General features: G+C 60.2%; 105 protein-coding genes (2 of these 105 running past the window's edge). 58 read left to right on the top strand and 47 right to left on the bottom strand.

Annotated elements, in window-relative coordinates:
- On the top strand, nt 1–752 hold the 3' portion of the coding sequence (gene cyoE / locus OK411_RS01565; RefSeq protein ID WP_264364312.1) for a heme o synthase. It extends 148 nt beyond the left edge of the window; only the last 752 of its 900 coding nucleotides appear in the window; its start codon lies beyond the left edge, outside the window; it ends in the stop codon at nt 750–752.
- The gene (locus OK411_RS01560) at nt 749–1,384 is read left to right on the top strand and encodes an SCO family protein (protein ID WP_264364311.1); all 636 of its coding nucleotides are present in this window, start codon (nt 749–751) and stop codon (nt 1,382–1,384) included. Before cyoE ends, OK411_RS01560 begins: the two co-directional genes overlap by 4 nt.
- A 253-nt stretch (nt 1,385–1,637) precedes the next feature.
- On the opposite strand, the gene OK411_RS01555 is transcribed toward OK411_RS01560, so the two are convergent.
- The 3 genes from OK411_RS01555 to OK411_RS01545 all read right to left on the bottom strand — a co-directional run bounded on the left by OK411_RS01555 (nt 1,638) and on the right by OK411_RS01545 (nt 4,154).
- On the bottom strand, nt 1,638–2,408 hold the full coding sequence (locus tag OK411_RS01555) for a MetQ/NlpA family ABC transporter substrate-binding protein (protein WP_016772336.1): 771 nt from the start codon (nt 2,406–2,408) through the stop codon (nt 1,638–1,640).
- 64 nt (nt 2,409–2,472) lie between these two features.
- Complete coding sequence (locus tag OK411_RS01550; RefSeq protein WP_016772337.1) at nt 2,473–3,147, bottom strand: methionine ABC transporter permease; 675 nt, start codon at nt 3,145–3,147, stop codon at nt 2,473–2,475.
- Entirely contained in the window at nt 3,147–4,154 is a 1,008-nt protein-coding gene (locus OK411_RS01545) for a methionine ABC transporter ATP-binding protein (protein ID WP_016772338.1), read from the bottom strand. Before OK411_RS01545 ends, OK411_RS01550 begins: the two co-directional genes overlap by 1 nt.
- Nucleotides 4,155–4,416: 262 nt before the next feature.
- On the opposite strand from OK411_RS01545, the gene katE reads away from it, so the two are divergent.
- The gene (katE, locus tag OK411_RS01540) at nt 4,417–6,558 is read left to right on the top strand and encodes a catalase HPII (RefSeq protein ID WP_264364310.1); all 2,142 of its coding nucleotides are present in this window, start codon (nt 4,417–4,419) and stop codon (nt 6,556–6,558) included.
- Between the two features lie 108 nt (nt 6,559–6,666).
- Here katE and OK411_RS01535 read toward each other — a convergent pair whose 3' ends face one another.
- From OK411_RS01535 to OK411_RS01520, 4 genes are read right to left on the bottom strand one after another with little or no spacing between them, the layout of a single operon-like run.
- A complete protein-coding gene (locus tag OK411_RS01535) occupies nt 6,667–7,380 on the bottom strand; it encodes a PA5502 family lipoprotein (RefSeq protein WP_016772339.1) in 714 nt (237 codons plus the stop codon).
- A gap of 37 nt (nt 7,381–7,417) precedes the next feature.
- Nucleotides 7,418–8,206, bottom strand: a complete 789-nt coding sequence (gene znuB / locus OK411_RS01530; protein WP_016772340.1) for a zinc ABC transporter permease subunit ZnuB — start codon at nt 8,204–8,206, stop codon at nt 7,418–7,420.
- Nucleotides 8,199–8,984: a zinc ABC transporter ATP-binding protein ZnuC gene (znuC, locus tag OK411_RS01525; RefSeq protein WP_024014991.1), complete on the bottom strand. Its 786-nt coding sequence runs from the start codon at nt 8,982–8,984 to the stop codon at nt 8,199–8,201. Before znuC ends, znuB begins: the two co-directional genes overlap by 8 nt.
- Nucleotides 8,984–9,466, bottom strand: a complete 483-nt coding sequence (locus tag OK411_RS01520; protein ID WP_016772342.1) for a Fur family transcriptional regulator — start codon at nt 9,464–9,466, stop codon at nt 8,984–8,986. Before OK411_RS01520 ends, znuC begins: the two co-directional genes overlap by 1 nt.
- Before the next feature lie 66 nt (nt 9,467–9,532).
- Here OK411_RS01520 and OK411_RS01515 point away from each other — a divergent pair, with 66 nt between their 5' ends.
- A complete protein-coding gene (locus OK411_RS01515) occupies nt 9,533–10,453 on the top strand; it encodes a zinc ABC transporter substrate-binding protein ZnuA (protein ID WP_110599964.1) in 921 nt (306 codons plus the stop codon).
- Between the two features lie 128 nt (nt 10,454–10,581).
- Here OK411_RS01515 and OK411_RS01510 read toward each other — a convergent pair whose 3' ends face one another.
- Nucleotides 10,582–11,535: a homoserine kinase gene (locus OK411_RS01510; RefSeq protein WP_110644676.1), complete on the bottom strand. Its 954-nt coding sequence runs from the start codon at nt 11,533–11,535 to the stop codon at nt 10,582–10,584.
- Between the two features lie 58 nt (nt 11,536–11,593).
- Entirely contained in the window at nt 11,594–11,884 is a 291-nt protein-coding gene (locus OK411_RS01505; protein WP_024014988.1) for a DUF2782 domain-containing protein, read from the bottom strand.
- A gap of 74 nt (nt 11,885–11,958) precedes the next feature.
- Here OK411_RS01505 and polA point away from each other — a divergent pair, with 74 nt between their 5' ends.
- Nucleotides 11,959–14,763, top strand: a complete 2,805-nt coding sequence (gene polA, locus OK411_RS01500) for a DNA polymerase I (RefSeq protein ID WP_264364309.1) — start codon at nt 11,959–11,961, stop codon at nt 14,761–14,763.
- A gap of 404 nt (nt 14,764–15,167) precedes the next feature.
- Here polA and yihA read toward each other — a convergent pair whose 3' ends face one another.
- Nucleotides 15,168–15,812, bottom strand: coding sequence for a ribosome biogenesis GTP-binding protein YihA/YsxC (yihA, locus tag OK411_RS01495; protein WP_122506339.1), 645 nt, complete (start codon nt 15,810–15,812; stop codon nt 15,168–15,170).
- A gap of 191 nt (nt 15,813–16,003) precedes the next feature.
- Here yihA and OK411_RS01490 point away from each other — a divergent pair, with 191 nt between their 5' ends.
- The 7 genes from OK411_RS01490 to OK411_RS01460 all read left to right on the top strand — a co-directional run bounded on the left by OK411_RS01490 (nt 16,004) and on the right by OK411_RS01460 (nt 23,270).
- Entirely contained in the window at nt 16,004–16,309 is a 306-nt protein-coding gene (locus OK411_RS01490; protein ID WP_016772347.1) for a c-type cytochrome, read from the top strand.
- Between the two features lie 30 nt (nt 16,310–16,339).
- A complete protein-coding gene (locus OK411_RS01485) occupies nt 16,340–16,951 on the top strand; it encodes a c-type cytochrome (protein ID WP_071173954.1) in 612 nt (203 codons plus the stop codon).
- Nucleotides 16,952–17,150: 199 nt separating this feature from the next.
- The gene (locus OK411_RS01480) at nt 17,151–17,792 is read left to right on the top strand and encodes a thiol:disulfide interchange protein DsbA/DsbL (RefSeq protein ID WP_016772349.1); all 642 of its coding nucleotides are present in this window, start codon (nt 17,151–17,153) and stop codon (nt 17,790–17,792) included.
- Nucleotides 17,793–17,806: 14 nt separating this feature from the next.
- Complete coding sequence (locus OK411_RS01475; protein WP_024014985.1) at nt 17,807–18,685, top strand: endonuclease/exonuclease/phosphatase family protein; 879 nt, start codon at nt 17,807–17,809, stop codon at nt 18,683–18,685.
- On the top strand, nt 18,682–20,697 hold the full coding sequence (locus OK411_RS01470; protein WP_264364308.1) for a GGDEF domain-containing protein: 2,016 nt from the start codon (nt 18,682–18,684) through the stop codon (nt 20,695–20,697). Before OK411_RS01475 ends, OK411_RS01470 begins: the two co-directional genes overlap by 4 nt.
- Before the next feature lie 101 nt (nt 20,698–20,798).
- Nucleotides 20,799–21,581, top strand: a complete 783-nt coding sequence (locus OK411_RS01465) for an N-acetylmuramoyl-L-alanine amidase (RefSeq protein ID WP_186568661.1) — start codon at nt 20,799–20,801, stop codon at nt 21,579–21,581.
- 75 nt (nt 21,582–21,656) lie between these two features.
- Nucleotides 21,657–23,270 carry an EAL domain-containing protein gene (locus OK411_RS01460; protein ID WP_217879095.1) on the top strand — a complete coding sequence of 538 codons (1,614 nt, stop codon included), beginning with the start codon at nt 21,657–21,659 and terminating at the stop codon, nt 23,268–23,270.
- Here OK411_RS01460 and OK411_RS01455 read toward each other — a convergent pair.
- Nucleotides 23,267–25,057: an ATP-binding protein gene (locus OK411_RS01455; protein ID WP_217879094.1), complete on the bottom strand. Its 1,791-nt coding sequence runs from the start codon at nt 25,055–25,057 to the stop codon at nt 23,267–23,269. The genes OK411_RS01460 and OK411_RS01455 overlap by 4 nt on opposite strands.
- Nucleotides 25,058–25,067: 10 nt before the next feature.
- Nucleotides 25,068–26,414, bottom strand: coding sequence for a sigma-54-dependent response regulator transcription factor AlgB (gene algB / locus OK411_RS01450; protein WP_024014980.1), 1,347 nt, complete (start codon nt 26,412–26,414; stop codon nt 25,068–25,070).
- Nucleotides 26,415–26,842: 428 nt separating this feature from the next.
- On the opposite strand from algB, the gene OK411_RS01445 reads away from it, so the two are divergent.
- The 5 genes from OK411_RS01445 to OK411_RS01425 all read left to right on the top strand — a co-directional run bounded on the left by OK411_RS01445 (nt 26,843) and on the right by OK411_RS01425 (nt 31,312).
- Nucleotides 26,843–27,127 (top strand): hypothetical protein, encoded by a 285-nt coding sequence (locus OK411_RS01445; RefSeq protein WP_016772355.1) that lies wholly within the window; start codon nt 26,843–26,845, stop codon nt 27,125–27,127.
- Between the two features lie 74 nt (nt 27,128–27,201).
- Complete coding sequence (locus OK411_RS01440; protein WP_003177151.1) at nt 27,202–27,366, top strand: DUF1328 domain-containing protein; 165 nt, start codon at nt 27,202–27,204, stop codon at nt 27,364–27,366.
- Nucleotides 27,367–27,368: 2 nt separating this feature from the next.
- Entirely contained in the window at nt 27,369–27,833 is a 465-nt protein-coding gene (locus OK411_RS01435; RefSeq protein ID WP_016772356.1) for an inhibitor of vertebrate lysozyme family protein, read from the top strand.
- A 715-nt stretch (nt 27,834–28,548) separates the two neighbouring features.
- Nucleotides 28,549–29,880, top strand: coding sequence for a glutamate/aspartate:proton symporter GltP (gene gltP / locus OK411_RS01430; protein WP_024014978.1), 1,332 nt, complete (start codon nt 28,549–28,551; stop codon nt 29,878–29,880).
- Nucleotides 29,881–30,082: 202 nt separating this feature from the next.
- Nucleotides 30,083–31,312 carry a nucleoside recognition domain-containing protein gene (locus OK411_RS01425; protein WP_024014977.1) on the top strand — a complete coding sequence of 410 codons (1,230 nt, stop codon included), beginning with the start codon at nt 30,083–30,085 and terminating at the stop codon, nt 31,310–31,312.
- 115 nt (nt 31,313–31,427) lie between these two features.
- On the opposite strand, the gene OK411_RS01420 is transcribed toward OK411_RS01425, so the two are convergent.
- The 10 genes from OK411_RS01420 to OK411_RS01375 form a co-directional block, all read right to left on the bottom strand.
- Entirely contained in the window at nt 31,428–32,054 is a 627-nt protein-coding gene (locus tag OK411_RS01420) for an ABC-type transport auxiliary lipoprotein family protein (RefSeq protein ID WP_264364307.1), read from the bottom strand.
- On the bottom strand, nt 32,051–32,989 hold the full coding sequence (locus OK411_RS01415) for an MlaD family protein (protein WP_016772359.1): 939 nt from the start codon (nt 32,987–32,989) through the stop codon (nt 32,051–32,053). The genes OK411_RS01420 and OK411_RS01415 overlap by 4 nt, the downstream gene beginning before the upstream one ends.
- Nucleotide 32,990: 1 nt before the next feature.
- Nucleotides 32,991–33,794, bottom strand: coding sequence for an ABC transporter ATP-binding protein (locus tag OK411_RS01410; RefSeq protein WP_122612880.1), 804 nt, complete (start codon nt 33,792–33,794; stop codon nt 32,991–32,993).
- The gene (locus OK411_RS01405; RefSeq protein WP_264364306.1) at nt 33,791–34,939 is read right to left on the bottom strand and encodes an ABC transporter permease; all 1,149 of its coding nucleotides are present in this window, start codon (nt 34,937–34,939) and stop codon (nt 33,791–33,793) included. Before OK411_RS01405 ends, OK411_RS01410 begins: the two co-directional genes overlap by 4 nt.
- Before the next feature lie 54 nt (nt 34,940–34,993).
- Entirely contained in the window at nt 34,994–36,022 is a 1,029-nt protein-coding gene (locus OK411_RS01400) for a DUF5924 family protein (protein ID WP_125927317.1), read from the bottom strand.
- Nucleotides 36,023–36,233: 211 nt separating this feature from the next.
- Nucleotides 36,234–37,628 (bottom strand): M16 family metallopeptidase, encoded by a 1,395-nt coding sequence (locus tag OK411_RS01395; RefSeq protein ID WP_264364305.1) that lies wholly within the window; start codon nt 37,626–37,628, stop codon nt 36,234–36,236.
- 176 nt (nt 37,629–37,804) lie between these two features.
- Nucleotides 37,805–39,463 carry a Na/Pi cotransporter family protein gene (locus OK411_RS01390; RefSeq protein WP_264364304.1) on the bottom strand — a complete coding sequence of 553 codons (1,659 nt, stop codon included), beginning with the start codon at nt 39,461–39,463 and terminating at the stop codon, nt 37,805–37,807.
- 326 nt (nt 39,464–39,789) lie between these two features.
- The gene (locus tag OK411_RS01385; protein WP_122698793.1) at nt 39,790–40,557 is read right to left on the bottom strand and encodes a TerC family protein; all 768 of its coding nucleotides are present in this window, start codon (nt 40,555–40,557) and stop codon (nt 39,790–39,792) included.
- An 85-nt stretch (nt 40,558–40,642) separates the two neighbouring features.
- Nucleotides 40,643–41,950 (bottom strand): CitMHS family transporter, encoded by a 1,308-nt coding sequence (locus OK411_RS01380; RefSeq protein ID WP_073470799.1) that lies wholly within the window; start codon nt 41,948–41,950, stop codon nt 40,643–40,645.
- 403 nt (nt 41,951–42,353) lie between these two features.
- A complete protein-coding gene (locus tag OK411_RS01375) occupies nt 42,354–42,680 on the bottom strand; it encodes a DOPA 4,5-dioxygenase family protein (protein ID WP_206421314.1) in 327 nt (108 codons plus the stop codon).
- 81 nt (nt 42,681–42,761) lie between these two features.
- On the opposite strand from OK411_RS01375, the gene OK411_RS01370 reads away from it, so the two are divergent.
- Nucleotides 42,762–43,427, top strand: a complete 666-nt coding sequence (locus OK411_RS01370) for an NAD(P)-dependent oxidoreductase (protein ID WP_016772367.1) — start codon at nt 42,762–42,764, stop codon at nt 43,425–43,427.
- Between the two features lie 46 nt (nt 43,428–43,473).
- Here the strand turns inward: OK411_RS01370 and OK411_RS01365 are convergent, their stop codons facing one another.
- Nucleotides 43,474–44,424: a choline sulfate utilization transcriptional regulator gene (locus OK411_RS01365; RefSeq protein ID WP_016772368.1), complete on the bottom strand. Its 951-nt coding sequence runs from the start codon at nt 44,422–44,424 to the stop codon at nt 43,474–43,476.
- 114 nt (nt 44,425–44,538) lie between these two features.
- Between OK411_RS01365 and betC the strand changes: the two genes are divergently transcribed.
- The 3 genes from betC (at nt 44,539) to OK411_RS01350 (ending at nt 48,770) form a co-directional block, all read left to right on the top strand.
- Complete coding sequence (betC, locus tag OK411_RS01360) at nt 44,539–46,053, top strand: choline-sulfatase (protein ID WP_217879089.1); 1,515 nt, start codon at nt 44,539–44,541, stop codon at nt 46,051–46,053.
- Nucleotides 46,054–46,069: 16 nt separating this feature from the next.
- Nucleotides 46,070–46,990 carry a choline ABC transporter substrate-binding protein gene (choX, locus tag OK411_RS01355; protein ID WP_217879088.1) on the top strand — a complete coding sequence of 307 codons (921 nt, stop codon included), beginning with the start codon at nt 46,070–46,072 and terminating at the stop codon, nt 46,988–46,990.
- 211 nt (nt 46,991–47,201) lie between these two features.
- A complete protein-coding gene (locus OK411_RS01350) occupies nt 47,202–48,770 on the top strand; it encodes a SulP family inorganic anion transporter (RefSeq protein WP_122698791.1) in 1,569 nt (522 codons plus the stop codon).
- 75 nt (nt 48,771–48,845) lie between these two features.
- Here OK411_RS01350 and aroE read toward each other — a convergent pair whose 3' ends face one another.
- Both aroE and hemF read right to left on the bottom strand, forming a co-directional pair.
- Nucleotides 48,846–49,667, bottom strand: coding sequence for a shikimate dehydrogenase (gene aroE / locus OK411_RS01345; protein ID WP_016772372.1), 822 nt, complete (start codon nt 49,665–49,667; stop codon nt 48,846–48,848).
- A 9-nt stretch (nt 49,668–49,676) separates the two neighbouring features.
- Nucleotides 49,677–50,591 carry an oxygen-dependent coproporphyrinogen oxidase gene (gene hemF / locus OK411_RS01340; protein ID WP_016772373.1) on the bottom strand — a complete coding sequence of 305 codons (915 nt, stop codon included), beginning with the start codon at nt 50,589–50,591 and terminating at the stop codon, nt 49,677–49,679.
- Nucleotides 50,592–50,741: 150 nt separating this feature from the next.
- Between hemF and OK411_RS01335 the strand changes: the two genes are divergently transcribed.
- A complete protein-coding gene (locus OK411_RS01335; protein ID WP_217879087.1) occupies nt 50,742–51,719 on the top strand; it encodes a quinone oxidoreductase family protein in 978 nt (325 codons plus the stop codon).
- Nucleotides 51,720–51,898: 179 nt separating this feature from the next.
- On the opposite strand, the gene OK411_RS01330 is transcribed toward OK411_RS01335, so the two are convergent.
- The 4 genes from OK411_RS01330 to OK411_RS01315 form a co-directional block, all read right to left on the bottom strand.
- Complete coding sequence (locus OK411_RS01330) at nt 51,899–52,567, bottom strand: hypothetical protein (protein ID WP_016772374.1); 669 nt, start codon at nt 52,565–52,567, stop codon at nt 51,899–51,901.
- Nucleotides 52,568–52,826: 259 nt separating this feature from the next.
- Complete coding sequence (locus OK411_RS01325) at nt 52,827–53,384, bottom strand: L-threonylcarbamoyladenylate synthase (protein ID WP_016772375.1); 558 nt, start codon at nt 53,382–53,384, stop codon at nt 52,827–52,829.
- Between the two features lie 55 nt (nt 53,385–53,439).
- Nucleotides 53,440–54,537, bottom strand: a complete 1,098-nt coding sequence (gene dprA, locus OK411_RS01320) for a DNA-processing protein DprA (protein WP_217879086.1) — start codon at nt 54,535–54,537, stop codon at nt 53,440–53,442.
- A gap of 84 nt (nt 54,538–54,621) precedes the next feature.
- Nucleotides 54,622–55,647 (bottom strand): LysM peptidoglycan-binding domain-containing protein, encoded by a 1,026-nt coding sequence (locus OK411_RS01315; protein ID WP_217879085.1) that lies wholly within the window; start codon nt 55,645–55,647, stop codon nt 54,622–54,624.
- Between the two features lie 159 nt (nt 55,648–55,806).
- Here OK411_RS01315 and def point away from each other — a divergent pair, with 159 nt between their 5' ends.
- The 5 genes from def to OK411_RS01290 all read left to right on the top strand — a co-directional run bounded on the left by def (nt 55,807) and on the right by OK411_RS01290 (nt 60,482).
- Nucleotides 55,807–56,313, top strand: a complete 507-nt coding sequence (def, locus tag OK411_RS01310; RefSeq protein WP_016772378.1) for a peptide deformylase — start codon at nt 55,807–55,809, stop codon at nt 56,311–56,313.
- Between the two features lie 57 nt (nt 56,314–56,370).
- On the top strand, nt 56,371–57,330 hold the full coding sequence (fmt, locus tag OK411_RS01305) for a methionyl-tRNA formyltransferase (protein ID WP_217879084.1): 960 nt from the start codon (nt 56,371–56,373) through the stop codon (nt 57,328–57,330).
- Nucleotides 57,327–58,637, top strand: coding sequence for a 16S rRNA (cytosine(967)-C(5))-methyltransferase RsmB (gene rsmB, locus OK411_RS01300; RefSeq protein WP_136493249.1), 1,311 nt, complete (start codon nt 57,327–57,329; stop codon nt 58,635–58,637). The genes fmt and rsmB overlap by 4 nt, the downstream gene beginning before the upstream one ends.
- 21 nt (nt 58,638–58,658) lie before the next feature.
- On the top strand, nt 58,659–60,035 hold the full coding sequence (gene trkA / locus OK411_RS01295) for a Trk system potassium transporter TrkA (protein WP_016772381.1): 1,377 nt from the start codon (nt 58,659–58,661) through the stop codon (nt 60,033–60,035).
- A gap of 132 nt (nt 60,036–60,167) precedes the next feature.
- Nucleotides 60,168–60,482 carry a tetratricopeptide repeat protein gene (locus OK411_RS01290; protein WP_024014956.1) on the top strand — a complete coding sequence of 105 codons (315 nt, stop codon included), beginning with the start codon at nt 60,168–60,170 and terminating at the stop codon, nt 60,480–60,482.
- 57 nt (nt 60,483–60,539) lie between these two features.
- On the opposite strand, the gene OK411_RS01285 is transcribed toward OK411_RS01290, so the two are convergent.
- Together OK411_RS01285 and OK411_RS01280 are read right to left on the bottom strand one after the other, a co-directional pair.
- Nucleotides 60,540–61,427 (bottom strand): lysophospholipid acyltransferase, encoded by an 888-nt coding sequence (locus OK411_RS01285; RefSeq protein WP_264364303.1) that lies wholly within the window; start codon nt 61,425–61,427, stop codon nt 60,540–60,542.
- Between the two features lie 41 nt (nt 61,428–61,468).
- A complete protein-coding gene (locus tag OK411_RS01280) occupies nt 61,469–62,026 on the bottom strand; it encodes a DNA-3-methyladenine glycosylase I (RefSeq protein WP_024014954.1) in 558 nt (185 codons plus the stop codon).
- 81 nt (nt 62,027–62,107) lie between these two features.
- Here OK411_RS01280 and glyQ point away from each other — a divergent pair, with 81 nt between their 5' ends.
- From glyQ to OK411_RS01260, 4 genes are all read left to right on the top strand, one after another.
- A complete protein-coding gene (gene glyQ / locus OK411_RS01275) occupies nt 62,108–63,061 on the top strand; it encodes a glycine--tRNA ligase subunit alpha (protein WP_003187265.1) in 954 nt (317 codons plus the stop codon).
- The gene (glyS, locus tag OK411_RS01270) at nt 63,058–65,112 is read left to right on the top strand and encodes a glycine--tRNA ligase subunit beta (RefSeq protein WP_264364302.1); all 2,055 of its coding nucleotides are present in this window, start codon (nt 63,058–63,060) and stop codon (nt 65,110–65,112) included. The genes glyQ and glyS overlap by 4 nt, the downstream gene beginning before the upstream one ends.
- A gap of 4 nt (nt 65,113–65,116) precedes the next feature.
- Complete coding sequence (gene gmhB / locus OK411_RS01265; RefSeq protein WP_172834008.1) at nt 65,117–65,656, top strand: D-glycero-beta-D-manno-heptose 1,7-bisphosphate 7-phosphatase; 540 nt, start codon at nt 65,117–65,119, stop codon at nt 65,654–65,656.
- An 83-nt stretch (nt 65,657–65,739) separates the two neighbouring features.
- Nucleotides 65,740–66,519: a lysophospholipid acyltransferase family protein gene (locus OK411_RS01260; RefSeq protein WP_071173920.1), complete on the top strand. Its 780-nt coding sequence runs from the start codon at nt 65,740–65,742 to the stop codon at nt 66,517–66,519.
- Between the two features lie 170 nt (nt 66,520–66,689).
- On the opposite strand, the gene OK411_RS01255 is transcribed toward OK411_RS01260, so the two are convergent.
- Nucleotides 66,690–68,225, bottom strand: a complete 1,536-nt coding sequence (locus OK411_RS01255; protein WP_264364301.1) for a sensor histidine kinase — start codon at nt 68,223–68,225, stop codon at nt 66,690–66,692.
- A 164-nt stretch (nt 68,226–68,389) separates the two neighbouring features.
- Between OK411_RS01255 and OK411_RS01250 the strand changes: the two genes are divergently transcribed.
- Nucleotides 68,390–69,109: a response regulator transcription factor gene (locus tag OK411_RS01250; RefSeq protein WP_024014949.1), complete on the top strand. Its 720-nt coding sequence runs from the start codon at nt 68,390–68,392 to the stop codon at nt 69,107–69,109.
- 57 nt (nt 69,110–69,166) lie between these two features.
- Here OK411_RS01250 and gyrB read toward each other — a convergent pair whose 3' ends face one another.
- Genes gyrB through dnaA form a run of 4 tightly spaced genes read right to left on the bottom strand, consistent with a single transcriptional unit; the run spans nt 69,167 to nt 75,374 of the window.
- The gene (gene gyrB, locus OK411_RS01245; RefSeq protein ID WP_024014948.1) at nt 69,167–71,584 is read right to left on the bottom strand and encodes a DNA topoisomerase (ATP-hydrolyzing) subunit B; all 2,418 of its coding nucleotides are present in this window, start codon (nt 71,582–71,584) and stop codon (nt 69,167–69,169) included.
- A gap of 5 nt (nt 71,585–71,589) precedes the next feature.
- On the bottom strand, nt 71,590–72,693 hold the full coding sequence (gene recF, locus OK411_RS01240) for a DNA replication/repair protein RecF (RefSeq protein WP_016772389.1): 1,104 nt from the start codon (nt 72,691–72,693) through the stop codon (nt 71,590–71,592).
- Nucleotides 72,694–72,707: 14 nt separating this feature from the next.
- The gene (dnaN, locus tag OK411_RS01235; protein WP_016772390.1) at nt 72,708–73,811 is read right to left on the bottom strand and encodes a DNA polymerase III subunit beta; all 1,104 of its coding nucleotides are present in this window, start codon (nt 73,809–73,811) and stop codon (nt 72,708–72,710) included.
- Between the two features lie 39 nt (nt 73,812–73,850).
- A complete protein-coding gene (gene dnaA, locus OK411_RS01230; RefSeq protein ID WP_024014947.1) occupies nt 73,851–75,374 on the bottom strand; it encodes a chromosomal replication initiator protein DnaA in 1,524 nt (507 codons plus the stop codon).
- Nucleotides 75,375–75,940: 566 nt separating this feature from the next.
- Here dnaA and rpmH point away from each other — a divergent pair.
- From rpmH to mnmE, 5 genes are all read left to right on the top strand, one after another.
- Nucleotides 75,941–76,075 (top strand): 50S ribosomal protein L34, encoded by a 135-nt coding sequence (rpmH, locus tag OK411_RS01225; RefSeq protein WP_003213577.1) that lies wholly within the window; start codon nt 75,941–75,943, stop codon nt 76,073–76,075.
- A gap of 16 nt (nt 76,076–76,091) precedes the next feature.
- Nucleotides 76,092–76,493 (top strand): ribonuclease P protein component, encoded by a 402-nt coding sequence (gene rnpA, locus OK411_RS01220; RefSeq protein WP_024014946.1) that lies wholly within the window; start codon nt 76,092–76,094, stop codon nt 76,491–76,493.
- Nucleotides 76,486–76,731 (top strand): membrane protein insertion efficiency factor YidD, encoded by a 246-nt coding sequence (gene yidD / locus OK411_RS01215; RefSeq protein WP_027901580.1) that lies wholly within the window; start codon nt 76,486–76,488, stop codon nt 76,729–76,731. The genes rnpA and yidD overlap by 8 nt, the downstream gene beginning before the upstream one ends.
- Before the next feature lie 2 nt (nt 76,732–76,733).
- On the top strand, nt 76,734–78,413 hold the full coding sequence (gene yidC / locus OK411_RS01210) for a membrane protein insertase YidC (protein WP_071173916.1): 1,680 nt from the start codon (nt 76,734–76,736) through the stop codon (nt 78,411–78,413).
- 81 nt (nt 78,414–78,494) lie between these two features.
- A complete protein-coding gene (gene mnmE, locus OK411_RS01205; protein WP_073470817.1) occupies nt 78,495–79,862 on the top strand; it encodes a tRNA uridine-5-carboxymethylaminomethyl(34) synthesis GTPase MnmE in 1,368 nt (455 codons plus the stop codon).
- A 42-nt stretch (nt 79,863–79,904) separates the two neighbouring features.
- On the opposite strand, the gene OK411_RS01200 is transcribed toward mnmE, so the two are convergent.
- The 3 genes from OK411_RS01200 to OK411_RS01190 form a co-directional block, all read right to left on the bottom strand.
- Complete coding sequence (locus tag OK411_RS01200) at nt 79,905–82,340, bottom strand: TonB-dependent siderophore receptor (protein WP_264364300.1); 2,436 nt, start codon at nt 82,338–82,340, stop codon at nt 79,905–79,907.
- Nucleotides 82,341–82,458: 118 nt separating this feature from the next.
- Nucleotides 82,459–83,406 (bottom strand): FecR domain-containing protein, encoded by a 948-nt coding sequence (locus tag OK411_RS01195; RefSeq protein ID WP_264364299.1) that lies wholly within the window; start codon nt 83,404–83,406, stop codon nt 82,459–82,461.
- Nucleotides 83,406–83,912: a sigma-70 family RNA polymerase sigma factor gene (locus OK411_RS01190; protein ID WP_122506312.1), complete on the bottom strand. Its 507-nt coding sequence runs from the start codon at nt 83,910–83,912 to the stop codon at nt 83,406–83,408. The genes OK411_RS01195 and OK411_RS01190 overlap by 1 nt, the downstream gene beginning before the upstream one ends.
- 569 nt (nt 83,913–84,481) lie before the next feature.
- Here OK411_RS01190 and mnmG point away from each other — a divergent pair.
- The 18 genes from mnmG (at nt 84,482) to OK411_RS01100 (ending at nt 102,025) form a co-directional block, all read left to right on the top strand.
- Nucleotides 84,482–86,380, top strand: a complete 1,899-nt coding sequence (gene mnmG, locus OK411_RS01185) for a tRNA uridine-5-carboxymethylaminomethyl(34) synthesis enzyme MnmG (RefSeq protein WP_123441913.1) — start codon at nt 84,482–84,484, stop codon at nt 86,378–86,380.
- Entirely contained in the window at nt 86,377–87,021 is a 645-nt protein-coding gene (gene rsmG, locus OK411_RS01180; RefSeq protein ID WP_016772399.1) for a 16S rRNA (guanine(527)-N(7))-methyltransferase RsmG, read from the top strand. The genes mnmG and rsmG overlap by 4 nt, the downstream gene beginning before the upstream one ends.
- Before the next feature lie 18 nt (nt 87,022–87,039).
- Nucleotides 87,040–87,837 carry a ParA family protein gene (locus OK411_RS01175; RefSeq protein ID WP_016772400.1) on the top strand — a complete coding sequence of 266 codons (798 nt, stop codon included), beginning with the start codon at nt 87,040–87,042 and terminating at the stop codon, nt 87,835–87,837.
- A gap of 9 nt (nt 87,838–87,846) precedes the next feature.
- Nucleotides 87,847–88,719, top strand: coding sequence for a ParB/RepB/Spo0J family partition protein (locus OK411_RS01170; protein WP_007960777.1), 873 nt, complete (start codon nt 87,847–87,849; stop codon nt 88,717–88,719).
- A gap of 148 nt (nt 88,720–88,867) precedes the next feature.
- A complete protein-coding gene (locus OK411_RS01165) occupies nt 88,868–89,275 on the top strand; it encodes a F0F1 ATP synthase subunit I (RefSeq protein WP_016772401.1) in 408 nt (135 codons plus the stop codon).
- Nucleotides 89,276–89,291: 16 nt separating this feature from the next.
- On the top strand, nt 89,292–90,161 hold the full coding sequence (gene atpB / locus OK411_RS01160; protein WP_016772402.1) for a F0F1 ATP synthase subunit A: 870 nt from the start codon (nt 89,292–89,294) through the stop codon (nt 90,159–90,161).
- Between the two features lie 133 nt (nt 90,162–90,294).
- Nucleotides 90,295–90,552 carry a F0F1 ATP synthase subunit C gene (gene atpE, locus OK411_RS01155; RefSeq protein ID WP_003097235.1) on the top strand — a complete coding sequence of 86 codons (258 nt, stop codon included), beginning with the start codon at nt 90,295–90,297 and terminating at the stop codon, nt 90,550–90,552.
- A 58-nt stretch (nt 90,553–90,610) separates the two neighbouring features.
- Complete coding sequence (locus tag OK411_RS01150) at nt 90,611–91,081, top strand: F0F1 ATP synthase subunit B (protein WP_016772403.1); 471 nt, start codon at nt 90,611–90,613, stop codon at nt 91,079–91,081.
- Between the two features lie 12 nt (nt 91,082–91,093).
- Nucleotides 91,094–91,630 carry a F0F1 ATP synthase subunit delta gene (locus OK411_RS01145; protein WP_016772404.1) on the top strand — a complete coding sequence of 179 codons (537 nt, stop codon included), beginning with the start codon at nt 91,094–91,096 and terminating at the stop codon, nt 91,628–91,630.
- A gap of 21 nt (nt 91,631–91,651) precedes the next feature.
- The gene (atpA, locus tag OK411_RS01140) at nt 91,652–93,196 is read left to right on the top strand and encodes a F0F1 ATP synthase subunit alpha (protein ID WP_016772405.1); all 1,545 of its coding nucleotides are present in this window, start codon (nt 91,652–91,654) and stop codon (nt 93,194–93,196) included.
- A gap of 50 nt (nt 93,197–93,246) precedes the next feature.
- The gene (gene atpG, locus OK411_RS01135) at nt 93,247–94,107 is read left to right on the top strand and encodes a F0F1 ATP synthase subunit gamma (protein WP_007911960.1); all 861 of its coding nucleotides are present in this window, start codon (nt 93,247–93,249) and stop codon (nt 94,105–94,107) included.
- Nucleotides 94,108–94,134: 27 nt separating this feature from the next.
- Nucleotides 94,135–95,514: a F0F1 ATP synthase subunit beta gene (gene atpD, locus OK411_RS01130; RefSeq protein WP_016772406.1), complete on the top strand. Its 1,380-nt coding sequence runs from the start codon at nt 94,135–94,137 to the stop codon at nt 95,512–95,514.
- Between the two features lie 45 nt (nt 95,515–95,559).
- Complete coding sequence (locus OK411_RS01125) at nt 95,560–95,985, top strand: F0F1 ATP synthase subunit epsilon (RefSeq protein WP_016772407.1); 426 nt, start codon at nt 95,560–95,562, stop codon at nt 95,983–95,985.
- A 118-nt stretch (nt 95,986–96,103) separates the two neighbouring features.
- Nucleotides 96,104–97,471, top strand: a complete 1,368-nt coding sequence (gene glmU / locus OK411_RS01120) for a bifunctional UDP-N-acetylglucosamine diphosphorylase/glucosamine-1-phosphate N-acetyltransferase GlmU (protein WP_016772408.1) — start codon at nt 96,104–96,106, stop codon at nt 97,469–97,471.
- Between the two features lie 207 nt (nt 97,472–97,678).
- Complete coding sequence (locus OK411_RS01115) at nt 97,679–98,455, top strand: DeoR/GlpR family DNA-binding transcription regulator (RefSeq protein WP_016772409.1); 777 nt, start codon at nt 97,679–97,681, stop codon at nt 98,453–98,455.
- Between the two features lie 2 nt (nt 98,456–98,457).
- Nucleotides 98,458–100,290, top strand: coding sequence for a glutamine--fructose-6-phosphate transaminase (isomerizing) (gene glmS / locus OK411_RS01110; protein WP_264364298.1), 1,833 nt, complete (start codon nt 98,458–98,460; stop codon nt 100,288–100,290).
- A gap of 77 nt (nt 100,291–100,367) precedes the next feature.
- On the top strand, nt 100,368–101,294 hold the full coding sequence (locus tag OK411_RS01105) for a LysR family transcriptional regulator (RefSeq protein WP_264364297.1): 927 nt from the start codon (nt 100,368–100,370) through the stop codon (nt 101,292–101,294).
- Nucleotides 101,295–101,398: 104 nt separating this feature from the next.
- On the top strand, nt 101,399–102,025 hold the full coding sequence (locus OK411_RS01100; RefSeq protein ID WP_016772412.1) for a glutathione S-transferase family protein: 627 nt from the start codon (nt 101,399–101,401) through the stop codon (nt 102,023–102,025).
- Nucleotides 102,026–102,032: 7 nt separating this feature from the next.
- Here OK411_RS01100 and OK411_RS01095 read toward each other — a convergent pair whose 3' ends face one another.
- From OK411_RS01095 to OK411_RS01060, 8 genes are read right to left on the bottom strand one after another with little or no spacing between them, the layout of a single operon-like run.
- Complete coding sequence (locus OK411_RS01095) at nt 102,033–103,163, bottom strand: glycosyltransferase family 4 protein (protein ID WP_016772413.1); 1,131 nt, start codon at nt 103,161–103,163, stop codon at nt 102,033–102,035.
- Nucleotides 103,164–104,294, bottom strand: coding sequence for a glycosyltransferase family 4 protein (locus tag OK411_RS01090; protein ID WP_136493242.1), 1,131 nt, complete (start codon nt 104,292–104,294; stop codon nt 103,164–103,166).
- On the bottom strand, nt 104,278–105,645 hold the full coding sequence (locus OK411_RS01085; protein WP_217879080.1) for a glycosyltransferase family 4 protein: 1,368 nt from the start codon (nt 105,643–105,645) through the stop codon (nt 104,278–104,280). Before OK411_RS01085 ends, OK411_RS01090 begins: the two co-directional genes overlap by 17 nt.
- Nucleotides 105,642–106,895, bottom strand: a complete 1,254-nt coding sequence (locus OK411_RS01080) for an ABC transporter ATP-binding protein (protein WP_264364296.1) — start codon at nt 106,893–106,895, stop codon at nt 105,642–105,644. Before OK411_RS01080 ends, OK411_RS01085 begins: the two co-directional genes overlap by 4 nt.
- A complete protein-coding gene (locus OK411_RS01075; RefSeq protein ID WP_110599737.1) occupies nt 106,895–107,692 on the bottom strand; it encodes an ABC transporter permease in 798 nt (265 codons plus the stop codon). The genes OK411_RS01080 and OK411_RS01075 overlap by 1 nt, the downstream gene beginning before the upstream one ends.
- Nucleotides 107,693–109,135: a mannose-1-phosphate guanylyltransferase/mannose-6-phosphate isomerase gene (locus OK411_RS01070; protein ID WP_110599738.1), complete on the bottom strand. Its 1,443-nt coding sequence runs from the start codon at nt 109,133–109,135 to the stop codon at nt 107,693–107,695.
- A 3-nt stretch (nt 109,136–109,138) separates the two neighbouring features.
- Nucleotides 109,139–110,110, bottom strand: coding sequence for a GDP-mannose 4,6-dehydratase (gene gmd, locus OK411_RS01065; RefSeq protein WP_016772418.1), 972 nt, complete (start codon nt 110,108–110,110; stop codon nt 109,139–109,141).
- Nucleotides 110,107–111,021 (bottom strand): GDP-mannose 4,6-dehydratase, encoded by a 915-nt coding sequence (locus OK411_RS01060; protein WP_264364295.1) that lies wholly within the window; start codon nt 111,019–111,021, stop codon nt 110,107–110,109. Before OK411_RS01060 ends, gmd begins: the two co-directional genes overlap by 4 nt.
- A gap of 427 nt (nt 111,022–111,448) precedes the next feature.
- Here OK411_RS01060 and OK411_RS01055 point away from each other — a divergent pair, with 427 nt between their 5' ends.
- The 3 genes in view from OK411_RS01055 to OK411_RS01045 are tightly spaced (each overlapping or abutting the next) and all read left to right on the top strand, a layout consistent with a single transcriptional unit that may run on beyond the window.
- Nucleotides 111,449–113,026: a glycosyltransferase gene (locus tag OK411_RS01055; RefSeq protein ID WP_217879076.1), complete on the top strand. Its 1,578-nt coding sequence runs from the start codon at nt 111,449–111,451 to the stop codon at nt 113,024–113,026.
- On the top strand, nt 113,020–114,321 hold the full coding sequence (locus tag OK411_RS01050) for a glycosyltransferase (protein ID WP_264364294.1): 1,302 nt from the start codon (nt 113,020–113,022) through the stop codon (nt 114,319–114,321). Before OK411_RS01055 ends, OK411_RS01050 begins: the two co-directional genes overlap by 7 nt.
- A protein-coding gene (locus OK411_RS01045; protein WP_264364293.1) for an acyltransferase family protein crosses the window boundary here: on the top strand, nt 114,318–115,063 show its 5' portion. It continues 409 nt past the right edge of the window; the window shows 746 of its 1,155 coding nt (coding positions 1–746); it begins with the start codon at nt 114,318–114,320; its stop codon lies beyond the right edge, outside the window. The genes OK411_RS01050 and OK411_RS01045 overlap by 4 nt, the downstream gene beginning before the upstream one ends.

The raw sequence follows: 115,063 nt of genomic DNA, 5'->3' as shown, positions 1-115,063 counted from the left end.
TGGTGTTTGGCAATCTGGGCATTGCCCTGTGCGCCGGCGGCGCGGCGGCGGTCAATCATGTGGTCGATCGGCGTATCGATGCGGTAATGGCGCGCACGCACAAACGTCCGCTGGCCGAAGGCCGGGTCTCACCTGCGGCGGCGTTGACCTTCGCCCTGGTGCTGGCATTGCTCGGCCAGGCGCTGCTGCTGACCTTCACCAATCAGCTGACCGCTTGGCTGACTCTCGCCTCGCTGCTCGGTTATGCGGTGGTCTACACCGGTTTTCTCAAGCGTGCGACGCCGCAGAACATCGTCATCGGCGGCCTCGCCGGTGCCGCGCCGCCGCTGCTGGGCTGGACCGCCGCCACCGGCCATGTCAGCGCCGAACCGCTGTTGCTGGTGCTGATCATCTTCGCCTGGACCCCGCCGCACTTCTGGGCGCTGGCGATTCATCGCAAAGAGGAATACGCCAAGGCCGACATTCCGATGCTGCCGGTGACCCATGGCGAGCACTACACCAAAGTGCACATTCTCCTCTACACCTTCGCGCTGCTGGCAGTGAGTCTGCTGCCGTACGTGATTCACATGAGCGGCGCGCTGTATCTGGTCTGTGCGCTGGTGTTGGGCGCAAGGTTTCTGCAATGGGCCGTGGTGCTGTACCGTGGCAGTCGGCCGCACGCGGCGATCAACACCTTCAAGTACTCTATTTATTACTTGTTCCTGTTGTTCATTGCCCTGCTCGTAGACCACTACTTACTGTTGAACCTATGACCCGAACCCAGAAAACCGTCTTCATCCTCGTCGCCGTGATCGCGCTGATCCTCGGGCTTACCGTCAACAAAGTGCTGAGCGGCAAAGGCCAGGGCGACCCGACTGCGCTGATCGACGCCGGGATCATCCTGCTGCCGCAGAGCCGCAACCTGCCGGACGTGGCCATGACCGATCAGGACGGCAAACCGGTGGCGATTGACGAGTTGAAAGGCAAGTGGAGTCTGTTGTTCTTCGGCTATACCTTTTGCCCGGACATCTGCCCGACCACCCTGGCGCAACTGCGGCAGATCAAGAGTGAATTGCCGAAAGAGGCTGTGGATAAATTGCAGATCGTGCTGGTCAGCGTTGACCCCAACCGCGACACGCCGAAGCAGTTGAAGCAGTACCTGGGCTACTTCGATCCGCAGTTCATTGGCCTGACGCCTTCATCTATCGAGGAGCTGCAGAAGGTGGCGAACGCGGTGAGCATTCCGTTCATTCCCGCCGATACCAGCAAGCCGAATTACACCGTGGACCACAGCGGCAATCTCGCCGTGATCGGCCCGGACGGCACACAGCGCGGGTTTATCCGCGCGCCGTTGAACAATGCCAAGCTGGTGGCGCAGTTGCCGGCGATGCTTGAGCGCAAGTGACAGTTCAAAAGCTAAAAAGCCCCTCACCCTAACCCTCTCCCAGAGGGAGAGGGGACTGACCGAGGTGTTTATTCGAATTGCGCCGACCTGCAATTGTGAGTCGAACTCAGGCTCGAAAAGCGTGAAGGTCGGCCCCCTCTCCCTCGGGAGAGGGCTGGGGTGAGGGGAAGCTTCAAGGCAGGTCGCAAGCCAGGCACCAGAGACAAAAAAGGGGACGCGATTGGCGTCCCCTTTTTCATTGCAGCAACCTTAATCAGAACGCCGGCAACACCGCGCCTTTGTACTTCTCGGTAATGAACTGCTTCACTTCCGGGCTGTGCAGCGCAGCCGCCAGTTTCTTCATCGCGTCGCTGTCCTTGTTGTCCGCGCGGGACACGAGGATGTTTACGTATGGCGAGTCGTTGCCTTCGATCACCAGCGCATCCTTGGACGGATCAAGCTTGGCTTCCAGCGCGTAGTTGGTGTTGATCAGCGCCAGATCGACCTGAGTCAGAACGCGCGGGATGGTCGCGGCTTCCAGTTCACGGATCTTCAGGTCTTTCGGATTCTCGGCGATGTCTTTGACGGTCGACAGGATGTTTTTCGAATCCTTGAGCTTGATCACGCCAGCCTTGTCCAGCAGCAACAGCGCACGGCCGCCGTTGGTGGCGTCGTTCGGGATCACCACGTTGGCACCACCGGGCAGGTCTTTCAGATCCTTGAGCTTGCTCGAATAAGCGCCCAGCGGCTCCAGGTGCACGCCGGTCACGGCGACGAGGCTGGTGCCCTTGGCCTTGTTGAACTCATCGAGGTACGGCTGGTGCTGGAAGAAGTTGGCGTCCAGACGCTTTTCCGCGACCTGTACGTTCGGCTGAATGTAGTCGGTGAAGACCTTGACCTTCAGATCCACGCCTTCCTTGGCCAGGGCCGGTTTGACGAATTCGAGGATTTCCGCGTGCGGCACCGGGGTGGCGGCAACGGTCAGGGTCTCGGCGTGGGCCGAAAACGCCGCAACAGCGGCGAAAGCAGCGATCAGTTTTTTCATTCAGCTAACTCCTTGTGAGGGCGCCCGCCAGCGAATGGCCCGCGCCTCTTGATTAAAAAACCGCTTATTTGCGCGAGAAATGCACGACCAGACGGTCGCCAACCATTTGCAGCACTTGCACCAGAATCAACAGCAGCACCACGGTGACGATCATCACGTCAGTCTGGAAACGCTGGTAGCCGAAACGGATCGCCAGGTCGCCCAGACCACCGGCGCCGACCACACCGGCCATCGCCGTGTAGGACACCAGTGTAATCGCTGTCACCGTAATCGCTGCGAAGATGCCCGGACGGGCTTCCGGCAGCAAGGCGTTCATGATGATCTGCCGCGTGGTCGCGCCCATCGACTGGGTCGCTTCGATGATGCCGCGATCGACTTCGCGCAGCGCGGTTTCCACCAGACGCGCGAAGAACGGCGTAGCACCAACCACCAGCGGCGGGATCGCCCCGGCCACACCCAGCGAGGTGCCCGTGATCAGCACGGTGAACGGGATCATCACAATCAGCAGAATAATGAACGGCAGCGAACGCAAAATGTTCACCACCAGCGACAGCACGGCGTAGAGGCCACGGTTTTCCAGCAACTGGCGCGGGCTGCAGAGAAACAGCAGCACGCCCAGCGGCAGGCCGAGCAGCACGGTGAACAGCAGCGAACCGCCGAGCATCAGCATGGTGTCGCCGGTGGCCAGCCAGATTTCGTACCAGTCGATATTGGCGAAGAAACTCATCAGGTCGGCCATTAGCGCAACACCTCCATGTGAACGTCAGCGGCGGTGAAGCGGGCAAACGCCGCCTCCATGTCGCCACCGGTGACAGCGAGGGTCAGTTGCCCGTACGGAATGTCTTTGATGCGGTCGATGCGACCGGCGAGGATGCTGTAGTCAACGCCGGTTTCCCGCGCGACGGTGCCGAGCAACGGCGCGTAGGTCGCCTCGCCCTGGAAGGTCAGACGCACGATACGCCCCGGCACGTGGGCGAAGTCGTCACGCTGCTCGCTCTCGTCGATCTGCTCGCTTTCCTGGACGAAACGCTTGGTGGTCGGGTGCTGCGGATGCAGAAACACATCGGCCACCGGACCCTGCTCGACGATCACGCCGGCGTCCATCACCGCGACCTGATCGCAGACGCGCCGGATCACGTCCATCTCGTGGGTGATCAGGACGATGGTCAGTTTCAGTTCGCGATTGATTTCCGCCAGCAGTTGCAGAACCGATGCGGTGGTCTGCGGGTCGAGGGCACTGGTGGCCTCGTCGCACAGCAGAATCTTCGGCTTGGTCGCCAGCGCACGGGCAATGCCGACGCGTTGCTTCTGACCGCCGGACAATTGCGCCGGGTACTTTTTCGCGTGGTCGGACAAACCGACCCGCGCCAGCAGCTCGGCCACGCGTTGATTGATTTCACTGCTCGACAGCTCACCGGCCAAGGTCAGCGGCAGGGCCACGTTGTCGGCGACGGTCTTGGAGGCGAGCAGGTTGAAGTGCTGGAAGATCATCCCGACCTGCTGGCGGAAACGGCGCAGGCCGTTGGCGTCCAGTGCGGTGACTTCTTCGCCGTCGACGATGATCTTGCCGCCACTGGAATCTTCCAGGCGATTGATCAGCCGCAGCAGGGTACTTTTGCCCGCACCGGAATGGCCAATCAGGCCGAACACCTGGCCGTTCTCGATGGCGAGACTGGTCGGGTGCAGCGCGGGAATATCCTTACCGGCAACGCGGTAAGTCTTGTGGACGTTTTGAAACTCGATCACGTAGCGAACCTTGTGGGGCGCGTTGGAAAAGGATCAGCGGTTAGCCGGGCGCGCATTTTAGCCTGTCCGTATAGAGGTTCTTAGCATTTATTTCGCAATTAACCTTCAATTTGGCAATAACGCGATCAAAGGTCAGATAAACGGAACGGCTGAAACGCTCATCAGTCACTAAGTAAGCGACTTGAAACCCTGGGTGCCGTGCCCGGGAATCACTCAAGGGTCTGCGGAAGGCATCCGGGGCCAAACGAGGAGTTTACGTCTGATGAGCATCAAAAAGCCTGCACCCGATAAAAGCGAGATGGCCGGAACCGACACCCCGGATCGTGCCAACACCAACGCCAAGCTCGACAGCCTGGAAGAATTCCGTTCGGACGCCACCGGTCAGGCACTGCGCACCAATCAGGGCGTGAAGATCGCCGACAACCAGAACACCCTCAAAGCCGGGCCGCGCGGGCCTTCGCTGCTGGAAGACTTCATCATGCGTGAAAAAATCACGCACTTTGACCATGAGCGGATTCCGGAGCGCATCGTCCATGCGCGCGGCACCGGCGCCCACGGTTTCTTTCAGACCTACGAGAACCATGCAGCGCTGACCAAGGCCGGTTTCCTGCAGGATCCGGGCAAGAAAACCCCAGTGTTCGTGCGCTTTTCCACGGTGCAGGGGCCACGGGGTTCCGGCGATACCGTGCGTGACGTGCGCGGCTTTGCGGTGAAATTTTTTACCGATGAAGGCAACTTCGACTTGGTCGGCAACAACATGCCGGTGTTCTTCATTCAGGACGCGATCAAGTTCCCGGACTTCGTCCACGCGGTGAAACCCGAGCCGCACAACGAAATCCCCACCGGCGGCTCGGCTCACGACACGTTCTGGGACTTCGTCTCGCTGGTGCCGGAATCGGCGCACATGGTCATCTGGGCGATGTCCGACCGGGCGATCCCGAAAAGCCTGCGCAGCATGCAGGGCTTTGGCGTACACACCTTCCGCCTGATCAACGCCGAGGGCAAATCACGCTTCGTCAAATTCCACTGGCGCCCTACCGCCGGCACTTGCTCGCTGGTGTGGGACGAGGCGCAGAAGCTCGCCGGTAAAGACACCGACTACCACCGTCGCGACCTGTGGGAAGCGATCGAAATGGGCGATTACCCGGAGTGGGAGCTGGGCGTACAGATCGTCGAAGAAGAGAACGAACACGACTTCGACTTCGACATCCTCGATCCGACCAAGATCATCCCCGAAGAAATCGTTCCGATTACGCCGCTGGGCAAAATGACCCTGAACCGCAACCCGGACAACTTCTTCGCCGAAACTGAGCAGGTCGCCTTCTGCCCGGGCCATATCGTGCCGGGCATCGACTTCTCCAACGACCCGCTGCTGCAAGGTCGTCTGTTCTCCTACACCGACACGCAGATCAGCCGACTCGGCGGGCCGAACTTCCATGAGCTGCCGATCAACCGTCCGGTTGCGCCGTTCCACAACGGCCAGCGTGACGCACAGCACCGCACCACCATCGACAAGGGCCGCGCTTCTTACGAGCCAAACTCGATCGACGGCGGCTGGCCGAAAGAAACCCCGCCGGCGGCACAGGACGGTGGTTTCGAGAGCTACCCGGAGCGCATCGACGCAGCGAAGATCCGTCAACGCAGCGAGTCGTTCAGCGATCACTTCTCCCAGGCCCGCTTGTTCTTCAACAGCATGAGCGACCACGAGAAAGAGCACATCATCGCTGCCTACAGCTTCGAGCTGGGCAAGGTCGAACGTGAGTTCATCCGTGCCCGTGAAGTGAACGAGATCCTCGCCAATATCGACCTGACCCTGGCCAAACGCGTGGCGGAGAACCTCGGTTTGCCGGCCCCAGCCAAAGGCACGGTCGAAGTGCGCAAGACCTCGCTGGAGCAGTCGCCAGCGCTGAGCCAGGCCAACCTGCTACCAGGCAACATCAAAACGCGCAAAGTGGCGATCCTTGCTGCCAACGGTGTTGACGCTGCGGCCATCGATGCGATGAAGAAAGCGCTGGAAGCCGAAGGCGCCCACGCGAAACTGCTTGGCCCGACCTCGGCGCCAGTGAAGACCGCTGACGGCAAGGCATTGCCGGTGGATGCGTCGATGGAAGGCATGCCTTCAATTGCGTTCGATGCGGTGTTCGTACCGGGTGGCGCGGCGTCGATTACCGCGATGAGCGGCGACGGCGTGGCGCTGCATTATCTGCTGGAGGCCTACAAGCACCTGAAGGCGATCGCGCTGCACGGCGAGGCCAAGCAGTTGCAGGACTTGCTGAAGCTCGATGCGGATGCGGGGCTGTTGCAGGGCGCGGATGTGGGTGCGTTGACCAAACCGTTCTTCGCCGCGATTGGCGAGCATCGCGTCTGGGCGCGGGAGCCTAAGGCCAAGGCGATTCCGGCTTAAGATCTTTATTGGCTGAGCGGACGCTTTCGCGAGCAGGCTCGCTCCCACAGGTACGCTGTTGCACCTGTGGGAGCGAGCCTGCTCCGGGCGGCGTTCCGACGAAGCTTTTTATGGTTTACGCGGGCTTAAAACCATCTGCGCCGGCACTGTGCGCAAGATCTGCTTCTCGATCTGCAGATCAAAATCAGGATCGAGCTTCTTGACTCGCTTGCTCAGCAACGTCGCCAGCCACGGGTAATCCGCGGTGCGCGGCGCCTGAATGCTGACGGCGCATTCGTAATTCACCACATCGGCGGCGATCGCATCGAGTTGTCGTTGCAGCTTGTGAATATCGCCGATGTTCAACGCAACGGTGGTGCTCTCGGCGGTCGGGTCGATGACCTTGGCTTTCGGCCTGGCTTCGGCAGCCAGCAGCGCGGCCTCAGCCTTTTCCAGCTCGGCCTTGCGCGCTTCGGTGATCGCGCCGTTGACGCCGCCGGTCAGCGCCGGCGCCTTGGGCATCAGAGCACGGGCGCGGCTGAGCGCGGTGGCGGCAGCGTTGACATCGCCTTTCTGCAGGACGATCTGGCTGCGGCGCAAATACGCCTCGGCCAGCTGCCGCTGGTACTGCTCAAGGGATTGATCATTGGGGGTTGCGGCCTGCAACGCGGCCAACTGGTCTTCGGCGGTGGCCAGTTCGCTGCTGGCCAGGCTTTGCTCCAGCTGTGCGATGGCCGTAGCCCGCGCATCCGGGACTTCAGCCACCGGCGGCGTGCTTTGGCAGGCGCCCAGCAGCACTGAAAATGCGACAAGGAGCAGATAACGGGAGGCGAACGGCTTCATTCCTGCGACTCTCTAATTGCGCAAAAAGCGGCCAAGTCTACACCCCACGACGGGGCAGAACAAAACTCAACAGAAACAGCGCGGCTGCCGTCACCACGATAGACGGCCCCGCCGGGGTGTCCTTGAACCACGACAACGCCAGCCCGCCGCACACTGCGAGCATGCCCAGCAGGCTCGCGCCCAAGGCCATCTGCTCCGGCGAACGGGCGTGACGCTGTGCCGCAGCCGCAGGGATGATCAGCAGCGAAGTGATCAGCAGCACCCCGACGATTTTCATCGCCACGGCGATCACCACCGCGATCAACAGCATCAGCGCCAAGCGCAAACCCGCCACCGGCAAGCCTTCGACCCGCGCCAGTTCTTCGTGCACGGTGACCGCCAGCAGCGGCCGCCACAGCGTCACCAGCAACACCAGCACCGCCGCAGTGCCGCCGAGAATCCACGCCAGGTCGCTCGGACTGATTGCCAGCAAGTCGCCGAACAGATAGGCCATCAGGTCGATCCGCACTTCATGCATGAAGCTTAGTACCACCAGGCCGAGAGAGAGCGTGCTTGGCGCAAGAATTCCCAACAGCGTGTCGGACGCCAGCGGCTGGCGCTGTTGCAGCGTCACCAAGAGCACCGCCAGCAGCAGGCAACCGACCGTCACCGCCACCGTCGGGCTGACGTCCAGCAGAAAGCCCAGCGCCACGCCAAGCAACGCAGCGTGGGACAGCGTATCGCCGAAATAGGCCATGCGCCGCCACACCACAAACGAGCCGAGCGGTCCGGCCACCAGCGCCAGGGCCAGACCTGCAAGCAGGGCATACAAAAGAAAATCAGCCATGCTTGCAGCCGTCTCCATGAACATGAGGTTGCCCGCCGAGCGGGCCTTTGACCACCGAACCGTGCAGGTCGTGGGCGTGGTCGTGATGGTGGTGATAGATCGCCAGACTCGGCGCGTTCTTGCCGAACAGTTCGACGAATGCCGGATCGCCGCTGACCTGCTCGGGGTGCCCGGAGCAGCAGACGTGGCGGTTCAGGCAGACCACCTGATCGGTGGTGCTCATCACCAGATGCAAATCGTGGGACACCATCAGCACGCCGCAACCGTGGCGGTCGCGCAGCCGGGTAATCAGGCTGTACAACTCGGCCTGCCCGGCCACGTCGACGCCCTGCACCGGCTCATCGAGCACCAGCAGCTCTGGCTCACGCAGCAGTGCCCGAGCCAGCAGCACGCGCTGCATTTCGCCGCCGGAAACGCTCTGCACCGGGCTGTCGATCACATGTTCGGCACCGACTTCCTTCAACGCGGCCAGGGCACGCGAACGATCGACGCCGGGCACCAGGCGCAGGAAGCGCAGCACTGACAGCGGCAGGGTCGGGTCGACATGCAGTTTCTGCGGCATGTAGCCGACGCGCAGTTTCGGTTTGCGCCAGACGCTGCCACTGTTCGGCTTCAACAGCCCGAGCACGGCGCGTACCAGCGTGGTCTTGCCGGCGCCGTTGGGGCCGATCAGGGTGACGATCTGCCCCGGCTCGACGCTCAGCTCGATGTTGTCCAGCACGGTCTGCCCGGCAAACGTGACGGCGACCTGCTCCAGACGGATCAGCGCGTTGCTCATCAGGCCCCCTGGCAACCGGCGCACAGACCAACCACTTCGACCGTCTGCGCTTCGACGATGAAACCGACGTCTCTGGCGCTGCTGATGATCGCGTCGCTGATTACTTTTTGTTCAAGTTCGATCGCGGCGTGGCACTCGCGGCAGATCAGGAACTGGCCCTGATGCGCGTGTTCAGGATGCACGCAGCCAACGAAGGCGTTGAGCGACGAGATGCGATGGACCAGGCCGTTTTCCAGCAGGAAATCCAGTGCGCGGTACACCGTAGGCGGCGCGGCGCGGCGGCCGTCCTGCTCGCTGAGCACCGCGAGGATGTCATAGGCACCCAGTGGCTTGTGGCTTTGCCAGACCAGTTCCAGCACGCGGCGGCGCAGGGCAGTCAGACGCAAACCTTTCTGCGCGCACAAGGTATCGGCCTCGGACAAAGCGCTGTGCACGCAATGGGAGTGGTCGTGGGGACGGCTGGCAATCGGGGTAATAGGCATGAGCGGCGACGAGATTTGCTGGAGACGTTATTATGTTACCCGTTCTCGCTTCCTTGAGTGGTCATCGTGTCCCGACTTTTTTCTGTTTTTGTGGCTTTTGTTGCCAGTTTTCTGCTGATCGGTACGGCTCAGGCCGAGGTCAAAGTGCTCACCAGCATCAAACCGTTGCAGTTGATTGCCGCTGCCGTGCAGGACGGCGTGGCGATTCCCGAGGTGCTGCTGCCACCGGGTGCCTCGCCGCACAATTACGCCCTGCGCCCGTCCGACGTACGGAAGGTGCAGTCGGTCGATCTGCTCTACTGGATCGGCCCGGACATGGAAGGTTTCCTGCCGCGCGTGCTCGGCGGTCGCAGCCTGCCGAGCGTCGCGGTGCAGGATCTGCCAGGCCTCAACCTGAGGCATTTCGGCGCGGACAACCATTCCCACGCCGAAGAGGCCGATGAGCATGATCATGATCATCGCCCCGGCTCGCTGGATGCACATTTGTGGCTGTCACCGGTCAATGCGCGGGTAATCGCCGACAAAATGGCCGCCGACCTCAGCGCCGCCGACCCGGCCAATGCCCAGCGTTATCAGAGCAATGCCAAAGCCTTCGATGAACGTCTGGATGCGCTCGATCAGCGTTTGAAGAAGCGCCTGGCCAATGTCGAAGGCAAGCCGTACTTCGTCTTTCACGAGGCCTTTGATTATTTCGAAGACGCTTACGGCCTGAAGCACGCGGGCGTGTTCGCAGTGGCCGCCGAAGTACAGCCCGGCGCCCAGCATGTCGCGGCGATGCGCAAGCGTTTGCAGGAAGTAGGCAAGACCTGTGTGTTCAGCGAACCGCCATTGCGTCCGCGCCTGGCGGAAACACTGGTGGCTGGCCTGCCGGTGAAGCTGGCGGAACTGGATGCGTTGGGCGGGTACACCCCGGCGACGGCTCAGGGCTATGAGCAGGTGCTGGAAAAACTCGGCAATGATCTGGCCGGATGCCTGGAATCGCTGTAACAACACAAACCCTGTGGGAGCGAGCCTGCTCGCGAAAGCGGTGAGTCAGTCAGCAAAAATGCTGAACGGGCCGCCGCCTTCGCGAGCAGGCTCGCTCCCACAGGTTCATGTTTGCTTGGCGAATCTACTCAGAGGGCGAAGGGCAACGGTGTATTGACCTTCTGCCGCTGCGCCAGGCGCTGCTCGAACTCTTGCGGATCGTGAATCAACACATCCTGCCCGGCGAACTGCTCGGCGGCGATCAAGCGTGACAGCCAGAACCGCACACAGGCCACACGCAACATCGTTGGCCAGAGCTCAGCCTCCGCCGCCGTGAACGGCCGCAGCGCCGCATAGGCACCGAGAAACGCACGCGCACGCGGGCCATCGATCACGCCCTCCTCGTCAGAACACCAGTCATTCAAGGCAATTGCCACGTCGTACAGCATCGGCCCCGAGCAGGCGTTGTAGAAGTCGATCAGCCCGGTCAGGTGGGTGCCTTCGAACATGGCGTTGTCGCGGAACAGGTCGGCGTGAATGTTCGCCCGAGGCAGTGCAAGGATCTTGTCTTTGCGCTCGGTGATCTCATCCAGCGCCTTTTGCAGCAAGGCACGCGGCTCATCGCTCAGGTGCGAGAGAAATTCAGTGCCCTCCTCCAGCATCCAGTCCAGACCACGATCGGTCTTGCGCTTGATCATGCGCTCGCCCTGGGTCGCCAGGTGCAGATGCGCCTGCAACTCGCCGACCTGGGCGCAGTGCTGGGCGTTGGCGACTTTGATGTGCTTGCCGGACAGGCGCGGTTGCAGCAGCGCCGGTTTGCCTTTGAGCTCACGCAGGGCCAAGCCGTCGGTGGTGCGCAGGGCGTAAGGCACCGGCAGTTCGGCTTCGTGCAGCACGTCGAGCAGGTCGATGAAGAACGGCATCTCCTGCACCGGGCCGCGCTCGACCAGGGTCAGGACAAACTCGCCCTGCTCCAGACTGATGAAGAAATTGGTGTTTTCGCTGCCGGCGGCGATCCCCTGGAAATCAAGCAGACGGCCGAGCCCGTAAGGGGCGAGAAAGGTTTCCAGCTCGGGCCGAGCCAGGGGAGTGAACACAGACATTGAAAACTGCTCAGTTTTGGCGCCGCAGTCAGGCGACGCCGATTAAAAATCGGGAAGCTTACTTCCAGGTAAAGATTTCCCACGACGGAATCAGCATATCCGGCTGGTCGGATCTGATGTAATTGGCGTCCGAACCATCGGCGCGCACCAGGAAATACGGTTTGCCCTTCTTGGGCGTGACCTTGATCGCATAGACGAAGCCATTCCGGCTGTACTCCTGAATGGTTTTGTCCCCCTCCGTGCGAATGGTGACCTCGGGGTCGCCGCCCGGCGCATCATCCGCCGCCATCGCGGCCAGTGGTGAGACAGCGATCAACCCGACCAGCAGCAAGCGATTTAACGTACGCATGATAACCTTGTCCCTTTGTCGTCAACGGTCCCGCTATTCTAGCCCCGGACCCGCCGAAAAGGTTGATCCTGCTCATGAGCCAAGCCCCCCTCGTCCTGGTGGACGGTTCGTCTTACCTGTACCGCGCCTTTCATGCACTGCCGCCACTGACCACGTCCAAAGGCCTGCCGACCGGTGCGGTCAAAGGCGTGCTGAACATGCTCAAGAGTCTGCGCAAGCAGTACCCGGACAGCCCCTTCGCCGTAGTGTTCGACGCCAAGGGCGGGACATTTCGCGATGAGATGTACGCCGAATACAAGGCCAACCGGCCGAGCATGCCCGATGACATGCGCGTGCAGATCGAGCCGCTGCACCAGAGCGTGATCGCCCTCGGCTTCCCGCTCCTGTGCGTCGACGGCGTCGAGGCCGACGACGTGATCGGCACCCTCGCCCGCAGCAGCGCCGCCGCCGATCGCCCGGTGATCATCTCCACCGGTGACAAGGATATGGCGCAACTGGTCGATGGCCACATTACCTTGGTCAACACCATGTCCGGTAGCTCGATGGATGTGGAGGGCGTTAAGGAGAAATTTGGCGTCGCACCGGAGCAGATCATCGATTATCTGGCGCTGATGGGCGATTCGTCCGACAACATTCCGGGCGTGCCGGGCATCGGCCCGAAGACGGCGTCCGGCCTGCTGGTCGGCGTCAACGGCGGCCTGACCGAGCTGTACGCCAACCTCGACATCGTGCCGACCCTGCCGATCCGTGGCGCAAAAACCTTGCCGGCCAAGCTCGAAGAGCACCGGGAGATGGCTTTCCTGTCCTATCAACTGGCGACCATCAAGGTCGACGTGCCGCTGGATATCGGCCTCGATGATCTGCAAATGGGCGCGGAAGACCCGGCCAAACTCTACGAGCTGTACACCCTGCTTGAATTCAAGAGCTGGCTCAATGATCTGGATCGCGATGCCAAGCGTCTGGAACTGAGCGCGGCGGCCGAACCTGCGCCGGCGGGCGATCTGTTCAGCGCCCCGCAAGCCGAGGCACCTGTTGCTCCTGTCGAGGCCGCATACGAAACCATCCTCGATCAGGCTCGCTTCGACGTCTGGCTGGAAAAACTGCGCAACGCCAAACTGATCGCCTTCGACACCGAGACCACCGGCATCGACGCGCAGCAGGCGCAACTGGTTGGCCTGTCGTTCGCCGTACAGGCCAACGAAGCCGCGTACATCCCGCTGACCCATTCCTACATCGGCGTGCCGGAGCAGCTGGATCGCGACACCGTGCTGCGCGCACTCAAGCCGATTCTGGAAGACCCGAACAAGCTCAAGGTCGGCCAGCACGCCAAGTTCGACATGAACATTCTGGCCAACTGCGCCATTGGCGGCGATCAGAGTGAAGGCATCAGCGTGCGCGGCATCGCCTTCGACACCATGCTCGAGTCCTACGTACTCAACTCCACCGCAACCCGCCATGACATGGACAGCCTCGCGCAGAAATACCTCGATCACACCACGGTGAGCTTCCAGGACATCGCCGGCAAAGGTGCCAAGCAGCTGACCTTCGACCAGATCGCCCTGGAACAGGCCGGGCCGTACGCCGCCGAAGACGCCGACATCACCCTGCGCCTGCACCAGATCCTGTTCGACAAGCTCAGCGCGATTCCGAGCCTGGCCAGCGTGCTGACCGACATCGAAATCCCGCTGGTACCGGTGCTGGCGCGCATCGAACGCCAGGGCGCGTTCGTCGATGCCGAGTTGCTGGGCATTCAGAGCATCGAGCTGGGCAACAAAATGGTCGCGCTGGAGCGTGAAGCCTTCGAAATCGCCGGGGAAGAATTCAACCTCGGCTCGCCGAAGCAGCTGGGCGTGATTCTTTATGAAAAGCTCGGCCTGCCGGTGCTGAAGAAAACCGCCAAAGGCCAGCCGTCCACCGCTGAAGAAGTGTTGGCGAAACTCGCCGAAGACGATCACCGCTTGCCGAAGGTGCTGATGGAGCACCGCTCGATGAGCAAGCTGAAAAGCACCTACACCGATCGCCTGCCGGAGCAGATCAACCCGCGCACCGGGCGCATCCACACCTCGTATCACCAGGCTGTGGCTTCGACCGGGCGCCTGTCCTCCAGTGACCCGAACCTGCAGAACATTCCGGTGCGCACCGCCGAAGGCCGACGCATTCGTCAGGCGTTCGTCGCGCCGAAGGGCTACAAACTGCTGGCGGCGGACTATTCGCAGATCGAACTGCGGATCATGGCGCACCTGTCCCGTGACGAAGGCCTGATGAACGCCTTCCGCAACAATCTCGACGTGCACACTGCAACCGCTGCCGAAGTATTCAAGGTCGAGCTCGATCAAGTGACCTCCGACCAGCGCCGCAGCGCCAAGGCGATCAACTTCGGTCTGATCTACGGCATGGGCGCGCAGAAGCTCGGCAAGGACATCGGCGTCGACACCAAGACCGCCAAGGCCTACATCGATACTTACTTCGCTCGTTATCCAGGCGTTCGCGAATACATGGAGCGCACTCGCGCGCAGGCGGCGGATCAGGGTTACGTCGAAACTTTCTTCGGGCGTCGCCTCTACCTGCCGGAGATCAACTCGAACAAGCCGCAGGAACGCGCCGCTGCAGAACGCACAGCGATCAACGCGCCGATGCAGGGCACGGCAGCGGACATCATCAAGAAAGCCATGGTGGCTGTGGATAACTGGCTGACCACGTCGGGTCTGGACGCGCGGGTCATCCTGCAAGTGCACGACGAACTGGTGCTGGAGGTTCGCGAGGATCTGGTCGAGCAGGTCAGCGCCGAGATTCGTACGCACATGAGCGAAGCGGCGAAACTGGATGTGCCGCTGCTGGTGGAAGTTGGCGTTGGCAACAACTGGGATGAGGCGCACTGAGTATTGGCAGAGTTGCCGCGACGCGCCGTCGCGGCAAGCCCCGGGAACCGGGCTTAGACCGATAAATACTTGAGGCTATTCCAAAGCTTTTTGAAAAAAATCTGAACTAATCTGTTGATCGAACACTCAGAGGTACTGAATGGCTGGTGAAGCCCTTCGATGCTCCTATGTTGTGTTAAGTGTTGGCAGATATCTGAACCCCGCCCTAGCGGTTCGGACCTTGAACCCCGGAACTTCTCCCTCCCCAATGAAGTCCGGGGCTTTTTTTGCCCCAAAACTGGCTGTGATGCCGTCATGCTGCGTTAAAAGCACCGCTAAAAATGCTCATTTAGGTACCCTAAACTCCGCTTTTTAGCGGTGCTTTCGCCTTGCCTGACAGCACCACAGTCAGTTTTGAAATTGTCTTACTCGGCTGCCGCCTCGGCGCCTTTGTCTGCCAGTTCCATCCAGTCGGCCAGTACAGTGTAGGCCTCTTCCAGGCCCATGCGTTTTGGTGCGGAGAACAACTGGATGGTGATCGAGTCGCCCCAGCCTTTGCGGATTTCCGACTGTACTTTCAGCAGGGTGTTCTTGGCTGCGCCGTAGGTGAGCTTGTCGGCCTTGGTCAGCAGGATGTGCATCGGCATGCCGGCGGCGACGGCCCAGTCGAGCATCAGCAGGTCGAAGTCGGTCATCGGATGGCGGATATCCATCATCAGAATCAGACCTTTCAAACTCTCCCGACCACCGAGGTAAGCCTCGAGGTGGCGCTGCCAGTGTTGCTTGAGCGGGATCGGTACTTTTGCATAACCGTACCCCGGCAGGTCGACCAGACGGCGATCTTCGTCTAGCTTGAAGAAGTTCAACAGCTGTGTGCGGCCCGGAGTTTTCGAGGTGCGCGCCAGGCTGGCGTGGGTCAGGGTGTTCAGCGCGCTGGATTTGCCAGCGTTGGAACGACCGGCAAACGCCACTTCGAAGCCTTCGTCGTCTGGGCATTGATCGACTTTGGCGGCACTGAGCATGAACGTGGACTGTTGGCACAGGCCGAGGATGGGATTCTTGAGTTGCATGGGATTTCCGATGTGGGCGGCGCCGGGAATGGGCGCGGAACGCGGTGTCGCTTCCGTTTCAGTGACGCCAGTATATAATGCCGCAGATTTTGTGTGTGCTTTGTCCCAGCGAAGGATGAAGTTCACGAGAGCGACAGACTTTGATTGCGCATTAGAACGCAGAACGCTCTCAACCCTGAAAAGGTCGTTTTATGACGAAATGGCTGCTGGCTGCCGGAGTCTTGATGCCGCTTTACAGCGCACAGGCTACACAGGATCCGGAAGCTGTGTACAACCGTGTTTGTGGTGCCTGTCATTCCGGCCAACTACCCATGGCGCCCGCAAGAGGCGATCAGGAAGCTTGGACGCCGAGGTTGGCGAAAGGTATGGGGACGCTGGTGCAACACGTGACCCAGGGTTTCAAGGCGATGCCGCCGCGTGGTTTGTGCATGGACTGCAGTGCCGAGGATTACCAGGCCATCATCCTGTGGATGAGCGAGAGTAAGCCCGGTCCATAACTTAACCCTTAGCCGTAGTTGGATTAGCTGATGAACAAATTGATCGTGAGTCTGCTGTTGACCGTGGGAATTTCAGGTGTCGCCCATGCTGCCGGCGATGCCGCAGCAGGCCAGGCCAAAGCTGCCGTGTGCGGAGCCTGCCATGGCCCGGACGGCAACAGCATGGCGCCAAACTTTCCGAAACTGGCAGGTCAAGGTGAACGCTACCTCGACAAGCAATTGCACGACATCAAGTCGGGCAAGCGCGTGGTGCTGGAAATGACCGGGCTGCTGACCAACCTGAATGACCAGGATCTGGCCGACATCGCTGCGTACTTCGCCAGCCAGAAAGGCAGCGTCGGCGCCGCCGATCCGAAGATCGTCGCTCGCGGTGAAGCGCTGTTCCGTGGCGGCAACCTGGAAAAAGGTCTGCCAGCCTGCACCGGCTGCCACTCGCCGAACGGCTCCGGCAATGCCGCCGCAGGCTTCCCACACTTGGGTGGCCAGCATGCGCAATACATCGCCAAGCAACTGACCGATTTCCGCAAGGAAGAAGGCGGTCGCGCCAACGACGGCGACGCGATGACCATGCGCACCATCGCGCGCAAGCTGAGCGATGAAGACATCGCTGCGGTTTCCAGCTACATCCAGGGCCTGCACTGAGGCCCTGAATCGAGGGCTGAACGAGGCGCGCAGCGCCGGCCACGTTAACGCTCGATTAATCCTTCGCAGCAAGTATAAAAAGGGTGGCTTTGGCCGCCCTTTTTTGTGGCCGCTGCCGTTACACTACAGCACTCATGCCCGCCAGGATCTGTGTCGAAACAGGTCGAGCGAGGCGACCCAAATTGTTCAGGAGTAAAGCATGCGTAATCTGATCATCAGCGCCGCCCTCGTCGCTGCCAGCCTGTTCGGCGTCACCGCCCAGGCCGCTGAAGCCCCTGCCGCCCCTTACGTCGAACTGGCCAACCCGGTGCCGGTGGCAAAGCCTGGCAAGATCGAAGTGGTCGAGCTGTTCTGGTACGGCTGCCCGCATTGCTACGCTTTTGAGCCAGTGATCAATCCATGGGTTGAAAAACTGCCGTCCGATGTCAACTTCGTGCGCATTCCCGCCATGTTCGGCGGCCCATGGGACGCTCACGGTCAGATGTTCCTGACTCTGGAAGCCATGGGTGTCGAGCATCAGGTGCACAACGCCGTGTTCAACGCGATCCAGAAAGAACACAAGAAGCTCACCGACAAGAACGACATGGCTGACTTCCTCGCCACTCAAGGCGTGGACAAGGACAAGTTCCTCGCCACTTTCGACTCGTTCGCTATCAAAGGCCAGATCGTCAAAGCCCGTGAGCTGGCGAAGAAGTACGAAATCACTGGCGTGCCAACCATGATCGTCAATGGTAAATACCGCTTCGACATCGGCTCTGCCGGTGGTGCCGAGCAAGCATTGAAGCTGGCTGACGATCTGGTCGCCAAAGAGCGAGCGGCGAACAAGGCTGCTGCCAACTAAGCGCGGCATTCGCCATGCGCCGCTGGAAGTCCGAACGCATCGTTGGCCTGCATGATCCGCAGGTCAACGAGCATCATCTGGCGTCTACGGGCCTGCCCGCAGACCAGCGTCTGCGCTTGCTGAGCTTCAACATTCAGGTCGGCATCAGCACCGAACGCTATCGGCATTACCTGACCCGCAGCTGGCAGCATCTGCTGCCGCACACCGGGCGTTCCGGCAATCTGCAAAAGATCGGTGACCTGCTCGGCGACTTCGATCTGGTCGCCCTGCAGGAAGCCGATGGCGGCAGCCTGCGCTCGGGCTACGTCAATCAGGTCGAACATCTGGCCCACCTCGGCGCCTTTCCCTACTGGTATCAACAACTCAATCGCAACCTCGGTCGACTGGCCCAGCACAGCAATGGCGTGCTCAGTCGCCTGAAGCCGTGGGCGATCGAGGATCACCCGTTGCCCGGCCCGAAAGGTCGCGGCGCGATCCTGCTGCGCTTCGGCGAAGGTCCGGAGGCACTGGTGGTGGTGATGATGCATTTGGCCCTCGGCGCGCGGACGCGCAGCCTGCAACTGGCCTACATTCGTGATTTGATCAGCGGGTACAAGCATCAGGTGCTGATGGGCGACATGAATACCCATGCCAGCGACCTGCTCGAACACTCGCCGTTACGCGATCTCGGCCTGCTGGCCCCGCAGGTGGAAGCGACCTTCCCCAGCTGGCGCCCACAGCGTTGCCTTGATCATATTCTGCTCAGCCCGACCCTGACCCTGGAAAAGGTCGAGGTGCTGGCCCAGCCCATTTCCGATCACCTGCCGGTCGCGGTGGAAATTCGTCTGCCGGGTTCGCTCACGGCCGACGCATTGCCCGCGTTGAGCCCTGCCCCTCGCGGAACCTGTGAATGAGCGACGACGCCCAGCGCTGGAAAGAGAAGTACCTCAAGAGCATCGAACAGCAGGACAAGCTCGAACGCCGCTGGGCCGCGCGACTCGACCTGCTGCGGCGCGGTCTGGTGCGCAGCACGCTGGCGGCCGAGGGCACCGACAAGGTCGTCGATCAGTGCATGAAAGAAATGCGCGAAGTCGTGCGTACCGATGACATGGACGCCGGCCTCGCCGCCCTGCTGCCGCGTCTGGAAAAAGCCGTGCTCGACTCCGAGCAGCGCCGTGAAACGCGCATTGATCAGGTCAGCACCGCGCTGACCGCGCTGGTTACCCAGTTGCAGGCCCTGCCATTGCCGCGCGAAGTCGCGCAACCGCTGAAGAAATTTGCCAAACAACTGGACAGCCGCGTCGGTCAGGCACGGGAAATGCCGCTGCTGTTGAGCGAACTCAGTGGTTTGCAGGGCAAGGCCTTGAGTCAGTTGGAAACGCCTGCCGAGCCGGGGCGGCCGGGGTTGTTGCAGCGTTTGTTTGGTAGTCGCGACAGTGAAGAAGCCGTTGCACCGGCGGCCGACATACCAGCAACACCAGTGCCGCAGCCGGTCGAAGCCCGGCAGCCTGAACCGGAGCCTGCGCAATCGGCATCGGTGGCCAACGCTGAGCCAACGATCGCAGCGCCCGAGACCGTCATCGAAACGCCCGCCCAGACACCGCCTGATGAGCCGCAAGTCGTTGCGTTCGCTGCGCCTGTGGTCGCCGTTGAAGCCGAGCCAGCGCAGGTTGAACCAACCGCTGACGCCGAGATGACCGTCGCTGCGCCAGCAACCGAGGCGTTCAACCCCGATGAACTGAGCCACCCCGGCGATCCGTCGCCGCTGATTCTCGATAGCCTGCCCTTGCCCGAGCCGATCGCTCAGGCCTTGGCCGCCATCGACCCGGAGCAGTCGGAGCACGACATCCTCTTCGCTCTGCCGGATTCCCCGGAGCCGTCCTACAGCTCCGTGGCCAGACATATCGAAGACACGCTGATCGGCCTGCTCGACGACCTGACCCTGCCCGAGCGCCACCGGCCGCAAGCCGAAGCCATGCGCGAGCGGCTCAAACACGGGCTGAACTGGTACGAACTGTTGCCGATCCTCGACGATCTCGCGACTTTGATGCTGGCGATTACCGATAGCGGTCAGCACGAATTCGAAGCCTATCTGCAACAGCTCAACGAACGCCTTGAAGCGTTTCAGAGCAACCTGCAAGCGGCCAGCGAAGGGCATGCCGACAACAGCTCGGCGGCGCGGGCCATGGACACGCAGATTCGCGAGCAGGTCGATGGCTTGCAGAGCAGCGTACAGCAAGCAGCCGACCTCGATGACCTCAAGCATGTGCTGGAGAATCACCTGGAAGGCCTGCTGGGAACGATGGATCAGCACCAGAAGCAGCGCGACGCCCGCGAGCAGGAAGTCGCCGCCAGGTTGAAGAGCCTGTCGGAGCGCGTGGCGCATATGGAACAGGAAGCCATGGGCTTCCGTGAACACCTTGAAGAGCAGCGGCAGAAAGCCCTGATCGATCCGTTGACCGGCCTGCCCAACCGCGCGGCGTGGAGTGAACGCCTGGAGCATGAAATCCAGCAATGGCAGCAGCACGGCAACACCCTCAGCCTGGCCATGCTCGACCTCGATCACTTCAAGCGGATCAACGACAGCTATGGCCATCTGGCCGGCGACAAAGTGCTGAAGATCATCGCCACGGTATTGCGCAAACGCCTGCGCGGCTCGGATTTCATCGCCCGTTTCGGCGGTGAGGAGTTCGTGCTGTTGCTGCCCGCGACGCCACCAGCGGTGGGCGCGAAACTGCTGGAAACCCTGCGCGCGGCGATCGAAGCCTGCCCGTTTCATTTCAAGGGCGAGCGAGTGACTATCACCATTTCCATGGGACTCGCGTCATTCCGGGTGGGAGAACACAGCGATCTGGTGCTGAAAAGAGCCGATCAGGCGCTGTACCGAGCAAAAAACGCCGGGCGCAACCGAGTCGAGCTCGGCTAAGGCAATTGTTCCATTTTGTTTAAATCCGCCCGCTGGCGGACTCTGAGCAAATCCGTACGTTACACTGTTGCATTATCGTTTTCAGCGTATCGTCCTCTGCCATGAAATTCCTTGCCCTTGTTGCCTCGCTGCTCGTCCTCGCCGGTTGCGCCAGTGGTCCGCGCTATGACACCAGCCATCCTTCGGCCAATTACGACAGCCGCATCCAGTTCGTTGTGGTGCATTACACCTCGGCGTCTCTGGAGCGTTCGCTGCAATTGCTGACCCATGGCGACGTCAGTAGCCATTACCTGATCGGCGATGACAAGAGCGCCACCGTGTACAAGCTGATGGACGAAAACCAGCGCGCCTGGCACGCCGGCGAAAGTCAGTGGCAGGGCCGCACCTGGCTGAACTCCAGTTCCATCGGCATCGAAATCGTCAATCCCGGCTACAAGGACACACCGACCGGGCGCCTGTGGTATCCGTACAGCGAAGCGCAGATCCAGTCGTTGATCACCCTGCTCAAGGACATCAGCAAACGCAACGGCATCAGCCCGCGGCACATCATCGGTCACAGCGACATCGCGCCGTTGCGCAAGCTTGATCCGGGGCCACTGTTCCCCTGGAAACGTCTCGCCGCCGAAGGCCTTGGCCTGTGGCCGAACGAGCAAGCGGTGGCGCGTCAGCAGGCGGTGTTCAACAGCAACCCGTTGCCGGAGATCGGCTGGTTCCAGGCGCAACTCGCGCGTCTGGGTTACGACACACCGCAGACCGGCGAGCTGGACGTCGCCACGCGCCACGTCCTCGCCGCGTTCCAGATGCATTACCGCCCTGCCCGCTTCGACGGCACGCCGGATGCGCAAACCGCAGCACTTCTTCTGGTCCTCAATCAGACAAAATAATGACGCCCGCCCGACGGTCAGGGCGAAATCGCAATCAGCAGCTATAACTCATGGTAATTCTTCGGAAAATCCCTGATGGCTGCGACCCGAGAGACGCTGCGTAGCTGGTTTTATCGCCCTGTTTTTTTGGCGATGATCGCGGCTGTCCTCAGCGCCAGCCTGCTGATTGCCGGCGGTATGTTCGCGGCGATGCGCCAGATGGAAATGCGCGAGAGCCAGGAAATGAACGCCCAGGGCGAACGTTTCCTCGCGCGCCTCGAACAATTGTTCGGCCAGTTGCGCGAAAGTCTCGACGACCTTGAAGCCCAGCCCTTGCGCGGCTGCGACGAAGAAATGATCGCGACTTTGCAGCAAGTCACCTTCAACTACCGCTTCGTCTACGAAGCCGCATATATGGACGCTTCGCGGTTCTGCTCCAACCGTCCGCGCCAGGAAGGTCTGTCGTTGGTGCGCGCGCCGGACATTCAGGGCCCGACCTACAGCTATTGGCTGAACACCACCACCGAACCCGATGAAAACCGCGCGGCGCTGATGCTCGGTCGCGGCAACTTTCGTGTCGCTACCTCGCGCGGGCATTTGACCGACATGGTCGATCTGTCGTCCGGCAGCAGCCTGCTGGTGGTACTCGATCACGGCACTCGCGCGATTCCGGTGCTCGGCACCGCACAGACCTGGCCACCGACCGAACTCTGGCCACCGAAGAGCCCTGATGCGCTGCAAGTCACGCAAACGCGGCTGATCTATCGCATGCCCACCGACAACCCGGAATATCAATTGGTGCTGATTACGCCGCGCACGGGCATGCACGTCCCGGCGGTGTGGTGGTGGCTGTTGCCGGTGTGCCTGATCGCCGGGGCCGTTGTCGGCTTTCTGACCTTGCTATTGGTGCGTCAGCGCCAGTCGCTGGATGCCGAGCTGCACGGGGCGATCCGCCGGGGTGAGTTGCAGGTGCTGTATCAGCCGATCTTCGATCTCGACAGCCGCAACTGCGTCGGCGCCGAAGCGCTGCTGCGCTGGCGGCGCCCGGACGGCACGCTGACCAGCCCCGACCTGTTCATTCCCATGGCGGAGAACACCGGGCAGATCCGGCAGATGACCGACTTCGTCTTGCAGCGTCTGCTCGAACAACTGGGCCAGTTACTGCGCGCCAACCCGCAGCTGTATATCTCGGTGAACCTCGCAGCCTGCGATGTCATGGTGCCGCGCATCGGCCAGGTCATGGCGCGGCTGCTCGCGCTGCACCGTGTCGCCGCGCGGCAGATAGCCTTCGAAGTCACCGAGCGCGGCCTGATTGATGTGGTGGTGGCGCGGGAAAACCTGCAAGCCTTGCGCGACGTCGGCCATCAGGTGCTGATCGATGATTTCGGCACCGGCTATTGCAGCCTCGCCTATCTGCAGACCTTGCCGGTGGACTGTTTGAAAATCGACAAGGCGTTTATCGATGCGCTGGGCCATGACGCGGCGAGCAGCGGCGTCGCTCCGCACATCATTCACATGGCGCAGGCGCTGGATCTGAAAGTGATTGCCGAAGGCATTGAGCTGGAATCCCAAGCCGCACTGCTCAGCAGTGAGGGAGTCAAGTTCGGTCAGGGCTGGCTGTTCGCCCACGCACTGAGCGCCGTGCAGTTCATCGAACTGATCACCCGCGGCAGGCGCCTTGCCGCGCGGCGTATGGACGACGAAGCCTAGACGGCCAGCGCCATGTAGAACTGGGTGCCCTGCCCCGGCCGCGAATAAACGCCCATGCGTCCGCCGTGCAACTGGACGATTTCCTTGCACAGCGCCAGGCCGAGCCCGGCGCCGCCCTTCTTGCGCCCGACCTGCACGAACGGTTCGAAGATCCGCCCCTGCTGGCCGTAGGCAATGCCCTCGCCATTGTCTTCGACGCTGATGATCACCCGCTCGCCATGGCGGCGCGCCTGCAGACGGATCTGCCCGTCGCGGGCGGTGTGGCGTAAGGCGTTGTCGATCAGATTGTCGAGGACGCGATCAAGTTGCGCCTGATCAGCCTGCAACCTCGGCAACGGGCCTTGAATCTCGACGTTCAGCGCAACACCTTTGGCCGCAGCCACGTCGGCAAAGCGCAGCTGCGCCTGCTCCAGCAAGTCTTCAATGGAACATGGCGCCAGAGTGAGTTTCTGTAGGCCGTTCTGGTAGCGCGAGAAGTTGAGCAAGTCGTTGATCAACTGCATCAGACGCTGCATTTCTTCGTTAACCGTATCCAGCAGGTCAGCTTCGCGCGATTCCGCCGGGAACTTGGCCCGCTCGCGAAACAGTCCGAAGGCCATGTGCATGCCGGTGACCGGCGTGCGCAGCTCGTGGGAAGCGCGCAAGACAAACTCACTGCGCACGCGCTCGAACGCGCGTTGCTCGGTGACATCGTGCAGCACCATCACCGCGCCGAGAATATGCCCCTGGGTATGACTGACCGGCGTCAGGCTGTAGGTCAGCAGGCGCGATTCGCCATCGACTTCGATGCTCAGATCTTCCGGCGCACGCTCCAGCGTGCCGCCGCGCAGGACCAATTGCAGTTGCGCATCCAGCTCCGGACGGCCGAGTGCAGTACCCAGGCCTTGGCCGAGCCGGTCGTCTTCCCAGCCCAACTGGCGCTGAGCCACGGGGTTGAGGTGTTCGAGCTGGCCCTGGCGGTCGATCATCAGCAAGCCATCGTCGATGCTGTCGAGCACCGCTTGCAAGCGCTGCTGACCGGCCAACAGTTCGTCGACATTCATCGCCTGGTGTTCGCGCAACGCCTCGGCCATCAGGCCGAAGCGTCGCGACAGCAGGTTGACTTCCATGGCCGTGGAAATCGGCAGGGTCACGTCATAGTTGCCCTGGCCGATATTGTCGGCAGCCTTGGCCAGCGCTTCGATCGGTGCGCCGAAACGTCGGGCGATGCCCTGGGCGGTGACGAAACCGATGATCAGCACCGCCAGCCCGACCAGGCCAAGCAGCCCGGCAATCAGCAACGCGCGTTCACGGGCAGCGTGCTGGACCGCGTTGATGGTTTCCAGCGCATGTTTGTGCTCAGCAATCAGGCCATTACGAAGAATGTTGAAGCGCTCGCGGAAATCCGCGGTGGTACTGGCGTTCTTCGCCGCTTCGGCGGTCACGTCGAATGAGGCGAGGAAGTTCAGGTAGTCGGCCTTGGCCTGGCGGAAACCGTAAGGCTGGCCATCGCCCTCCTGCTGCTGGGCGATGCCTTGGTCGAGCAACTCGAAGTAGTGCTGTTTGGACGCTTCGAACGCAACGGGATCGGGTTTGTCGGCGAGCATGATGATCAATTGATCACCGAGGGTCTGGCGCAGCTTGAGGCCCAGATCCAGGGTGACGAAGTTGCTGCGCACCAGCGCTTCCTGTGACCCGGCCATCTGCATCACGCTGACCAGCCCGAGCAAGAGCCCGAGCAAGGCCACGGTGATCAACGCAGAAATGCTCAGGAACAGGCGCGTGCGCAGCTTGATCGCCAGTTTCATCGCGCAGTGCTCACAGGTTGTACTGCTTGCGTTTGCGATACAGGGTCGAGGCGTCGATGCCGAGGGTTTTCGCCGCTTGGTCCAGAGTGCCGGCGGTGGCCAGCACCGCGCCGATGTGCGCTTTCTCCAGCTCGTCCAGGCTCAGCGCCGCGCCGACCCGTGGCGCGTTGTTGGCCGGTTGTTCGGCCATGCCCAGGTGGCTGATTTCCACGCGTTCCTGCGGGCAGATGATGCTTGCTCGCTCGACGACGTTGCGCAGTTCGCGAATGTTGCCCGGCCAGCGATAACCGAGCAGCGCTTCGCGCGCCTCATCGCTGAAGCCGCGCGCCGGACGCGCGTACTCTTTGACGAAACGTGCAAGGAACCGATCGGCGAGGGTCAGGATGTCTTCGGCGCGCTCGCGCAACGGCGGCAGATGCAGGGTGATGACGTTGAGACGATAGAGCAGGTCTTCGCGGAAACGTCCGTCGCGGACCATGTCTTCAAGATTGAGGTTGGTGGCGGCAAGGATGCGCACATCGGCGCGGCGAGTGACCGGATCGCCGACCCGCTCGTATTCCTTGTCCTGGATGAAGCGCAGCAACTTGGGTTGCAAAGTCAGCGGAAAGTCGCCGATCTCGTCGAGAAACAGCGTGCCGCCGTCCGCCTGGTTGACTCGACCCAGCGTGCTTTCGCTGGCGCCGGTAAACGCGCCACGGCTATGGCCAAACAGCTCGCTTTCCATCAGCTCGGCAGTCAGCGACGGGCAGTTGATAGTGACGCAGGATTTCTTCTCGCGCTTGCTCCAGCCGTGGATCGCACGGGCCAGTTCACCTTTACCCGTGCCGGACTCGCCAAGGATAAGAATGTTGGCGTCGGTGCTTGCGACCTGCCGGGCCGTTTCCAGCACGACTTTCATCGCCGGGCTGTGGGAATCGAGACCGTCTTTCGGTTTGCGGATCTCGCCTTCCAGCGCTTCAAGGCGCGCGGAGAGCTGGCGCACTTCCAGTTGCTTGGCGGTGGCCAGGCGCAGTTGATCAGGGCTGCACGGCTTGACCAGATAATCGGCGGCGCCAGCCTGAATGGCATCAACCGCGGTGTCGACCGCCGAGTGGGCGGTGACGATCACTACGCGCATCCACGGCGCCTGAATGCGCATCTGCGCGAGGACGTCGAGCCCGTTGTCCTCGCCCAGGCGCAAATCAAGGAAGCACAGATCGAAGACCTGACGTTGCAGCAAAGCATCGGCCTGGGCTGCGCTATTGGCGGTGGCTACCGTATAGCCTTCGTCTTCGAGGCAATAACGAAACGTACGCAGGATGGCGGATTCATCGTCCACCAGCAGAATGCGGCCTTGTTGCTCAGTGGCAGATTCCATTTTTCCTACGCTCCATAGTGATTAGTCTTGGGTTAGTCCCGGAAAAATCGGGCAAGTTGCATGGTTGATTCTGAACGATACCAGCCATAGGAGGGTAGCTCTCTACTGCAATAACGGCCAATTCATTGATTTCGTTGAGTTTTAAAACATTCTGCGTTTTGCAGGGCAGATCCTGCGTCCTCTTCTGACATCTGCGTACCGGTAGCAATTCCATATCATCGAAATTTCCCACGAAATAATCGTGCATTGCGCACGACCGCAGAAGAGCCATCGTGCAGGATGCGTCTCAGGAAATTTATCAATCAAGCATAACTCATTGTTTTTATTGATTTTTTCGCAGATGAAAAAACTGGCATGCAGGCTGCAATACCTCACTCAGCCCGGGCAGAACAGCACTGCCCCAACCGAACAAGCGTGAGGAACACAGGATGACTCGCCCAATCGCCGCCCAAGTACGTATTTCGCCACTGCAGATCCAGCAAGGTCTGTTCGGTGTACTGGCGTTGCTGATCACCCTGATCGTCTGCCAGCAGTACATGAGCTGGGAAAACAGCCGCAAACCCGAGCCACTGATTTCGATGCAGCACAGCACTCAAACGCACTTCAGTGCCGTGAGCAGCAGCCAGGTTGAAAACGCTTCGATGCACATGATCGATGTCGACCAGGCGCAACCGCTGGATCAATTGCCACGGGAAGAGCGCTGGGTTTTCTAAGCCTTTGAACACATTCAGGCGCGTAGCGCCGGAAACCGGAAACACCCCTAAATAGAGAAGTAAGGAGAATCACCATGTTGAGCTGGGCAATTACATTCTTGATCATTGCCATCATCGCCGCCGTTCTGGGCTTCGGTGGTATCGCGGGCACCGCCACGGGTATCGCCAAGATTCTCTTTGTCGTGTTCCTGGTGATGTTCATCGCTTCTTTCTTCTTTGGCCGTCGCGGCCGAGGTTAACGATGATCGGTCTCAAGACATTGGCCGCCGCCCTGCTTCTGGGCGGCAGTGCCATGGCCATGGCGGCCAATGACGGCCAGACCCGGGTCAACGAACTGCTCGCCTCCGACGCGCAGTACCGTGAAACCTGGGAAGGCGTGATCAAAAAGGAAGAGCGCGTACCGGAATGGGTGATCAACCTGTCCGGCACCTCCGAACAACAGATGCATGCCGTTACGGAAGATGGCGATCAGTATCTGGTCGGCCCGCTCTGCGAGAGTCAGGACAAGTGTCTGAATCACCGTTTGATCGTGGCCTTCAGCTTCGACAAGGATGACGCCTACGCCATGCTGGTCGATGTCCCGGAAGGTCTTCCGCAGGACAAGTCGCCGACGCGACACGCGACTTATCGCTTCTTCGGCAAACCTGATCAGGGCATGCAGGATCTGCTGATGGAAACCCTGAAGAAAGATCCGAAGTGGTACTGACGCAGGACGCGCAAAGGTTTCGAACACGAAAGCAGCGCCCCGCTGCTTTCCATTGCACCGCCCGATGAGGGTCGGTGCATGACCAGGGGGCCGGGACGTTCTGACTGATACAGGGTCGGAGTGACCTACGGGTACAGGGAGTACCTGCGCAAGGGCCGGGTCAGGGTAAAAGCTGCGCCGCAGGTTCGTCGACCCGGTGGTCTGACGAATCTGCGCTGGGCTTTGAATCCGCTAAAACATTGATCCAGCACGGCAAATTCCTTTTTTCAATCGACGACACTGCGAGGAAAACATTTCGCGGTGTTTCCTGGCGACCGTATATCGACAAAGATCGCGCTCGTTCCGTGTGACTTCTAGTCTTGCGATTCAGACTTTTTCCGGAAATTTCCGCCGGTTTTGCCTGTGCGAAATTTAACCAGCCTACGCTGTAACGGCCGGTTCACGGCACTTATGCTGGCACAAATGTCACAATCGAACCGCTTGGGACGCCAGTTTCAAATAAAAAAGCTCATGCCGATTAGGCATAGGGTAGGCGTTTACGGCATTAGACGGCGCCACCTTGCATCGGAATAGTTGCGCCTTTTTTCGCCTGCCGAAGAGCCATAAACACGCGCTTCGGGGCACCTTATACGGAGGCAGATGCACAGACTTTTCCGCTGATGAGCGTTCCAGTTCCTGCATGTGCCTGAGTCAAACGCAAGTAAGGGTAAAGATAATGAAGAAGGCAAAAATCAGCCTCGCCTGGCAGATCCTCATCGGTCTGATTCTGGGGATTGCAATTGGTGCGTTGCTCAACCACTTCAGTGCCGAAAAGGCCTGGTGGATCAGCAACGTCCTGCAACCGGCAGGCGATATCTTTATCCGTCTGATCAAGATGATCGTGATCCCGATCGTCATTTCCTCGCTGATCGTCGGCATCGCTGGCGTCGGCGACGCCAAGAAACTCGGGCGTATCGGCCTGAAGACGATCATCTATTTCGAGATCGTCACCACCATCGCCATCGTTGTCGGTCTGGTGCTGGCCAACGTGTTCCATCCGGGCACCGGCATCGACATGAGCACCCTGGGCACGGTGGACATCTCCAAGTACCAGGCGACCGCCGCCGAAGTGCAGCATGAACATGCATTCATCGAAACCATCCTCAACCTGATCCCGTCGAACATCTTCGCGGCCATGGCTCGCGGCGAAATGCTGCCGATCATCTTCTTCTCCGTACTGTTCGGTCTCGGCCTGTCGAGCCTGCAGTCGGACCTGCGCGAGCCGCTGGTGAAGATGTTCCAGGGCGTTTCGGAAAGCATGTTCAAGGTCACCCACATGATCATGAACTACGCCCCGATCGGCGTATTCGCACTGATCGCGGTGACCGTGGCCAACTTCGGCTTCGCCTCGCTGCTGCCGCTGGCGAAACTGGTGATCCTGGTTTACGTCGCCATCGCCTTCTTCGCGTTCGTCGTGCTGGGCCTGATCGCCAAGCTGTTCGGCTTCTCGGTGCTCAAGCTGATGCGCATCTTCAAGGATGAGCTGGTACTGGCCTACTCCACAGCCTCCTCGGAAACCGTGCTGCCACGTGTCATCGAGAAAATGGAAGCCTACGGCGCGCCGAAAGCCATCTGCAGCTTCGTGGTGCCGACCGGTTACTCGTTCAACCTCGATGGCTCGACCCTGTACCAGTCGATCGCGGCGATCTTCATCGCCCAGCTGTATGGCATCGACCTGTCGATCAGCCAGCAACTGCTGCTGGTGTTGACGCTGATGGTCACCTCCAAAGGTATCGCCGGCGTACCGGGCGTGTCTTTCGTAGTGCTGCTGGCCACTTTGGGCAGCGTCGGCATTCCACTTGAGGGCCTGGCGTTCATCGCTGGTGTCGATCGCATCATGGACATGGCGCGTACTGCACTGAACGTGATCGGTAATGCCTTGGCAGTGCTGGTTATCGCGCGCTGGGAAGGCATGTACGACGACGCCAAGGGTGAGCGTTACTGGAACTCCCTGCCGCACTGGCGCAGCAAGGAAAAACTGCCGGCTGGCGAAATTTCCAAGAACTGATGCAAAACCCTGTGGGAGCGAGCCTGCTCGCGAAGACGGTGTATCAATCTACAGAGATGTTGAATGTGCCGGCCTCTTCGCGAGCAGGCTCGCTCCCACAGTGATTGATGCAAGCCCCACCAACAAACCCCGGAGCAATCCGGGGTTTGTCGTTTCTGGCGACCCCGCTATCATTCGCCGCATTCTTCGGGGGATTTGACTGATGCTTAATGGCCTGTGGCTTGGCTTCTTCATCGTTGCAGCCGTGTCGGCGCTGGCGCAGTGGCTGATCGGCGGCAACGCTGGGATCTTCGCGGCGATGGTGGAAAGCATTTTCGCCATGGCCAAGCTGTCGGTCGAAGTCATGGTGCTGCTATTCGGCACCCTCACCCTCTGGCTGGGCTTTCTGCGCATCGCCGAGAAAGCCGGGATCGTCGAGTGGCTGGCCAAGGTGCTCGGCCCGCTGTTTCTGCGGCTGATGCCGGAAGTCCCCGCCGGCCACCCTGCCCTAGGCCTGATCACGCTGAACTTTGCCGCCAACGGCCTTGGCCTGGACAACGCCGCCACGCCGATCGGCCTGAAAGCCATGAAAGCGCTGCAGGAGCTCAATCCCAGCTCCACCATCGCCAGCAACGCGCAGATCCTGTTTCTGGTGCTCAACGCCTCGTCGCTGACCCTGCTGCCCGTGACCATCTTCATGTACCGCGCCCAGCAAGGCGCGCCGGATCCGACGCTGGTGTTCCTGCCGATTCTGCTGGCGACCAGTTGCTCGACTATCGTCGGTTTCCTCTCCGTAGCTTTCATGCAACGCCTGCGCATCTGGGACCCGGTGGTCCTCGCCTATCTGCTGCCCGGCGCGCTGATCCTTGGCGGCTTCATGGCCCTGCTTGGTACGCTTTCTGCGACAGCACTGGCGGGATTGTCGTCGATCCTCGGCAATCTCACGCTGTTCGGCCTGATCATGCTGTTTCTGCTGATCGGCGCGCTGCGCAAGGTCAAGGTGTACGAGGCGTTCGTCGAAGGCGCGAAAGAAGGCTTTGATGTGGCAAAGAACCTCTTGCCGTATCTGGTGGCGATGCTCTGTGCGGTTGGCGTGCTGCGCGCCTCTGGTGCGCTGGATTTCGGCCTGGACGGTATTCGGCATCTGGTCGAGTGGGCCGGTTGGGACACGCGCTTCGTCGATGCGCTGCCGACGGCGATGGTCAAACCGTTCTCCGGCAGCGCCGCACGGGCGATGCTCATCGAGACCATGCAGACCTCCGGCGTCGACAGCTTCCCGGCGCTGGTCGCGGCGACGGTGCAGGGCAGTACCGAAACCACGTTCTATGTGCTGGCGGTGTACTTCGGCGCGGTGGGGATTCAACGCGCACGGCACGCGGTGGGGTGTGCGTTGTTGGCTGAGTTTGCCGGAGTGGTGGGCGCTATCGGGGTCTGCTACTGGTTCTTCGGCTGAGCAAAATTCCCATGTGGGAGCGAGCCTGCTCGCGAAGACGGAGTGTCAGTCAACGCTTAAGTGACTGATACACCGCTTTCGCGAGCAGGCTCGCTCCCACAGGGATTGTGGTGTGTCAGCGCGGTTGCGGGGCCAGTTTCTGCCCTTGCTCTACGGCCCATGCCACAACCTTGGCCGTAAGGCGATCACTGGCCTGACCAAACCCGGCGACCACCGCTGGCACCTGCACATCGCTCAACGGCTGGCGCTCTTCAAAACGGCGGCTGGCGAGGATGCGCTGGTCATAGCCGCGCACCAGCAACGCATCGACCCGCATCACAACGCCGGCCTGGGTGCCCTGATATTCGGTCTGAAACGCCTGCAAACTGCCGCCCAGTTCCAGATCCGCCTGGAAGTTGCTGTCGTCGGTGCTCAGCAGCGTCACTCGACCATCCCGCGCGAAGCCATCAAGCAAGCGATTGCGCAGCAGCACCGGCGCCGGATCGCTCCAGCGCGAGCCCTTGTAGCTGCTGATCACATCGCCCTGCGGGATCACGGCAATGCTCGGCCGGTTCAACGCTTCGCTGGCCTGCAATTTATTCAAGCGCAGCGACCACGGCTGAACCGTCGCCGGGCTGGCCGAGGCGGGCGCCGGTGCAGCGGGCAGGCGGTAGACGTCCGAAGGTTCCGACTTGGGCAAGATCGAGCACGCGCCGATCAGGGTCAGGCCAGCGCCGAGCAGGGCGATTCGAGTCAACTTCATGGGGTGAATTCCTTGTTCTTGTCGCTGCCCAGCAGGTAGCCGCTGGGGTTGGCCTCGAGGCGTTGGGAAATGGCGCGCAGCGAGGTCAGCGTCTCGCGCAGTTCGCGAATCGCCGGGGCCAGGCCGTTGAGGCCCTGCATGCCGTTATCCAGCGAATTCTGGTTTTTGCTGAGCAAGCCGTTGATGGTCACGCTGCTTTGCTCCAGCGACTTCATCGCCTGTTCGGCGCTGCCCAAGGCCTGCTTGCCCTGATCATTGAGCAGGCCGTTGGCGTTGCGCATCAGCAGTGAGGTCTGCTCGAGCATGCTGCCGGCCTGTTTGCCGACGGTCGCCAGTTGCTGCATGGCTTGTTTGATGTCGCCGCGCTGGTCATTGATGGTGCCGGTGGTCTGTTCCAGATGGGCAAGGGTCTTGCTCACACGCTCGACGTTTTCCGCGGAGAACATGTGGTTGGCGTTCTGCAGCAGGGCGCTGATGCCGGTCATCAAGTCGCTGCTGTCGTTGAGCAGACGCGAGATAGGCGAGGGCGAGGCGACCAGAGTTGGCAACTTGCCGTCGTGCCCGCGCAATTTCGGGCTCTCGGGTGTGCCGCCGCTGAGCTGGATGATCGAGGTGCCGGTGATACCGGTCAGCGCCAGTTTGGCCTGGGTGTCTTCCTTGACCGGCGTGTCGCCCGCCAGACGAATCCGCGCCAGCACCCGGCGCGGGTCCTGCGGGTCGAGGCGCAGGCTGACCACGTCACCGACCTTGATCCCGCTGTACTGCACCGAGCTGCCCTTGGACAGACCGCTGACCGCCTCGTTGAACACCACTTCGTAATCCTTGAACTCGGTGTCGACGCTGGATTTGGCCAGAAACAGGCCGAAGAGCAGGGCGCCGGCCACGACGATCACCGTGAACAGGCCGATCAACACATGATGGGCTCGGGTTTCCATATCAGACCTCGTTGAGCTGTTTGGCGGCGTCCAGCGCCGAGCGGCCGCGCGGGCCGTGGAAGTATTCGTGAATCCACGCGTCGGCGGTTTCCGAGACGTCGTCGATAGGGCCGGCAACCAGCACTTTCTTCTGCGCCAGCACCGCCACGCGATCGGTGATGGTGTACAACGTGTCGAGGTCGTGGGTGACCAGAAACACACTCAGACCCAACGCATCACGCAGGGTCAGGATCAATTGATCGAACTGCGCCGCGCCAATCGGATCGAGACCGGCGGTGGGTTCGTCGAGAAACAGAATGTCCGGATCCAGCGCCAGGGCCCGCGCCAGCGCCGCACGCTTGATCATGCCGCCGGACAGCGACGCCGGGTATTTGTCCGCCGCCGACAACGGCAGCCCGGCCAGCGCCAGTTTCACCGCCGCCAGATGCTCGGCGTCGTGACGGCTGAGGCCGGCGTGTTCGATCAGGGGCAGGGCGACGTTCTCGGTCACGGTCAGCGACGAGAACAGCGCGCCTTTCTGGAACAGCACACCGAAGCGGCGTTCGATCAGCGAGCGTTCATGCTCGGCCAGGTTCGGCAGGTTCTGGCCGAAGACTTTGACCATGCCTTCGCTGGGCCGATTCAGCCCGACAATGCTGCGCAGCAGCACCGATTTGCCGGTACCGGAGCCGCCAACCACGGCGAGGATCTCGCCCTTGTACACGTCCAGATCAAGGTTCTCGTGCACGCTCTGCGGGCCGAAGCGATTGCACAGGCCACGAACTTCGATCACCGCCTCCGAGGGCGCGCGGGGTAGACGACTCACCAGCCCATCTCCATGAAAAACAGCGCAGCCACCGCATCAAGCACGATCACCACGAAAATCGACTGGACCACGCTGGAGGTGGTGTGCGCGCCGACCGATTCGGCGCTGCCGCTGACCTTGAAACCTTCCAGGCAACCAATTGCCGCGATCAGGAAGGCGAAGATCGGCGCCTTCACCAGCCCGACCAGAAAATGCTGAATGCCGATGTCCGATTGCAGCAGCGAGAGGAACATCGCCGGCGAAATGTCCAGCGACACTGCGCAGACCACACCGCCACCGACGATCCCCGAGAGCATCGCCAGAAACGTCAGCATCGGCAGCGCCACCAGCAGCGCCAGCACACGCGGCACCACCAGCAATTCGATCGGGTCGAGGCCGAGAGTACGGATCGCGTCGATTTCTTCGTTGGCCTTCATCGAGCCGATCTGCGCGGTGAATGCACTGGCGGTGCGCCCGGCCATCAGGATCGCCGTGAGCAGCACGCCGAATTCGCGCAGGAACGAGAAGCCGACCAGGTCCACGGTGAAAATCGTCGCGCCGAAACTGGCCAGCACTGTGGCGCCAAGAAACGCCACCACCGCGCCGACCAGAAACGTCAGCAGGGCCACGATCGGCGCGGCGTCGAGACCGGTCTGCTCGATGTGCGCGATCATGGGTGTGATGCGCCAGCGCTGGGGCCGCAACAGACCACGGGCGATGACTTCGAGAATCAGGCCGACGAAGCCGAGCAGTTGCATCGTGTCGGTCCAGACCTTGTCCACCGCGCGGCCAATGCGCGTCAGCAGTTGCACGCTGACGCTGATTTCCGGCTCCTTGATCGGCACGCAGAAATCGCTCAGCGAGCAGTACACGGTTTGCAGCAAGGCGCGGTCGGCAGTTGAAAGGGTGCAATCGGGGTGTTCGGCGGTTTTACCCAAGCGCTCGGAACCGAGCAGCTCGACCAGCAACGAGGCGCCGGCGGTGTCGAGGGCACCGAGGCCGTTCAGATCGATGGAAGTGTTGGCATCGTACTGGCCGCGGAGCTTTTCGCTCAGGTGCTTGAGCGCGGTGTAGTGGGCGAGCGTCCAGTCGCCGCTGACGCGCAGGCGGGCAGGGCTGAACGCGGTGTCCAGGTGGGCACTGCCGGGGGTTGGGCTGCTGGTCATAAGCTCCGTGCTTGTACGGCCGTTACGAGATCCTACGTAATAGCACGAACCGGATTACTTTTCTTTGGCCGGTGTGCTGTCGGTGATTGCGAAACGCAGCACGCCGATCAACTGCCCGTCCTCGGTCAGCACCCGCACCTGCCATTTGCCCGCCGGGTTGCCGGGGAAGTTCTGCTTGTGCGTCCACGCCCGGTAGCCTTCCTTGCGCCCGCCATGGATGTCGAGGGCGATGCGGTCGACCTCTTTGCCGTTGAAGGTCCACACGTGATAAATCCGCTCGTCGAGACCGCGCGGCGCGTTGATCGCAGTGTAGGCGTAGAGCCCGCCGCTGCGGATCTGCTCGGCGCTGACGGTTTCGAGGCTGGCGCCGGGGGTGCGATCCTGCAGCTGCGTGCTGATCGCCACGTCGGTCATCCACAGCGTTGCCGGCGGCACCCACGAACGCAGCGCCCAACCGACGCCGCCGATGCCGACTGTGATGAACAGAATCGCCAGGGCATTGCGCACCGTGCGGATCGGGAAGATCGATGCCAGGCTCGGGAACGACAGCAGCACGGCAATCCCCAGCGCCCATTTGAAACTCTGCGCGGTGGTCAGGTGCATGATCACCGGCAGCGCGGTGAGCAGGGCGGCGAACAGGGTCAGGGTGTGCAGCGCGAGAAACGCCCAGCGCCGTGGCGCCAGCCATTTGTAGTACAGCGGATCGACGATAGAGATCAGTGCAGCAACGCTGAGCAGGCCGGTGAAGACAAACTGGCCGCTGTTCCACGTGGTGGTGATGAAGAAGAACGGCAGGACGAAAAACAGGCTTTCCTGATGGATCATCTGCGTCGCGTAGCGCAGCAGCGGCTGGGGAATCTCGCGTTTAAAGATTTTCGTGAACAGGCCGGTGAGGGTGTTTTCCAGCATCAGCCAGATCCAGCTGAGCAGCATGATCACCGTGATCCAGCTGGCCAGCCCCTGTTGGCGATCGACGAGGATGAAACTGCCGACCCCGGAAATGAAACCACCCGCCGCGATCAACCCGGGGTAGCGCTTCATCAGCTCGAGAAGGCGCTGGATAAGGAGGGTCAGTTTTGGCATTTTGGCGGTTCACGACGATATGGGGAAAATCCCGGAAAGGTTAACGCCGCATGCCCCCTGTGGCGAGGGGATTTATCCCCGATCGGCGGCGCCGCCGTCGTAGATCCTGCAAGCGAATTTTGTCTGGCTATACCGAGCTGCCCTTATTGGGGCTGCTGCGCAGCCCATCGGGGATAAATCCCCTCGCCACAAGTGCTGACTCACCACAGGATTAATGGCTTCCAGCGATTTTGTGGCGACGATACACACGCCAGCCGATCAACATCAGCAGCACCAGCCCCACCCCACCTGCAGCCAGCCACAACACTTGATCATCACTGATCAACGGCTTCTCGATCCGGATATACCCCGGCTGCAACAGCAGCTCGCGCATCGCCTTGTTCGCCGCTTCCAGCGTCACCCCTTGCAACTCCCGCGCGGGATTGGCAAAGCGGCCATCCTGATAGTCGGCCAGCGCGCTCCAGTAATAGTCCGCCAGCGCGCTGTTGCCCTGCACGGCCCAGGCTTGGTGAGCAATGGCGGCTTGTTTGATGCGGGCGAAAGTGCTCGGGTCGAGGCCGTTTTTCAGCAGGTCGGCCTTGAGGTCTTCCAGCACTTGAATGGCTTCGTCGACGTCATCGCGATCCAGGTCAGCGTTGAGGCTCATGAAGCCGACACCACCGAACACTTCGCGCTCGGCCCACGGCCCGTACGACAAGCCATGGTTGAGACGAATCTGCCGGTACAGCGCCCAGTCGAGGTAATCCTTGAGAATGTCGAAAGTCTGGTCGTACTGATCGTCGAGCACCGGTTCCGGCACCAGCCAGTGCAGCTTGGCGCTGTCGCCGATAAAGCCACGGGTAAGGGTGCGTTCATGGGCGGCGCTGGTGCGGATGTCCGGCAGCGCCCGGTGTTCGCTCGGCTCGACCGGCTCGAGCTCGCCCCAAGTGCGCTCGAGATAGGCCGGCAGCAGTTTGTCGAGTTCGCCGACGACGATCAGGGTCATGTTGTTCGGCGCGTACCAGGCCTTGCGCACCGTCTCCAATTGCTCTTGGGTCAGATGGCCGACCTCGGCGCGCTGTGGGCATTTCAGACCCAACTCGACAGCCAGCTGATTGCTCGCGGTATGGCCGAGGTCCTGACGGTCGAGGAAACGTTGCAGCCTGGTGTAATGCCCGCCGTCCTCACGCTCGACCACTCGTTTCGCCGCGTTGATTGCGTTGTCGTCAATTCGAGTCTGGGTCAGCAGCGCGAGCAGCAGGTCGAGCACCTTGCGCTGGTTTTTCGCCGGGGCCTCGATGACGAACGTGGTGTCGGCATTGCTGGTGAACGCATTCCAGTCCCCGCCCAGCGCCTGCATGCGCTCTTCCAAGCCGCCTTCGCCGGTGGCGTCGATACCGCTGAACAGCAGGTGTTCGAGCAAATGCGGCAGCTCTTTTTCGTCGCAATCGAAGTCATCGAGGCCAACGCCGACCACCAGCCGGATCGCCACATGCCCGCGTTCGGTGCCGGGCTTGAGCATCAGTTGCAAACCGTTGGGCAGCGCATAGCCTTCGACCTGAAAGCGATCCAGGGCAAAGGCAGGCAGGGAACCGAGCAACAGACAGGCGAACAACAGGCAACGCATAACAGGCTTCCATACGGCTGATTTGGAGATCCGTGTCGTCAGTCAGGGCCCCATCGCTGGCAAGCCAGCTCCCACAAGGATCTGCGGCGCTTACAAAACCCTGTGGGAGCTGGCTTGCCAGCGATGACGGTCTCAAGGCTGAACCACTGTAACTGACTGACCCCAGCCTCAGACGTTCAAGGCGAATGCGTAATGTCGGCCATGTCATCCACCGCCAGCGCGCCGGTGTCCGCCGTTTCCAGCACCACATAGGCGCTGCTGCAGAACAGCGAATTGAGCCGTTTCATGTCGGCGATCAACTCCAGATGCAGCGAGCTGGTCTCCAGACTCTGCACGATCTTGCGTTGCAAACGGCTGACGTGCGCATGGGCCAGACGCCGTTCCTGCGCACGAAAGCGGCGTTTCTCCCGCAACAACTGCCGCGCGCTTTCGCGGTCGCCGCTGAGAAACACCGACAGGCCCAGGCGCAGGTTGGCGATCAGTTGCTGTTGCAGCCCGGCAAGATCTTCCAGGCCCTCTTCGGAAAACGAACGGCGCTGCGACGTCTTCTGCTGCTGGATCTTGCGCAGCATTCGCTCGATCAGGTCGGCGGCGAGCTTCAGGTTGATCGCCAGTTCGATGATCTCGGCCCAGCGCCGACTGTCGTGCTCGCCGAGATCCTCGCGGGGCATCTGCGCCAGATACAGCTTGATCGCGCTGTACAGCGCCTCGACGTCGTCGGTCAGGCGGCGCATTTCCTGAGTGACGGCGGTCTGCTTGCCGCGCAGCACATCGAGGGAGGCATCGAGCATGTTGTCGAGCAGATCGCCCATGCGCAGGGTTTCCCGCGCGGCGTTGGCCAGCGCCAGGCTCGGCGTGACCAGCGCGGTCGGGTCGAGATGGCGCGGTTTGGCGGCGCCTTTGACCTCCGGCCGCTCCGGCAACAGCCAAGCACAGAGCCGCGCCATCGGCCCGACGCTGGGCAGCAGGATCAGGCAGCGCGCGGTGTTGTAGAGCAGGTGGAAGCCGATGACCATTTCCTGCGGGCTGAAATCAAGGCCGTCGATCCAGTGCACCAGCGGGTCGAGCACCGGGATGATCAGCAGCAGGCCGATCAGTTTGTACAACAGACTGCCCAGCGCAACCTGGCGGCCGGCGGCGTTCTGCATGCTGGTGCTCATGAACGCGAGGATGCCGCTGCCGATGTTGGCGCCAATCACCAGACCGATCGCCACCGGCAAGCTGATCACCGCAGCCCCGGCCAATGTAGCGGTGAGCAGCACGGCGGCGAGGCTGGAGTAGGAAATCATCGCGAACAGCGCGCCGACCAGGGCGTCGAGAAGAATGTCGCCGGTCAGCGAGGCGAAAATCACCTTCACCCCTTGCGCGTGCGTAATCGGCGCGGCGGCCTCGACGATCAATTGCAGGGCGAGAATGATCAGCCCCAGCCCGATCGACACCCGACCCATCTGCCCGAGCCGCGTCTGTTTGCGCGACAGAAAGAAAATCACCCCGAGGAAAATCAGCAGCGGCGACAGCCACGACAGATCGAGGGTCAGCACCCGCGCCATCAGTGCGGTGCCGACATCGGCGCCCAGCATGGTCGCCAGCGCCGGGGTCAGCGCCATCAGACCTTGCCCGACAAACGAAGTGACCAGCATCGCCGTAGCGTTGCTGCTCTGCACCATGGCGGTGACGAGAATACCGGCGATGAACGCCAGCCATTTCTTCGACATGTTCTGGCCGATGACATGTCGCAGATTGGTGCCGTAAACCCGCAGGATGCCGGTTCGGACGATGTGCGTGCCCCAGATCAACAGGGCGACGGCGGACAACAGATTGAGCAGGGTGAGCATGCAGACCCCCTGTAGTAGCAGCGCCCCAGAGGGGCAAGTGGACGGCACCGCGCGGTTTCTACGTTCTTGATACTTAAGCTGTAGTTGGCTAACGGTCTCGGCGCCAGCATTGCACAGCTAAAGCGTGGATTGAAACAAAAGTGTCATGAAAACAGATGCATCCGCCCACTGCATCCGACATGCATTCCACTGTGTTGCCCAAAACAAAGTGGGAGCGAGCCTGCTCGCGAAAGCGGTGGGCCAGCCAACATTGTTGTCGACTGGCACTCCATCTTCGCCAGCAGGCTCGCTCCCACAGGGGTGTAGCGTGCCGCTGGACTACCGGGTTACTGGCCCGGAACATCCTTGCGCAGTTTCACCGGATCCTGTTGCTGTCTCTTCTTGGCCATCGCGCCGCGCAGTTTGATGTTGATCGCTTCCACCGCCAGCGAGAACGCCATGGCGAAGTAGACGTAGCCTTTTGGCACGTGCACGTCGAACGATTCGGCGATCAGCACGGTACCGACCACCAGCAGGAAGGACAGGGCGAGCATTTTCAGCGACGGGTGCTTGTCGATGAATTCGCTGATCTTGCCCGACGCCAGCATCATCACCAGCACTGCCACGACGATCGCCGCGACCATGACCGGAACGTGGGAGACCATGCCGACGGCGGTGATCACCGAGTCCAGCGAGAAGACGATATCGATGATCGCGATCTGGATGATGGTGTAGAGGAAGTTGCCGCCCTTGCCCGATGGCGCGTCGTCGCTTTCGTCTTCGCCTTCCAGCGCGTGGTACATCTCCTGCGAGCTTTTCCACAGCAGGAACAGGCCACCGAAGAACAGGATCAGGTCGCGACCGGAAATGCCCTGGCCGAACACTTCGAAAAGATCGGCAGTGAGGCGCATGACCCAGGTGATCGACAGCAGCAACAGGATCCGCGTGACCATGGCCAGGCCAAGACCGAAGATCCGCGTGCGCTGCTGCATGTGTTTGGGCATGCGGCTGACCAGGATCGAAATCATGATGATGTTATCGATACCGAGGACGATTTCCAGGGCGGTCAGGGTAAAGAAGGCAACCCAGATTTCGGGGTTGGTCAGCCAATCCATGTGTATTCCTTTGAGCAATTGTTGAACCGGAAAAGGTCCGGGCTTCAAACCGCGAAGCCGGGACCCGTAACGGTGAGTCTTGGGCTTATAGAGTGCTGAACATCGGGAAAGTCCCCAACAGCAGTGCAGCAATCAGAATGCAGATGCACACCAGGATCGCCCATTTCAGGGTGAAACGCTGGTGATCACCGAAATCGATGCCGGCCAGCGCCACCAACAGATAAGTCGACGGCACCAACGGGCTCAGCAAGTGGACGGGCTGGCCGACGATCGAGGCACGGGCCATTTCCACCGCAGTGATCCCATAGTGGCTGGCCGCTTCGGTCAGCACCGGCAATACACCGTAATAGAACGCATCGTTGGACATGAAGAAGGTGAACGGCATGCTCACCAGTGCCGTGATCACCGCCAGGTACGGGCCGAGGAAATCCGGAATCACCGCCAACAGGCTCTTCGACATCGCATCGACCATGCCGGTGCCCGACAGGATACCGGTGAAGATACCCGCCGCAAAGATCAGCCCGACCACTGCCAGCACGCTGCCGGAATGCGCCGCGACACGATCTTTCTGCATTTGCAGGCATGGGTAGTTGACGATCATGGCGATACTGAACGCCACCATGAACAGCACCGGCAGCGGCAACAGGCCACCGATCAGCGTGCACATCAGGCCGAAAGTCAGTGCGGCGTTGAACCAGATCAGCTTCGGACGGCGTGCGTCAGGGAATTGCGAGACGCTGATTTCACTGTGATCGATCTCGTCGCCGACCAGATGCAGCTCGCCGAGACGGGCGCGTTCACGCTTGCCGTAGAAGTAGGCAATCACCAGGATCGCCACGACACCGGCGGCCATGGCCGGGATCATCGGTACGAAAATGTCCGACGGATCGACATGCAGGGCACTCGCCGCGCGGGCGGTCGGGCCGCCCCACGGGGTCATGTTCATCACGCCACCGGCGAGGATGATCAGACCGGCCATGATCCGCGGGCTCATGCCGATGCGGCTGTACAGCGGCAGCATGGCGGCCACACAGATCATGTAAGTGGTCGCGCCGTCACCATCGAGGGAAACGACGAGCGCCAGAACGGCGGTACCGACCGAAACTTTCAGCGGGTCGCCCTTGACCAGTTTGAGGATCTTGCGCACGGCCGGGTCGAACAGGCCGGAGTCGATCATCAGGGCGAAATACAGAATGGCGAACATCAACATCACGCCGGTCGGCGCCAGTTTGGTGATGCCTTCAAGCATCATCGGGCCGATTTTCGGCGCGAAACCACCGAACAGCGCGAACAGGATCGGGATGATGATCAGGGCGATCAGCGCGGACAGGCGCTTGGTCATGATCAGGAACATGAACGTGATGACCATGGCGAAGCCAAGGAAAGTCAGCATGGGAATACTCCAGGCGTAGCGCGGCTAATGGAATGAGCGGATCGGGCGGGATCAGCGCAGAACGGGAGGCGCGAGGCGTACGGGCGGAGTGACCAGCAGGAAGCGGGAGAAACGGCGGGTTGCAGAAGACATCAGAATCACCATTGTTGTTGTTAATTGGGCCGGGCCTGTGGAAAAAACACAGGGCTTGGGCCAACCGGTCTGTTGCCGGGAGTGGGGCGATCCTAATCGGGGAAGCTTTCAGCTACCTTTCGCGAGCGAAAGCGATCAATGAATGATCAACCGGCGGTCGGATGCAACGACAGCCAATGAATACGGGGTTGGTAGCGATGCGGATAAACGGACAGTCAGCGCTGGCTGGCGGTCTGGACACATCCGTTATCAGTTCAGCGCAAGTAACTGGTTAAAAAATCGACAGATTCAGCGGCCGCACCGCGCCCATCCAGATCGCGTGTTCGGTGTGGTCAAGCAAGTCATCGCCAGTCTCCGGATGCAGGAATACCACCAGGCCCTTGCGGTTGAGCGCCAGCCATGGCAGCACTTCGCCGATCAGCTCGGGACCGAAAGCCAGTTGGCAGCTCCACTCGGGATGCGGCCCCACCGGGCGTTCGTGCACGCGACCCATTTTCAGCGCAAACAACTGCGCGGCCTGTTCGCACAAGGCCCGCGCTTGGTCGATGGTTTGCGCGTCGAAATAGACATGGGCGTGATAGCCCTTGATCCCTTGCATCGTGTCGCCTCTCAATCGGTTCGAACCCTTGGCTGTTTCCACCGTCACAGGTCATATAGGACAACTATAAGGAAAACAGCCATGAAAAATGCCGAGACCCCAGTGGTCAAAGTGGTGCTTTATGGTGCCATGGCCAGCTTGGGCGGTGCATTGATGGCTGAATTGCTCCGTCGCCAACACGAAGTCATCGCCATTCTCGACGATCTCACCGCACTCGCGCCGCGTCCGGGGTTGCGCACCAAAACCGGCGATCTGTTCGATGCCGAGCGGGTCAATCAGAGCGTCGCCGGCAGTTCGGCGGTGATCTGCCTGCTGGACGCTCCGGGGTTGCCGTTCAGCAGCGACCACGTTGAGCGCTCGGTGACGCTGGGGCCGGTGGAACAAGTGCTGGCAGTCGACGCCTTGGTTGAAGGTTTGCAACTGGCCAGCGTGCCGCGCCTGTTTCTGGTCGGCAACTTCGGTGTGCTCGACGAGCCAGAAAATGACGAGCGTCTGCAACGTCACGCTGCCGAAGAAATCCTCGAGGCGGTACAAAGCAGCTCACTGCGCTGGACCTTGGTCAATGCGCCGCATGGCGTGGCCGGGTTGACCATCGAGCACTTCAGTCAGGTCGGCGGCAATCTCGAACCGGGACTGGCCGAACCGCTGGAGCGATTGAACCGCGTGGCGGTGGGCATCGCCGACGAGCTGCGGTTGAACCTGCATGTGGGGCAGCATGTGAATTTTGTGGCGGCTTCTGATTCGTAAAAGATCGTCCGAAGGCTCGGGCCGCGATCGGATGATCTTTTGCTCTTCACACCGCAATCGAGGGCAGGGCCAGACCGTTAAGCGATTCGGCACTGCTGGCCTGTTCCGCCATTAACCAATCAACAAATTCCTGAATCAACGCACCCCGACGTTTGCGTTGCGGCAGCACAACGTAATAGCCAAGGCGCGACAGCGTGGTTTCCGCCAGCGGCCGGCACAGCAAACCCTGCACCAGCAAGTTATCCACAAGGTGCCGCCAGCCAATCGCCACGCCTTGTCCGCCAATCGCCGCCTGAATCAGCAAGGTGTAATTGTCGAAGCGCAATTGCCCCGGCGCTGGCGGCGTAGTCAGGCCCAACTGACGAAACAAGCCACTCCAGTCGAACCAGTTGCTGCTGTTTTCCCCACGCAGATGCAACAGCGGAAATTCCAGCAGTGCCTGCGCGGGCAGCGGCAATGAACGCTCCTTGAGCAGCAGCGGACTGCACACCGGGAACACCTCTTCGCTGAACAGCCAGTGGCTCTCGCCCTGCTTGAATCGACCATCGCCAAACAGGATCGCCACGTCGATGTCGGTGCGCAGCATGTTGTGGTTGCGCTCGCTGGTGACCAGGCTGACATCGATATGCGGATTGGCCTCGTGAAAGCGGTGCAGGCGCGGCATCAGCCAATAAGCGGCGAAAGCGAAATCCGTGGCCACTTGCAGCACTTCATGTTGCTGCTGAGTGCTGATTGCGCTCAATCCTGCGTCGATATTCTGCAAACCGAGGGTAACTTGCTCGAACAGCAGGGCGCCAACCTCTGTCAACTCGATACCCCGGTAAATCCGGTCGAACAGGCGCGTACCGAGCTGCTCTTCCAGACGTTTCATTTGCTGGCTGATCGCCGGCTGCGTGGTGCCAAGCTCCACCGCAGCAGCGGTAAAACTGCGATGGCGGGCCGCCGCTTCAAAAGCGCGCAGCAGATCGAGGGAAAGGTCACCGAGGGCGTCATACATAAGCTGTACTTATCCTAGTCATTGTCCGGCGCGGGCTTTACCGGAACAGGCATGGAATCCATGCTCGATCGCAGCACTCTCGCATAAATATTCAACATGGAATGCCGCGATCACATGAAGCGCAAGAACATTCTTTTCATCATGGCCGATCAAATGGCCGCGCCAATGTTGCCGTTCTACGGCCCATCGCCGATCAAACTGCCGAATCTGTCCCGCCTCGCCGCCCAAAGCGTGGTGTTCGATGCTGCCTATTGCAACAGCCCGCTGTGCGCGCCGTCGCGCTTCACCCTGGTCAGTGGCCAGTTGCCGAGCAAGATCGGCGCCTACGACAACGCGGCTGACTTTCCTGCCGACATTCCGACTTACGCGCATTACCTGCGGCGTCTCGGCTACCGCACCGCGCTGTCGGGCAAGATGCATTTCTGCGGGCCGGACCAGTTGCACGGTTATGAAGAACGCCTGACCAGCGATATTTACCCGGCCGATTACGGTTGGGCGGTGAACTGGGACGAGCCGGACGTGCGGCCGAGCTGGTATCACAATATGTCTTCCGTGCTGCAAGCCGGGCCGTGCGTGCGTACCAATCAGCTGGATTTCGACGAAGAGGTGGTGTTCAAGGCGCAGCAATATCTGTTCGATCACATTCGCGAGGACGGCGAGCAACCGTTCTGCCTGACCGTGTCGATGACCCACCCGCACGATCCGTACACGATTCCCAAGGCTTTTTGGGATCTGTATGACGATGCCGATATCCCGTTGCCTACAGCCTTGAACCAAGACGATCTCGATCCGCACTCGCAACGTCTGCTCAAGGTTTACGACCTGTGGGACAGGCCGCTGCCTGTGGATAAGATCCGCGATGCCCGTCGCGCCTACTTCGGTGCTTGCAGCTATATCGACGCCAATGTCGGCAAACTGCTGCAAACCCTTGAAGAAACCGGGCTGATCGACGACACCGTCATCGTCTTCTCCGGTGACCATGGCGACATGCTCGGCGAGAAGGGCCTCTGGTACAAAATGCACTGGTTCGAGATGGCCGCGCGAGTGCCGCTGCTGATCAGCGCACCAGGACAATTCGAGGCGGGCCGGGTCAGCGCCGCGGTTTCCACCGCCGACCTGCTGCCGACGTTCGTGGATCTGGCCGGTGGCACGCTTGAGCCGGGCTTGCCACTGGACGGTCGTTCGTTGCTGCCGCACCTGCAAGGGCAGGGCGGGCATGACGAGGTGTTCGGCGAATACATGGCCGAAGGCACTGTCAGCCCGCTGATGATGATCCGCCGGGGCGCCTACAAATTTATCTACAGCGAAAGCGACCCGTGCCTACTCTTCGATGTGGATAACGATCCGCGCGAAGAAGAGGAACTGAGCCAATCGCCGCAACATCGTCAGCTGTTCGACGATTTTCTCGCTGAAGCGCGGGCCAAGTGGGACATTCCGGCGATCCACCGGGACGTACTGGCCAGCCAGCGCCGACGCCGTTTCGTCGCCGATGCGTTAACCATCGGCAAGCTGAAGAGCTGGGATCACCAGCCACTGGTCGATGCCAGTCAGCAGTACATGCGCAACCACATCGACCTTGATGATCTGGAGCGCAAGGCCCGTTATCCACAACCCTGCCAAAACCAATAACGTTAAGGGGAAGTCCATGCGCAAGTTATCCACAGCTGTCACCGTTGGCCTGATCGCATTGAGCAGCGCCTCGGCCTTCGCCGAGCAAAGTTGCGAAACCGTGAAGATGGCCGATCCGGGCTGGAGCGACATCGCCGCGACCAATGCCATCACCGGATTTCTGCTGGACGGCATGGGCTACAAGGCCAAGATCGACACCCTCGCGGTGCCGATCACCTTTGGCGGCTTGAAGGATGGCCAGGTGGATGTGTTCCTCGGCAACTGGATGCCGGCGCAGCAGGGCTTCTACGACAAATTCATCGCCACCGGTGATGTGACGCAATTGGCCAAGAACCTCGAAGGCACCGAATTCACCCTCGCCGTCCCCGACTATGTCTGGGAGGCGGGTGTGCATGATTTTGCCGACCTGAACAAATTCGCCGACAAGTTCGACAAGAAGATATACGGCATCGGATCAGGCGCGCCGGCGAACATTTCGTTGCAGGAGATCATCAAGAAGAATGACTTCAACATGGGCCAGTGGAAGCTGATCGAGTCCAGCGAACAGGCGATGCTCGCCGAAGTGTCGCGGGCGGTGAAGAAACAGAAATTCGTCACCTTCCTCGGCTGGACCCCGCACCCGATGAACGTGCAACTGAAAATGCGTTACCTCAAGGGCGGCGAAAAATACTTCGGCGACACTGGCAACGTTTTCACCCTGACCCGCAAGGGCTACGCCGAGGCCTGCCCGAATGTGGGCAAGTTGCTGACCAATCTGGCATTCACCCAGGACATGGAGAACAGCATCATGGCCGAGGTGGCGAACAAGAAGGTCAGCAATGCCGAAGCGGCGAAGGCGTGGATCAAGGCCAATCCGGCGGTGCTGGACAAGTGGCTGGATGGGGTGAAGACCGTGGATGGCAAGGATGCGTTGGTGGCGGTGAAGGCCAAACTGTAATGCTATCTGACTGTCGACCACTTACCTGTGGCGAGGGGATTTATCCCCGATCGGCTGCGAAGCAGTCGCAAGATCCGTGAACTCGATATACCTGACTCACCGAGAACTCTGGGTTTGGGGCCGCTTCGCGGCCCATCGGGGATAAATCCCCTCGCCACAATGATTGCCGTGTCCTGATAGGCTTGCCTGAAAAACCCAACCGCGAGGACCCATGGCCTTCCCCAGCCGCCATTCACTTTTTCCTTTCCTGAGCTGGTTGCCACGGCAAACCCGTGCCAGCGTCGGGCGGGACCTGATCGTCGGCCTCAGCGGTGCGATTCTCGCCTTACCCCAGTCGATTGCCTACGCACTGATTGCCGGGCTGCCACCGGAATACGGACTCTACGCGGCGATCATCCCGGTATTGATCGCGTGCCTGTGGGGTTCGTCATGGCATCTGATCTGCGGCCCGACGGCGGCGATTTCCATCGTGCTGTACGCCAGCGTCAGCCCGCTCGCGGTGCCGGCTTCCGAGGACTACATCACCCTGATCCTGCTGCTGACGTTCCTCGCCGGGATTTTCCAGTGGTTGCTCGGCTTGCTGCGCTTTGGCGCGCTGGTGAATTTCGTTTCGCATTCGGTAGTGCTCGGCTTCACCCTCGGTGCCGCCGTGGTGATCGCCATCGGGCAATTGCCCAATCTGCTCGGGCTGGAGTTGCCGGCCAACACCACCGCGCTCGCCAGCCTGATGGATCTGCTACGACATCTGGGGGCTGTGGATAAGCCTTCGCTGATGCTCGGCGTCGCCACGGTAATCGTCGGCGTGACCCTGAAAAAACTTCTGCCGCGCTGGCCGACGCTGTTGCTCACGCTGGTGCTGGCCAGCCTGCTGGTGTGGATCTGGCCGGCGATGTTCGGTCATGTGCATCTGGTCAGCGCTTTCGTCGGACGCCTGCCGCCGCTGAGCGCCTTGCCGCTGGATCTGGAGGTGATCCTGCGCCTGCTGCCGAGCGCGGTGGCGGTGGGCATGCTCGGGCTGGTCACCAGTCTGTCGATCGCCCGTTCGATATCGGCGCGCTCGCAACAGTTGCTCGACGCCAATCAGGAAGTCCGCGCACAGGGTCTGTCGAACATTGTCGGTGCGTTCTTTTCCGGGTCGCTGTCAGCCGGATCGTTTACCCGCTCAGGTCTGAGTTATGAGGCGGGTGCCTGCTCGCCGCTGGCCGGAGTGTTCTCGGCAATCTGGGTGGCGCTGTTTGCGGTGTTCGGCGCGGGGCTGATCGCGCACATTCCGATCCCGGCCATGGCCGGCAGCATCCTGTTGATTGCCTGGGGTCTGGTCGATCACCGGGGCATTCGCGCTTTGCTGCGAGTCAGCCGTGCCGAGTTCGTGGTGATGGCCCTGACCTGTCTCGCGACCTTGCTGCTGGAATTGCAGACGGCGATTTACGCCGGGGTGCTGGCGTCGTTGTTCTTTTACCTCAAGCGCACCTCGCAACCACGGGTGCAGCATTGGCGCGACGGTGACGACGATGTGCTGCGGGTGGGCGGTTCGATCTTTTTCGGCGCCAGCCATTACCTGCAAGTACGCCTGCAACGCCTGCATGGCGCGCGGGTGGTAATCGAGGCACAGCAGATCAACTTCATCGATTATTCAGGGGTAGAGATGCTGCATCAGGAAGCGCGGCGCCTGCTGGGCCAGGGTCGCAGCCTGACCTTGCGCCGGGCGCGGCCGCCGGTGGTGGAGGAGTTGCGCAAACTAGAAGGGGCGGAGAAGTGCCCGATCAGGTTTGAGGATTGAGCTGATATCGGTGGTGATGCGATTCGCGAGCAGGCTCGCTCCCACATTGATCGTATTTCAAAGTGGGAGCAAAAGTTAAAGGGCCAGTTGGCGGCGCAGCTCGGCGAGTACCGGCGCGGTATCCGGGCGTACGCCGCGCCACAGCAGGAACGCCTCGGCCGCCTGCTCGGCGAGCATGCCCAGACCATCCATCGCCAGCGCCGCGCCGTGCTCAGTGGCCCAGCGGCAGAACGCGGTCGGTTCCTTGCCGTACATCATGTCGTAGCACAGGGTCTGGCCTGGCTCGATCAGGCTTGGCGCAATCGGCGGCACGTCACCGGTCAGGCTGGCGGAGGTGGCGTTGATAATCACGTCCACCGGCTCGCGCAGCCAGTCGAAACCACTGGCCGACACCGGTCCCAGATCGCCGAACAATTCCGCCAGCAGCTCAGCCTTGTCCACCGTGCGATTGGCGATGATCACCGAGGCCGGTTTCTCTGCCAGTAACGGTTCCAGCGCACCGCGCACCGCGCCGCCGGCGCCGAGCAAAAGGATGCGCTTGCCGGTCAGGCTGAACCCGGCATTCACCGTCAGATCGCGGACCAGGCCGGCGCCATCGGTGTTGTCGCCGAGCAGTGAACCGTCGTCCAGTTTGCTCAAGGTGTTCACCGCACCGGCGCGCTGCGCGCGGGCGGTCAGGCTGTTGGCCAGCCGGTAAGCGTCTTCCTTGAACGGCACCGTCACGTTGGCGCCGCGGCCTTCGCGAAAGAATGCCGTGGCGCAGCCGGTAAAATCATCCAGCGGCGCGAGCAGCGTGCTGTAGTCGAGGCGCTGGCCGGTCTGTTCGGCAAACAACTGGTGAATCATCGGCGACTTGCTGTGGCCGATCGGGTTACCAAAAACAACGTAACGATCCATCACCCGTCCTCAGGCCTCGGCCAGCCAGTCGCGATCCTGCAGGAAATACTCGGTCAGACGCGCTTCTGCGCTGCCAGGTTCGGCCTTCCAGTCATACCCCCAGCGCACTTGCGGCGGCAGCGACATCAGAATCGATTCGGTACGGCCACCCGATTGCAGGCCGAACAGCGTGCCACGGTCGTAAACCAGGTTGAATTCGACGTAGCGGCCACGACGGAATTCCTGGAATTCGCGCTGCTGTGCGGTGAACGCGTCATTCTTGCGCCGCTGCACGATCGGCAGGTAGGCCTCGATGTAGGCGTCGCCGATGGCGCGCATGAAGGCGAAACTGGTGTCGAAGTCCCACTCGTTCAGATCGTCGAAGAACAGACCGCCAATGCCGCGCGGCTCATGACGATGCTTGATATGGAAATAGGTGTCGCACCAGGCCTTGTAACGCGGATAGACGTCCGCACCAAACGGCGCACAGGCTTGCTCGGCGACGCGGTGCCAATGAATGCAGTCTTCTTCAACGCCGTAGTACGGGGTCAGATCGAAACCGCCGCCGAACCACCAGACCGGTTCTTCGCCTTCTTTTTCAGCGATGAAAAAACGCACGTTGGCGTGGGAGGTCGGCACATGCGGGTTGTGCGGGTGGATCACCAGCGACACGCCGAGCGCCTCGAAACCACGCCCGGCCAGTTCCGGCCGATGGGCACTGGCCGAGGGCGGCAGGCCGCTGCCGAACACGTGGGAAAAATTGACGCCGCCCTTTTCGATCAGCGTGCCGTTGTCCAGCACGCGGGTGCGCCCGCCACCGCCCGCCGGCCGGGTCCAGGCGTCTTCGACGAAGCATTTGCCGCCGTCTTCGGTTTCCAGTGCAGCGCAGATGCGGTCTTGCAGATCGAGCAGATAGGCCTTTACGGCGTCGGTGCGGGTCGTCATGGCTTCACCTTGAATCGGGCGGCGCCCCGGCAGGCGGGCGACGCAAATGGGCGCGTAGCATACCATCGCAGGCCGGCGCGCCGCAGTTGACGAAGATCAAGCAGGGGAGTTGGATAGAGGGCTTAGCAACGACCCAAGGAGAGCAGGCAGATGGCAAAGCGTATCCAGTTCCGCGCCCACGGCGGTCCCGAAGTGCTCGAATATGTTGACTACGAACCCGCTGCACCCGGGCCGAATCAGGTGCGCGTGGCCAATCAGGCGATCGGCCTGAACTTCATCGACACCTATTACCGCAGCGGCCTCTATGCGCCACCCGCGTTGCCGTCCGGCCTGGGTTCGGAAGGCGCCGGCACGGTCGAAGCGGTGGGCAGCGAAGTCACCCGGTTCAAGGTCGGCGATCGTGTGGCATACGGCAGCGGCCCGCTCGGCGCCTACAGCCAGCTGCATGTTCTGCCGCAGGACAATCTGGTACACCTGCCCGATGAAATCAGTTTCGAAACCGCCGCCGGGGTCATGCTCAAGGGCCTGACCGTGCAATACCTGCTGCGCCAGACCTACCCACTGCAGGGCGGTGAAACCATTCTGTTCCACGCCGCAGCCGGTGGCGTCGGCTCGCTGGCCTGCCAATGGGCCAAAGCGCTGGGCGTGAAGCTGATCGGCACCGTCAGCTCGAAGGAGAAAGCCGAGCTGGCCAAAGCCAACGGCGCCTGGGCCACCATCGACTACAGCCATGAAAACGTTGCCGAGCGCGTGCTGGCACTGACTGACGGCAAGAAAGTCCCGGTGGTGTATGACGGCGTCGGCAAGGACACTTGGCTCACGTCTCTGGACAGCGTGGCACCACGTGGCCTGGTCGTGAGCTTCGGCAATGCTTCCGGCGCGGTCGATGGCGTCAATCTGGGCATTCTCGCCGCCAAGGGCTCGTTGTACGTCAGCCGGCCTACGCTCGCGACCTACGCCAACAACGCCGAGAACCTGCAACGCATGGCCGACGAGCTGTTCGAGATGATCATCAGCGGCAAGCTGAAGGTCGACATCAGCCAGCGCCATGCACTGGCGGATGCGGCGAAAGCACAAACCGAACTGTCGGCACGGCGCACGACCGGTTCCACAATTCTGCTGCCATAACGCCTCAAGTTGATACTCGGCGAACTCTTCCATGAGTTCGCCGAGTATCTTGCGGCTATATCAAGTACATCTTGCGGTGAAATTTCTTCGCCGCTGGTCTACGACCGGCGAACTTCCTGCGCAACTTCTTCGATTCATATACGAGCCATTTCTCAGCCCACTCTTCAATCACTGGCGGATCAATACTGACGGTTAAAAACATCACGATACTCCGGCTGATGCGCGTTCATGTTCACAGGCTGATCCAGGGCCATGAGGATTTGTCGCCACTCGGCAGACAACAGCCAATAATCGCCCCGGGCACGCTGCTCGATATGCATTGCCTGCGAAGCGATCGGTGTCAGGCCGAAGCGCTGATACAGTTGCCGCTGTGGCGATCTGCATAAGGCCGTCACCCCGTGATATCCGCGATCGATCGCCCATTCCGCAGCGGTGGCAAGCAGACCATTGACCGACACCGGCCGGTGCTGCTGGGAATGGGTGATCAGACGGCTGAACTCGACGTGGCGCGCCAATGCCACAGTGGGAGACACATGATGCTGCGCCAGTGAAGCCCATTCGAAGGGCGCCGGAGTTGCCCGCAGCACCGCAATAAGCTGATCACGCTGATACAACAGAAAGTGCGTGCTGCGTGAGGTGATCGCCAGTCGAGTTTCCAGCGCCCGGGCTCTGGAGGTGAGCATGTAATGCTGCAATCGCAGGCGAAACTGTCGATTGATGAAGCGTTCAAATTCCCCGGCATCCGATCCTGCCTCAACAATGGCCACACGATAGTCGGCCTGTTGATTCTTGAGTGTCTCCTGAAAGCCCTGCAGATAATCCTTGAGGTGTAAATCGGTAATATCCATTACTTCTCCGCAGCCATTAATATTTCGAAGTTGCTTCAAGCACATTGAAAGAATGGATGCTTTTGGAAATCTCGCCACTGCACGCGTTCTGAGAATCACGTGGGAAAACTTACAGATATTTCAGACTCAAAGATTCGTCTGACGCATGAAAGAACAATGGCAACGGATAAGTTTTGAACGAATGCAGGAATAAAGTGCGGGCATGCGCAGAACTCCTCGTCGACGCCGAGGAGTCCGCAGAAAAATAAAAAGAATGGCGTCAGTCAGGACGAACGACGCTACCGGTGGCCAGGTCGCGGATCACGCTGGGATTCTTGCGCCCGCCAAGGCTGCCGCCCAGCACCAGATCGACCTGACCACGGAAATACTGCTCGATGCGCAAACGCGTGCGCGCCGGCGGTCGCCCCTGTGGGTTGGCCGATGTGGAAATCAATGGCCCGACCAGCGAGCACAGGTCGCGCACCTGCGGGTGATCGCTGACCCGCAGCGCCACGGTGTCATGAACGCCTGTGACCCACTCCGGCAACAGGTTCTGATGCGGCACCAGCCAGGTGTTCGGCCCCGGCCAGGTACTGGCCATGCGGTCGATCCAGTCCTGCGGGAAGTCCTCGAAGAGGAAATCGAACTGGCGGATGTTGTCGGCGACCAGGATCAGCCCTTTGCTCACCGAGCGATTCTTGATCGCCAGCAAGCGGTCCACCGCGTCTTCATTCCACGGGTCGCAACCCAGCCCCCAGACGGCTTCGGTTGGATAGGCAATCACCGCGCCGGCGCGAACTTCACGCGCGGCTTGTTGCACACGCCAACTGTTGACCATGAAAAAACTCTCCACAAACAGGTTTCGCGCAGTTTACCGATCTTCATCGTAAAACCTAGCTTGACCGCGCCAACCAGCGACCGTTTTCGCATACCGCACGGTCTTCGATTTCCAGCTCGGTCAACGTTGCCAGCACTTTCGGCAACGCCCAGCCACAGCTCGCGGCCAACGCCTCGCTGGTGTGGGGCGCCGCGTGCAACAGCGTCAGCAACGGATGATCAGCCTGCGGCGGCGCTGTGGATAGCAACGGTTGCTGCCAGCCGCGCAGCGCTTCGAGGATATGTTCGATAGTCTCCACCAACACCGCCCCGTCGCGAATCAACTGGTGACAACCGCGCGCGCCGGGGTGATGGATCGAGCCCGGAATGGCATAAACCTCGCGGCCCTGTTCGGCTGCCAGCCGCGCGGTGATCAACGAACCGCTGGCAACACTGGCCTCGACCACCAGCACGCCGAGGGACAACCCGCTGATGATGCGGTTGCGCCGGGGGAAGTTGCTCGGGCTCGGCCCGGCGTCCAACGGAAACTCGGAAAGCACCGCACTGCCCGAGGCAATCATCGCCTCGGCCAGGCGTTTATTGCGTTGTGGATAAAAATTTTCCAGCCCCGTGCCGAGCACCCCCACGGTCAAGCCGCCAACATCCAGAGCAGCCTGGTGGGCAGCGGCATCGATGCCCAGCGCCAGACCACTGTTGATGACAAAACCGGCCCCGGCCAGACTGCGAGAAAACGCCGCCGCCGTGTCCATGCCCGGGCGCGAAGCGCGGCGGCTGCCGACCATCGCCAGCTGCGGTTTTTCCAGAATCGACGGATCGCCCGCGACGAATAACAGCGGCGGTGGATCGGCGATTTGCGCCAGCAACGCTGGATAATCCGCTTGGTCCCACATCAGTAAATGTTGGTCGGGGTGCTCTAGCCAGCGCATTGCGTGGCTGGCGCCGTCGCGCACCGCTGGACAACGCCGTGCTTCGGCGCAGGCCGCCGGCAAGCCCAGTGAGCGCCAGGCACTGGCCGGTGCGCTGAGGGCTTTGGACGCCGAGCCGAAGGCTTCGAGCAACTTGGCAAAACGCTTGGGGCCGATATCCGGCATGCGGTGCAGGCGCAGACGCGCTTCCAGTTCCGCCGGGGAAATGGCCGTACTGACAGACAACATGAATGGATCATCCTTGATCGTTCTATGCTCCGAACCATTCGGAACAAGCTGTGGATAACTCTGTTGGTAACTTGTTAAGCAAGCTTACGGATTTCGCACCTTGTCGAGCACCGCCAGCGAGCGTGAAGCATTCAGGACCAGGCCGTAACTGAGCTTGTCGTAGGTGCGGAACACCATCAGCAGGCCGGCGCGTTCATCGGGAATTTTCAGCGGCTGGCCGGTGATCCGGTCGCGCACGGTTTCGCCGGTTTTCATCACAGCCAGAACATTGCCTTCGGCCAGACCGTCACGTTTGCCTTTGTTCAGGGTAACCACGTCCATCACACCGATCTGCGTTACGCCGCGTGGCACGTCGATGATCAGCCCGTCGATGGAACGCTTCGGCGCGCTGGGCATGAACGTTGAATTGATCGAACGTTCTTCACCGCCGAACAAGCGGTCACCGAGGCGCACTTCCTGGGTGGTGCGTTGCAGGGCGAGGGTGGCGACGTCGCCTTCGGTGGCAACAATCTCGCCGCCACCGATATCGTCGGCGTTGATGCCGAGGAATTCCTTGGTCTGCGGATCGGTGTAGACCTTGCCTTGGCGGAAGATGCCGTACACCGGTTGCTCCGGATCGAAATGGCCACGGGCGAAGATGCGGTCACCGGTACCGCTGAGCACCCGTTCGGCATCGCCGGCGACGATGTACGGCGCCTTGTCGAAGTCTTCGGCCTTGTCGACGATACGGTTGCTCAGCAAAAAGCTGTTGATCGATTTCAGCGGAATGCTCGGAATCGCCTCGGCCACCGGGCTGGTGCGAATCCGTGGCGAGAGCTTGATGGTACCGCGCGACTCGCCACGATGGACGGTCAGTTGCGGCTGGCCGTTGACGTAGCTGAGGGTCAGTGTGTCGCCGGGATAGATCAGGTTGGGGTTTTCGATCTGCGGGTTGGCCCGCCACAGTTGTGGCCACTGCCAGGGCTCGCGCAGGTATTTGCCGGAGATATCCCAGAGCGTGTCCCCGGAAACCACCGTGTATTGCTGTGGAAAACCATCCCTGAGTTGCACTTGCCCTTGTGCGACGCCGGCCGAAGCCAGAAGCAGCAGGGCGAGTAGTGTTTTCCTCATGCAGTGAATCCCTTTATCATGTGCATTCGCGTGAATCGTCAGAGCCCCCGTGGCTCGCTTCTGTATTTCAGAAGCTACGCTTCACAACGGTAGCCTGCATCTTCGGACCCGCCAGGCCATCGACCCGACTTTACTCAACGTGTGCAGCAATCGAAGCCTATGGCCATTTTAAACATCCTCGAATTTCCGGACCCGCGTCTGCGCACTATCGCCAAACCAGTGGCTGTAGTGGACGACGAAGTGCGTCAGTTGGTCGACGACATGTTTGAAACAATGTATGAAGCGCCGGGCATCGGCCTCGCCGCGACCCAGGTCAACGTGCACAAACGTATCGTCGTGATGGACCTGTCCGAAGACCGCACCGAGCCACGGGTGTTCATCAACCCCGAGTTCGAACCGCTGACCGACGAGATGGACCAGTATCAGGAAGGCTGCCTCTCGGTACCGGGCTTCTACGAAAACGTCGACCGCCCGCAAAAGGTCAAAATCAAGGCGCTGGACCGCGACGGCAAGCCCTATGAGCTGATCGCCGAAGGCCTGCTCGCGGTGTGCATCCAGCACGAATGCGACCACCTCAACGGCAAATTGTTCGTCGATTACCTGTCCACACTCAAACGCGACCGGATCAAGAAGAAGCTGGAAAAGCTGCACCGCCAGAACGCTTGATGCCCCTCTTCAAAGGCTTGCTGCGGCAAGCCTTTTTCTTTTTATGAGACGCCTTTCATGACTGAGCCACTGCGCATTGTTTTTGCCGGTACCCCGGAATTCGCCGCCGAACACCTCAAGGCCCTGCTGAGCAGCCCGTACGAGATCGTCGCGGTCTACACCCAGCCGGATCGCCCGGCCGGCCGTGGGCAAAAACTGATGCCGAGCCCGGTCAAACAACTGGCCCTGGAAAATAATATTCAGGTGTTGCAGCCGCCGACCTTGCGCAATGCCGACGCCCAGGCAGAGCTGGACGCGCTGAAGCCGGATCTGATGGTGGTGGTCGCCTACGGTCTGATCCTGCCGCAAGCGGTGCTGGATATTCCGCGTCTGGGTTGCATCAACAGCCATGCGTCGTTGCTGCCGCGCTGGCGCGGTGCGGCGCCGATCCAGCGCGCGGTCGAACACGGCGATGCCGAAAGCGGTGTAACGGTGATGCGCATGGAGGCCGGGCTGGATACCGGGCCGATGCTGCTCAAGGTCGTCACGCCGATCAGCGCGCAAGACACTGGCGGCAGCCTGCATGATCGCCTCGCCGAGATGGGGCCGCCCGCAGTGGTGCAGGCGATTGCCGGTCTGGCTGCCGGCACCCTGCAAGGTGAGGTGCAGAATGACGAGCTCGCCACTTACGCTCACAAACTGAACAAAGACGAAGCACGCATCGACTGGCGCCGTCCGGCGGTGGAGCTGGAACGTCTGGTCCGCGCCTTCAATCCGTGGCCGATCACCCACAGCACGCTCAATGGCGAAGCGTTGAAAGTGCTGGCCGCGACCGTGGCCGAAGGCACTGGCGCTCCGGGTGAAATCCTCAGCGCCAGCAAGGACGGCCTGATTGTCGCCTGCGGTGCACAAGCGCTGTGCCTGACCCGCCTGCAATTGCCCGGCGGCAAGGCGCTGAACTTCAGCGACCTGTTCAACAGCCGCCGCGAGAAATTCGCCGTTGGCAGCGTCCTCGGCGCAGCGGTGGACTCACAATGAATCCGCGTCTGGCCGCCGCCAAGGCACTCGCTGCCGTACTCAGCGGCAAAGCCTCGCTGAACAGCTCCCTGCCGACGCAACTGGACAAGGTCGAGGATCGCGATCGCGGTTTCACTCAGGATCTGGCCTTCGGCACTGCACGCTGGCAGCCACGCCTGTCGGCACTGGCGGAAAAACTCCTGCAGAAGCCGTTCAAAGCCGCCGACGCTGATGTCGAGGCGTTGCTGCTGGTCGGTCTGTATCAACTGCTCTACACCCGCGTGCCGGCCCACGCCGCCATCGGCGAAACCGTCGGTTGTGCCGACAAGCTGAAAAAGCCTTGGGCCAAAGGTCTGCTCAACGCGGTGCTGCGCAATGCCCAGCGCGAAAGCGAGACGATCTTCGCCGAACTGGAACGCGATCCGGTGGTGCGCACGGCCCACCCGCGCTGGCTGCAAAAATCCCTGAAGGCCTTCTGGCCCGAGCAGTGGGAAGCGATCTGCGCAGCGAATAACGCGCATCCGCCAATGATCCTGCGGGTCAACCGCCGTCATCACAGCCGCGATGCTTATCTTGCGTTGCTGGGCGAAGCCGGGATCGCCGCGAAACCGTGCGTTTACAGCCGCGACGGCATCGTCCTCGAAGCCGCTGCCGACGTGCGCAGCCTGCCGGGTTTCGCCGAAGGCTGGATCAGCGTGCAGGACGAAGCCGCGCAACTGGCTGCCGACCTGCTTGATCTGGCGCCGGGGCAGCGGGTGCTCGACGCCTGCTGCGCCCCTGGCGGCAAGACCTGCCACATCCTCGAAGCCGAACCGGCGCTGGCCGGGGTGGTGGCGGTGGATCTGGAAGCCAAGCGTCTGGTGCGGGTGAAGGAAAACCTCGAGCGCCTCGGCCTCGACGCTGAACTGATCGCCGCCGACGGTCGCGATATCGACAAATGGTGGGACGGCAAACCGTTCCAGCGCATCCTCCTCGACGCGCCATGCTCGGCCACAGGGGTGATCCGCCGTCACCCGGACATCAAGCTGACCCGCCAGCCCGACGACATCGTCGCGCTCGCGCAACTTCAAGGCGAACTGCTCGACGCCATGTGGAAAACCCTCGAAGTCGGCGGCATCCTGCTCTACGCCACGTGCTCGACGCTGCCGACCGAGAACACCGAAGTCATCGCCGCGTTCCTCGAGCGCACCCCCGGCGCGCGGGAACTGGATCTGGCCACCGCGGCCGGCATCAAGCAGCCCCATGGTCGCCAGTTGCTGGCCCAGCAGGGCGGGCATGACGGCTTCTACTACGCCAAGCTGATCAAGATCGCCGCCGCGCGCGGCTAAACGGATTCATGGAGTGACTGGATGAAAATCATCATCCTCGGTGCGGGACAGGTCGGCGGTTCGCTGGCCGAACATCTGGCCAGCGAGGCCAACGACATCACTGTGGTCGACACCGATGGCGAGCGCCTGCGCGACCTCGGCGACCGCCTCGACATCCGCACCGTGCAAGGCCGGGGCTCACTGCCGTCGGTGCTGCGTCAGGCCGGTGCCGACGACGCCGACATGCTGGTCGCGGTGACCAACAGCGACGAGACCAACATGGTCGCCTGCCAGGTCGCGCACACGCTGTTCCACACGCCGACCAAAATCGCCCGGGTGCGCGAAGCGTCGTACCTCAATCGCGAGGAACAGCTGTTCCAGAACGAAGCGATTCCGGTCGACGTGCTGATCAGCCCCGAGCAGGTCGTGACCAATTACATCAAGCGCCTGATCCAGCACCCCGGCGCCTTGCAGGTGATCGACTTCGCCGAAGGCGCGGCGCAACTGGTGGCGGTGCGCGCTTATTACGGCGGGCCGCTGGTCGGCCAGCAACTGCGCCAGTTGCGTGAGCACATGCCGAACGTCGAAACCCGCGTCGCGGCGATCTTCCGCCGTGACCGGCCGATCCTGCCACAGGGCGACACGGTGATCGAGGCCGATGACGAGGTGTTTTTCATCGCCGCTCGCGAGGACATTCGCGCGGTGATGAGCGAAATGCGCCGCCTCGACGAAACCTACAAACGCATCGTCATCGCCGGTGGCGGGCAGATCGGCGAGCGCCTGGCCGAGGCCATCGAAAGCCGTTATCAGGTGAAGATCATCGAGATGAGCCCGGCGCGCTGCCGCTACCTCTCCGACACCCTCGACAGCACCGTGGTCTTGCAGGGCAGTGCCTCGGACCGCGATCTGCTGCTGGAAGAGAACATCGCCGACGCCGATATCTTCCTCGCCCTGACCAATGATGACGAAGCCAACATCATGTCGTCGCTGCTGGCCAAACGGCTGGGGGCGAAGAAGGTCATGACGATCATCAACAACCCGGCCTACGTCGATCTGATCCAGGGCGGCGACATCGATATCGCCATCAGCCCGCAACTGGCGACCATCGGCACTTTGCTTGCCCATGTGCGTCGAGGCGATATCGTCAGCGTGCACTCACTGCGACGCGGCGCGGCGGAAGCGATCGAGGCGATTGCCCACGGTGATGCGAAATCGAGCAAGGTCATCGGCAAGCCGATCGAGAAGATCGGCCTGCCGCCCGGCACCACCATCGGCGCGGTGATCCGCAACGAGAAAGTGATCATCGCCCACGACGACACGGTGATCGAAGCGGGCGACCACGTGATTCTGTTCCTTGTGGATAAAAAGCATATTCGCGATGTGGAGAAGCTGTTTCATGTGGGGTTGAGCTTTTTCTGAGGTTGATCGTTCCCACGCTCCGCGTGGGAATGCAGCCCGGGACGCTCTGCGTCCCATAAGCGGACGCAGAGCGTCCATTGAGGCATTCCCACGCGGAGCGTGGGAACGATCACTCAAACGAGGTTGCAAAAAATGCTCGAATCCCTGGAAAAAATGCTCGCCAAGGGTGTGGATAACGCTCTGCTGCGCTTCGGTCTGGGCAAGGGTTATCTGGACTTGGGTGACAACGCCAAGGCTGCCGAGCATTTTCAGCGCTGTGTCGCGTTCGATCCGAAATACTCGGCGGCGTGGAAGCTGCTGGGCAAGGCGCAGCTGGCGCTAGGCGATCACGCCGCTGCGCGTCAGGCCTGGGAGCAAGGCCTGGAAGCGGCCCGCGCCCGCGGTGACAAACAGGCCGAGAAGGAGATGACGGTATTCCTGAAAAAGCTCGAGCGGCAGGCGCCTTGAGCTACAGATTGAGCAAGGCGAGCCCGTCTGCATCAACCGTCACCCCATCGAAGTTGCTCAGTACCAGCGCGCCTCGCCCGGCGGACGCTTCTTGAAGCGTTTCATGCTCCACATGTACTGGCTCGGATACGCCGCGACGTAACGCTCGACCACTTTGCTCATGGCCGCGCAGGACTCGGCGGTATCGGTGCTGTACATCGCTTCTGGCGCGGCTTCGAGAATCACTTTGTAGCCCGAGCCGTCAGGCAGGCGCAGCGCATGCAGGAATACACCCACCGCTTTGCCGCCGGCCAACATGTTCGGCACGAATTTGCTGGTCAGTGCATGAGTGGCGAAGAACGGCACGAAAATCCCGGCGGATTCGGCCGGTTCCGGGTCGGCGGGAATGCCCACGGCACCGCCCTTGCGCACTTCCTTGATGACGCTGAGAATGCCTTCCTTGGTCGACGCTGCGACCTTGTTGCCCAGCTGCACGCGCTGTTTGCGCAGCAATTCATCCACTGCCTTGAGCTTCGGCGGACGGTAGAAAATGATCGGTTTGCACTGGCTGCAATAGAAGTGGTTGAGCACTTCCCAGTTGCCGAGGTGGCTGGTGATGCCGACCACGCCTTTGCCCGAGGCCAGCGCCTCCTTGAGCACATCGAGGCCTTCAACTTCGCGAACCAGATCGATCGAGCGCTGCGCCGGCCAGATCCACGCGCAGGCGCTTTCGGTCAGCGACTTGCCGATGTCCTTCAGACTTTGCCCGACCAGACGCTCACGTTCGGCCGCATCCATCTGGGGAAAACACTTGGCGAGGTTGATCCGCACCACGTCGCGGGAACGGTTGGGGGTTTTCCACATGATCCAGCCGATCGCCGAACCCACGGCCTGCACGGCCCGCCATGGCAGCAGGGCAAACAGCCGCAGAGCGCCTACCAGCAAGGCGCCTTTAAACTTTTCCACAGGTCACTCCTGATCTTTGTGCTGTGCGCGAGGCGGGCATTCTAACCGGCGTTGGCGAGCTGCGCGTAGCGGTCGCAATCCTGGGTGTGGTCCATGACCATGCCCGAGGCCTGCATCAGCGCGTAGCAAATGGTCGGACCGACGAAGGTGAATCCGGCTTTTTTCAGCGCTTTGCTCATTGCCAGCGCTTCGGGGGTGATCGCCGGGACTTCGCTGCGATCCTTGAAATGATTGATGATCGGTTGGTCGCCCACGAATGACCAGAGCAACGCCACCGGATCCTCCAGCGCCAGCCACGCCTGGGCATTGCGCCGGGCGGCGTTGAGTTTCAGGCGATTGCGGATGATGCCCGGGTCGAGCATGAGCTCGTCGATTTCGGCGTCACTCATCTGCGCCACGCGCTGCACGTCAAAGCCGAACAGCACCTCGCGATAGCGCTCACGTTTGCGCAACACAGTGATCCACGACAGCCCGGCCTGGAACCCTTCGAGCAAAAGCAACTCGAACAAACCCTGCGCATCGCGCAGCGGCGTGCCCCACTCCTGATCGTGATAAGCCATGTACAACGGATCTTCGGTACACCAAAAGCAGCGTGGCATAAGGCTCCAGGGGGCGTGCGCAGCAACGAATCGGGTATACTCCCGCTCTTTAAATCGCAGCCCAAGAAACAGGTGAATTTCGTGAGCCAGCCTACGCCAGCCGTGCGTACCTTCCAAGACTTGATCCTCGCGCTCCAGCAATACTGGGCCGAGCAAGGTTGTGTGGTACTTCAGCCCTACGATATGGAAGTAGGCGCCGGCACTTTCCACACCGCGACCTTCCTGCGCGCCATCGGCCCGGAAACCTGGAACGCCGCGTACGTGCAGCCAAGCCGCCGTCCGACTGACGGCCGTTACGGCGAAAACCCGAACCGTCTGCAGCACTACTACCAGTTCCAGGTAGTCCTGAAGCCGAACCCGGACAACTTCCAGGAACTGTACCTGGGCTCGCTCAAGCATGTCGGCCTCGACCCGCTGGTGCACGACATCCGCTTCGTCGAAGACAACTGGGAATCGCCGACCCTCGGCGCCTGGGGTCTGGGCTGGGAAGTCTGGCTCAACGGCATGGAAGTCACCCAGTTCACCTACTTCCAGCAAGCGGGCGGCATCGAGTGCTACCCGGTGACCGGCGAGATCACCTACGGTCTCGAGCGTCTGGCGATGTACCTGCAAGGCGTCGATTCGGTATACGACCTGGTCTGGGCTGACGGCCCGTTCGGCAAAGTCACCTATGGCGATGTGTTCCACCAGAACGAAGTGGAGCAGTCCACCTACAACTTCGAACACGCCAACGTCGACAAACTGTTCGAGCTGTTCGACTTCTATGAAAGCGAAGCCAAGCGCCTGATCGAACTCGACCAGCCGCTGCCGTTGCCGAGCTACGAAATGGTGCTGAAGGCGTCGCACACCTTCAACCTGCTGGATGCGCGCCGGGCGATCTCGGTGACCGCGCGTCAGCAATACATTCTGCGCGTACGCACCCTGGCGCGTTCCGTTGCGCAAGCCTACCTGCTGGCCCGCGCCAAGCTGGGCTTCCCGATGGCGACCCCGGACCTGCGTGACGAAGTACTGGCCAAGCTGGAGGCTGCACAATGAGTGCGCAAGATTTTCTGGTTGAACTGGGCACCGAAGAACTGCCACCCAAAGCCCTGAACACTTTGGCTGATGCGTTCCTCGCCGGTATCGACAAGGGCCTGCAAGCCGCCGGCCTGAGCTACGAAAGCAAAACCGTTTATGCCGCGCCACGTCGTCTGGCCGTGCTGATCACTGCGCTGGCCACTCAGCAGCCGGATCGCAGCATCAACCTCGATGGCCCGCCACGTCAGGCCGCGTTCGACGCTGATGGCAATCCGACTCAGGCCGCCCTGGGCTTCGCCAAGAAGTGCGGCGTCGAGCTGAGCGAAATCGACCAGAGCGGTCCGAAACTGCGCTACAGCCAGAACATCGCCGGCAAGCCGACCGCGAGCCTGCTGCCGACCATCGTCGAAGATTCGCTGAACGACCTGCCGATTCCGAAACGCATGCGTTGGGGTGCGCGCAAGGAAGAGTTCGTGCGTCCGACCCAGTGGCTGGTGATGCTGCTCGGTGACCAGGTCATCGACTGCACGATCCTCGCGCAGAAGGCTGGCCGTGAATCCCGTGGTCACCGTTTCCACCATCCGCAAGCCGTACGCATCGGTTCGCCGTCGAGCTACCTCGCCGACCTGCGCGCCGCTTACGTATTGGCCGATGCCAACGAGCGTCGCGAGATCATCAGCAAGCGCACCGAAGAGCTGGCCACCCGTCAGGAAGGCACGGCGATCGTTCCGCCGGCATTGCTTGACGAAGTGACCGCGCTGGTCGAATGGCCCGTGCCGCTGGTGTGCTCGTTCGAGGAACGCTTCCTCGACGTGCCGCAGGAAGCGCTGATCACCACCATGCAGGACAACCAGAAGTACTTCTGCCTGCTGGATGCCGACGGCAAGTTGCTGCCACGTTTCATTACCGTGGCCAACATCGAAAGCAAAGACCCGCAGCAGATCATCGCCGGTAACGAGAAAGTGGTTCGCCCACGCCTGACCGACGCCGAGTTCTTCTTCAAGCAGGACAAGAAGCAGAAGCTCCAAGACTTCAACCTGCGCCTGCAAAACGTGGTGTTTCAGGAAAAACTCGGCAGCGTCTACGACAAGGCCGAGCGCGTATCGAAACTGGCCGCGTACATCGCCGCACGCATCGGCGGCAACGCCTCGTGGGCTGCCCGTGCGGGCCTGCTGTCGAAGTGCGACCTGGCCACCGAAATGGTCGGCGAGTTCCCGGAGATGCAAGGTGTCGCCGGTTACTACTACGCCCTCAATGACGGCGAGCCACAGGATGTCGCGCTGGCACTGAACGAGCAGTACATGCCACGCGGTGCCGGGGCTGAATTGCCGGCGACCCTGACCGGTGCAGCTGTCGCCATCGCCGACAAGCTCGACACTCTGGTCGGCATCTTCGGTATCGGCATGCTGCCAACCGGCAGCAAAGACCCGTATGCCCTGCGCCGTGCAGCACTGGGCGTGCTGCGGATCCTGATCGAGAAACAACTGGATCTGGACCTGAACGACGCCGTGGCTTTCGCGGTGAATGCGTTCGGCGGCAAGGTCAAGGCTGCCGGCCTCAACGAAGCCGTGCTGGAATTCATCTTCGACCGTCTGCGTGCGCGTTATGAAGATGAAGGCGTCGACGTCGCCACTTACCTGTCGGTACGTGCGCTCAAGCCGGGCTCGGCGCTGGACTTCGACCAGCGTGTGCAGGCGGTGCAGGCCTTCCGCAAACTGCCGGAAGCGGCAGCGCTGGCGGCGGTGAACAAGCGTGTGTCGAACCTGTTGAGCAAGGTCGAAGGCTCGGTGCCAACCGTGGTCGAGGCCAAGTATTTCGACAACGCCAACGAGTTCTCGCTGTATTCGGCAATCCAACAAGCGGATCAAGCGGTGCAGCCAATGGCCGCGGCGCGTCAGTACAACGAATCGCTGGCACGCCTGGCGGCACTGCGCGAGCCGGTCGATGCGTTCTTCGACGCGGTGATGGTCAATGCCGACGATGCCAATGTGCGGGCCAACCGTTACGCGCTGCTGGCGCGTCTGCGTGGCCTGTTCCTCGGTGTTGCCGACATTTCGCTGCTGGGTTGAGGGATTGCTGTTGAAACTGCTGATTCTTGATCGTGACGGCGTGATCAATTACGACTCCGATGCCTACATCAAGTCGGTTGAGGAGTGGATTCCGCTGCCCGGTTCGATCGAAGCGATTGCGCAGTTGAGCAAGGCCGGCTGGACGGTGGCGGTGGCCACCAACCAGTCGGGCATTGCTCGCGGCTACTACGACCTCGCCACCCTCGAGGCCATGCATGCGCGCCTGCGCGAGCTGGTCGCGGCGCAGGGCGGCGAAGTCGGTCTGATCGTGTATTGCCCGCATGGCCCGGACGAAGGTTGCGATTGCCGCAAACCGAAACCGGGAATGCTGAAAGCCATTGCCGAGCATTACACGGTGCCGTTGACCAACGTCTGGTTCGTCGGCGACAGCCTTGGTGACCTGGAAGCCGCCAAAGCCGTCGATTCACAGCCAGTTTTGGTGAAGACCGGGAAAGGCGAAAAGACTCAGGGCAAAACCCTGCCGGTTGGCACTCTGATTTTTGACGATCTGGCGGCGATAGCCGCAGAACTTATCCACAACTAGAGTACTTCTGAATTTCCTGGCCAGGGATTGCTCGGGAGTGCGCTTGAACAGTCGGGCATTGCCCCGTAACGGTAACCGTCGCCATGTCGATACTGCGGGCCTTCAGAATCTTTCTTTTCTATCTGCTGCTGGGCACAACAGCGTTGCTGTGGTGCAGCCTGAGCTTTTTCATCGCGCCGTTTCTGTCCTTCAAGGCGCGCTATCGTTTCATCAACGTGTACTGGTGCCGTTGCGCCCTGTGGCTGACCAAGGTTTTCCTCGGCATCCGCTACGAAATCAAAGGCGCGGAAAACGTGCCGGACCGGCCCTGCGTGATTCAATCGAACCACCAGAGCACATGGGAGACGTTCTTTCTTTCCGCTTATTTCTCGCCATTGAGCCAAGTGCTCAAGCGCGAATTGCTTTACGTGCCGTTCTTCGGCTGGGCCATGGCCATGCTGCGCCCGATCGCCATCGACCGCGACAACCCGAAGGCAGCGCTCAAACAGGTCGCGGCTAAAGGCGACGAGCTGCTCAAGGACAACGTCTGGGTGCTGATCTTTCCGGAAGGGACACGAGTCCCGTACGGCACCGTTGGGAAGTTCTCCCGCAGTGGCAGCGCATTGGCGGTGAATGCGGCGCTTCCGGTGCTGCCGATTGCACACAATGCCGGCAAATTCTGGCCAAAAATCGGCTGGGGCAAACAGGCCGGAGTGATCACCGTGGTCATTGGCGAACCGATGTATGCCGAAGGCAGCGGGCCGCGCGCCATCGCTGATCTGAATGACCGTGTGCAGGCGTGGAACGAGAAGACCCAGCGCGATATGGGCTCGCTGCCACCGGCGCCACAGGCACCGGCCGCGAGTGATCAACTGGCTGTCTGAATTTTGTGGATAACCTGTGTACGCTTTTGCTTCAAAAGTCCGTGATCGTATTGTAACTTATTGATTTTAATCGATATTTTTAAATCGATAAGTTGAACTAAATCCGTGCATAAGTTTTATTCGGATGTAAAAAAACCGGTCGTTATAGCCGGTTTTTTTGTGCCTCTTTTTCATTCAGAAATCAGCGGCAAATCGATGCGGAATGTGGTTCCCGCGTCGACCACGCTGCGACACTCGATTGTGCCGCCATGATGATCAATCACGGCTTTGACCATCGACAGACCCAGGCCCACACCGTCGATGCCCTGGGCGGAGGAGAAACGCCGATACTGGCTGAACAGGTCAGGCAATTCATCGGCGGCAATGCCCTTGCCCTGATCGGACAATTCGCAGCGCAGCCACTGCCCATCACAGCTGACCGTCAGTTGCACCGTGCTGTCTGCCGGGCTGTACTTGATCGCGTTTTCCAGCAGGTTGAACAGGGCGCGAGTCAGCAATCCCTGATCGGCCAGAATCAGCCGCTCCTGACATTCCTCGTCAACTTCGTTGAGCAGCTCGATGCGTTTCTGCTGGGCGATGGGCAGGGCCTGATCGAGGACGTCCAATACCAGCATCGCGAATAATGTCGGGCGGAACTGGTAGGTCTCGGACTCAGCCCGCGCCAACAAGACGAAACCATCGGTCAGATCCAGTGCGCGGCGCACCTGACGCTCAATCTGCTCGAACAACGGCGCATCAGCGCCGGCCTGATGACGATGCACATCCAGCAGGGCGAGGATCGCCGAATGGGGCGCGCGCAGGTCATGAGAAAGAAAACGCAGCAGGACGCCGCGCTGCTCCTCGGCCGCACGCTCGGCACTCAAGTCCGTCAGGCTGAGCAGCCAACCGATCGGCGTATCGCCGTCGACCGGCAGCAGCGCCGCTCTTTCCAGGCGCAGACTGCGTTCCTTGTGATCGCGAAATTCCAGCAGCGGCAGGGTGGCCAGCGGCGGTCGCGGCGCTGTGGATAATTCCGGATAGCCGAGCCGCGCCAGTTGCTCGAGTACGTCATCGCCCACCAGCGAATCTTCGAACAGTTCGCGCGCCTTGCGATTGCCCAGCAGAATCTTGCCCAGCGGATCACTGATCAGCGTCGCCACCGGCAGGTATTCCAGGCCATCGGCAATGAACCGCCGAGTGTCGCGGGTGCGGCTCATGGCTTGTTCGAGCGCCATGATCTGGCCCTGCAAACGGTCGGCACCGGTGAAGCGGGTCCGGCGGCGTTCAGGGAAGACTTTCGGTTCGCTGTCCAGACGTGCCAGCTCCCAGCCGAAGTAGGTCAGCACCACGCTCAGGCGTCGCCAGTTCCAGATCAGGTAACCGAATAACATCCCCAGGGCTGCTGGCGTTGGCGACCACCAGTAGCGGACTTCGGCCAGGAGGGCGCTGGCTATCAGCGCACAGGCCATGCCGATCAAGGTGACCCACAGCGCCCAACGCGGCCGCCACAGCAATAATCCCAGCACACCGGCGACCATCGCCACGGACAACAGCGCGCCGGGCGCTGGCGAGGGATTGTGCAGATTGATCTGGGCGCGATAAGACAACAAGGCAGTCAGCGGCAACAGCACTACACTTATCCACAACCACTCGCGCACCAGCCGGCGGAACAGACGCTGGACCTGGCTCGGCTCACGACTTTCACGTCGGCGTTGAGTGTTATGCATGAGGCACAGGGCAGGGCAGTGGGAATGGTTTCATAGGTCTCAGGTCTGAGGCGTAGACCCGAAGAATCATAGCGGACGTCGACCAACGACGGGCTGCTTCTTTCATCGCGGCCGGGGAGTCGCTATTGTCGACATCCCAGCCCCAGCGATAAGGAACACCGCCGATGCGCGTTGCCATTCTGGACGACGAACCCGCCGAACTGCGCCGGGTCGAGCAAACCCTGGAGCAAATGGCCGAAGCTGGCGAACAGCCGTGGTCACTGCACAGCTTCGAGCGCGGCGAAGACTTGTTGCGCCAGTTGCGCCGGGAAACCTTCGACCTGTTGATTCTCGATTGGCAACTTCCTGATCTCACGGGCCTGGCACTGCTGCGCTGGACCCGCGAACACATGGACGCGCCACCCGCTGCAATCATGCTCACCAGCCGCGACGGCGAGAGCGATATCGTTCAAGCCTTGAATGCCGGGGCCGACGATTATGTCAGCAAGCCGTTTCGCCCGAATGAGTTGAAGGCGAGGGTGGCTGCGGTATTGCGTCGGCATAGCCAACCGCGCAGCGCGGCGGGCGAAGTACAGACGTTCCATGATCTGACTTTCGACGACGCCGAACTGACCGTCACCCGTGAAGGCAAACCGATCCTCATGACCGAACGCGAATACCGCCTGGCGCGGTGTCTGTTCAGCAACCTGGGTCGACCGTTGTCGCGGGATTATCTGTACGAGCGCTTCTGGCCGAACGAAGAGACGACTTCCTCGCGGCCGCTGGATACGCATATCTACCGATTGCGCAACAAGCTCGGGCTGACAGCGGATCGGGGTTGGCAGTTGCTGACGATTTATGGGTATGGGTATCGGTTGGAGAGTGTCGGCACTGGGAATGAGTGAGGCAAAAAAAAACCCCGGCATTGGCCGGGGTTTTTCATGAGCGGGTAGCAATCAGGATCAGAAATCCAGGTTGGAAACCGCCAGTGCATTGCTCTCGATGAAGTCCCGGCGAGGTTCGACCGCATCACCCATCAGGGTGTTGAAGATCTGGTCTGCACCGATGGCGTCTTCGATGGTGACTTTCAGCATGCGCCGCACGCTTGGGTCCATGGTGGTTTCCCACAGCTGATCAGGGTTCATTTCGCCCAGACCTTTGTAGCGCTGGATGGTGTGGCGCTTGGTGCTTTCGGCCATCAGCCAGTCGAGGGCTTCCTTGAACTCGGTAACGGCTTTCTTGCGTTCGCCACGCTGGATGTAAGCGCCTTCGTCGAGCAGAGTGCTCAGTTGCGCGCCCAGGGTGACCACGGTTTTGTAGTCGTTGCTGCCGAAGAAGTCGCGGTTGAAGGTGACATAGTTCGACAGGCCGTGGGAGATCAGTTCGACCTCTGGCAGCCAGACGCCACGTTCACGGTCTTCGCGCAGGCTGGCCTTGTAGACCAGGCCGGACTTCTCGTTGGTGCGCAGGCGGACTTCGTACTGCGCCAGCCACTCTTGCATCGCTGCATGGTCGCCCAGGGTTTCAAGGCTGACGGCCGGCAGGTAGATGAAGTGCTCGGTCAGCTCCTGTGGGTACAGGCGCGACAGACGCTTGAGAGTTTTCATCACCATGCGGAAGTCATTGACCAGACGTTCCAGCGCTTCACCGGAAATGCCCGGGGCTTCTTCGTTCAGGTGCAGGCTTGCATCTTCAAGCGCCGACTGCGTCATGTACTCTTCCATGGCGTCGTCGTCTTTGATGTATTGCTCTTGCTTGCCTTTCTTGACCTTGTACAGCGGTGGCTGGGCGATGTAGATATAGCCACGCTCGATCAGCTCCGGCAGTTGACGGAAGAAGAAGGTCAGCAGCAGGGTGCGGATGTGCGAACCGTCGACGTCAGCATCGGTCATGATGATGATGTTGTGATAGCGCAGCTTGTCGATGTTGTACTCTTCGCGACCGATGCCGCAGCCCAGCGCGGTGATCAGCGTGCCCACTTCCTGGGAAGAGATCATCTTGTCGAAACGCGCTTTCTCGACGTTGAGGATCTTGCCCTTCAACGGCAGGATCGCCTGGGTCTTGCGGTTACGTCCCTGCTTGGCAGAACCGCCCGCGGAGTCACCTTCCACCAGGTACAGTTCGGACAGCGCCGGATCTTTTTCCTGGCAGTCAGCGAGTTTGCCCGGCAGGCCGGCGATGTCCAGCGCGCCTTTGCGGCGGGTCATCTCACGGGCCTTGCGCGCGGCTTCACGGGCACGGGCGGCGTCGATCATCTTGCCGACTACCAGCTTGGCTTCGTTCGGGTTCTCCAGGAGGAAGTCGGAGAAGTATTTGCCCATCTCCTGTTCCACCGCAGTCTTCACTTCGGAAGACACCAGCTTGTCTTTGGTCTGCGAGCTGAACTTCGGATCCGGCACCTTCACCGAAATGATCGCGGTGAGGCCTTCACGGGCATCGTCACCGGTGGTGGCGACTTTGTGCTTCTTCGCCAGACCTTCCTGCTCGATGTAGTTGTTCAGGTTACGCGTCAGTGCCGAGCGGAAGCCCACCAGGTGGGTGCCGCCGTCGCGCTGCGGAATATTGTTGGTGAAGCACAACAGGTTCTCGTTGAAGCTGTCGTTCCACTGCAGGGCGATTTCCACGCCGATGCCGTCTTCACGCTGAATGTTGAAGTGGAACACCTGATTGACCGCAGTCTTGTTGGTGTTCAGGTATTCAACGAATGCACGCAGGCCGCCTTCGTACTTGAACAGCTCTTCCTTGCCGCTGCGCTCGTCCTTGAGGACGATGCCGACACCGGAGTTGAGGAAGGACAGTTCACGAATGCGCTTGGCGAGGATGTCCCAGCTGAAGTGAATATTCTTGAAGGTTTCGCTGGAAGCCTTGAAGTGAATCTGGGTACCGGTGGTTTCGCTGTCGCCAACGATGGCCATCGGTGCCTGAGGCACACCGTGGACGTAGGTCTGTTCCCAGATCTTGCCACTGCGGCGAACTGTCAGGACCAGCTCTTCGGACAGTGCGTTCACTACCGAAACACCTACACCGTGCAGACCGCCGGAAACCTTGTAGGAGTTGTCGTCGAACTTACCGCCAGCGTGGAGGACGGTCATGATGACCTCTGCGGCGGAAACGCCTTCCTCTTTATGCACGTCTACCGGGATGCCGCGACCGTTGTCTTTAACGGTGATGGATTCGTCCGGGTGGATGATGATGCTGATGTCGTCGCAATGGCCGGCGAGGGCTTCGTCGATCGAATTGTCGACCACCTCGAACACCATGTGGTGCAGACCGCTGCCATCGTCGGTGTCACCAATGTACATACCGGGACGTTTGCGTACGGCATCCAGGCCTTTCAGCACTTTAATGCTCGTTGAGTCGTACGTATTTTCTTCGCTCAATGCCTTCACTCCCGATGGTCGTGGGTCTGGGTGATACGGCCCTGTTCCACGTGGAACAAAGCGACTGGCGTTTCCGTCTGCCAGCCTTCCCTCAGTAATTCGTGATCTACACAGGTGATGAACACCTGGCAGCGTAAGTCTTCCAGCAAGCGGCACAGCGCGCGACGGTGGCTCTCGTCCAGCTCGGACGGCAAGTCATCCACCAGATAAATACACTGTCCGCGGCGGGCCTGGCTGACCAGGTGCCCTTGGGCAATCCGTAGTGCACAGACCACAAGCTTCTGCTGACCCCGGGACAGGATGTCCGCGGCATTGTGTGCGCCCAATCTGAGACGCAAATCAGCTCGTTGCGGTCCGGCCTGGGTGTGCCCCATCTGCTGGTCCCGTTGCACGGAACCGGCGAGTACGGCGCTCAATTCGCGGTCCTTGTCCCAGCCTCGGTAATAGCTGAGCGTCAAACCCTCGAGCTCAACCAGTTCGCTCAAGGTCTGTTCGAAGACCGGTTTCAAGGCTGTGATGTAAGCGCGGCGGTATTCATCGATTTCAGCGCTGGCCTGGCACAGTTCCCTGTCCCAAACCGCTTGCGAAACGGCGTCAAGTGTACCATGCCGCAGCCAGGAGTTTCTCTGGCGCAGCGCCTTCTGCAAACGCTGCCAAGTGGCCATGAAACGCGGTTCGACGTGGAACACACCCCAGTCGAGAAACTGCCGGCGAATCTTCGGCGCGCCTTCCAGCAGACGGAAGCTGTCCGGGTTGATCAACTGCAACGGCAGGATCTCCGCAAGCTGCGCAGCGCTACGGGCGTTCTGGCCATCGATGCGAATCTGGAACTCGCCCTGACGGTCGCGAGAAATCCCCAGCGCACTGTGTCCGCCTTCAGCCAGCTCAACCTGACCAAATACAGTACAGGCGAGCTGTTCGTACTGAATGACCGGCAACAGCCGCGTGCTGCGAAACGAACGGGCAAGCCCCAGCAGATGAATGGCTTCCAGAACACTGGTTTTGCCGCTGCCGTTGGCGCCGTAAAGAATGTTGATGCGGGGGGAGGGGGAGAAGGTCACCGGGTGCAGATTGCGCACCGCGGTGACCGAAACACGACTTAACGACATTCAGGATCAGCTGATTACAGACGCATCGGCATGACAACGTAAGCCGAGTCGTCATTGTCGGACTCTTGCACCAGCGCACTGCTGTTGGAGTCGGACAGGATCAGGCGAACCTGCTCGGTGGTCATCACGCCCAGCACGTCGAGCAAATAGCTGACGTTGAAACCGATCTCCAGCGAGCCGCCGTTGTACTCAACGCCCACTTCTTCTTCAGCTTCTTCCTGCTCCGGGTTGTTGGCCTGGATCTTCAACTGACCGCTGGCCAGCTGCAGACGGATACCGCGGTACTTCTCGTTGGACAGAATCGCCGTACGGCTGAAGGCTTCACGCAATGCCTGACGATCGCCGAGTACCAGTTTGTCGCCACCTTTCGGCAGGACGCGCTCGTAATCCGGGAATTTACCGTCGACCAGTTTCGAGGTGAAAGTGAACTCGCCCGTGGTGGCGCGGATGTGATGCTGACCGAGGACGATGCTGACATTGCCGTCCGGCTCGGTGAGCAGACGCGCCAGTTCGAGGATACCTTTGCGCGGTACGATCACCTGATGACGATCCGGCTGACCGATATCGGCCTGCATCGAGCACATCGCCAAACGGTGACCGTCGGTGGCCACGGCGCGGATCACACCAGCGGAAACTTCCAGCAACATGCCGTTGAGGTAATAACGCACGTCCTGCTGGGCCATGGCGAAGCTGGTGCGTTCGATCAAGCGACGCAGTTTGCTCTGCTCCAGGCTGCACGTCAGCGAGCCCGGGCCTTCTTCAACAGTCGGGAAGTCGTTGGCCGGCAGGGTCGACAGGGTGAAGCGGCTACGGCCGGCCTTCACCACCAGCTTCTGCTCGTCGACCTTGATGTCGATGAGCGCGTCGTTGGGCAGGCTCTTGCAGATGTCCATCAGTTTGCGCGCCGGCACGGTGATCGAGCCCGTTTCGGCCGGCTCTTCGAGTTGCACACGACCGACCAGCTCGACTTCCAGGTCGGTACCGGTCAGCGACAGTTGCTGGCCTTCGACGACCAACAGCACGTTGGACAGTACCGGCAAGGTCTGTCGGCGCTCGACGACGCCTGCGACCAGTTGCAGGGGTTTCAACAGGGCTTCGCGTTGAATGGTGAAATGCATGGTCTAGTCCCTTGCCTTAATAAGCTGCGCTGGTGTTCATCAAGTGGTCAGTGTACGCAGCAGGTTCTTGTAGTCCTCGCGGATGTCCGCGTCGGATTCCTTAAGTTCGTTGATCTTGCGGCAGGCGTGCAACACGGTGGTGTGGTCGCGGCCGCCAAACACATCGCCGATTTCCGGCAGGCTGTGGTTGGTCAGTTCCTTGGACAACGCCATGGCCACCTGACGCGGACGAGCCACCGAGCGCGAACGGCGCTTGGACAGCAGGTCGGAAATCTTGATCTTGTAATACTCGGCGACGGTGCGCTGAATGTTATCCACAGAGACCAGTTTGTCCTGCAACGCCAGCAAGTCTTTCAGGGATTCGCGGATCAGCTCGATGGTGATGTCGCGGCCCATGAAGTGCGAGTGGGCGATTACGCGTTTCAGCGCACCTTCCAGCTCACGGACGTTGGAGCGAATGCGCTGGGCAATGAAGAACGCGGCATCGTGAGGCAACTCGACTTTGGCCTGATCGGCCTTCTTCATCAGGATCGCCACGCGGGTTTCCAGTTCCGGCGGCTCGACGGCAACCGTCAGGCCCCAACCGAAGCGGGATTTGAGGCGTTCTTCAAGGCCTTCGATTTCTTTCGGGTAGCGGTCACTGGTGAGAATGACCTGCTGACCACCTTCAAGCAACGCGTTGAAGGTGTGGAAAAACTCTTCCTGGGAACGCTCCTTGCGAGCGAAGAACTGAATATCGTCGATCAGCAAGGCGTCCACCGACCGGTAGAAACGCTTGAATTCGTTGATGGCGTTCAGTTGCAACGCCTTGACCATGTCGGCCACAAAGCGCTCGGAATGCAGGTACACGACCTTGGCATTCGGATTCTTCTTTAATAGATGGTTGCCCACCGCGTGCATCAAGTGGGTTTTACCCAGGCCGACGCCGCCATAGAGGAACAGCGGGTTGTAACCGTGCTTGGGATTGTCCGCCACCTGCCAGGCCGCCGCACGGGCGAGCTGGTTGGATTTACCTTCAACGAAGTTTTCGAAGGTGAACGTGCGATTCAGGTAACTGGTGTGCTTGAGCGCACCTTCTACCTGCACGGTGCGCTGCTCGGCGCGAACCGGGGCCTGCTGCGAAGCAGCGCCCGCCATCGGGTCGAAGCTGTCGCGGGAAGGTTCTTCACTGACTTCAGCGGCTTTTTGTGTGGAACGCTTGGCCGGAGCAGGGGCTGGCGTCGGTGCCGGATTGCTCGCTGGCACATTATTGGCCTGCGCCTGAGCAACCTGCGCGGCCGCCAGCGGCGCATTGGGTGCAGCACGAGGTGCCGAGCTGCGTTTGCTGCCTATTAACAAGGACAGCGCCGGCGTCGAACCATTGCCGTGCTCATCCAGCAGTTCAAGGACGCGGCCCAGGTACTTTTCGTTGACCCAGTCCAACACGAAACGATTCGGTGCGTAGACGCGCAACTCGTCGCCTTCGGCTTCGACCTGTAGTGGACGGATCCAGGTGTTGAATTGTTGGGCAGGCAGCTCTTCGCGCAAAAGCTCCACGCACTGCTGCCAAAGTTCCACTGACACGGATATCCCCTAAGTTGAAAGCCGGTGAGGCAAAAACAAGCGGCCATTGTAGCGGCGAGCGATTCACTTATCCACATGCAGGTAGGTTCGTCACCATCATTTATCAACGCGTTAACGCATTAAAAGGCGACCAACGGCATGTGAATAAGCCCTGTGGATAAACGCCTCTGAGGGCACTGGACAACTGGGGGCTAAACCCGGTGGATAACCAGCCTGTGGATAACAGGCCATTCCACGCACAGCTTATCCGATAGCGCAGCACAGGCTGAACACGGTTTTCCACTGTAGTTGTCATTCTCTGTACATCCCGTGGAATAAGGCATCATGGCAGTTATCCACAGAAGATGGCGTGTCTAGCTTTTACAAGCTTTACAGAAAAGCTTTAAATAATTCCCTTCTTTATTTCTATATCTGGCTGACAGGCGTTCAAGCTAAAAACCTGCCCGGATCTATTTATAAGGAAACGCTGGTTGGAAATTGACCTGAAGGCTTGCTTTCTCTAGAATCCCCGGTCTCTTAAAACGGGGGCCATTCCGGCCCGTTGTGGACGAACCAGGTAACACGACATGAAACGTACTTTCCAACCAAGCACTATCAAACGCGCTCGTACCCACGGTTTCCGTGCTCGCATGGCTACCAAGAACGGCCGCGCAGTCCTGTCGCGTCGTCGCGCCAAAGGTCGTGCGCGTCTGGCAGTTTGATAATCCGGTACTGGAGGTGAGTCAGGACTTCAGTCGGGAAAAGCGTCTGCTTACCCCCCGGCATTTCAAGGCAGTCTTTGACTCCCCTACCGGCAAGGTTCCGGGGAAAAATCTCCTGCTCCTTGCACGCAACAACGATCTTGATCACCCCCGTCTCGGGCTGGTTATCGGGAAAAAGAGCGTAAAGCTCTCCGTTGAGCGCAATCGCCTCAAACGTCTGATGCGCGAATCGTTCCGTCTGCACCAGGATTCACTGGTCGGCTGGGACATCGTTATCGTCGCGCGCAAAGGTTTGGGTGATGTAGAAAACCCCGAATTGATTCAGCATTTCGGCAAACTCTGGAAGCGTCTGGCACGCAACAAGCCCGTTCCGGCAGTCAAAACCGAAACTGTAGGGGTAGACAGTACCGATGCGTAAACTGGCCCTCGTTCCGATCCAGTTTTATCGCTATGCCATTAGTCCTTTAATGGCCAGCCACTGTCGCTTCTACCCCAGTTGTTCCTGCTACGCGTATGAAGCCATTGAAAATCATGGCCTTCTGCGCGGTGGCTGGCTGACCTTTCGTCGTTTAGGTCGCTGTCATCCGTGGAATCCCGGTGGTTATGACCCGGTTCCACCTGTCCCTACCTCCCGTTCTTCTTCGATGGCCGAGTAATCATGGATATCAAACGCACGATCCTGATCGTCGCCCTGGCAATCGTGTCCTACGTCATGGTTCTTAAATGGAACCAGGATTATGGCCAGGCTGCCCTGCCGACTCAGAATGTTGCTTCCAGTACGACTACATCCGGTTTGCCGGACACCGCCACTGGCACAAATGCTGCCAGTGACGATATTCCGCGCGCCGCCAGCGATACCAGCGCCCCTGCCGAAACGCCGGTCGCCGCCAGCAAGGATCTGATTCAGGTCAAGACCGATGTGCTCGATCTGGCGATCGATCCGCAGGGTGGCGACGTTGCGCAACTGACTCTGCCTTTGTATCCACGTCGTCAGGATCGTCCTGACGTTCCGTTCCAGCTGTTCGATAACGGCGGCGAGCGTGTATATCTGGCGCAAAGCGGTCTGATCGGTACCAACGGCCCGGATGCAAACCCGGCCGGTCGTCCGGTTTATTCCTCGGAGAAGAAGGTTTACCAACTGGCTGACGGTCAGGATCAACTCGTCGTTGACCTGAAATTCAGCAAGGACGGCGTCAACTACATCAAGCGTTTCACCCTGAAACGTGGCCTGTACGACGTTGCTGTCTCCTACATTGTGGATAACCAGAGCGCTCAGCCCTGGAACGGCGCAATGTTTGCCCAGTTGAAGCGCGATGCCAGCGCTGATCCTTCGTCGACCACTGCTACTGGCACCGCGACTTACCTGGGCGCTGCCCTGTGGACAAGTTCCGAGCCGTACAAGAAAGTGTCGATGAAGGACATGGACAAGGCGCAGCTCAAGGAAACCGTCACCGGTGGTTGGGTAGCCTGGCTGCAGCACTACTTCGTGACCGCGTGGATTCCGGCCAAGGGCGAAAACAATATCGTCCAGACCCGTAAAGATAGCAAAGGCAACTACATCATCGGTTACACCGGTCCTACTCTGACCGCTGCTCCAGGTGCAAAAGTTGAAACCAGCGCTGTGCTGTACGCCGGTCCGAAAAGCCAGGCTGTGCTGAAAGAGTTGTCCCCAGGTCTGGAACTGACCGTCGACTACGGCATTCTGTGGTTCATTGCCCAGCCGATCTTCTGGCTGCTGCAACACATCCACGCCATTGTCGGTAACTGGGGCTGGTCGATCATCTTCCTGACCATGCTGATCAAAGGGATTTTCTTCCCGCTGTCGGCCGCCAGCTACAAATCGATGGCGCGCATGCGTGCCGTGGCTCCGAAACTGGCTGCGCTGAAAGAGCAACATGGCGATGACCGGCAGAAAATGTCGCAAGCCATGATGGAGCTGTACAAGAAAGAGAAGATCAATCCACTGGGCGGCTGCTTGCCGATCCTCGTGCAGATGCCGGTCTTCCTGTCGCTGTACTGGGTTCTGCTGGAAAGCGTGGAAATGCGTCAGGCGCCGTTCATGCTGTGGATCACTGACCTGTCGATCAAGGATCCGTTCTTCATTCTGCCGATCATCATGGGCGCAACCATGTTCATCCAGCAGCAGCTGAACCCGACGCCTCCGGATCCGATGCAGGCGAAGGTCATGAAAATGATGCCAATCATCTTCACCTTCTTCTTCCTGTGGTTCCCGGCGGGTCTGGTGCTGTACTGGGTTGTGAACAACTGCCTGTCGATTGCACAACAGTGGTACATCACGCGTAAGATCGAAGCGGCGACGAAAAAAGCCGAGGCGTAACTTGCACTGTGGATAACACCACTCAAAACGCCCCCTAGTGGGGCGTTTTGCTATCTGCCACTTTTGTCTGGATGCCGCTTTATGAGCACACCCCGTGAAACCATCGCCGCTGTCGCCACCGCTCAAGGGCGCGGCGGTGTGGGCATCGTCCGTATTTCCGGGCCGTTGGCCAGCGTGGCGGCAAAAGCCATCAGCGGCCGAGAACTGAAACCGCGTTACGCCCATTACGGGCCGTTTTTCAGTGACGACCAGCAAGTGCTGGACGAAGGTCTGGCTTTATATTTTCCGGGGCCGAACTCGTTCACCGGCGAAGACGTGCTGGAACTCCAAGGCCACGGCGGCCCGATCGTGCTGGACATGTTGCTCAAGCGCTGCCTGGAACTGGGTTGTCGTCTGGCCCGTCCTGGGGAATTCAGCGAGCGCGCCTTCCTCAATGACAAACTCGATCTGGCCCAGGCGGAGGCAATCGCCGATTTGATCGAAGCCAGTTCTGCACAGGCTGCGCGCAATGCGCTGCGTTCATTGCAGGGTGCGTTTTCCCAGCGTGTGCATAACCTGACCGAGCAACTGATCGGTTTGCGTATCTACGTTGAAGCCGCCATCGACTTCCCGGAAGAGGAAATCGACTTTCTCGCCGACGGCCATGTATTGAGCATGCTCGACAAAGTACGCGATGAGTTATCCACAGTATTGCGCGAAGCGGGGCAGGGCGCGTTATTGCGTGATGGCATGACCGTCGTCATCGCAGGCCGGCCGAATGCCGGTAAATCCAGCCTGTTGAATGCCTTGGCCGGTCGCGAGGCTGCCATCGTTACCGAGATTGCCGGCACCACGCGGGATATCCTGCGCGAGCATATCCACATCGACGGCATGCCGTTACACGTTGTCGATACCGCAGGCCTGCGGGACACGGACGATCATGTGGAAAAGATCGGTGTTGAACGAGCCTTGAAAGCCATTGGTGAAGCGGATCGGGTTTTACTGGTGGTCGATGCGACCGCACCAGAGGCACTGGATCCTTTTGCCTTGTGGCCAGAATTTCTCGAGTATCGACCGGACCCGGCGAAGGTCACCCTGATCCGGAACAAAGCCGATCTGACCGGTGAAGCGGTTTCGCTGGAGACCAGTGACGACGGCCACGTGACCATCAGTCTCAGCGCCAAGTCCGCCGAAGGCCTCGATCTGCTGCGGGACCACCTCAAGGCGTGCATGGGTTACGAGCAGACTTCGGAAAGCAGCTTCAGCGCACGTCGCCGGCATCTGGAAGCACTGCGTCACGCCAGCGCGGCACTGGAACATGGCCGCGCGCAACTGACCCTGGCCGGTGCAGGCGAATTGCTCGCCGAAGATCTGCGCCAGGCTCAGCATTCCCTGGGTGAAATTACCGGGGCGTTCAGCTCTGATGATTTGCTCGGAAGGATTTTCTCCAGCTTCTGCATCGGCAAATAAAAGAAGGGGCTGTGGATAATTCATCCGCAGCCCCTTTTTTGTTCACCAGTTATAGGACACCGTACCGAGCAAAGTACGATCCTCGCCCCAGTAACAGCGGCCGGCGTCGTTGCATCCCGACACATATTCCTTGTCGAACAGGTTCTTCGCATTCAGATCGACACTCCAGTGTGTGTCGATCTGATATCCAACAGCCGCGTCGACCAATGTAACGTCTCCGGCATCCAGCTTTCCGTATAGAGAAGGCGAAGTGTAGGCAAACGCACTGTCGAAATAGCGCACGCCACCGGCGACATACAAGCCTTTCAAATCACTGTCGAGGAAGCGATATTTCGCCCAGACCGAGGCCTGATTACGCGGCACGCCGGTCATTTGATGGCCTTTGACCAACGATGTTGCTGCATCCTTGGTGATCTTCGCGTCGGTGTAGGTATAGGCCGCCGTGACATTCAGGTTCTGCGTCAGGTTGCTGTTTAGTTCCAGCTCGACGCCCTTGGCGCGGCTTTCACCCACTTGGCGATAGGTCGAAGTCGTTGCATCGAAATAGGTGTCGTCCTTCTTGCGCAGGTCATACACCGAAGCGGTGAAAGCGGTGTCCCAGCCAATCGGTTCGTACTTCAAACCCACTTCGTACTGGCTGCTGGTGATCGGATCAAGCGGCGCTCCGGCGTTGGAAATCTGCTGCACCGGCACGAACGCCGTGGAGTAGCTGACATACGGCGTCATGCCGTTGTCGAACTGATACATCACGCCGCCCTGATAGGTGAACTTCTTGTCCTCGGAGCTGATATTGCTGCCTTGGGCCACCTTGTCGCGAAAATCGCTGTCGACCCAGTCTTGACGCCCGCCAAGCAAGAACAGCCAGTGGTCGTACTTGCTCTGGATCTGTGCATAAACACCCTTCATCTGCTGCTCGAGCAAAGTGTTCTGCACGGCAATCGGCGTGGTCGGATCACGCAGGTAAACCGGATTGTAGACGTCGATCGGCCCGACAATGCCGGCATTCCAGTCCTGGTTGAACGAGGTGCGATCGTAGCTGGCGCCAAACAGCACGGTGTTTTCCAGATTACCCGCCTGGAACTTGCCTTCGAGCTGGTTATCCAGCGAATACACCATGGATTTGTTGAAGCGATCGTAGGCGGTCACGTTCAACCGCGTGCCGAAACCGGCGTTGTTCAGATTGCCCGGCCAGGTTTCGTGGCGAGTGATGCGCGACTGCATGTAGCGCGAGTTCTGGCGGAACTGCCAGTCATCGTTGAACGAGTGGCTGAACTCGTAACCGGTGCTCCAGGTTTCCCGTTCGAAGGTATTCCAGTCCGGGTCACCGAGCATGGTGTCTTTGGATAGCTGGCCGTTGGGATTGCTCAGCAACGTGCCGGCGGCCGGCAGGCCAAGCTCCATGTTGGTGTGGTCTTTCTGGTAGTTGGCCAGCAGCGTCAGCGTATTGAAATCGTCGAAATTCAGGGTCAGCGAAGGGGCGATATAAATCCGGTCGTCAGGCACGTGATCGGTCTGGGTATCGGATTTGCGTCCCAGCATCACCACGCGTCCGAGAACGTTGCCGCTGTCATTGAGCTGGCCGGAGACATCTACGCCGATTTGCCGGCGATTGTTCGAGCCATAGCCCAGTTGCACTTCGCCCTGAGGCGCGGCGGTCGGGCGTTTGCTGACCAGATTGACCAGACCGCCTGGCGCATTTTCGCCATACAGCAGCGAAGACGGGCCACGGAACACCTCGACCCGCTCAAGTCCGTACGGCTCGGTGCTGGTGTCATAGCGATTGCCCTGCACGCGCAGTCCATCGCGCAGCAAACCGTAGCCGTAATCGGTGGCGTTGAAACCACGGATATAGAACAGGTCGCCAGCCAAGCTGTCGCCGGCGGCAAAAGGTGGGGCGAAGATCCCCGGCACGTAGCCGAGTACGTCGGTGAGTGTCTGGGATTTCTGATCTCTGATCCGCTGCCCGGTCACCACTGACACCGAACGCGGTGTTTCCGACAGCGGCGTACTGGTTTTCGTACCGATCCGGCTGTTTTGCGCCTTGTAGCCGACGTCGGCGGCGTAATCGAGATTCATTGGATTGCCCAACTGCGCATTGATGTTGGTCGGCGCCAGTTCCAGGGAGTCACCGTTGGGCACGTTCTGCAGAATGAAACTGCCGGGTGCTTGTGGCACTGCCTGTAAACCCGAGCCTTGCAGCAATTGAGCGAAACCTTGTTCGACGCTGAAGTCGCCGTTCAGCCCGGCACTGCGCAAGCGGCTGGTCTGCTGCGGCGAGAACGACAGAATCACATTGGCGGTAGCGGCGAACTGGCTCAAGGCACTATCCAGCGGGCCGGCGGCAATGGCGAAGCGCTTGGATGTCGACGCCGCGAAGGCGCTGTTGCTGATCACCAGACAGGACGCAGTGCTGGCCATCAATAAGCTGTATGCAATGCAGTGTGGAGAAAAGCGCTGACGGAACGTGGGAAGACGCATGTGTGGATTAGCCCTGAAGGTGGCGAAGAGCCGCGTTGATCGCGATTACCTGTAGGGCCGGCTCAGGACGCAAAAAGATAACCCTGTTTGCGATTATTTTTCCCAGGCGTTTTTTTGATCAAACGTTGTGGCTGATCGAGACCCAGTAACGACTGAAATAGCGGACGTTGATCGGCAACGAAGCCTTGAGATTGGCCAGCACTGCGTCGGTCGAATCGAGCCGGAAGGTCCCGGAGACCCGCAGATCCCGAGCGCGGCGATCACAGTGCAATACACCGCTGCGATAGCGCCCCAACTCTGTGATGACATCGCCCAGGCGCGCATCGAGAACGATCAACTGACCGCTGATCCAGGCCACTTCTGATGACTGGAAGGGATGCCTGAGGCCGATGTGCCGACTGTCGAAATCCGCGCCTTCGCCTGCGTTCAGGATGAGCGCAGCACTGGATGACTGCGCAGGTTGAACGCTGACTCGATCCTCCAGTACGCCGACCCGGGTTGAGTTCCGCATCTGATGCACCGAGAACCGGGTGCCTAATGCATGGATCCGCCCGTCACGGGTTTGCACATAGAACGGCCGCTGATCGCCAAGCTTGCCGGTTTGGACGAGGATTTCACCGGCACGCAGTTGGATCAGGCGTTGTGCTGCATCGAAAGAGACATCAATGGCCGAGTCGGTGTTGAGCTGGACCTGGCTGCCATCGGCCAGGCTGATGGTGCGACGCTGACCTACACCGGTTTTATAGTCGGCCCAGACGTTGCCGAGGCAGGTGTGGCGTTGAACGTTCCAGCCAACGAAACCTGTTCCCGCCGCAAGCAACAGCAGTTTGAGTACCTGGCGTCTTTGTTGGCCGCTATTGAGCGCACGTCGTTTCAGATCCTGCGGCAGCGTACCGAGGTGGCGCTGTAATTGTTCCATCTGGTTCCACGCCGCCAGATGCGCCGGATCGCTGTCTATCCACAACTGCCAGGCTTTCTGTTCGGCAGGGCTCGGTGGCTGGGATTGAAACTGCACATACCAGCTGGCGGCAGTTTCGAAGACCTGACGGTCTGCAGCGACGGCCATCATGGTTGCGCCATGATCAGCGCGCATTCAGTCAGGGCGCGAACCATGTGTTTTTTCACTGTGGTCAGCGAAACCTCCAATTGCACAGCGATCTGTTGATAAGTCAGTCCGTCGACTTGCGAAAGCATGAAGATCTGCCGTGTGCGCGTGCCCAATCCGGTCAATGCTTTATCCACAGCAACCAGGGTTTCAATGATCAGCGCTCTGTCTTCTTCGCTGACGGTCGTCGCTTCCGGCCGAGCTGCGAGGGCCTGCAGATAAGCGCTTTCAATGGCCCTGCGTCTATAACGATCGATGACCAGCCCGCGTGCAATGGTCGTCAGGTAATCCCTCGGCTCACGAATATGAGCTGCATTGCGCGCCGTCAGAACTCGCAAAAACGTGTCATGCGCCACATCGGCTGCATCGCAGGCGTTGTGCAGTCTGCCCTTGAGCCAACCATATAGCCACGAATGATGTTGCTCGTAGATTCGCTCGATCGCAGCGGTGTGGGCGGGTAGGGACATGGGAAAACTGACGAGTTAATGATAATGGCTATTATTAGCCTCTGTTACGTCCTCTCACAATAGCCTTTTCATTTTCCTGCCCTTGGCTTGCCAAGCGTCACCGATCCTTCGCTGGCGCTTTTTTTGCGTCCGGAAAAAGCCTTGTTGGCGCTTTTCTGTGGATTAAGCCCTGTGAATAACTGCCACTGAGGGCAGTTGATAAATGGGGTTGAAAACTGAATATAACCGGCACTGTGGATAACCACCCTATTCATCCACAGGCTTAAACTGGTTATCCAATGGCCTCATTGCCACATGAGCACAGAGTTTTGAATCTCTGTACACCTTGAAAAATAAGGCATGTAGCGATCTATCCACAGAAAGGTGGTTCAGTAAGAATAAACATAAAAACAAAGGTTTTATAAATTTCTCTCTTTTTTATTCTTTTAACCTCGAGTTCTCCACAGCTGGTTAAATTTTGTGCAAAGGGTTCTTTAGAAAGGGCGAAGTCCCTATACTTGCCGACCAGGTCCAGAAACCTGGTTTCAATATTTCCTGAATGACCTACTTAAGCAGGCACGAGGTGCGTGGTGGATTTCCCTTCCCGTTTTGAAGTGATCGTCATCGGCGGCGGTCATGCCGGTACCGAGGCAGCACTGGCGTCAGCACGCATGGGGGCAAAAACCCTGTTGCTGACGCATAACGTGGAAACCCTCGGTGCCATGAGCTGTAACCCGGCCATCGGCGGCATCGGCAAAAGCCACCTGGTCAAGGAAATCGACGCCCTCGGCGGCGCGATGGCCATGGCTACCGATAAGGGCGGCATCCAGTTTCGCGTGTTGAACAGCCGCAAGGGTCCGGCCGTACGGGCCACCCGTGCACAAGCCGACCGGATTCTCTACAAGGCAGCTGTTCGCGAAATCCTGGAAAACCAGCCGAACCTGTGGATATTTCAACAGGCTGCTGACGACCTGATCGTCGAGCAGGAGCAAGTCCGTGGTGTGGTTACACAGATGGGGCTGCGTTTCTTCGCCGATTCCGTGGTGTTGACCACCGGTACCTTCCTCGGCGGACTTATCCACATCGGTTTGCAGAATTTCTCCGGCGGTCGCGCCGGTGATCCACCGTCGATTGCTCTGGCCCACCGTCTGCGTGAGTTGCCATTGCGTGTCGGGCGCCTGAAAACCGGTACACCGCCGCGTATTGATGGCAAATCTGTGGATTTCTCGGTGATGACCGAGCAGCCGGGTGACACTCCGATCCCGGTGATGTCGTTCATGGGCAGCAAGGAGCAGCATCCGCGCCAGGTCAGTTGCTGGATTACCCATACCAATGCGCGTACCCACGAAATCATCGCGGCGAACCTCGATCGTTCGCCGATGTATTCCGCTGCCGGGGAGATCGAAGGCGTCGGCCCGCGTTATTGCCCGTCGATCGAAGACAAGATTCATCGCTTTGCCGACAAGGAAAGCCATCAGGTGTTCATCGAACCGGAAGGTCTGACCACCCATGAGCTGTATCCGAACGGGATATCCACAAGCCTGCCGTTCGACGTGCAATTGCAGATCGTGCAATCGATCCGCGGCATGGAAAACGCACACATCGTGCGTCCGGGTTATGCGATCGAGTACGACTACTTCGATCCGCGCGACCTGAAGTACAGCCTGGAAACCAAAGTCATCGGCGGTCTGTTTTTCGCCGGGCAGATCAACGGCACCACCGGTTACGAAGAAGCTGGCGCTCAAGGGCTGCTCGCCGGGGCCAACGCTGCACTGCGCGCGAAGGGCAAAGAAGCCTGGTGTCCGCGCCGCGATGAAGCGTACATCGGCGTTCTGGTCGACGACCTGATCACCCTCGGCACCCAAGAGCCGTACCGCATGTTCACGTCCCGAGCCGAGTACCGCCTGATTCTGCGCGAAGACAACGCCGACCTGCGTCTTACCGAAAAAGGTCGCGAGCTCGGTCTGGTCGATGACGCGCGCTGGGCGGCCTTCTGCAAGAAACGCGAAAGCATCGAGCTTGAAGAACAGCGCCTGAAAAGCACTTGGGTGCGGCCGAACACCCCGCAGGGCGATGCGATTGCCGAGAAATTCGGCACGCCGCTGACCCACGAATACAACTTGCTCAACCTGTTGAGCCGTCCGGAAATCGATTACGCCGGTCTGGTCGAAGTGACCGGGCAGGGCGCCGAAGATCCACAGGTCGCCGAGCAGGTCGAGATCAAGACCAAATACGCCGGTTACATCGACCGCCAACAGGACGAGATCGCCCGTCTGCGCGCCAGCGAAGACACGAAATTGCCTGTGGATATCGATTACACCAACATCTCCGGTCTGTCCAAAGAGATCCAGAGCAAGCTCGGCGCCACACGTCCCGAAACGCTGGGCCAGGCTTCGCGGATCCCGGGCGTGACCCCGGCAGCGATTTCGCTGTTGATGATTCATTTGAAAAAACGCGGCGCGGGCCGTCAGTTGGAGCAAAGCGCTTGAGTGCCAAGGTCACTTCGCAACACGCCGAAGAGTTATCCACAGGAGCCCGCGAGCTCGGTGTCAATCTCACAGAAACCCAGCACGAATTGCTGCTGGGTTATCTGGCCCTGTTGATCAAATGGAACCAGGCCTACAACCTGACCGCCGTGCGCGATCCTGATGAAATGGTTTCGCGGCACTTGCTCGATAGTCTCAGCGTGATGTCGTTTATCGAAAACGGTCGCTGGCTCGATGTCGGCAGTGGCGGTGGCATGCCTGGTATCCCGCTGGCGATCCTGTATCCGGACTCGCAGGTGACCTGTCTGGACAGCAACGGCAAGAAAACCCGCTTCCTGACTCAGGTCAAACTGGAGCTGAAGCTGGATAACCTGCAAGTTATCCACAGTCGCGTCGAAGCCTTCCAGCCTGCGCAGCCATTCAACGGGATCATTTCCCGGGCATTCAGCAGCATGGAAAACTTCACCAACTGGACTCGCCACTTGGGCGATGCCGATACACGCTGGCTGGCAATGAAGGGCGTTCATCCGGCCGATGAGCTGGTAGCATTGCCGGCAGATTTCAAACTCGATAGCGAACACGCCCTGGCCGTCCCCGGTTGCCAAGGCCAACGCCATCTGCTGATACTGCGCCGCACGGCATGATTGGGAACACAAGCAAGAATGGCTAAGGTATTCGCGATAGCGAACCAGAAGGGTGGTGTGGGCAAAACCACCACCTGCATCAACCTCGCAGCATCCCTGGTCGCGACCAAGCGCCGGGTGCTGTTGATCGATCTCGATCCACAGGGCAACGCCACCATGGGTAGCGGTGTGGATAAACATGGTCTGGAAAACTCGGTCTACGATCTGCTGATCGGTGAATGCGACCTCGGCCAGGCCATGCACTTCTCCGAGCACGGCGGTTATCAACTGCTGCCGGCCAACCGCGATCTGACCGCGGCCGAAGTGGTGCTGCTGGAAATGCAGATGAAGGAAAGCCGTCTGCGCAGCGCGCTGGCGCCGATCCGTGACAACTACGATTACATTCTGATCGACTGCCCACCGTCGCTGTCGATGCTCACACTCAATGCACTGGTCGCCGCTGACGGGGTGATTATTCCCATGCAGTGCGAATACTTTGCGCTGGAAGGTTTGAGCGACCTTGTGGATAACATCAAGCGCATCGCTGAACTGCTCAATCCGAACCTGAAAGTTGAAGGCCTGCTGCGGACCATGTACGACCCGCGCCTGAGCCTGATGAACGATGTTTCGGCGCAGCTCAAGGAGCACTTCGGCGATCAGCTGTACGACACGGTGATCCCGCGCAACATCCGCCTGGCCGAAGCACCGAGCTACGGCATGCCGGCGCTGGCTTACGACAAGCAATCGCGTGGCGCTCTGGCCTATCTGGCTCTGGCGGGCGAGATGGTTCGTCGTCAGCGCAAAAATTCACGCATTGCTGCTGCTCAGCCAACTTAAGGAATCCCCATGGCCGTCAAGAAACGAGGTCTCGGACGTGGACTGGATGCACTGCTGAGTGGTCCGACGGTCAGCGCGCTGGAAGAACAAGCCGCGCAGGCCGACACCCGCGAACTGCAACACTTGCCGCTGGACCTGCTGCAGCGCGGCAAATATCAGCCGCGCCGCGACATGGACCCGCAGGCCCTGGAAGAGCTGGCGCAGTCGATCAAGGCTCAGGGCGTGATGCAGCCGATCGTGGTACGCCCGATTGGCGGCGGTCGTTTTGAGATCATTGCCGGTGAACGCCGCTGGCGCGCCAGTCAGCAGGCCGGGCAGGAAACCATCCCGGCGATGGTCCGCGATGTGCCGGATGAAACCGCCATTGCGATTGCGCTGATCGAGAACATCCAGCGCGAAGATCTCAATCCGATCGAAGAAGCGGTGGCCCTGCAGCGCTTGCAGCAGGAATTCCAGCTGACTCAGCAGCAGGTCGCCGAGGCTGTGGGTAAGTCGCGGGTGACTGTGGCTAACCTGTTGCGACTTATTGCACTGCCTGAAGTGATCAAGACGATGCTGTCGCACGGTGACCTGGAAATGGGTCACGCGCGTGCCTTGCTCGGTCTGCCGGACAATCAGCAGGTCGAAGGGGCGCGACACGTTGTCGCACGAGGGCTGACTGTGCGCCAAACCGAGGCACTGGTTCGCCAGTGGTTGAGTGGCAAACCGGAGCCTGTGGAAGCTGCAAAACCCGACCCGGACATCGCTCGCCTCGAGCAGCGTCTGGCCGAGCGCCTAGGCTCTGCGGTGCAGATTCGCCATGGCAAGAAGGGCAAGGGCCAATTGGTGATTGGTTATAACTCGCTCGACGAGCTTCAAGGTGTGCTCGCACACATCCGCTGAAACATTTCCTCATGTAGCGCGCAGTCGGAAATCACTACCTGACAGTTGAATAGGGGCAGAACCGCCCCTATACTCTGCGCGCATTTTGTCGGCACAAATTATGCCAAGTTATTGAATTTCGGCAGCCGACCATTGGAGAGCAACTGTGATGGAAACCCGCACGCCAAACCGCTTGCCTTTCCATCGCCTGGCGGTTTTTCCGGTGTTGATGGCTCAATTTGTCATTCTGCTCATTGCCGCTTTGGCGCTCTGGCAATGGCATGGAGTCGTTGCCGGATACTCGGGACTTTGCGGAGGCCTGATAGCCTTGCTGCCCAATGTTTATTTCGCTCACAGGGCATTTCGGTTTTCCGGCGCCCGAGCAGCCCAGTCCATCGTCCGGTCTTTTTATGCCGGCGAGGCAGGCAAACTTATTTTGACGGCAGTGCTGTTTGCACTGGTGTTCGCAGGTGTGAAGCCACTGGCGCCGATCGCAGTATTCGGCGTGTTCGTGCTGACGCAGTCGGTCAGCTGGTTCGCTCCCCTGCTGATGAGAACAAGACTTTCGAGACCTTAGGGCGTTTGAGGCAACCATGGCAGAGACAACCGCTTCGGGCTATATCCAGCACCACTTGCAGAACCTGACTTTCGGTCAGCTACCCAACGGCGGCTGGGGCTTTGCCCACACCGCAGCAGAGGCCAAGGAAATGGGCTTCTGGGCTTTCCACGTCGATACCCTCGGCTGGTCGGTCGCGCTGGGTCTGATCTTCGTTCTTCTTTTCCGCATGGCGGCGAAGAAAGCGACGTCGGGTCAGCCGGGTGCCTTGCAGAACTTCGTTGAAGTATTGGTCGAATTCGTCGATGGCAGCGTGAAAGACAGCTTCCATGGCCGTAGCCCGGTGATTGCACCGCTGGCGCTGACCATCTTCGTCTGGGTGTTCCTGATGAACGCCGTCGACCTGGTACCGGTCGACTGGATTCCTCAGCTGGCCATCCTGATCTCCGGCGATGCCCACATCCCGTTCCGCGCCGTGTCGACCACCGACCCGAACGCGACTCTGGGCATGGCGTTCTCGGTGTTCGCACTGATCATTTTCTACAGCATCAAGGTCAAGGGCATCGGCGGCTTCATCGGCGAACTGACCCTGCACCCGTTCGGCAGCAAGAACATCTTCGTTCAGGCCCTGCTGATCCCGGTGAACTTCCTGCTGGAATTCGTCACCCTGATCGCCAAGCCGATCTCTCTGGCTCTGCGTCTGTTCGGCAACATGTATGCCGGCGAGCTGGTGTTCATTCTGATCGCTGTGATGTTCGGCAGCGGCCTGCTCTGGCTCAGCGGCCTGGGCGTTGTTCTGCAGTGGGCGTGGGCTGTATTCCACATCCTGATCATCACCCTGCAGGCGTTCATCTTCATGATGCTGACCATCGTCTACCTGTCGATGGCGCACGAAGAAAACCATTAAGACCAGTCTCGACTAGTCTGATGTTCCTCCCGGTCAAACGGGAGGGAGCTCCTTGCGGGGCAGCTGAAACGATTTGTTTTACCGCTTTAATCTAAAAAACCTAAACCATACGACGTAAAAGTCGGGAGGAAAGATGGAAACTGTAGTTGGTCTAACCGCTATCGCTGTTGCACTGTTGATCGGCCTGGGCGCACTGGGTACCGCAATTGGTTTCGGCCTGCTGGGCGGCAAGTTCCTGGAAGGCGCAGCGCGTCAGCCAGAAATGGTTCCAATGCTGCAAGTGAAAATGTTCATCGTTGCCGGTCTGCTCGACGCCGTAACCATGATCGGTGTTGGTATCGCTCTGTTCTTCACCTTTGCGAACCCGTTCGTTGGTCAGATCGCTGGCTGATTACTCGGATCTTCCGGGTAATTTGGTGTGATGGACAACGTAACTGCGAGGTGTTGGCGTGAACATTAATGCGACCCTGATTGGCCAGTCCGTTGCGTTCCTGATTTTTGTACTGTTCTGCATGAAGTATGTATGGCCTCCGGTCATCGCTGCTCTGCACGAACGTCAAAAGAAGATCGCTGATGGTCTGGACGCTGCCAGCCGTGCAGCTCGCGACCTGGAGTTGGCCCAAGAGAAAGCGGGTCAGCAACTGCGCGAAGCGAAAGCTCAGGCAGCTGAAATCATCGAGCAAGCCAAGAAACGCGGTAACCAGATCGTCGAAGAGGCTGTTGAAAAAGCCCGTATCGACGCTGACCGTGTGAAGGTTCAGGCTCAAGCCGAGATCGAACAGGAACTGAACAGCGTCAAAGACAAGCTGCGTGCCCAAGTGGGCTTGCTGGCTGTCGGCGGCGCCGAGAAGATCCTGGGTGCCACAATCGATCAAAACGCGCACGCAGAGCTGGTTAACCAACTGGCTGCTGAAATCTAAGCGAGGGCGATCATGGCAGAACTGACCACGTTGGCCCGACCTTACGCTAAGGCGGCCTTCGAGCACGCTCAGGCCCACCAGCAACTGGCCAATTGGTCAGCCATGCTCGGCCTGGCAGCAGCGGTGTCGCAAGACGACACCCTGCAGCGCGTGCTCAAGGCCCCGCGACTGACGAGCGCAGAAAAGGCCGCCACGTTCATTGACGTGTGCGGCGACAAGTTTGATGAAAAGGCACGCAATTTCATCAACGTCGTTGCCGAGAACGACCGTCTCCTGCTTCTGCCGGAGATCGCCGCTCTGTTCGACCTGTACAAGGCCGAACAAGAGAAATCGGTAGACGTTGAAGTAACCAGTGCATTTGCATTGAACCAAGAACAGCAAGACAAACTCGCCAAGGTTCTCAGTGCACGACTCAACCGGGAAGTGCGCCTGCAAGTTGCGGAGGACGCTGCCTTGATTGGTGGTGTCGTGATCCGCGCCGGCGACCTGGTTATCGATGGCTCGATTCGCGGCAAAATCGCGAAACTTGCCGAAGCATTGAAATCTTGAGTTTGAAGGGGCAGCAGAGCAATGCAGCAACTCAATCCTTCCGAAATAAGTGAAATTATCAAGGGCCGCATCGACAAGCTCGATGTGACCTCCCAAGCCCGTAACGAAGGCACTGTCGTCAGCGTATCTGACGGCATCGTGCGGATTCACGGTCTGGCCGACGTCATGTACGGCGAGATGATCGAGTTTCCGGGCGGCGTCTACGGTATGGCCCTCAACCTGGAGCAGGACTCCGTAGGTGCCGTGGTATTGGGCTCCTACCAGTCGCTGGCTGAAGGCATGAGCGCCAAGTGCACCGGCCGCATCCTCGAAGTTCCTGTTGGTAAGGAATTGCTGGGCCGCGTAGTCGATGCTCTGGGTAACCCTGTTGACGGCAAAGGTCCACTGGGCAACACCGAGACCGACGCGGTCGAGAAAGTTGCTCCAGGCGTGATCTGGCGTAAGTCGGTAGACCAGCCTGTACAGACTGGCTACAAGGCTGTCGATGCCATGATCCCTGTCGGCCGTGGCCAGCGTGAGCTGATCATCGGTGACCGTCAGATCGGTAAAACCGCTCTGGCGATCGACGCGATCATCAACCAGAAAGACAGCGGCATTTTCTGCGTCTACGTAGCCATCGGTCAGAAGCAATCGACCATCGCCAACGTGGTTCGCAAGCTGGAAGAAAACGGCGCCCTGGCCAACACGATCATCGTGGCTGCCAGTGCTTCGGAATCTCCTGCGCTGCAATTCCTGGCACCGTACTCCGGTTGCACCATGGGTGAATTCTTCCGCGACCGCGGTGAAGACGCGCTGATCGTTTATGACGATCTGTCCAAGCAGGCAGTGGCTTACCGCCAGATCTCCCTGTTGCTGCGCCGTCCACCAGGCCGTGAAGCTTACCCAGGCGACGTGTTCTATCTCCACTCCCGTCTGCTGGAGCGCGCATCCCGCGTTTCGGAAGAGTACGTAGAGAAGTTCACCAACGGCGCAGTGACCGGCAAAACCGGTTCCCTGACCGCACTGCCGATCATCGAAACCCAGGCTGGCGACGTTTCCGCGTTCGTTCCGACCAACGTGATTTCCATCACCGACGGTCAGATCTTCCTGGAATCGGCCATGTTCAACTCGGGCATCCGCCCTGCAGTGAACGCCGGTGTTTCGGTATCCCGTGTGGGTGGTGCCGCTCAGACCAAGATCATCAAGAAGCTCTCCGGTGGTATCCGTACCGCTCTGGCTCAGTACCGTGAACTGGCGGCATTCGCCCAGTTCGCTTCTGACCTGGACGAAGCGACCCGCAAGCAACTTGAGCATGGTCAGCGCGTTACCGAGCTGATGAAGCAGAAGCAATACGCACCAATGTCGATCGCTGACATGGCGCTGTCGCTGTATGCCGCTGAGCGTGGGTTCCTGACTGACATTGAAATCGCCAAGGTCGGCAGCTTCGAGCAAGCGCTGATTGCTTTCTTCAACCGCGATCACGCCGATTTGATGGCCAAGATCAACGTTAAAGGTGACTTCAATGACGAAATCGACGCTGGCATGAAAGCCGGTATCGAGAAGTTCAAGGCCACCCAAACCTGGTAAGCCGCAGCGGGAGCCGCGAGGCTCCCGCTTGCTAACCTGATAGGTGTTACATGGCAGGCGCAAAAGAGATTCGCAGTAAGATTGCGAGCATCAAAAGCACGCAAAAGATTACCAGCGCCATGGAAAAAGTGGCGGTCAGCAAAATGCGCAAGGCACAAATGCGCATGGCTGCTAGCCGTCCTTATGCGGAGCGTATCCGCCAGGTAATTGGGCATCTGGCCAACGCCAACCCGGAATACCGCCACCCGTTCATGATCGACCGCGAAATCAAGCGCGTCGGTTATGTCGTCGTGAGCAGTGACCGTGGTCTGTGCGGCGGCTTGAACACCAACCTGTTCAAGGCCCTGGTCAAGGACATGGCGGTAAACCGCGAAAACGGCGTCGAGATTGATCTGTGTGTAGTCGGTAGCAAGGGTGCGGCCTTTTTCCGCAACTTCGGCGGTAACGTCGTTGCAGCTATCAGCCACCTGGGTGAAGAGCCGTCGATCAATGACCTGATCGGCAGCGTCAAGGTGATGCTGGATGCCTACCTGGACGGCCGTATCGACCGCCTGTCCGTGGTGTCCAACAAGTTCATCAACACCATGACGCAACAGCCTACCGTGGAGCAGTTGATTCCACTGGTGGCAACCCCGGATCAGGATCTCAAGCACCACTGGGACTATCTCTACGAACCGGACGCCAAAGAGCTGCTTGACGGCTTGATGGTCCGTTACGTCGAGTCGCAGGTCTACCAGGCGGTGGTCGAGAACAACGCGGCTGAACAGGCTGCGCGGATGATCGCGATGAAGAACGCTACCGACAACGCCGGTGATTTGATCAGCGATTTGCAGCTGATCTACAACAAGGCGCGTCAGGCTGCGATCACCCAAGAGATCTCGGAAATCGTCGGCGGCGCTGCCGCGGTTTAACGGTTCAAATATTCAGAGGATCCAGCTATGAGTAGCGGACGTATCGTTCAAATCATCGGCGCCGTTATCGACGTGGAATTTCCACGCGACAGCGTACCGAGCATCTACAACGCGCTGACTGTACAAAGCGCGGCCGCAACCACCCTGGAAGTTCAGCAGCAGCTGGGCGACGGCGTGGTGCGTACCATTGCGATGGGTTCCACCGAGGGCTTGAAGCGCGGTCTGGAAGTCACCGACTCTGGCGCAGCCATCTCCGTACCGGTCGGTAAAGCGACCCTGGGCCGGATCATGGACGTCCTCGGTAACCCGATCGACGAAGCTGGCCCGATCGACACCGAAGAGCGCTGGGGCATTCACCGCGCAGCACCTTCGTTCGCCGAGCAAGCAGGCGGCAACGACCTGCTGGAAACCGGCATCAAGGTTATCGACCTGGTCTGCCCGTTCGCCAAGGGCGGTAAAGTCGGTCTGTTCGGTGGTGCCGGTGTAGGCAAAACCGTAAACATGATGGAACTGATCCGTAACATCGCCATCGAGCACAGCGGTTATTCCGTGTTCGCCGGTGTGGGTGAGCGTACTCGTGAGGGTAACGACTTCTACCACGAGATGAAGGACTCCAACGTTCTGGACAAAGTGGCACTGGTTTACGGTCAGATGAACGAGCCGCCGGGAAACCGTCTGCGCGTAGCACTGACTGGCCTGACCATGGCCGAGAAGTTCCGTGACGAAGGTAACGACGTTCTGCTGTTCGTCGACAACATCTATCGTTACACCCTGGCCGGTACTGAAGTATCCGCACTGCTGGGCCGTATGCCTTCGGCAGTAGGTTACCAGCCGACCCTGGCTGAAGAGATGGGCGTTCTGCAGGAACGTATCACTTCGACCAAGGAAGGTTCGATCACCTCGATCCAAGCGGTATACGTACCTGCGGACGACTTGACCGACCCGTCGCCAGCGACCACCTTCGCCCACTTGGACGCCACCGTCGTTCTGTCCCGTGACATTGCTTCCCTGGGTATCTACCCAGCGGTAGATCCACTGGATTCGACTTCGCGCCAGCTGGACCCGAACGTGATCGGTCAGGACCACTACGACACCGCTCGCGGCGTTCAGTATGTTCTGCAGCGTTACAAAGAGCTGAAAGACATCATCGCGATCCTGGGTATGGACGAGCTGTCGGAAGCCGACAAACAGTTGGTTAACCGTGCTCGTAAGATCCAGCGCTTCTTGTCGCAGCCGTTCTTCGTGGCTGAAGTCTTCACCGGTGCTTCGGGTAAATACGTTTCCCTGAAAGACACCATTGCTGGCTTCAAAGGCATCCTCAACGGTGACTACGACCACCTGCCAGAACAAGCGTTCTACATGGTTGGCGGCATCGAAGAAGCGATCGAGAAAGCCAAGAAACTGTAATCCCGGCGCCCGGCAACGGGCGCTAATTTAGGTTGAGGCAATCAGATGGCTATGACAGTCCATTGCGATATCGTCAGCGCGGAAGGGGAAATCTTTTCCGGCCTGGTCGAGATGGTGATTGCGCACGGTGCACTGGGTGATCTTGGTATCGCTCTGGGTCACGCGCCGCTGATCACTAATCTCAAGCCGGGTCCGATCCGCCTGATCAAGCAAGGCGGGGAAGCCGAGGTGTTCTACATCTCCGGTGGTTTCCTCGAGGTTCAGCCGAACATGGTCAAGGTACTTGCCGATACCGTGCAACGTGCCGCCGACCTGGATGAAGCTCAGGCTCAGGCAGCTCTCAAGGCTGCCGAGAATGCCCTGAACGAAAAAGGCGCGGACTTCGATTACGGCGCCGCTGCCACACGTCTGGCCGAGGCTGCAGCCCAGCTGCGCACCGTCCAGCAGATCCGCAAGAAGTTTGGCGGTTAATCCGTCAGCCGCTTATTGTGCGATTGATAAAAAAGGGTAGCCTCGGCTACCCTTTTTTCTTTTCCGAATTCCCACAAACCGGTCGCAGTTGCTGACCACCCAGGATTGGTAGCCAGTCATGTCTCTCGAAATCGTTATCCTCGCGGCCGGTCAAGGCACTCGCATGCGCTCGGCGCTGCCCAAAGTGCTGCACCCGATTGCCGGCAACTCCATGCTCGGCCATGTTATCCACAGCGCTCGGCAACTTGATCCACAGCGCATTCACGTGGTGATCGGTCACGGTGCCGATGTGGTGCGTGAGCGTCTGGCAGCTGATGACCTGAATTTCGTGTTGCAGGACAAGCAACTGGGCACTGGCCATGCCACCGCCCAGGCGGTGCCGTTCATTGATGCCGACACTGTGCTGATTCTTTACGGCGATGTGCCTCTGATTGAAGTGGAAACCCTGCAACGTCTGCTCAAGCATGTCGTGCCGGGCCAGATGGGTTTGCTCACTGTCGAGCTGGATGACCCGACCGGTTACGGCCGCATCGTGCGTGATGCTGACGGCAAGGTCGCGGCAATCGTCGAGCACAAAGACGCCAGCGAAGCGCAACGTGCGATCACCGAAGGCAACACCGGCATCCTCGCTGTGCCGGCCGATCGTCTGGCGGACTGGATGAGCCGCCTGTCGAACAACAATGCGCAGGGCGAGTACTACCTCACCGACGTGATCGAAATGGCGGTCAGCGATGGTCTGGTGGTTGCCACCGAACAACCGCACGACCCGATGGAAGTGCAGGGCGCCAATGATCGCAAGCAGCTCTCTGAACTGGAGCGTCATTACCAGTTGCGCGCCGGCCGTCGCCTGATGGCTCAGGGCGTGACCCTGCGTGACCCGGCGCGTTTCGATGTGCGTGGCGAAGTCAGCGTAGGCCGCGATGTGCTGATCGACATCAACGTGATCCTGGAAGGCAAGGTGATCATTGAAGACGACGTACAGATCGGCCCGAACTGCGTGATCAAGGACAGTACCCTGCGCAAAGGCGTGGTAATCAAGGCCAACAGTCATATCGAAGGTGCCATTCTCGGTGAAGGCAGCGACGCCGGTCCCTTCGCGCGTTTGCGCCCGGGCACCGTGCTCGAAGCGCGCGCCCATGTCGGTAACTTCGTTGAGCTGAAAAACGCCCACATGGGCGAGGGTGCCAAGGCTGGCCATCTGACCTATCTGGGCGATGCCGAAATCGGCGCACGCACCAACATCGGCGCCGGCACCATCACCTGCAACTACGATGGCGCCAACAAGTGGAAAACCGTGTTGGGCGCTGACGTTTTCATCGGTTCCAACAACTCGCTGGTCGCGCCTGTGGATATTTCCAATGGTGCAACTACTGCTGCCGGCTCGACCATCACGCAAAATGTGGATAACGCTCAGTTGGCGGTTGGCCGAGCCCGTCAGAAGAACATTGACGGCTGGAAGCGCCCGGAAAAAATCAAGAAATCCTGATTTATCCACAACCTCTTGTGGGAGCGAGCCTGTTCGCGAATGCGGTTTGTCAGTCACGTCTTCAGTGGCTGAGACTGCCCTTTCGCGAGCGGACTCGCTTCCACAGTCATTTCAATCTTTCTGAATTTTTCTCCCCGCGTCTTGACGGCAACCTTTCGATAGAGTTTCATTGCTTGCGTTATCTTTCGAATCGAAACTAAAGCTGCCATGTCCAAACGCAATACTCCTCAACGTCGCCATAACATTCTCGCCTTGCTCAATGAGCAGGGCGAAGTCAGTGTCGACGAGCTGGCCAAGCGTTTCGAAACTTCCGAAGTTACGATTCGCAAGGATCTCGCGGCGCTGGAAACCCATGGTCTGTTGCTGCGTCGTTACGGCGGGGCGATCACCATGCCGCAAGAGCTGGTCGCAGAAACGGCGCAGAGTATTTCCAAGTACAAGCAGGCGATCGCCCGCGCGGCGGTCAAACGCATCCGCGAGCACGCGCGCATCATCATCGACAGCGGCAGCACCACCGCCGCGATGATCCCCGAACTGGGCCAGCAACCGGGTCTGGTGGTGATGACCAACTCGCTGCATGTCGCCAATGCCTTGAGCGAACTGGAACACGAGCCGGTGCTGCTGATGACCGGCGGCACTTGGGATCCGCACTCGGAATCCTTTCAGGGCCAGGTCGCCGAGCAAGTACTACGCTCCTACGACTTCGATCAACTATTTATCGGCGCTGACGGCATCGATCTGGTTCGCGGCACCACTACCTTCAATGAACTGCTCGGCCTCAGCCGGGTCATGGCCGACGTTGCGCGAGAAGTGATCGTCATGGTCGAGGCCGACAAGATCGGTCGCAAGATTCCCAACCTGGAGCTGCCCTGGAGCAGCATCCATACCCTCATTACCGATGATCGCCTGTCTGTCGAGGCACGCGATCAGCTTCAGGCCCGCGGGATCACCTTGATCTGTGCGGCTGTCAGTCAGGAGAAATAACCATGTGTGGCATTGTCGGCGCAGTAGCTGAACGTAATATCACCGCCATCCTTCTTGAAGGCCTGAAGCGCCTCGAATACCGCGGCTATGACAGCGCCGGTGTGGCGGTTTATACCAACGACCAGACCCTGGAACGCATGCGCCGTCCGGGCAAGGTCAGCGAACTGGAAACCGCGCTGGCCGAACAGCCGCTGGCCGGGCGCCTCGGTATCGCCCACACCCGTTGGGCTACCCATGGCGCGCCGTGCGAGCGCAATGCCCACCCGCATTTTTCCGGTGACATTGCGGTGGTGCACAACGGCATCATCGAGAACCACGAAGCTCTGCGCGAACAGCTGAAAGCGCTGGGCTATGCGTTCAGCTCGGACACCGACACCGAAGTCATCGCGCACCTGCTGACCCACAAGCTCAAGGAACAACCGGACCTGACTGCCGCGCTCAAAGCGACCGTCAAGGAGCTGCATGGCGCCTACGGTCTGGCAGTGATCAACGCACAGCAACCGGATCGTCTGGTCGCCGCGCGCAGTGGCAGTCCATTGGTGATCGGCCTGGGCCTGGGCGAGAACTTCCTCGCTTCCGACCAACTCGCTCTGCGTCAGGTCACTGATCGCTTCATGTACCTGGAAGAAGGCGATATCGCTGAAATCCGTCGCGACAGCGTGCAGATCTGGGACGTAAACGGCAACGCTGTCGAGCGCCAGACCGTGCAGTACACCGACGGTGCCGAAGCCGCCGACAAGGGCGAGTTCCGCCACTACATGCTCAAGGAAATCCACGAACAACCGGCCGTGGTCCAGCGCACCCTCGAAGGTCGCCTGGGCAACAATCAGGTGCTGGTTGAGGCCTTCGGTCCGCAAGCTGCCGAGCTGTTTGCCAAAGTGCGCAATGTGCAGATCGTCGCCTGCGGCACCAGTTATCACGCCGGCATGGTCGCGCGTTACTGGCTCGAAGAACTGGCCGGTATTCCGTGCCAGGTCGAAGTCGCCAGCGAATTCCGTTATCGCAAAGTGGTGGTGCAGCCGGACACGCTGTTCGTGACCATCTCGCAGTCCGGTGAAACCGCTGACACCCTCGCGGCGCTGCGCAATGCCAAGGAGCTGGGCTTCCTCGCCAGCCTGGCGATCTGCAACGTCGGCATCAGCTCGCTGGTGCGTGAATCCGATCTGACGCTGTTGACCCAGGCCGGTCGCGAAATCGGTGTGGCCTCGACCAAAGCCTTTACCACACAACTGGTAGGCCTGTTGCTGCTGACCCTGTCGCTGGGTCAGGTGCGCGGCACTCTGGCTAACGGCGTCGAAGCCACACTCGTCGAAGAACTGCGTCGCCTGCCGACCCGTCTCGGCGAAGCGCTGGCGATGGACAGCACCGTGGAAAAAATCGCCGAGCTGTTCGCCGAGAAAAACCACACCCTGTTCCTCGGCCGTGGCGCGCAATTCCCGGTCGCGATGGAAGGTGCCTTGAAGCTCAAGGAAATCTCCTACATCCATGCCGAAGCCTACCCGGCCGGCGAGCTCAAACACGGGCCGCTGGCACTTGTGGATAACGACATGCCAGTGGTGACCGTCGCGCCAAACAACGAACTGCTGGAAAAGCTCAAGTCCAACCTGCAGGAAGTCCGCGCTCGCGGCGGCGAGTTGATCGTGTTCGCGGATGAGAAGGCTGCGATGACCAACGGCGAAGGTACCCACGTGGTGCAAATGCCACACATCCACGACATTCTCTCGCCGATCCTTTATACGATCCCGTTGCAACTGTTGTCGTACTACGTCGCCGTGCTCAAGGGCACCGACGTCGATCAACCGCGCAACCTGGCGAAATCGGTGACCGTGGAATAAGTTATCCACCGTTGATCTAAGCTTTCCCACAATCGCAGCCTCGGCTGCGATTGTCGTATCCGCCGCCGAGGAATCCCATGGACCGCTTTCAGGAAATGCAGATCTTCGTTGTCGTCGCCCAAGAGCAAGGCTTTTCGGCGGCTTCGCGGCGTCTGGGTCTGTCGGCGGCGAGCGTCACCCGGGCGGTGGCGGCGCTGGAGCAGCATATCGGTACGCAGCTGCTGGTGCGTACCACGCGCACCGTGCATCTCACCGAAGCCGGGCAGCGTTATTTCGATGACTGCCGGCGGATTCTTGCCGAGGTGCAGGAGGCCGAGGATTCGGCGGCAGGCAGCCATGCCTTGCCGCGCGGGCAGTTGACGATCACTGCGCCGGTGCTGTTTGGTGATCTGTTCGTCACGCCGGTGATGGCCGATTACCTCTGTCGCTACCCGGATGTGTCGATCAACGCGCTGTTGCTGGACCGGGTCGTCAACATGGTCGAGGAGGGCATTGATGTCGCAGTGCGCATCGGTGAGCTGCCGGACAGCAATCAGCATGCGATTCGCGTCGGGGAAGTGCGGCGAGTGATCTGCGCCTCGCCGGAGTTTCTGGCTGAGCATGGCCGCCCGGAGCATCCGCAGGCATTGGCCGGGCTGCCGGTGGTGGCGACGTCGGCGATCGGTCAGCAACGCAACTGGCCGTTTCTCGACGGCGGTGAAGCACTCAGTGTGCGCACCGAACCGCGCCTGACCGTCACGGCCAATCAGTCGGCGATCACCGCCGCGCGAAAAGGCCTGGGCCTGACGCGAGTGCTGTCCTATCAAGTAGCGGACAAGGTCGCAGCGGGCGAGCTGGAAATCGTCCTCGCCAAGTTTGAATTGCCGCCGTTGCCGATTCATGTGGTGTATCAGGGCGGGCGCAAGGCGCCGGCGCGGATCCGCAGTTTTGTCGACTTCGCCGTGAAGGCGCTGCGCGAGCATCCGGCCTTGAACGCAGCGGCGTTATTGCACGAGATGAAATAATCGATTGCAGTGGGTGGTTATTCTGTTGTTCCGGCAACCCATGGATGATGACTCCATCGGCGCGCTCATCCCCGTAGCGACGTCACTTTCCAGCGGAGTCGACCATGCAAGCGATCAAACTCTACAACTTTCCCCGTTCCGGTCACGCGCACCGCGTCGAGTTGATGCTGTCGCTGCTGCAACTGCCGACCGAGCTGATCTTCGTCGATCTGGCCAAAGGTGAGCACAAGCAGCCGCAGTACCTGGCGATCAACAGCTTTGGCCAAGTGCCAGCGATTGATGACAACGGCGTGGTGCTGGCCGATTCCAACGCGATTCTGGTTTATCTGGCGCAGAAATACGGCAACGGACGCTGGCTGCCGGCCGACCCGGTGGGCGCAGCGCATGTGCAGCGCTGGCTGTCGGCAGCGGCGGGACCGATTGCCTTTGGCCCGGCGGCGGCACGCCTGATCACGGTGTTTGGTGCGCAACTGAATGCCGAGGAAGTCATTGGCCGTGCGCACAACCTGCTCAAGGTCATGGAGCTGGAGTTGGGCAAAACAGCGTATCTGGCGGGCGAAGAGCCGACCATCGCTGACGTGTCTGCCTACAGCTACGTTGCTCACGCGCCGGAGGGCAATGTCTCGCTGGATGACTACGCCAATGTTCGCGCCTGGCTGGCACGGATCGAAGCGTTGCCGGGTTTTGTCGCGATGCCGCGTACGGTGGCAGGGTTGCAGAAAACCGCGTGATCTCCACTCAAGCGTAGGACAGAGCCTTTTCAGCCAGCAGTTCCTGATACAGCTCTGTCCACTTGCGACCCATCTCATCGGCGGTGAACAACTGCCGATAGCGCGCTTCCGCTTTGACCCCCATCTCGGCAGCACGCTCAGGGTTTTCCCAAAGCGTACGCATGGCTTCACGAAAGGCCTGTGGATTGCTCGGTGGCACCACCAGTCCGGTTTCGTTGTGGATATTGATGAAACTGGTGCCGGTGCCGATTTCGCTGGAGATCATCGGTTTGCCGTACATCGCGCCTTCGAGCAGCGAAATCCCGAAAGCCTCGGAGCGCAGGTGCGAAGGAAATACGATCGCGTAACTCAATTGCAGCAACGCCACTTTGTCCTCGTCACTCAGTCGGCCGAGAAAGTGAATATTGCGCAGGCCCAGCGCGGCGGCCTGTGCATGCAGTTCCTGCTCCAGCGGACCGGCACCGACGATCACCACGGGATAATCGATGTCTTTGAGCGCATCGAGCAGGATGTGCAGCCCCTTGTAATAACGCATCACCCCGACGAACAGAAAGAACTTATCCCCAAGCTCTTGGCGCCAGCGGTTCATGCGTTCGGTATCAGGCTGTGGATAACCTGCTTTATTCAGGCCGTAGGGGATAACGCGGGTCTTGTCCTGAAACTGCTGCAGCACATCGCTGGTGTGCAGATAGTTCGGCGATGCAGCAACGATGCGGTCGGCGCTGGCGAGGAAGCGATTCATCAGTGGCCGATAGAGCTTGAGCAGATGCTTCTGGCGAATGATGTCCGAATGATAGGTGACCACGCTCGGCTTGTTCACGGCGCTGGCGAAATGCACCAGGTCCATGAATGGCCACGGGAAGTGATAGTTGATCACGTCGGCTTCGGCGGCCAGCTCACGGAACTGCTTGAACACGCTCCAGGAAAAACCGGTCGAGGCGAACTGAATATCCAGCTTCGCCCGATGTACTTCGTGCTGGCCCAGTTGCACCACGGGCGGTGTCGGATTGGTGCTGAGGGTCAGCACTTGCCCATCAATGCCATGCTGGGCGCCGCTTTCGCACAACTGAAAGATGACTTGTTCGATGCCGCCGACCGAATCGGGCAGGTACGTCTTGAAGAAATGAAGAACGCGCATTCAACCTCCCATGGCCTGGCGATAGGCACCGGCCGTAGCCTGTGCACAACGTTGCCAGGAAAAAAGCCGCGCCTGCTGCAATCCTGCTTCGCGGCAGGCCTGCCAATGCTGCGAGTCGTCAAGCAGACGGCTCATTGCATCGCGCAGGCCCTCGGCATCGTCCGCTTCAATATAGTTGCCAGCCGCACCGGCCACTTCCGGCATCGCCGAAGAACGGGTGGTCACCACCGGCGTGCCACTGGCCATGGCTTCCAGCACCGGCAAGCCAAAGCCTTCATACAATGATGGAAATATCAGCGCCCGGGCGCCGGCCAGCAGTTGCGCCAATTGCTCATCGGGCAGATAGCCGAGCAGGCACACGTGGCCGCTGGCCAATGCCTGGCGCAGTGGCTCGTTGAACTGCTCGCGCTGCCAACCGGCCATGCCCGCAATCAACAAGGGAAAGCGCTGGCGCACAGCGTCTGGCAGCAGGGCGTGGGCCTGCAACGCCAGGCTCAGGTTCTTGCGTGGCTCGAGGGTGCCGACACAGAGGAAATATTCCCGTGCCTGGACGGCGTGAGCCTTGAGCACACTGTCGATTTCCTCAAGTGGCCGAGGACGGAAGCGTTCGGCCACACCCAACGGCGCCACCACGAATCGCTGTGCAGGGAGATTGAAGTAGGCCTGCGCCTCGTCAGCGATCGCCTGCGAATCGGTCAGAATGACCCGCGCCTGCTCCACGCCCGCGGCCAGACGACGTTCGATTTCCCTCAAACGTGCTGGTGGCTGGGTTTCTGGAAAATGCAGGTGCGTCAGATCATGCAGGGTGATCACGGTCGGGCCGTCGAAGGCTAGGGGCCACAGGCTCGGCTCGTGATAAAGATCGAGCCCTTGTGCACGCCCCTGATCAAAACGTTTCTGCTCCAGCCAGCGGCGTGCCTGATAGGCCCCGGGAATTTGCCGCAGCAATGGCGTCATGCGCGAGTAGCCGGGCATGGCTGCGGCCGGCAGGGCCGAACTCCAGCCCCATCCGTGAAACAGGCTTACGTCCACATCGGGTTCGCTGCGCAAGGCGTTGACCAGTTCGGCGACGTAGTGGCCAATGCCGGTGCGCGGTGCTTGCAGGATGCGGGCGTTAAGAGCAATGCGCATGCGGCCTCGCTTGCACGCGCGGGGCCTGCTGAACATGGGCAAGGCTGCGTGTCGCCAGCTGCTCACTGGCCTCGCGCCAGCCGATCCAGCGCCAGTCAGCGACGTCGCGGGCGGCGGGAAACTGTCCGCTGCGCTGATAGGTTTCGATCAGATCGGCAAGGCTTTGTGGATCCAGCAGATCGAAATACGCCATGAACTCGCCACCGATTTCGCGGAATACCGCGATGTCGCTACCCATCGCTGGCAAACCGCGCTGCATGGCTTCCACCAGCGGCAGGCCGAAGCCTTCGACGAACGAGGGGAAGACCAGCGCACTGGCCTGCGCGTATGCGTATTCAAGGCTGGTGTCGCTCAGGTCATTGAACATGAACAGGCGCCGATTCAGTTCCGGATGATTGCGGATTCGCTCGAGCAGCGCGTCGCATTTCCAGCCGATACGCCCGGCGATGCACAAGCGTGCCGTCGAGCCGGCAGCCCAGGCGCGTTCGAAGGCGTCGAGCAGGTACCCATGGTTCTTGCGCGGCTCGATGGTGCTGACCATCAGAAATACCGGGCCGGATGCAGCGAACAGATCCTCGAGGCGTGGTTCGATCGTTGCCGCGCCGTGATGCAGGTCGAGCTCGGACCCCAGATAAAAGTAATCGAACCAGCGGTTTTCAGTCTGCTCGGCACCGATTCTGCGTTGCAATTCACCACGCACCTGATCACGCACCGTGGCGGAAATTGCCATGTAGCCGTCGGCCGTGCGGGTAATCCAGTCGAACCACTCATTGAAAACTTCGACCAGACGCGTGTCGTAAAACTGCGGATGCGTCAGCGGAATCAGGTCGTAGATCACCGCGATCATGCCGACGCCGTCGCGTTTGAGCTGCTCGACATGGGCGAAAAAGTCCGAGTGCCAGGATGAATCCAGCAGCACCAGTTGATCGCCCTGATGGTGTTGAAGCGGCGAGCAACGTTGAAGCAGCTGCCTGCGGTTGATCCGTCTGACGAGCCGAATCGGCAGGCCGAGCACGGCAAACTGGGTCAACCGATAGCTGACATAAAGGAGCCGCCGCGCCAGTTTCGAAGTGCATAGCGCATCGCGGCGCTGATGCCACTGCCAGAAACGATGGGCGAGGCGCTCCAGGCGTTCACCGAAGGTTTCGAGGCTGTTCCAGAACGGTGTATCGAGAGGCGCCAGTTGCAGCACCCGGTAGAGCTGGCGATTGATCACCACCACCGGCATGCACTCAACGCCGTCAGCGCTGGCGGGCAGCTGCTTGATGACGTTGCGCACCACGCGCTGAATCCCCGAATTGACCTTGGGGTGTTTGAATACGTGAGTGCATTCAACCAAGAGGCGGGTCATGGCGCACGCTCGACAGGCCGGGCCTCGGTGTCGCGGCTGATGGTGGTTTTGGCGTCCAGCCAGGTACAGCCGACGAAGTCTTCCCGACGGCTGTTGATCACCTGGAACACCATACCGTAGTCACGCCACTCGAAATTGCGATCCAGGTGCGAGTCCAGACGCGACAGGCTAAGGGACACCGAATAGTTGCCTTTGCCCAGGCCCATAATGAAGGCGAAGCGATAGGTGAAGCGTTCACCGGCGCGCAGATCGGTCAATGCCTTGTTCAGCCGGTGGGTGTTGATGCCGTACATCATCTGGCCGAGGCGATCCTTGAGAATGAAGCCCAGCACCAGCCGTTCGATGTCCTCGCGTACCTCGACCTGCACTTCGAGCACCACCGGTTGGCCGACTTCGACTGCGTCAATGCTGCGCTGGTTTTCATCGAGCAGGCGTACGCTCAGAATCGCCGCCTCGCCGGTGCCGGAGACCGTTTGCACCTCGCCGCCGGCAAGCGTTTCCTGGCGTACGACCTGACCCTCCCGTTCGGCCATCAGCGCATTGTAATAATCGAGAACCGGCTCCGGTTTGCCGCGCATGGCCACGCGCCCGTCCTTGAGCAGGATCGCCGAGTCGCAGATCGACTGAATCGCGAAACGATCATGGGACACGATCAATAACGTCGTGCCGGATTTACGAAAGCTGCGGATGCGTTCGAAGCTCTTGTGCTGGAAATAGGCATCGCCCACCGACAGCGCTTCGTCGACGATCAGGATGTCCGGGCGCCGAGCCGTGGCGACGCTGAACGCCAGGCGCATCTGCATGCCGCTGGAGTAAGTGCGCACCGGGTGATCGATGGCTTCGCCGATTTCGGCAAAACGCTCGATATCGGGCATCAGGGCCTGGATTTCTTCAAGCTGCATGCCCAACAACTGACCGGCCATGATTGCGTTCTGCCGACCGGTAAAGTCCGGATGGAAACCCATGCCCAGCTCCAGCAGGGCTGCGACGCGCCCTTGCAATTCAATCTTGCCTTGGGTGGGTTGAGTGGTGCCGGTGATCATTTTCAGCAAGGTGCTTTTGCCTGCACCGTTGGCGCCGACGATACCCACCGCTTCACCCGGAGCAATCTCGAATTCGACATCTTGCAGCACCCAGTGCTGTTGATGGCGGATCGGCGAAAACGGAATCAGCCACTCAGCCAGCCGTGCCCAGCGGTTTGGGTATTGCTTATAGGCCTTGCCCAGGCCGGTGACGCGAATATGTCCCATCAGAGTTCATCCACCATTTCGCCGACGCGCTGGCGAAACAGTCGCAGACCGATCAGACAGAACACCACGCCGGTAATGAAAACCGGCAGCAGCGAACTCCATACCGGCCACTGACCGTAGAGAAACAGGTTCTGATAACTGCTGAACAGGTTGGTCAGCGGGTTGAGTTGCAGCAGGCGCTGCACCCATTCCGGCAGGATCGTGATCGGGTAGACGATCGGTGTCAGCCAGAACCAGAACTGCAGGCAGATGCCGAACAGCTGGCCGACATCGCGAAAGAATACGTTCAATACGCCAAGGACCATGCCCAGCCCGGCGCAGAACATCATTTGCAGAGCAATCAGCGGAATCAGCGCCAGCAGAGCCATCCCCGGCCAGCGCCCGGTGACCAGCAGAAACCCGAGAAACAGGCTGATGATGATGGCGAAATTGATCCCGGCGTTGATTAGCACGATCACCGGCAGGCAGATCCTCGGGAAGCTGATTTTCTTCAGCAGGTTGGCGTTTTCCAGAAACATGTTCTGGCTGCGCAGGGTGATTTCGGAAAACAGTCCCCAGGCCAGCAGACCAGCGCACAGGTAGACACTGTAGGCCATGCTGTCGTCCACACCGGGCAGGCGCGCGCGCATGATCTGGGAAAAGATCACCGTGTAGACGATGATCATCGACAGCGGATTGAAGATCGGCCACAGCGCGCCGAACAGCGAGTTGCGATAACGCGCTTGAAACTCGCGCTGCACGCTGCCGAGGATGAACCCACGGTAGCTGTACAGCGAGCGGTACAGGGAAAGCAGCATTCAGACCGTCCTGCCGTATTGATCTTCGAAGCGAACGATATCGTCCTCGCCCAGGTACTCGCCGCTTTGCACTTCAATGATGACCAGGTCGATCACTCCGGGGTTCTCCAGGCGATGCTTGTGGCCGGCAGCAATGAACGTCGATTCGTTCTTGGCGACCAGAGTCGTGCCGGAACCGTTGTTGGTGACCTTGGCCATGCCTTCGACCACTACCCAGTGCTCGTTGCGGTGATGGTGCATCTGCAACGACAATTTGCCACCGGGTTTGACCACGATGCGCTTGATCTTGAAACGCGGACCTTCTTCCAGAACGGTATAGGTGCCCCAAGGACGGCTGACCGTACGATGCAGGCGATAGGCTTCGTGGGACTTGTCCTTGAGTTGCTTCGCCACGCGGCGTACATCCTGCGCACGGTCGGCATGGGCCACCAGCACCGCATCGGCGGTGTCGACGATGATCAGGTTATCCACACCGACGGTCGCCACCAGCCGGCCTTCGCTCTGCACGAAGTTGTTGTGGCTGTCGATGAAGATCGCTTCGCCGCTGGCGCGGTTGTTGTCGGCGTCGGCGGGAATCAGCGCGGCGACCGCGTTCCACGAACCGATGTCGCTCCAGTCGAAACCGGCAGGTACCACCACGACTTTTTCCGAGCGCTCCATCAGCGCGTAATCGATGGAGATGTCGGTGATTTCGGCAAACAGCGTTGGCGACAGCTCCTGTTGCAGGCAGCCAACCGTTTCCACCGGGGCGCTGACGGCCATGCAGGCGCGGGTCTGTTCCAGCAACCCGGGTGCGTGCAGTTGCAGTTCGGCAATGAGCGTCGCGGTGGTGAAGCAGAACATCCCCGAATTCCACAGGAAGTTGCCGCTCTCCAGGTAATGCGTGGCGGTCTGCAAGTCGGGTTTCTCGACGAAACGCTGCACCTTGGCCGCGCCTCTGGCGTCCAGCGGCGCACCGGTCTCGATGTAGCCGAAGCCGGTTTCCGGCGCGGTCGGAACTACGCCGAAGGTCACCAGATAACCGTCCTTCGCCAGATTCACTGCGTGCTCGACCGCACTCTTCAAGGCGTCCTGATTGACGATCAGATGATCCGCCGGCATCACCACCATGATTGCGTCGTCGCCGTGCAGCGCCTGCAATGACAGTGCTGCCGCTGCGATCGCCGGTGCGGTGTTGCGCCCGCTCGGCTCCAGCAGAAAGTGCCCGCGATGGCGCGACACATGCGCCGCGCAGTAGTGATCCTTGCTCTGGAAGTAATACTCGCGGTTGGTCACGGTGACGATGTCGCCCCAGCCGTCCAGCAACGCCGCCGCGCGCTGGTAGGTCTTGCCCAGCAGCGACTGGCCGTCGGGCAGGGTCATGAACGGCTTGGGGTGGCCCTCGCGGGACACCGGCCACAAACGGGTGCCGGCACCGCCGGACAGAATCACCGGAATCAGCATGGCCTACTCCTTGGCGACGCGTTTCATGTCCGCATCCATCATCATGCGGATCAAGGTATCCAGGTCGGTTTTCGGTTTCCAGCCCAGCACACGCTGGGCCTTGGCCGGGTTGCCGAGCAGCACTTCGACTTCGGCCGGGCGGAAGAACGCCGGGTCGATCTTCACGTAATCGCGGTAGTTAAGGCCGACGTGATCGAAGGCAATGCGGCACATCTCGCGCACGGTGGTGGTGACGCCCGTGGCGACCACGAAGTCGTCGGGTTTGTCCTGCTGCAGCATCAGCCACATGGCTTCGACGTAATCGCCGGCAAAGCCCCAATCGCGTTTCGCGTCGATGTTGCCCAGCGCCAGGTCCTGCTGTTTGCCCTGCTTGATGCGCGCGGCGGCGTCAGTGACTTTGCGGGTGACGAATTCGATGCCGCGCAGCGGTGATTCATGGTTGAAGAGGATGCCGCTGCTGGCGTGCAGGTTGAAGCTTTCGCGGTAGTTGACGGTAATCCAGTGTCCGTAGAGCTTGGCCACGCCGTAAGGGCTGCGCGGGTAGAACGGGGTGTTCTCGTCCTGTTGCTCAGCCTGGATCAGGCCGAACATTTCGCTGGTCGAGGCCTGATAAAAACGCGTGTGCGGACTGAACTGACGGATCGCTTCGAGCAGGTGTGTCACGCCCAGCCCATCGACGATGCCGGTGGTGACCGGTTGATCCCACGAGGCGGCGACAAAACTCTGTGCGGCGAGGTTGTAGACCTCGTCCGGTGCCGATTTGATTACCGCACGCTGTACCGAGCAGGCGTCCGCCATGTCGCCGTCGAGGTAGACGATATCGGCTTCGATACCCGTCTCGCGCAGGCGCCAGCGTGAATCGCTGCTGCGCCGGGCGACGAGGCCGTGAACCTTGTAACCCTTGTCCAGCAGCAGTTTGGCCAGATAGGCGCCGTCCTGGCCCGTGATCCCGGTAATCAGTGCACTTTTTGTCATTGTTGTCGTACTCGCATCTCCCAGTCGGACAGGATCGCCCGCAGGGATTGTTGTGTGGTGGTGGCTGGCGCCCATCCTGTGGCGCTGGCCAGTTTTGCGTGACTGCCGCAGACACGGCGCTGGTCGGCGCGCCGCATGCGCGCCGGATCCGCCACCAGTTCTACGTCGACTTCGGCCAGATCGGCCAATTGCTCGATCAGGCTGCGAATGCTTTGCTCGCGGCCCGAGCAGATGTTGTAGACCTGCCCCGGTGCGCCGTTTTCCAGCAGGGCGAAATACGCTGCGATCACGTCGCCGACATCAAGAAAATCCCGCGTAACGTCGATATCGCCGACTTGCAATTGCGGCGCTTGCAGACCCTGTCTGATACGGCAGATCTGCCGGGCGGCGCTGGCGATGACGAAGCTGTCTTTTTGCCCGGTGCCGATGTGGTTGAACGGACGCGTCACCAGCACTGGCCAGCCTTCACTCAGGCCCCATTGCAAACTGAGGAACTCCGCTGAAAGTTTGCTCACCGCGTAAGGATTGCGCGGCAGCGGCGGTTGTTGCTCGGTGATTGGCAGATGCTCTTCGGCGACTTGCCCGTAAACGTCGCCGGAGCTGACGTACAGGAAAGTGCCGGAAAAGCCGCGAGCCTTGAGCGCCTGCAGCAGGTTGAGGGTGCCGAAAAGATTGATATCGAAGGTGCGGGCCGGGTCACGAAAGGCTTCCGGCACGAAGGTCTGGCCGGCCAGATGAATGACTGCATCCGGCAACTCAGGCCAAAGGTCGATGAGGCTGTCGGCGTTCGTAAGGTCGTAGGCCGATGCGGCAGGCAGCAGCTCCCACGACGAGCCCGGCGACGCCAGACGAGACTGAATGTGTTGTCCCACGAAGCCGCTGAGGCCCGTGACGAACAGACGTTTTTTCAAACAGCGACCCCTTGGTCATGACTCGCGCCGCTTTCCTTACACGCTTTGAGGAAAGCCCTGTCAGACCGGAGGAAATATCCGGTGAAACAGCAGGCGAAGCCGTTGTTGTAGTTGTTTGGTTGCCAATCTGTGCCAATTGCTCGGCAATTTCAACCGGGCAAACCGTGACTGGTCAGTTCTCGTCAGCATAGTCCGATTTATTCTCGCCCGGCGGTTCCCGGACTCGCGATGGATGTGTTTAGAATGGCCTTCGTCGCGAGTTGGCCGGTTGTTTTCCGGACGCCGCGACGCGGGGTGAAACTGACCACTAAAACAAGAACAGAGACGTGCCCGATGATGACGGACGAGTGCCGGCCCTGCCGACCCGCTCCGCCGCGCGGCCGTCATAGCATGAAGTCGCCGGGATGGTGCTTCATCGTGGGATGCCATGAATTTCATTCTCTACTCGGACGTCAACGACAGCTCCATCAGTGCCAGTCTCGGGCGTCCGGAATACAGCTATTACTTTGTCCTCAAAGCCTATCGCCCGGTGCTGGAAAGCCTGGGGCGCGTGCACGTGGCCGGATCTGTCGCCGACGTCGATGTGATTTACCGGCAATTGCTCGCCGCTGGCGAAGACAGTGTGTTCCTGTCCTTCACCCCGCCGCAGAAAACTCCGGTTGATCTGCAATGCCCGACGATTTGCGTGGTGGCCTGGGAGTTCGATTCGATCCCCGATGAACAGTGGGACGACGATCCGCGTCAGGACTGGACACGCATGCTCGCGCGCCACGGTCGGGTCATCACCCTGTCGAGCCACACGGCAACGGCCATCCGCCGCGCCATGGGCGAAGCGTTCCCGGTGCTGGTTTTGCCGACGCCGTTGTGGGACAGCTTCGCAACGATTCGTCAGCAACACCAACCGATGCCGGTCAACCCGGGCACTGCACTGGCAATCAAGGGGTGCATATTCGATTCGCGCACCCTCGGCCTGTCAGCCGATGCGCTGATCCCGACGCCAATCAGCCCTGAAGAGCAGGCTGCACTGGCCGCAGCAATTGAAGCCGCGCGCCCGCCACCGTTGACGTTCAAACGCCGACTGGTCATTGCTCGACATTATCTGCGCTTGTGGGTGCTGGATCTGGGACACGAGCAGGCGGAGCCGGTGCCGCGGGTGAAATTTCTGCACAACTGGTACTGGGAAGGCATTCGCGATCTGCTGCCGGACGCTCTGCATGGCTGGCTGCAACAGCGTTGGCCTGAGGTGTGCGGCGCTGCGCCGGTGCCCGTGATCGAACCGGCGCCGCTCGATCTGCCGGACACCTCATCGGTGGTCGAAACCACTGTCGAGGGTGTGGTGTACGTCTCGGTATTCAACCCCAAGGATGGCCGCAAGAACTGGCATCGACTGATCAGCGCATTCTGCTGGGCGTTCCGCGAAACGCCCGACGCGACGCTGGTGCTCAAGATTACCCAGAATGATCTGGCGTCCTATTACAGCGAATTGATGACCCTGCTGGCGCAACTCACGCCGTTCGCCTGTCGGGTCGTGGTGATGCACGGTTACCTCGACGACGCGCAGTACGCCAGGCTTTATCAGGCGGCCAGTTTCTACGTCAACGCGTCACGCTGCGAAGGGTTGTGCCTGCCCCTGATGGAGTTCATGTCCAGCGGCAAACCGGTGATAGCCCCCGATCACACGGCGATGAAGGACTACATCGATGACTCGGTGGCGTTCGTGGTCAAGTCCAGTCAAGAGCTGACGATCTGGCCGCAGGACACGCGGATCATCTACCGCACGCTGCGGCACCGCCCCGACTGGGGCTCGCTGAAAAACGCCTACGAAAACAGCTATCGAATGGCCAAGGCCCAGCCGCAGGAATATCAGCGGATGTCTGCCGCCGCCGTCGCGCGCATGCAGCAATACTGCGCCTTCGCGCCGGTGCGCAAACGCCTCGCGGAGTTCTTTGCGCTGACAGCAGGCCCCACCGATGCTGCGCCTGTGACGGATAACGCCTCATGCTGATCATCATTCATTCAGAAACCAACCGGCACACCATTGCGCAGAACCTCGGACGTTCGGAGTACAGCTATTACTTCGTACTCAAGGAATATCGTCCGGTGCTCGAACGCATCGGTCGGGTGGTGGAAGTGGCCGATCCGCAGACAGAAGTCGATGCGCTGTATCTGGAATGCCTGAGCCGTGGCGAGCCTTGCGTGTTTCTGTCGTTCTCGCCGCCGCATCGCACCCCCGTTCACCTGGCCTGTCCGACGCTGCCGGTGTTTGCGTGGGAGTTCAGCACGATCCCCAACGAAGCCTTTGCGGGCGAGCCGCGCAACGACTGGCGTAGCGTCTTGCATGCCTGCGGGGCGGCGATTACCCATTCCAGTTATACGGTCAACGCCGTGCATGAGGCCATGGGTGCCGAGTACCCGATCGTCGCGGTGCCGGCGCCGGTCTGGGACCGTTTTGCGGCCCGTGGCGCGAAGATGCCCGAGCAAGCGCTGGCCGCCGCGTACAGCCTGACGATCAAAGGCCTGGTCGCGGACAGCCGCACCCTCAATCTGAATGCATTCGGGCCGGCGCACCTGCGCAGCGGCGACGGCATCGACTTCGCCGCGCCGGCCTCCGAACAGACGCTGATGCTTGACGGTGTGGTTTACACCTCGGTGTTCAATCCCGGTGACGGGCGCAAGAACTGGGAAGACATGCTCAGTGCGTTCTGTGTGTGTTTCCGCGATGTCGAAGACGCGACGCTGGTGCTCAAGCTCACTCACCATGACGCCGAAGAAGCGCTCAGCGATATTCTTCATCACTTGTACAAAAACCAGTCTTATCGCTGCCGCATCGTTCTGATCTACGGCTACCTCGCCGATCCGGACTACGAGCAACTGGTGCAGGCCACGCGGTATGTGGTCAACACCTCGTACGGTGAAGGGCAGTGCCTGCCGCTGATGGAGTTCATGTCCTGCGGCAAGCCGGCGGTCGCGCCGCGTACCACGGCGATGATCGATTACCTGAGCACCGCGAATGCCTTTCTCATCGAGTCCACGGATGAGCTGACAGCCTGGCCCCACGACCCGCGCAAGGCCTTCCGAACCCTGCGCTACGTGACCAACTGGACCTCGTTGTGCGAAGCCTATCGGGCCAGTTACGACGTCGCGAAAAACCAGCCGCAGCGCTATGCCGATATGTCCACGCAGGCAGTCGACAGTTTGCAGGCGTTCTGCAGCCAGGCTGTGGCTGAACAGCGTTTGCGAGGGTTTCTGACGCAGTTGTTCGAGCATCGTGCGCCTGCCTTGGAAGCCCCTCAAGCATGAACGGCAAGCGCATCATGGACGTTGAAGTCCTGCGTGCGGTCGCGGTGCTCGCGGTGTTGTTCCATCATCTGCAGGACAATCTGTTCACTGACCCGGTGCCGTCGCTGGCCCGGATCCACGAATGGGCGCAGACGTGGTGGGGCGTTGACCTGTTTTTTGCGATCTCCGGTTTTGTCATCGCCCGGAGCTTGATCCCGGTGCTGCAAGGCTGCACGACGGGCCAGGAGCGCTGGCAACAGGTCCGCCATTTCTGGCTGCGCCGGGCTTTTCGGTTGTTGCCTTCAGCCTGGCTGTGGCTGGCGCTGATCCTGCTGGCTTGTATGTTTTTCAATCGATCCGGTGCGTTCGGCACGCTATCCGCCAATCTTCAGGCGACCCTGGCCGGGGTGCTGCAATACGCCAATTTCCGCTTTGCCGACAGCTTCTTCCAATACGAATACGGCAGCAGTTTCGTTTACTGGAGCCTGGCGCTGGAGGAGCAGTTCTATCTGCTTTTTCCGTTGCTGATCCTGTTGTTTCGCCGACACCTGGTCTGGGCATTGCTGGCGCTGGTGGCGGTGCAGATTCTGACCGTACGCACGCCGTTGCTGATGGTAGTGCGCACCGACGCGCTGGCCCTTGGCGTACTGTTGGCGATGTGGAGTGCGCAGCCGGGTTATCAGCGCTGGCAGCCCTCGTTCTTGCGCCAACCATGGCTTGGCATTTCAGCCTTGATTGTCATTGCAGTGCTGTTGAGCTTCAT

It is taken from the genome of Pseudomonas sp. RG1, from assembly GCF_025910115.1.
GTDB lineage: Bacteria > Pseudomonadota > Gammaproteobacteria > Pseudomonadales > Pseudomonadaceae > Aquipseudomonas > Aquipseudomonas atacamensis.
The sequence above is the reverse complement of the archived record's forward strand: the minus strand, read 5'-3'. Positions and strand labels throughout refer to the sequence as shown.

Excerpts from the sequence above, each read along its gene's own strand:
- OK411_RS01560 (WP_264364311.1), top strand. The coding sequence starts at position 749 with ATGACCCGAACCCAGAAAACCGTCTTCATCCTCGTCGCCGTGATCGCG.
- OK411_RS01555 (WP_016772336.1), bottom strand. The coding sequence starts at position 2,408 with ATGAAAAAACTGATCGCTGCTTTCGCCGCTGTTGCGGCGTTTTCGGCC.
- OK411_RS01550 (WP_016772337.1), bottom strand. The coding sequence starts at position 3,147 with ATGGCCGACCTGATGAGTTTCTTCGCCAATATCGACTGGTACGAAATC.
- katE (WP_264364310.1), top strand. The coding sequence starts at position 4,417 with ATGAGCATCAAAAAGCCTGCACCCGATAAAAGCGAGATGGCCGGAACC.
- OK411_RS01535 (WP_016772339.1), bottom strand. The coding sequence starts at position 7,380 with ATGAAGCCGTTCGCCTCCCGTTATCTGCTCCTTGTCGCATTTTCAGTG.
- znuB (WP_016772340.1), bottom strand. The coding sequence starts at position 8,206 with ATGGCTGATTTTCTTTTGTATGCCCTGCTTGCAGGTCTGGCCCTGGCG.
- znuC (WP_024014991.1), bottom strand. The coding sequence starts at position 8,984 with ATGAGCAACGCGCTGATCCGTCTGGAGCAGGTCGCCGTCACGTTTGCC.
- OK411_RS01520 (WP_016772342.1), bottom strand. The coding sequence starts at position 9,466 with ATGCCTATTACCCCGATTGCCAGCCGTCCCCACGACCACTCCCATTGC.
- OK411_RS01510 (WP_110644676.1), bottom strand. The coding sequence starts at position 11,535 with ATGTCTGTGTTCACTCCCCTGGCTCGGCCCGAGCTGGAAACCTTTCTC.
- OK411_RS01505 (WP_024014988.1), bottom strand. The coding sequence starts at position 11,884 with ATGCGTACGTTAAATCGCTTGCTGCTGGTCGGGTTGATCGCTGTCTCA.
- polA (WP_264364309.1), top strand. The coding sequence starts at position 11,959 with ATGAGCCAAGCCCCCCTCGTCCTGGTGGACGGTTCGTCTTACCTGTAC.
- yihA (WP_122506339.1), bottom strand. The coding sequence starts at position 15,812 with ATGCAACTCAAGAATCCCATCCTCGGCCTGTGCCAACAGTCCACGTTC.
- OK411_RS01490 (WP_016772347.1), top strand. The coding sequence starts at position 16,004 with ATGACGAAATGGCTGCTGGCTGCCGGAGTCTTGATGCCGCTTTACAGC.
- OK411_RS01485 (WP_071173954.1), top strand. The coding sequence starts at position 16,340 with ATGAACAAATTGATCGTGAGTCTGCTGTTGACCGTGGGAATTTCAGGT.
- OK411_RS01480 (WP_016772349.1), top strand. The coding sequence starts at position 17,151 with ATGCGTAATCTGATCATCAGCGCCGCCCTCGTCGCTGCCAGCCTGTTC.
- OK411_RS01475 (WP_024014985.1), top strand. The coding sequence starts at position 17,807 with ATGCGCCGCTGGAAGTCCGAACGCATCGTTGGCCTGCATGATCCGCAG.
- OK411_RS01470 (WP_264364308.1), top strand. The coding sequence starts at position 18,682 with ATGAGCGACGACGCCCAGCGCTGGAAAGAGAAGTACCTCAAGAGCATC.
- OK411_RS01465 (WP_186568661.1), top strand. The coding sequence starts at position 20,799 with ATGAAATTCCTTGCCCTTGTTGCCTCGCTGCTCGTCCTCGCCGGTTGC.
- OK411_RS01460 (WP_217879095.1), top strand. The coding sequence starts at position 21,657 with ATGGCTGCGACCCGAGAGACGCTGCGTAGCTGGTTTTATCGCCCTGTT.
- OK411_RS01455 (WP_217879094.1), bottom strand. The coding sequence starts at position 25,057 with ATGAAACTGGCGATCAAGCTGCGCACGCGCCTGTTCCTGAGCATTTCT.
- algB (WP_024014980.1), bottom strand. The coding sequence starts at position 26,414 with ATGGAATCTGCCACTGAGCAACAAGGCCGCATTCTGCTGGTGGACGAT.
- OK411_RS01445 (WP_016772355.1), top strand. The coding sequence starts at position 26,843 with ATGACTCGCCCAATCGCCGCCCAAGTACGTATTTCGCCACTGCAGATC.
- OK411_RS01440 (WP_003177151.1), top strand. The coding sequence starts at position 27,202 with ATGTTGAGCTGGGCAATTACATTCTTGATCATTGCCATCATCGCCGCC.
- OK411_RS01435 (WP_016772356.1), top strand. The coding sequence starts at position 27,369 with ATGATCGGTCTCAAGACATTGGCCGCCGCCCTGCTTCTGGGCGGCAGT.
- gltP (WP_024014978.1), top strand. The coding sequence starts at position 28,549 with ATGAAGAAGGCAAAAATCAGCCTCGCCTGGCAGATCCTCATCGGTCTG.
- OK411_RS01425 (WP_024014977.1), top strand. The coding sequence starts at position 30,083 with ATGCTTAATGGCCTGTGGCTTGGCTTCTTCATCGTTGCAGCCGTGTCG.
- OK411_RS01420 (WP_264364307.1), bottom strand. The coding sequence starts at position 32,054 with ATGAAGTTGACTCGAATCGCCCTGCTCGGCGCTGGCCTGACCCTGATC.
- OK411_RS01415 (WP_016772359.1), bottom strand. The coding sequence starts at position 32,989 with ATGGAAACCCGAGCCCATCATGTGTTGATCGGCCTGTTCACGGTGATC.
- OK411_RS01405 (WP_264364306.1), bottom strand. The coding sequence starts at position 34,939 with ATGACCAGCAGCCCAACCCCCGGCAGTGCCCACCTGGACACCGCGTTC.
- OK411_RS01400 (WP_125927317.1), bottom strand. The coding sequence starts at position 36,022 with ATGCCAAAACTGACCCTCCTTATCCAGCGCCTTCTCGAGCTGATGAAG.
- OK411_RS01395 (WP_264364305.1), bottom strand. The coding sequence starts at position 37,628 with ATGCGTTGCCTGTTGTTCGCCTGTCTGTTGCTCGGTTCCCTGCCTGCC.
- OK411_RS01390 (WP_264364304.1), bottom strand. The coding sequence starts at position 39,463 with ATGCTCACCCTGCTCAATCTGTTGTCCGCCGTCGCCCTGTTGATCTGG.
- OK411_RS01385 (WP_122698793.1), bottom strand. The coding sequence starts at position 40,557 with ATGGATTGGCTGACCAACCCCGAAATCTGGGTTGCCTTCTTTACCCTG.
- OK411_RS01380 (WP_073470799.1), bottom strand. The coding sequence starts at position 41,950 with ATGCTGACTTTCCTTGGCTTCGCCATGGTCATCACGTTCATGTTCCTG.
- OK411_RS01375 (WP_206421314.1), bottom strand. The coding sequence starts at position 42,680 with ATGCAAGGGATCAAGGGCTATCACGCCCATGTCTATTTCGACGCGCAA.
- OK411_RS01370 (WP_016772367.1), top strand. The coding sequence starts at position 42,762 with ATGAAAAATGCCGAGACCCCAGTGGTCAAAGTGGTGCTTTATGGTGCC.
- OK411_RS01365 (WP_016772368.1), bottom strand. The coding sequence starts at position 44,424 with ATGTATGACGCCCTCGGTGACCTTTCCCTCGATCTGCTGCGCGCTTTT.
- betC (WP_217879089.1), top strand. The coding sequence starts at position 44,539 with ATGAAGCGCAAGAACATTCTTTTCATCATGGCCGATCAAATGGCCGCG.
- choX (WP_217879088.1), top strand. The coding sequence starts at position 46,070 with ATGCGCAAGTTATCCACAGCTGTCACCGTTGGCCTGATCGCATTGAGC.
- OK411_RS01350 (WP_122698791.1), top strand. The coding sequence starts at position 47,202 with ATGGCCTTCCCCAGCCGCCATTCACTTTTTCCTTTCCTGAGCTGGTTG.
- aroE (WP_016772372.1), bottom strand. The coding sequence starts at position 49,667 with ATGGATCGTTACGTTGTTTTTGGTAACCCGATCGGCCACAGCAAGTCG.
- hemF (WP_016772373.1), bottom strand. The coding sequence starts at position 50,591 with ATGACGACCCGCACCGACGCCGTAAAGGCCTATCTGCTCGATCTGCAA.
- OK411_RS01335 (WP_217879087.1), top strand. The coding sequence starts at position 50,742 with ATGGCAAAGCGTATCCAGTTCCGCGCCCACGGCGGTCCCGAAGTGCTC.
- OK411_RS01330 (WP_016772374.1), bottom strand. The coding sequence starts at position 52,567 with ATGGATATTACCGATTTACACCTCAAGGATTATCTGCAGGGCTTTCAG.
- OK411_RS01325 (WP_016772375.1), bottom strand. The coding sequence starts at position 53,384 with ATGGTCAACAGTTGGCGTGTGCAACAAGCCGCGCGTGAAGTTCGCGCC.
- dprA (WP_217879086.1), bottom strand. The coding sequence starts at position 54,537 with ATGTTGTCTGTCAGTACGGCCATTTCCCCGGCGGAACTGGAAGCGCGT.
- OK411_RS01315 (WP_217879085.1), bottom strand. The coding sequence starts at position 55,647 with ATGAGGAAAACACTACTCGCCCTGCTGCTTCTGGCTTCGGCCGGCGTC.
- def (WP_016772378.1), top strand. The coding sequence starts at position 55,807 with ATGGCCATTTTAAACATCCTCGAATTTCCGGACCCGCGTCTGCGCACT.
- fmt (WP_217879084.1), top strand. The coding sequence starts at position 56,371 with ATGACTGAGCCACTGCGCATTGTTTTTGCCGGTACCCCGGAATTCGCC.
- rsmB (WP_136493249.1), top strand. The coding sequence starts at position 57,327 with ATGAATCCGCGTCTGGCCGCCGCCAAGGCACTCGCTGCCGTACTCAGC.
- trkA (WP_016772381.1), top strand. The coding sequence starts at position 58,659 with ATGAAAATCATCATCCTCGGTGCGGGACAGGTCGGCGGTTCGCTGGCC.
- OK411_RS01290 (WP_024014956.1), top strand. The coding sequence starts at position 60,168 with ATGCTCGAATCCCTGGAAAAAATGCTCGCCAAGGGTGTGGATAACGCT.
- OK411_RS01280 (WP_024014954.1), bottom strand. The coding sequence starts at position 62,026 with ATGCCACGCTGCTTTTGGTGTACCGAAGATCCGTTGTACATGGCTTAT.
- glyS (WP_264364302.1), top strand. The coding sequence starts at position 63,058 with ATGAGTGCGCAAGATTTTCTGGTTGAACTGGGCACCGAAGAACTGCCA.
- OK411_RS01260 (WP_071173920.1), top strand. The coding sequence starts at position 65,740 with ATGTCGATACTGCGGGCCTTCAGAATCTTTCTTTTCTATCTGCTGCTG.
- OK411_RS01255 (WP_264364301.1), bottom strand. The coding sequence starts at position 68,225 with ATGCATAACACTCAACGCCGACGTGAAAGTCGTGAGCCGAGCCAGGTC.
- OK411_RS01250 (WP_024014949.1), top strand. The coding sequence starts at position 68,390 with ATGCGCGTTGCCATTCTGGACGACGAACCCGCCGAACTGCGCCGGGTC.
- recF (WP_016772389.1), bottom strand. The coding sequence starts at position 72,693 with ATGTCGTTAAGTCGTGTTTCGGTCACCGCGGTGCGCAATCTGCACCCG.
- dnaN (WP_016772390.1), bottom strand. The coding sequence starts at position 73,811 with ATGCATTTCACCATTCAACGCGAAGCCCTGTTGAAACCCCTGCAACTG.
- rpmH (WP_003213577.1), top strand. The coding sequence starts at position 75,941 with ATGAAACGTACTTTCCAACCAAGCACTATCAAACGCGCTCGTACCCAC.
- yidD (WP_027901580.1), top strand. The coding sequence starts at position 76,486 with ATGCGTAAACTGGCCCTCGTTCCGATCCAGTTTTATCGCTATGCCATT.
- yidC (WP_071173916.1), top strand. The coding sequence starts at position 76,734 with ATGGATATCAAACGCACGATCCTGATCGTCGCCCTGGCAATCGTGTCC.
- mnmE (WP_073470817.1), top strand. The coding sequence starts at position 78,495 with ATGAGCACACCCCGTGAAACCATCGCCGCTGTCGCCACCGCTCAAGGG.
- OK411_RS01200 (WP_264364300.1), bottom strand. The coding sequence starts at position 82,340 with ATGCGTCTTCCCACGTTCCGTCAGCGCTTTTCTCCACACTGCATTGCA.
- OK411_RS01195 (WP_264364299.1), bottom strand. The coding sequence starts at position 83,406 with ATGGCCGTCGCTGCAGACCGTCAGGTCTTCGAAACTGCCGCCAGCTGG.
- OK411_RS01190 (WP_122506312.1), bottom strand. The coding sequence starts at position 83,912 with ATGTCCCTACCCGCCCACACCGCTGCGATCGAGCGAATCTACGAGCAA.
- OK411_RS01175 (WP_016772400.1), top strand. The coding sequence starts at position 87,040 with ATGGCTAAGGTATTCGCGATAGCGAACCAGAAGGGTGGTGTGGGCAAA.
- OK411_RS01170 (WP_007960777.1), top strand. The coding sequence starts at position 87,847 with ATGGCCGTCAAGAAACGAGGTCTCGGACGTGGACTGGATGCACTGCTG.
- OK411_RS01165 (WP_016772401.1), top strand. The coding sequence starts at position 88,868 with ATGGAAACCCGCACGCCAAACCGCTTGCCTTTCCATCGCCTGGCGGTT.
- atpB (WP_016772402.1), top strand. The coding sequence starts at position 89,292 with ATGGCAGAGACAACCGCTTCGGGCTATATCCAGCACCACTTGCAGAAC.
- atpE (WP_003097235.1), top strand. The coding sequence starts at position 90,295 with ATGGAAACTGTAGTTGGTCTAACCGCTATCGCTGTTGCACTGTTGATC.
- OK411_RS01145 (WP_016772404.1), top strand. The coding sequence starts at position 91,094 with ATGGCAGAACTGACCACGTTGGCCCGACCTTACGCTAAGGCGGCCTTC.
- atpA (WP_016772405.1), top strand. The coding sequence starts at position 91,652 with ATGCAGCAACTCAATCCTTCCGAAATAAGTGAAATTATCAAGGGCCGC.
- atpG (WP_007911960.1), top strand. The coding sequence starts at position 93,247 with ATGGCAGGCGCAAAAGAGATTCGCAGTAAGATTGCGAGCATCAAAAGC.
- atpD (WP_016772406.1), top strand. The coding sequence starts at position 94,135 with ATGAGTAGCGGACGTATCGTTCAAATCATCGGCGCCGTTATCGACGTG.
- OK411_RS01125 (WP_016772407.1), top strand. The coding sequence starts at position 95,560 with ATGGCTATGACAGTCCATTGCGATATCGTCAGCGCGGAAGGGGAAATC.
- glmU (WP_016772408.1), top strand. The coding sequence starts at position 96,104 with ATGTCTCTCGAAATCGTTATCCTCGCGGCCGGTCAAGGCACTCGCATG.
- OK411_RS01115 (WP_016772409.1), top strand. The coding sequence starts at position 97,679 with ATGTCCAAACGCAATACTCCTCAACGTCGCCATAACATTCTCGCCTTG.
- glmS (WP_264364298.1), top strand. The coding sequence starts at position 98,458 with ATGTGTGGCATTGTCGGCGCAGTAGCTGAACGTAATATCACCGCCATC.
- OK411_RS01105 (WP_264364297.1), top strand. The coding sequence starts at position 100,368 with ATGGACCGCTTTCAGGAAATGCAGATCTTCGTTGTCGTCGCCCAAGAG.
- OK411_RS01100 (WP_016772412.1), top strand. The coding sequence starts at position 101,399 with ATGCAAGCGATCAAACTCTACAACTTTCCCCGTTCCGGTCACGCGCAC.
- OK411_RS01095 (WP_016772413.1), bottom strand. The coding sequence starts at position 103,163 with ATGCGCGTTCTTCATTTCTTCAAGACGTACCTGCCCGATTCGGTCGGC.
- OK411_RS01090 (WP_136493242.1), bottom strand. The coding sequence starts at position 104,294 with ATGCGCATTGCTCTTAACGCCCGCATCCTGCAAGCACCGCGCACCGGC.
- OK411_RS01085 (WP_217879080.1), bottom strand. The coding sequence starts at position 105,645 with ATGACCCGCCTCTTGGTTGAATGCACTCACGTATTCAAACACCCCAAG.
- OK411_RS01080 (WP_264364296.1), bottom strand. The coding sequence starts at position 106,895 with ATGGGACATATTCGCGTCACCGGCCTGGGCAAGGCCTATAAGCAATAC.
- OK411_RS01075 (WP_110599737.1), bottom strand. The coding sequence starts at position 107,692 with ATGCTGCTTTCCCTGTACCGCTCGCTGTACAGCTACCGTGGGTTCATC.
- OK411_RS01070 (WP_110599738.1), bottom strand. The coding sequence starts at position 109,135 with ATGCTGATTCCGGTGATTCTGTCCGGCGGTGCCGGCACCCGTTTGTGG.
- gmd (WP_016772418.1), bottom strand. The coding sequence starts at position 110,110 with ATGACAAAAAGTGCACTGATTACCGGGATCACGGGCCAGGACGGCGCC.
- OK411_RS01055 (WP_217879076.1), top strand. The coding sequence starts at position 111,449 with ATGAATTTCATTCTCTACTCGGACGTCAACGACAGCTCCATCAGTGCC.
- OK411_RS01050 (WP_264364294.1), top strand. The coding sequence starts at position 113,020 with ATGCTGATCATCATTCATTCAGAAACCAACCGGCACACCATTGCGCAG.